Here is an 89,787-nt window from a genome sequence, read left to right as displayed (position 1 = left end):
CGGACAGGTCGCTCTACATGGCCTCTGCAGGCTACAGGTTTGCGGGCGGGGAGGGCTCTGCGCTGAGCGCCATCGAGCCGAAGGCGGTTTACCGCGGGGTGGAGAACTACAGGGATATTTTTGACGCGGGCGCGAACCTGGAGTTCTTCGGGAGCAGGCTCCTGTTGAGCGGGATGTACCACAGCACAAACAGCGTTACCCTCGGGGCGGGCACCACCTACAAAAACCAGCTCTCCATTCTGGTACAGTACACCACCAACACCTCCGACCTGCAGAACTACAGCAACGGGGAGGCAGAGATATCGCTCAGGTACAGTTTTAAATAGGACAGATAGAACATAAGATATTGTATAATAGCACAGGAGTAGTGTATGAAGATTTTAATTGCGGACGACCATCAAATTATCCGATATGGATTAAAGCTCGTGCTGAGAAGCATATGGGCTCGATGTACGGTTTATGAAGCGAATGAACTTGATAAAAGTGTGAGTGTAATTTCAAATCAGGATCTAGATTTAATTATTTTTGATATTAATATGCCTGGAAGTGAAAATTTGGAAGATTTAATTCGTTTTATTCCGGAAGAAACTAAGGTGGTTATATTTTCGGCGTATGATAAGAGTAGTCAAAGAATTGAATCTTTAAAACGAGCAGGAGCGAAAACGTTTTTGTTTAAGGATGCATCGGTTGAAGAATTGAAAAGTGTTTTTTCATCAATGTTCATAAGTAATGCCGAGCCTTTTTAAATGTTTAAAATATAATTAAACAATATGCTTATATTTCTCTAAATTTCTTTACCAATATTATCTTTTAAATATAACAATGAAAATCTGTCTGATTGATGACCACCAACTTCTCTCTGAACTGTTAAAAATCTCATTAACTGATTTTGAATTCGTAGAGTCAGTTAACATTTATAACCAAGCTGATAAATTTTTTGCACATCTAGATACCTTAAAACCAAATGTTTTAATTTTAGATATGCTAATGCCTGATATGAACGGAGTTGAAATTATCCGTAAATGCAGAAAAACTAGATCAAAAACAGATTTAAAAATTTTAGTACTGTCTACAATAACAAATCCAAACACCATTAAAGAGGCTTTCAAAATGGGTGCAAATGGCTATATATGCAAAGATGCATCAATAGAAGAATTGGTAACTGCCATTCAGTTTATCAATGAATTTGATCGGAAGTCTTACATTGGCGAAAGCTTAAAGGAAATTTTAGTGCAGTCTCAACTTTTTGAAGATACGGTAAGTTTTACGCTTTCGCCAAGAGAAAAAGAATTGCTTCACCATGTATGTTCAGGTAAAACAGTTAAAGAAATTGCATTAATTTTAGATTTAAGCGCTAATACGATACAAAGCTATATGCGTCAATTAATGTACAAAATGGATGTAAACAGAATGCCTGATCTTATTTTAAAAGCGATTGAATATGGATTGTTTTTGCCAAACTCAATGGCATAATCAATTTTTTAAAACTGTTCTATCGATATAGGGTTAATAATAAATGAAGCAAAGTGCTGGATTATTGTTATTTCGTAAAACAGAAAACAATCTCGAATTTTTTTTGGCGCATCCCGGAGGACCATTTTTTACCCGAAAAAATGAAGGTTTTTGGACTATTCCAAAAGGGGAAATTATGGATGGAGAAAATCCTCTTGATGCTGCTCAAAGAGAATTTGAAGAAGAAATAGGTATAAAACCTCAGGGTGATTTTATCCAGCTAAACCCTATAGTTCAAAAGGGCGGGAAAAAGGTTCTATGTTGGGCACTGGAAATGGACTTCGATCAATCTAAAGTTTTTAGCAACACATTCGAAATTGAGTGGCCTCCACGTTCAGGCACCTTGAAAAGCTTTCCTGAAATAGATCGGGCAGATTGGTTTACTTATGAGCATGCCATAAAATTTATTAATGAAAAACAGATTCCGATACTTGATGAACTAAAGACTTTAAAAAAATCGAAAATAAATTAATCTATCAAGTCAAAATTTTTAATTTCTTGTTCTTTACCGTTGATAATGATAGCCAGTTGATGATTACCCAAATGAAATTTTCTTGTTGTAATTAATAAAAATTTCTGTTTCCTTTCAATTTTAACAGTCATCTTAGCCGGATAAATACGTTCCGAGATTTTATATACTTTCTTGGTATTTTGCCCATTTTGCTTTTTGTAGTAGACCGAATATTCTAACCTCACTATCTGATCTGTTGGGTTGGTATTGGTAACTGAAAAAGAAAAGGCTAAACTATCTCCAATTTTAATTTTCTTCGTCAGAATCTCAAAATCGGAGAGCAAAATTCCCTTATCATCAAGGCCATAATGTTTCAAAATATCCGCATGTCCCTGCTTTAATAATGTTCTACAGCCATGCTTAATTATTGCATCAGTCTCAGGACTAATCCCAGACCACCTTTTTGCAATATTTAATACGATTTCCGGATGATCTTTAGCGATATCATTAAGGCTATTCGATACGCTTTTACGCACCCATTCAGAAGAATCATGCTTCAGATTTTCTAAAATTGGAATAATAGCAGACGGATCTTTCTTTAAAAATGGAATTCCCATCGCCCATGGCAAGCGAGGTCTGCTACCTTCGGTTGCTAAGCGCCTAACTTTATAATTTTCATGTTTAGACCATTCTAGCATAATTGCCAGCATCTCTTCACTGTACTTTAGTATAAATGGGCGGACAGCAAATTCGCAACTCACAAACTGGGTTATAAATTCGAGTGCTTCAGCAGAATTTTTCAAATCATTTAAACCATAAATTTCAATATAATCTGGCAAAAACATAAAGGCTAATCCATCTTCACCAATTCCATATTTTTTAAACTGATTGATGGATTTTTTTAAAATTTGAATCGTCTTTTGATAATCTGAAGGAAGAAAATTATTTAAAACTAAACATGTATGTCTCATTCTTTCTTTCAATTCTTTCTTTTCAAAATCGGAGGTAAAAATCTGTTTGTTAAATTCCTTTTTATCAAAGCCTGGAATTACCTGTTCGAAAACTGTAGAAATGTTGTTATAAAAGGTTCTAGAATATAAATCTTTAAGTAAGGTGCTCATATTTGTGTTATGTTTGAATGCATGTAATTTAACATTTAGATTGACAAAATAATATGAATACGACGAAAATAGGTTGGATTGGTCTTGGTAATATGGGCATTCCAATGGCCGGGCAACTCATAACAGCAGGTTATTCTGTAACGGCTTATAACCGAAGTAAAGCAAAAGAGTCGGCTCTGAAAGAGATGGGTGCCGAGATAGCCTTAACACCTGCTGAATTGCTTGAGGAAACAGATGTAGTTTTTGTTATGGTTTCTGATGATCAGGCAATAAGTGAAATTTTTGGTGGGGAAGAAGGTTTGCTTCAAGCCAAAACATCCGACAAAATTATAATAAATATGAGCACAGTTTCTCCAAAAATTTCAAAAGAAATGGCTGGGAGATGTAGAGATAAGGAGAGTTTTTACCTTGATGCGCCTGTATCTGGAAGTGTTAAACAGGCAGAAACCGGACAGCTTGTAATTATGGTTGGTGGTGAAGAGGAGATTTTTGAAAAGGTAAAACCAATTTTAGAAAAACTTGGTAAACTCGCCATGCTTGTTGGATCTTATGGTGCAGGTAATACCGCAAAACTGGCCATCAATTCACTGCTTGCGCTGTATGCACAAGGCTTGGCAGAAACGGTTGTTTTCGCAAATCAAAATGGGATTGAAACGGCAGATTTGCTTAATTTAATTAACAATGCTGCAATAGGAAATATTTTCACCAAAATTAAAGGTGATGCGATTATTGGAGATAACTACAAAGCTGCGTTTGCGCTAAAGCATATTGTAAAAGATCTTGGTTTGGCAAAAGATGAAGGAATTTCTTCGCCATTGGCCAAAACCGCATATGAGACATTTAAAAATGCAGAAGCAGGTTATGGAGAGGAAGATATCATCGCAATAATTAAAGCGCTTAAATAGAAAAATATTTTCTCAATTCATCAAGTTTAAACCCTAATGAAACATTTATTCCATATCCTTGTTCAATTAAACATAACTAACTGAATAAAAGGATAAAATATGAATGTTACATTAGAACAGGCTCAAAACATAATCAAGGTAGCCCAAGCCAAAGCAATAGAAATTAACACCAAAATGAATATTGCAATTGTAGATACTGGCAGTAATCTGGTGGCTTTTGCCAGAATGGATGGTGCATGGTTAGGCTCTGCAGATATTGCACAAAAAAAAGCCAAAACAGCCAATTGGTTTAATATGGATACCAAAGCATTAACGCCCTTGGTACAGCCTGGTCAGCCTTTATTTAATATCGAACATTCAAACGGTGGCTTAATTACTTTTCCAGGCGGTGTAATTTTAAAAAATTCATCTGGCGAAATTATTGGAGCAATTGGTGTTTCTGGAAGTACGGTTGATGATGACCATGCAGTTGCAACTGCCGGAGCAGAATCTTTATAAAACTTACTAATTTAAAATAAAGAGCTTGTTTCATTTTAGATACAAGCTCTTTTACATTTTCATTAAGGATGGGTATATTCTAATAAATACCTGCGCCCCAATTGGGTTTCTTCCATAAAGATTGTTCAATAGAGCATTGGTCTTGTAAAACGAAACCTGACCACCAATTGCCGTTTTAAATTTTCGCAGATCTAAAACATCATAATTTAAGCCCAGGCTTAGCGCATTTACACCAAACAAGTGCTCCCCATAAATATTTTCACTTAGGTTTAATTCCTCAACAGATTTTTGAACCCATTCATACCGGCTGTATAACGAAAACTTTTTTAAGCGATAGGCACCTTCAATCAGTACTGCATTTTCGCCGTCATGTCCTTTAGTTTTATTCATTCCCCATAACGCAGTTGCATTTAGATTTTGATTTTCTCCAAGAGGTAATGCATAGATTGCCGACACAATGGTTCTATTTACATTTTCATCGCCATGCAAACTTTCCGGACTTTTGATCCATCCGCGAGAAACCTGCAAGGCCCAGTTTTTATTCGGGTTGAAGGACAATCTTGCACTATAAGAATCGAAACGGGCTTTATCAAAATCAAAACGATTTTCCTCGGGTTCTCTGCCCGTAAATGTGGAAGCTTCGATTTTAAATTTATCGTATCTAAAACCCAATGTGGCTACTCCAAAAGTGATGTGCGTTCCATCATTCCAGTGATGAGAAATTGGAGCGTCGGGATTTGAAAGCGCCGATGGGCGGTGCATAAAAGCAACAGAACCTAAGGCAGGTTCGCCCGGATAACCAAAGTACACGGTAAAATCTGATCTTTTGGAGAAGGCATAAGTATAAGCAACGGATAGTTCCGAAAATAAGTCGTGTGGGTGTTGCCGATCAACCAGAGGTTTACCTTTCCAGCTTTCTCCAGTTTGAAACAAAAGCGGATAACCAGCGCCACCTTCTGTAAGTCGATCTAAAGAAAGCATCGAGCTAAAATGGAAAAGTCCTTTTTCACCAAGCTTGCGCTGTCCCATAAACATAAACCAATTCGGAGCATCAAATTTTTCTGCTCCTCGACTTCCTTTATCCGCAAGATCTTGTTTGGTATAGCGTAAAGCAATATTTCCATGGAGCATATAGATCCATTTTTTAGAATGGTACATTAATCCAAACATTGGAGCCGCATCTGGAAGCCAGGCTGTGCCAGAACCATTTCTAGACATGGGTAGATTTAATGAATAGGCATGACTCATTGGCGATTCCATCTGTACACCAGCCACTTTGTGCATATTATGATCCATTTCCATGGTATCCATAATTTTGTTTTTAGTGGTATCTTTCCTGGCAGGCATATGCATTTCATGCTGTGCCTTAGCAGAAAAAACGAGCCCGAATATTAATATGCTGAGCAGTTTACATTTCAATTTCATAAGTTTCCATATTCTGTGTGCAGCAAATTTAGAGGCCTTTACACTTTAATCTTTACAGCATTCTAAAAAATATTTACATAATTATCTAATTTAGAATATCGACTACAGTAGAAATAACAAGGTTTTTTATAAATAAGTGAAAAAAATGTATAAAAAATTAAGCTAACTATTGTTTCGTACGAAAAACATCGTACCTTTGAAATATGAAAAGTACGCAGCCTGAAAATAATTTGCCAGAACCAACAAAAGCAGAATTGGAAATTCTTCAGATTTTGTGGGAATTTGGTCCATCTACCGTACGGTTTGTGAACGACAAGTTAAACGAGCAAAAGGAAGTTATTTATACGTCTACCTTAAAGCAAATGCAAATTTTAACTGAAAAGGGAATTTTAAAGCGTGATGAAAGTCAGATGAAGCACATTTACATTCCGGTTGAAGCAGAGGAAAAAACCAAAGTTCAATTATTAGATCGCTTTGTAAACACGCTATATAAAGGATCTGCATCTCAATTAATGATGCAGCTTTTAGGAAACGAAAAAACCTCGAAGGCAGAGATAGAGGAGATAAAAAAGCTATTGGATAGCATGAAATAATTGAAATTAAAATCCCTCAAGAACCACAGTTATGGAATTTAAGTTTATAGATCTCTTACCAGAAAATTGGTTGCATGCTTTAGGCGCAACATTATTTCATTCGCTTTGGCTGGGCATTTTATTGGCATTGGCAAGCGGATTGGTTATGTTTTCTACCAGGAAATCAACAGCGACATTACGCTATAATCTGCTCACGATTTGTTTATCTCTTTTTGTGGTATCAATTTTCGTTGTGTTCGGTTCCGAAGTACAAAAGCCTTTGCAGGGTGCGGGTCATTCAGTAATAAATCCCATTCCTAATACGGACATAAACACCAAAATTGCCCAACCGATAATAACTGATGTTCAATATAACATGTCATCAGGATTAAATAGTTTGGTCGATTTGTGGAATTCTTATGCTTACCAAATTGTTTTGATCTGGTTCTTTATCATCTGTATTAAAAGCATCCAGCTTTTGGTTGGATTAAATGGTATTCATCATTTAAGAAACAACAAAACTTATCCTGCGGGTGCAAGATGGGAAGCAAAGCTTGAGGTTTTATCTCAAAGATTGAGGATTGATCAAAAAATCCGAATCGTTCAATCGGGCTTAGCAAAAGTACCAATGGTTGTCGGCCACTTTAAACCCTTGATTTTGGTTCCATTGGGCTTATTAAGTAGTTTATCTAATGAAGAGGTAGAAGCCATCTTAGCTCACGAACTGGCACACATTAAGCGTAGAGATTATTTGGTAAACGTTTTACAAAGCTTCATCGAAATCGTATTCTTCTTTAATCCGGCGGTGCTTTGGGTATCAAACTTGATAAAAACGGAGCGGGAGCATTGTTGTGATGATTTAGCAATAAACTGCGTTAATGATCGAAAAAATTATGTTCAGGCATTAATTTCCTGCCAAGAATTTAAAGCGAACTCGCCAGCTTTTGCAATGGCAGTAACGGGCAAAAAAAGTAATCTCTTGCACCGGGCAAGCAGAATGTTATTCAACACTAAATCAACATTAAATAAAATGGAAAAGACAATATTAACCATCGCTTTAGTTTCTGTAGTGGTATGTACAGCTGCATTTAAAAATGTGGGCAACGCAAAATCTTCATCGGAAAATTTAAATAGCCATCAAATTGTTCAGGATACAACAAAAAAGAAAGCTAAGGTTTCTGAAAATAAATCTGCCGACCAAATGGAGCAGGAGATTGAAGAAAAAATGATCAAAACAGAAAAAATTCTTGCCGAAAAAAGCAAGGCAATTTCTGTTGAAGATAAAAAACGTGCACAAGAAGATGCTAAGCTCATTAAGGAGGATGCCAAAATGGTTATTGCTGATGAAAAACGAGCTGAAGCAGATAAAAAATTGGCAGAGGCGGATAGGAAATGGGCTGAAGAGGAACGAAAAAACAATAAAAACCAAAATAATAATGGTGCACAGCGAAATAGGGAAGAAGCAGATTATATAATTGCTCAAAAGCGTTATGAAGCAGATGCAAAACGATATGCAAAATCTGCCGAGGCGTATGCAAAACGTGCCGAACAGTATAATAAAAATAGCCAGCTGTATAATGGCAGTGTACCCCCAGTGCCACCAACACCTGCCGCTCCGGCCACACCGCCAACACCAAGAACGCCAGTAAGTCCAATTACGCCACCATCTCCTCCAACCTATAATTCTACGCCACCTTTACCACCTGCCAATAGGGCAAAAACGGTTACAAAAACAGGATCAGAGCGTGTAGTTTCTACAATAAGTGAAACCAATGGCGATGGACATGATTATACCGCAGAAATTAACAAGGAGCTTTTAAAAGATGGAGTAATAACGAATACAAACAAACTCTCTTATCAATTGAACAAGAACGACTTAATTGTTAATGGTGTTAAACAAAATACCAATCTTCATCAAAAATACAAGTCTAAATATTTAAAACAGGATAGTCATGCTCTTTACTACAATTTCGAGGTGGATGGCAAAAACTAATTTCCAGCCTTAAATTCACTAACGCTACTTATGAAGATTAAAACATTGGCCTTAATAGCCTTATGGATAATTCTTGCCTCAAATTTTGTTCATGCGCAACAACCTGGCGGAAAGATTTATGGTCGGGTAAAGGATATAGACAATAAAAATCTGGAATACGCAACAGTTGCACTTTTTAAAGATTCAATTCTTGTAAAGACCGTGTTTACAGAAACCGATGGAATATTCAATTTCAGTAATTTGGCCAATGGTAAATATTTGATCAAGATTTCGGCAGTCGGCTTTCCCATTTATAAAACGGATACATTAAAATTGCAAGCAGATCAATTAGAAATAAATTTGCTGGATATAAAAATTAAGACCACAGATAATAATTTAAAAGATGTTAATATTTCTGGTCAGAAAGCCTTTGTTGAGCGGAAAATTGATAGAACGGTTGTAAATGTTGATGCCCTAATCTCTAATGCAGGGAGCACGGCTTTAGATGTTTTAAGTAAGTCGCCAGGTGTAAATGTAGATCAGAATGGAGCCATAAGCCTGAAGGGAAAAAGTGGCGTAAGTATTTTTATTGATGATAAGCCAACTTATTTGTCTGGCTCAGATTTGGAAAATTACCTCCGTTCGCTCCCATCTTCTTCATTAGATCAGATAGAATTAATGACAAATCCGCCTGCCAAATATGATGCTGCAGGAAATGCTGGCGTAATCAACATCAAAACAAAAAAGACCAAAATTTCAGGCTTTAATGGTGGGTTAAATTTAAGCTTAAATCAAGGAGAGTTAACAAGATCCAATAATAGTTTTAATTTCAATTACCGGAAAAATAAGATTAACATTTTTGGAATTCTGAGTTACAATTTAAACAACAGCTTTACCGATCTTGATCTGAACCGAACGTATAAAAACAATGATGGAAGCCCTAAATATTATTTTAATCAAAACTCTTACTTTAAGCGACACGGAAATACGCTTAACCTGAAAACCGGATTGGATTATTACGCCACCGATAAAACAACCTGGGGGCTTGTTTTTACCGGGATGAATAGAATTTCCACACAGGTAAATAATAATACGAGCAATTTGTTAAATTCGGTAAAACAGCCCGATTCTATAATTAAGGCAGAAAATATAGATCAGATTCATTATAAAAATGTAGGTGTCAACCTTAATTTTAGACATAAGTTTAATAAGGCTGGAAGAGATTTAACCTTTGATGCAGATTATTTAAACTACAACAATAAAACAGAACAAACCTATTATAATTACAGCTATTTCGCCAATATGGCGCTTAAATCTCAGGATATTTTATCAGGTAATTTACCATCAAATATCGATATCTATACCGCAAAGATAGATTATACCCATCCCTTAAATAAAGGATGGAAATTGGATGCCGGTTTAAAAACAGCTTACACAAAAACCGATAACGTGGCCGATTATTTGAATATCGTAAATAATAATAGCAGTATCGATTATCAAAAAAGCAATCATTTTATTTATCGCGAAAATATTAATGCAACCTATCTAAATATAAGCAGGGAAGGAAAGCGATTTTCGCTGCAAGCTGGTTTGCGCTTAGAAAATACGGTATCAAATGGGCACCAATTGGGTAATTTAATAAAACCCGATTCGAGTTTTAAGCGAACTTATACAAGTTTATTCCCAACACTTTATTTCTCCTATAAATTAGATACTGCTGGCAATAACGAACTTGGCTTAAACTATGGGAGAAGAATCGACAGGCCTTACTATCAGGATTTAAATCCGTTTTTTTCTCCTTTGGATAAGTTTACCTATTACGTTGGAAACCCATTCTTGCGCCCCGCTTTTACACAGAGCATAGAACTTTCCCACACATATAAGAACAAAGTAACCACTACAATTGGATACAGTTGGGTTAAGGATGATGTAAACGAAACGATAGAGATTGTAAACGGAACATACTTTAGCAGGCCAGCGAACATTGGTAAAACGAGTATTCTTAATTTATCGATTAACGCCGATTTAGATTTTACAAAATGGTTAACGCTCCATAGTTATCTAGAGCTGGCACAAATGAAATCTAAAACAGATTTTTATACCGGGTTTTTGGTTACCAATGGGGCTTATGTTAGATTTAACCCAACAATCCAGCTAAAATTTAGCCCTACTTGGAGTGGAGAAGCTAACTTTCGTTATCAGAGTAAGTTTTCTAATGTTCAGTTTCTGTTAGGTAGTGTACACGAATTTGGTGCTGCCATACAGAAAAAATTATCTACTAAAAGTACCTTAAAGCTTTCTGCCAGTGATATTTTTAGAGATCGGGTGTTTGTTGGCGTAATCAATAATCTGGCCACTACAGATGCAAACTGGACAAACAAACAAGATTCTAGAACATTCGTTTTAAGTTATAGTTATCGATTTGGAAAAACTTTTTCCACACCATCTAAACACGAATCTTCTGGAGCAGACAGCGAAAAGAACAGGGTTAAGAATTAGGATAAATGAAGCTACACCACGATTCAAAACTAAAACCCCAATTAATCCTAAAACCGAAACAATACTTTCCATTGCGGTCCAGGTTAAGAAGGTTTCCTTTAATGTTAAATTGAAGTATTCTTTAAACATCCAAAATCCGGTATCGTTAACATGAGAAAACATTAAGCTTCCGGCACCGACAGCTAATACCATTAATTCGGGAGAAGTGTGCGGTCCGATTAAAGGTAGAACCATTCCCGATGCGGTAAGCGTTGCCACAGTTGCAGAGCCAAGCGTTACCCTTAATGATGCAGTTATCAGCCATGCGAGCAACAACGGAGATAAATTTAAGTTTCCCGTTAGTTGTTTTACCGTTTCACCCATCCCGCTATCAATTAAAATTTGTTTAAAAGCGCCGCCAGCTGCAATAATTAAAACAATCATGGCTATACTTTTTACACCTTCAGCACAAGATTCCATTGCTTTAACAATCGAACTGTTTTGAACAGACAGGGTTATAATAACCGAAATCAATAGTGAAGCCGTAGGATCTGCCAGAAAAACAAATATGGGTTTTATGGGGTAATCTGCTGTAACGCTGCTCCCAATAGTTCCAACAATAATTAAGAAAACAGGCAATAGTGCAGTTGTAAAACTTTTAAAGCCAGAAGGTAAACTCTGTTCTTCGTAAAGTGTGAAATCAGCATTTAAAGCAGACTTACTTCTATTAACCGTTAACCGAGGAAAATAAATCCCAGCAATAACAGCGATGGGTAAACTTAAGATTAAACCATAGATTAATGTTTTGCCAATATCCGCGTGGAATATTCCAGCTAGTGCAACTGGACCAGGGTGTGGGGGTAAAAAGCCATGCGTAACCGATAAAGCGGTAGCCATTGGAATGCCAATGTATAATTTAGATAAGCCGGTTGCTGAGGCAATAGCAAATACAAGCGGAATTAAAACAACAAACCCAGCATTATAAAAAAGAGGAATTCCGACCAAAAAGCCGGTAAGTAAAACAGCCCATTGAATATTCCTGGTGCCGAACGCTTTAATTAAAATGAATACGATTTTCTTTGCTGATCCACTATCTTCTATTAGCTTTCCCATCATGGCACCAAGAGCAAGCACCATTACCATGCTTCCAAGTGTACTGCCTATCCCGTTGCTAATGGATCCCATTACCTTTTGTGCAGGCATTCCGAGCAGTAAACCGGTAACAATTGCTACGGATAAAAGCGCAACCATTGGGTTAATCTTTTTAAGAATCAATACAAAAAGTAAAAGAATCCCAAAAAGTAGAACAAGGAGCGACATAAGGGCTGATTAAACTTTATTTCTTAACGGTAATGGTTCTTCCGGTTACGAGATTAAATTCATAAATGCGGTATAAACCATCATCACTAATATCGATACTTTCTACCAAACCGGTTTTGCTAAAGGTATCGGTAACCATGCTACCAATCTTCACATCTTGCAAAACCTCGTTAGGCGTATCGTTATTTAATCTAATCATGATATAAAAGTAGCTAAAACCTATTAATGAATCAATTGGGAATCTAAGGGTTTAATTGTGGGCTGTCCAAACTAGATTTCCAGTTTCGTAGCCTAACTTTCTCGCAGTATCCAGATAAACCGACTTAATGGTATCTGGAATATCTTTCGTGCGGGATAAAATCCATAGATATTTTAAATTGTTGCCCGCTACCAAAGCATATTTATAATCAGGATCTATTTGAATAACGTTGTAGCCAGCGTAAAAAGGACCGAAAAAAGAAACTTTTAATCTTGCCTCATCTTCGCCTTTTACAAATTTCGCTTTGCCAATACTTTCTTTCCACTCTTTTTTAATGTAATTATAACCTCTATTATCCACTTTTATTGATCCATCCTCATTTAAGGAATAGTTGGCCGTAACGTTATTAAGATTTTTTTCGAACTTAAAATCCATTCTGGCAATTTCATACCATTTTCCAAGATACCTGTCTTTTTTAAATGGCTTAACAGCTTTTGCCCCTTTGGGGATGGCTGTACAAGAAACGAGCTTTAGGGCAACAGCACCTATGGCAAGGGCAATGAGGATTTTATTGTATTTAGAATTCATCTTTTATTAAAGAAACAGAAGATGGGTAGAAAAGTTTAATCTTCTGTTTCTAAAAAGAAAATCAGTTTGCTCGAGAATTTAATTTCCCTCATTTCTTAATATTTTTAACGGTGGCTGGTTGAGTACGTTTCTGCTGCTTAAAATACCCGTAATTACAACAAGTAGAACTACTGATCCAAAAAGTAAAATGGTAGGTAAGGCAGGTGGAATGAAAACCGAATCGAAACTAAATTTGGCTAGTGCCCAACTGCCGGCAATGGCCAAAATTAATCCTGCACCTGAGGCGAAAGCACCAAGAAAAAAATATTCTATGGCATTAATCCTTAAAATCTGCTTTCTACTTGCACCCATTGTTCTCAACAAAATACTTTCTTTAATCCGCTGGTTTTTACTGGTAAGTACTGCAGAAATTAAAACAATCCATCCAGTAGCCATGCTAAATCCGGCCATAAACCGAATTACAAATCCAATTTTCCCTAAAAGTTCATCAAGCAGTTTCAACACCAAATCCAAATCGATAACCGATACATTTGGAAATTTCTGAACGACAGCGCCTTGGAATTTTGCAGATACCTCGCTTGATGGAACCCGAGTCATTAATACATGGAACTGTGGCGCTTCCTCGAGCACACCGGTTGGAAAAACTACTCTGAAATTGGTCTGCATTCTACTCCAGTTTACTTCTCTTAAACTTCCAACAACAGTAGGAATAAGCATGCCCTGTACATTAAAAACTATTTTATCATTTATGCCAACTTTTATTCTCTTGGCAAAACTTTGATCTAACGAAATAAATACCGTTTCATTTGCTGCTGTTTTTCCGCTCCATTTTCCCTCGGTTATTTTTTCGGCAACTGTTAAGGTATCCTGATAAGTTGCCCTGATTTCATTTCTAAATGCACCACGGTTATTGCTGTCGGCACTTGCTTTTTTACCATTAATTTCTTCAATTCTCATGGTAATAACAGGCACTTGATTCATTAAAGGCAATTTGAAAGATTGTGTTAAACTATCTAAACCTTGCTTTTGCGTGTTTTGGATATCAAATAAAACCATATTCGGTTGATTATTTCCTGATGAAAGCGTAACCCTATTCATCAAAATGCCTTGTACAAAAAACAATGTACAAATAAAGGCCGTAGATAAACCAATGGAAACGGTAAGCATTAAAGTTTGATTATTCGGTCGGTATAAATTTGCAAAACCCTGGCGCCAAAGATAGCTTGAAGAACTTGGGATTAATTTTCTTACCAAAAACATTAAGATTTTAGAAAAAACAATTAACAGAATAAAAGCAAAAGCAATGCTTAACGTAAAGGCTAATGTTTGTATCCAGGTTTTCATTTGCAGGTAGGTAAAACCCAAAACAAAAATGCCCATTAAAAGATATACGAACCAGGTTAAGGGATCGTTTTTTCCAGATGATTTTTCAAAAGAAGCTCTTATTGCATTTAAAGGAGAAATTTTTCTTACAGATAAAAGAGAAGGTAGGGCAAAAAGTATCGAAATAATTAGGCCCAACAAAATTCCCTGTCCAACCGCAAGCCAAGAAATCTGCATGGTAATTTCAACCGGTAGAAAGTCTTTTAAAACCAATGGAAGCAAAAACTGAATTCCCGTGCCTAAAACTGCCCCAATTAGTGAAGCGATTAATCCAATGAAAAAAATCTGAATGAGGTAAATTAGAAACGCATCTCTAGATTTTAAACCTAGGCATCTCAGTGTTGCAATCGCGTTTAGTTTTTCTTGAATGTAAACATGGATTGCACTTCCTACACCTACGCACCCGAGTAAGAGCGCAATAAAACCCGATAAAGCTAAGAACCGATTGACGTCTTTAAAAGATCTTCCGGTTTGTTCTTTTCTTGATTCAACTGTATCAGAATCAAAGCCTTCTTTTTCGAGTTTTGGTTCTAACTTTTTAACCAAAGTTTCAATACCGGCAGGGTTATTATATTTATAATAGAACTTGCTGCTGATTCGGCTTCCATTTTTAATTAAATTAGTTTGATCAAGATATTTCAATGGAATATAAACCGTTGGTGCTACGCTTGAAGAGATTCCGGTTTGCCCGGGCGCTTTGGTTAAGGTTCCAGCAATTTTAAAGTTTAAGTCGCCAACTTTAATCGAATCGCCAACTTTGGCATCAAATTGAAGCATTAAAGTTTGATCAACCAGAGCTGTTCTATCAGCCTGAAAAGTTTTAGCCGCACTTATTGGAATGGTTTCTATTGAACCATAATAAGGATATTGGCCATGTAAAGCTTTCATCTGCACCAATCGGCTTCCTCCGTTTTTTTGGAAGTAAACCATCGAGGCAAAAGTCTTTTCTTGAGATCGTTCATCGCCCAGCGTGTCAAGCATTTTTTGCATGGCTTTGGTAACGCCTTTCCTACTTTCCAGAATCAAATCGGCACCGGTAAGCTCTTTTGCCTGACTATCAATATCTCGCTGTAAATTATCCTTAAACGAATAAACAGCTACTAACGCAGCAATACCTAGAACGATAGAGGAAATAAATAAAAGCAATCGTGATCGGTTTTTGCGACTATCTCTCCAAGCCATCTTAAATAACCAGGAAAAAGGGATATGCTGATTGGGCAACTTGTTTTTAGACATAACTTGGGCTTTCATCTGACAGGATTACCCCACCTTTTATTTTTATTGTTCTACCAGTTTTGGCAGCCAAATCAAGATCGTGGGTTACGATAACCAAAGTTGTTCCTGCATCTTTATTTAAATCGAAAAGAAGTTTAATAACTTTTTCGCTCGTTTCAGCATCCAGGTTTCCAGTTGGTTCATCTGCAAAAAGTAGAGCCGGCTGATTAGAAAATGCCCTAGCCAAAGAAACACGTTGTTGTTCTCCACCAGATAACTGAACAGGGTAGTGATGAGAACGATCGGCCAAACCAACTTTATCTAAAAGCGATAGCGCATGTGCCTTAATATTTTTGGCTCCTCTTAACTCTAATGGAACCATAACATTCTCTAGTGCCGTTAATGTAGGCAGAAGCTGAAAGTTTTGAAATATAAACCCCACATATTGATTTCGAACGGCTGCTCTTTCATCTTCGTTAAGCTTTTCTAAAGCAATTTGATTAAGCTCAACCGTTCCGCTGCTGGCACGATCTAATCCGGCACACAAACCTAAAAGGGTTGTTTTTCCACTACCCGATGGGCCAGTAATGGCTACTGTTGAACCAGCTGATATAGAGAAATTAATCTGATCTAAAACGGTAAGCGCCCGCCCGGCACTTTGATAAATTTTGCTTACATTTCGAATGTTTAATATGCTTTCCAAATTAGAATTTATTTAAAGGATTTGCGTTTAGATTTAACCAAACATAAGATAATCAATTATGTTATACTGGTTTTATAATTAGAGATACATTTAAGAGATATGTTACGAAAACGCTTAATGGGCTTATTTGTTTTGGCTGTTGTGTTCGCTTCATGCGGAAATGGACAGAATAAAACGGGCAATGATAAAACTTTAGATTCGGTTGACGATAAAGCTCCGAAAAGGGAAGCTGAAATGAAAAATATCCTTTTTTTTGGAACCAGTTTAACGGCCGGCTACGGGCTTGACCCAACAGAAGCTTATCCTGCTTTAATACAGAATAGAATTGATTCGTTAAAATTACCTTATAAAGTAATCAATGGAGGTTTAAGTGGAGAAACTTCTGCCGCAGGCAAGGCCAGAATAGATTGGTTGTTGAAGCAACCCATAGATATTTTTGTGTTGGAACTCGGGGCGAACGATGGACTGAGGGGATTACCGGTTATAGAAACAACAAAAAACCTACAGGATATAATCGATCGTGTTAAATCTAAATATCCAGAGGCAAAAATGGTACTAGCAGGAATGCAGGTTCCCCCAAATATGGGCGCAAAATATGCCTCAGATTTTAAAAATATGTTCCCAGCTTTAGCCAGCAAAAATAAAATGCTTCTGATTCCATTCTTATTAGATAAAGTGGGTGGTGTTCCGAAGTTAAATCAGGCCGATGGAATTCATCCAACAGCGGAAGGCGATAAGATTTTGGCAGAAAACGTTTGGGTAATTATTAAGGATCTTCTTAAATAACTGCCCTATCGACTTACGAAGTTTTGAAGGGCGAAGTATGGGAAAACTTCGTCAGTCTTAATCTTGATAATTAAAACATGCTTCGTGAAGAAACAACCTTCACCTTAGAATTTATCTCGACTCACGAAGTTTTGGAGGGCTGAGTGTAGGAGAACTTCGTCAGTCTTAAATTTTAATCTCAACTTAACTTGCTTTACAAGATGTTAGTATTAGCGCATCCTAAGTCAAATAATAGCGCTATCGACTTACGAAGTTTTGGAGGGCAAAGAGTATAGGAAAACTTCGTCAGTCTTAAATTTAAATACGGATATAATCCATTAAAATAACTTATGAGGCTTACAAAACCTCATTATCCCTAAAATAATTGCGCTATTGACTTACGAAGTTTTGGAGGGAGGAGCATGGGAAAACTTCGTCAGTCTTAAATTTTAATCTCAACTTAACTTGCTTTACGAGATGTTAGTATTAGCGCATCCTAAGTCAAATAATTGCGCTATTGACTTACGAAGTTTTGTAGGGAGGAGTATAGGAAAACTTCGTCAGCTTAAATTTAAATACTGATGTTAATCCATTAAAATAACTAATGAGGCTTATAAAACCTCATTAACCCTAAAAACTTCATATCCTGCGGAATATGTCAAACAGATCAGCTTGCCTGTTTCTTACCTGAACTAATACCTGGGTTAGCATAAAACTCAACCGACAATCTTCCATTCCCTTCAATTAAGAAACAAATTAATCCTGCCAAAACAAATGTCGAAAACCAAAATTCAGAGTAAGGAACAAAAATCCCTTGCGATAGATTTATAAAGAAAACAGCTCCAACAAGAATGGGTATGTTGAGTAAACAGAAAAGTCGGGTATGTGTGCCTAAAGCAATCGCAAGACCGCCAATTAAGTGTAATAAAATAATTAAATGCGCAACTATGCTTATCGATAATGCAGTTCCAAGTGCTGCGCCTCGCATTAGATGATTAAAAGATTCTAGATGGGTTGCAAACATTACACCTTTCCAGATGAGTATAAGTCCTAATGTTATTCTTAAATAGTCGAGCCAGATTGGGTGATGTAAATCTCCCCATTGCTGTATTTTTTTTAACAAACTCATAACTTTATATATTGGTTATAAGTAATTTACGAAAAATAAAAAGATTATCAAGTTTTTGGTAAGATAATTTACAAACTAAGGCGTTTGCATTGCAATTAAATAAATCTAAATAGATTTATTGTAAATTTAAGGGCATGTCAGAATCTGGATATACCTCCGATTTGCTCTTTTTTGCACTTCTTAATTTTTTCAGTTTTGGGATAATAAACAAAAGGCCAAAAGCCATTAATGACATCAAAAGCTGTATAACCACATTAACTTTCGCAATTGGGTTAACATTTATATTATCGATGATATAAACCGAGCGGTAAACACTTCTAATCAATAATATAATCATCAGATAAAAACTCCAGGCAAACCTTCTCTTAATCATTACCGCTAAAACGTAGCGCAAGGTAAGTACCAAACCAATCATGATAAAATCAGTGGTGCTTTCGGGATCGTAAATAAACAGATTGGCAATTCCGATAACGAAAGTGCCGAACATAAGGTGAGATGATATGGTGTAATTATTCCTAAGAATGTTCATGATATTTTAACAGCATCGGTTCTTTAACTACACAGATAGACGCCATAAATATCGGAATATAATTCTTTGTTAAAATTAAAAATTGTCGTGGAAAGGGTTTTCGAAACACTTTTGACTTGATATAAGTCAAACATTTTAAAAGACTAGCTATGGAGAGCTAAAATTTGAGGTGATTGTTTATAATTATTAGAATTTTATAAACAGAAATTAATTTGAAGCGCTATTTAAGAAATAATTTTGCGCTCTTTTATAAACTGCGCAGGGTTTCCCTGATAAATTCCATAAGCTTCCAGATTTTTTGTGGCAACACTGCCCAGAGATAAGACAGAATGAGTGTAAAGTGTAATTCCAGGGCAAACTTTTGAAGAAGCACCAATCCAAACGCCGTCTTCTAAAGTAATTGGCTTTACCATAAGATCGAAATTTTTCTTGCCATAATCGTGATTTCCAGTCATGAGCATCGCTTGTTGAGAAATACAGCAATTTTTTCCAATTTTTACCCAATCAAGGTTTTCAATGTAGCAATCGGCCAGCCAAGAATAATCATCTATAGTTAGCTTCCAAGGGTATTTAATGTGGATTCCCGGTTTAATACGCACTTCTTTTCCAATTTTTGAACCGAATAAACGAAGAGCAAAAACAAGGATGTTGCTAAAAGGAATTAGGCCACTTTTAAAAAAAAAGACAGATGTACAATACCATAAAAATTGCTTCAGGGTAGAAGCACCAATCTGGAAAGTGCCGGTGTTAAAGGCTTTATTTAACTGCGTTTTTTCCAAAAGATTATTCTGCTAATTCAGTATTTTCAGTTTTACTTTCCGGCAGAATTGACCGTGTATTTTTTTTAATCCAAATATACAGCATTACAAAAATGCAGATGTAAACAATGATATTGAAGATTTCGTGATGATAGGTAAAATTATTTCTCTGCGATTGGAAAAAGCCTAATAAAACGCCCAAGCCTGCAATTCTGCAAATGTTTAAAACATAAATGGTAATTAACCCGATGATCATCATCTTAAATGTAGATTTCCAGGGTGCTGGAAAAGCGAGCACGAAGGCGGTTAAAAAACTCATGACACCCAAACCTAAACAAGAATAATTAATACGCAGATAGGGTCCAGCAACCACCATTACATCAGAATCGTTGTAGATTGCATAAAAACCGAAAAGTTTGATAATCCAGACAGCTGGTACGATAAGGGCTGTTTTTAGCCCCTGAATGTAATTAAAATGATCAGCAATAAAAGCATTATAAAAGCGGGAACCAGGACTCATTACACTATTCATAAATAAATTTCCCTGACTAAATAAAATATAGAGAATAAATAAAGCAACAATAAATTTAAGTGCTTTTCTATCAGCTTGTCTTTTCGCTTGTTTAAGTTCGATCTCGTTCATGTCAAATTGAAATGGCTAAAGATAAGACTAATTTTATCGATTTTTGATTTGGAGCAATAGCTTTAAAATTAGAAGTCAAACCTCCAGCTATAAACCACTTCTGATTTTTAGTTTTCTGATTTTTCGATCAACCAGGCGCCTAAACCAAAATCCCTGCAAATAATGAAATTTTATTCCGGTAGAACCATCTAAAATACCGAGTTTGAAAATCATGCGATAGCTAAAATATAAATAGGGCCTAAATCCTAATGGAAGTTTCCACCAAAGCCTTTTTAGCCAGGCACGCTGTTCATCTGGGTTTCCAAACAATGCAGGCTTTAAACTTTGAGCTCTGATATTTTTCATTCGTTCCACTTCTTCTTCGGCAATTAAATCACTATAACGCTCGTGTTTGGCAAGCCAGAAATTGATGTCGTTTTCTTTTAAGTTTTCTTCTAAAAGATAGCCATTTTTCCAGATGATCGTTTTTCCGGAAGTAATAAAGCGATGATCCATGTTTTCATTAAGATCTGAAAAGCCAACGCCTTTACGGAACATTTTAAGCTGATAAAATGGATAATAACCGCCAAATCGAATCCACTTGCCCTGAAAGAAATTTTTTCGGTTAAAGTAAATGCCATTAACATCATTGTAATCTTCCGTTTTAAAATCGTTAAGCAATTTAAAAAGTGATGGAGTTAACGTTTGATCTGCGTCTAAACCAATGATCCAAGGTGTTGTAATCTCGAAATTACGAAGTGCAAAATCCCATTGTTTCGGGTGATTTAAAAAAGGATTTGTTTTTATTGTAGCACCGTATTCAGATGCGATGTCCACTGTACCATCTGTACTTCCACTATCTAAAACAAAAATAGGTGCTCGAAGAGCTTTGATTGATTCCAAGAGCCTAGGCAAATGAACTTCTTCGTTATAAGTTAAAATTATAAAACTGAAATTTTTGTTCATTTTGGAGTTGTCATTCCGAGCGTAACGAGGAATCTTTTAAACCTACGGATTAAAGCTTTTGGCAAATATCTAAATTCTCGCTTTTATAACCATAGATTTCCATAAATATGGATAACGGCCACAGCCTACAAAATCGGTGACTGTAAATCCCTGTTCCTCTAAAAGCATGCTTAATGTAGCTTTTGACCATAATTTTATATGTCCTCCATCCCAAAGCGGATTGGCATGTTTATCCCAATGACCAGCAATAGCCAAAACTAGGTTTTTTAAGTAGCCATGATAGGGCGTGCTCAGTATAATTTCTCCGCCACCATTTCGCTGAAGCACGTTTTTGCAAAAACCAATAAACTTTCTTGGGTCATATAGATGCTCAATTACTTCGGTTGAAATTATGGTATCGAAATTAATTTGTTTTAGAGAAGAGGGTAGATAATCAGATGAAAGATCTTGTACTGCAAAGCGATTAGGATACATTCTGGAAGCAATTTCTATCCCGGTTACTGAAGCATCTGTGCCATAGGCGTTAAAGTTTTTGTCGATTAAAAGATTCACTAAGGCGCCATTCCCACATCCCAGATCTAAAATCGATTTATTTTTTTCTGTGTTTAGGAGTCTTAATATGGGGTCTGTAATATATCCGTGGGCATGTGTAGCCTGGTTATTCGAGTAACCGTAATCTTTATATTCAGCCATTTAAAATGCTATTGTATAAATTAATATATGCTTCAACAAGCACTTCATCATTATAATCCTGCTTAATAATAGATGGAGCAGTGTCACGGATATGTATCCTTTTATTGGTGTTTCTGTAAGATGCGGTAATTTGTTCGCTAATTTCAATTGGGTCTAAGGAGCTTACCCATCCTAAATCCTTATCCCGAACATAATTTGCCAGACCAACATATTCAGATACCAAAACAGCGGTACCAACACTTAAACTTTCGACAATCACGTTGGCGAAATTTTCATTATGCGAAGGTAAAACCAGCAGATCAAAATTTTGCATTAACTTAAATTTATCCTCATCTGCAATCTGTCCCAGCCATGTGATTCGGTCATTAAGCGTCAGGCTTTCAGCTTTGGCCTTTAAGCTTTCCACATAGTTTTCTTTCCCCGATCCTGCTATACCCAAAGACCACGAAAAATCTAATAGTCCAAGTGCTTCAAAAAGAAGATCAAGACCTTTTTTTTCTTCAATCCTCGATAAGAAAAGAATTCGAAATGGTGCACCCACTACTTGATACGCACGACTTGATACTTCCTCCTTAAAACCAACCAAATTCGAAATCACGGTTATACTTTTTGGCTGAATAATTTTTAAAATATCTGCTTTTTCCTGTTCGCTCGTTGCATGAATATGAACATATTTTAATAAACTTTTACCTATAAGATTGTGCAAGATCCTTTTTGAAAACGCATTGCGATTACCCGTTGTGTAACTTGTAAGCATTCCTCGGGGAGATAAGATTACAGGAATTTTATACCATTTGGCAATCCAACAACTTAAGATCGAAACCAGATTCCACCAAGCATGGATGTGAACAATTATGTTTTCATGCTGAGCTTGTCGAAGCATTTTCCTTAACCCCAATAACAATCCTGGAGAAAAGTGGCTGTGATCTTTTGTCCACCTCTTAAAGTAAGTTACAGGTACACCGTTAACGATTTGTGATTTTCCCGCTTCTACATCAAGCTCTTCTTTGCCATTTGCCGTAGTAGATAAAACATTAATGTTAAAGTAGTCATCCTGAGCATGTCGAAAGGCTTTAACATTAACCACTAAACGCAGCAAAGCCTCACACAGCTTCCCTACCGATTGTATGGGGCCACCATAAATATATGCAGGTTTATAAGAAGCAGTAACGTGGATAATTTTCATTTTTAAGCCAACTTACGAAATTTCAAAAGGTTGCGTTAAGGCAGAATTTCGCCAGTTCTAGGTTAACTAACTTACGAAATTTTAAAGGGTTGTGTTTGGGATGAATCTCGTTAGTTCTTGGTTAACTAACTTACGAAATTTTGAAGGATTGCGTTAAGGCAGAATTTCGTCAGTTTATAAATGTTTATATTTTTTAGGCATCCTGATATCCCCTCTGGAGGGGTCGGGGGGAGGCTTTTTCTATGGCTTTTGATCAACATACGAAATTTCAAAAAGGTTGCGTTAGAGATGAATTACGTTAGTTTATAAAATTTGTATTTTTTTAAGCATCCTGCTATCCCCCTCTTGAGGGGGCGGGGGGAGGCTTTTTCTATAGCTTTTGTTTTACTTACGAAATTTCAAAAGGTTGTGTTGAGGCAGAATTTCGTCAGTTTTATAAATATTATATTTTTTTTAAGCATGCTTATCCCCCTTTGAAGGTGAAGGGGGAGGTATTTATTTATTTGAATTTCTAACCATAAAGCGGCTTCAATACTTTCAAGGTCTTCAGCAAATAAAACAAAGCCCACATAATAATGAATCCATAAAAAATATTGTTGAACATAAATTCAAAATTATTGCCCCGCCATAGCGTTTGAAAAATACTGTTGAATATAATCACACAGCCCAATTCGTATCCACCAAATATTTCTTCGGCAACATTACAAAGATATTGTGTAAGTAGACCATAGATAAGCATACAGAAAAATACCCCTGGAATTCCCCAGCTTAGGTAAGCATCAACAACGGGCCTAGTTTTAGCCGAAACGGTTGACGTTTTGTATGCTACACCCGCATCATAAACTCTTTGCATGGATATAGTTTCCATATTGGGCTTTTCCGGCCAAAATACTCGAGGAATTAAGGCTTCGAAAGAGTCTACAATAATTTCCCAGCCATAAAAGTTATGCTTCTCAGGTACATAGTCAATAAATTGAGTAAACATTTCCATTTCACTTAAACGCCGAGTTAAAAAGCCCCAATTGGTTTCTTCTATTTCTGTTTCGTTATTTTGATTAAGATTTGTAAATGCTTGGCTTTGTGCTTCCTCTGCACTAATCTCTCCGCTCCAACTTTGCCTAACAGTATTGTTGTAAGTGGGTAAAAAATAAAGTAAAATGTAACCTGCTGGTAAGGCGAGATACATAATCGTTTTTTTATAATAGGGAAAAAAGACACAAGCCAGAACAATTACATTAATAATAATTGGCTCTTTATAACCTGAAAGAGATGCATGGATAAAATTCAGGATAAAAATTGTAGCACCTATGGCCAAATAGTTAATGTTTTTGTGGAGAACTCCTTTTACGAAAAGCACTGCAGCACAAGAAATACCAACAGTGGTTAATGGTATCGCAATTTGGCTTAAACCAGATATTTGCTGACAAACAGAGCCTATTGCAAAAACGATAATTCCAAGCCAGATTAAGAAGTCGTTATTCTGAAAAGCCTGTACAAATTTTTCCTTTTTCTTCCAAGGATTCATGGCAAGGATTAGACCACTTGTCATAGCGGCATGTGCCAATAAACTAAGCCTTTGCGCTGTTGCAATTAAATCTGTTTGTTCGCTTTCTTTAAATTGCGCACCGTAGTTCAGCTCGGTTAAATAACGATAACCCAAATGATCCATAAAGTAAAAGATGGAAGTGCTGCACATAAAACCAGCAAAAATGAATTGGGTCAAGAAAATTGGACGCATAATCTGCTTATAAACCGGGATCGAATGATCGTAATATGCTGCGGGCGAAAACCAGGTAGTATAGAAAATAAAAAGCGAGCCACCCCAAGCCACAAAATAAGATACAACTGGGCTGTTAACCAAAAAGTAGGAGAAGAGTACAGGGATATATAAAATGATTATAGTTTGAAGAGAATTTTTAGGGTGCATGTTTAAGAATTAATTGTCTTTAGAAAAGAATTTACTTGTTTTTCAAATGACCAATCTTCAATTATTTTTTTTGATGCTTTTCCATATTCAATCAGGATGTTTTTGTTGGACAATGTAGTTAACAATTTATCTTTTAGATCCTTAAGATTTCCTGAGATAAATATTTCTCCATTAAGATGAGGTTTTACTAAATCAGCAGAACATCCAGCCTTATCTGATACTAAGATTGCTTTGCCTGTTGCCATCGCTTCGTTAACGGCTAATCCCCAGGTTTCGCCAGGGCCTTTAGAAGGTAAGCAAAATAAATCACAGGCCTGATAAACTGCAGGCATTTGGGTTTGGTTTTGAAAATCCATAAAATGAATTCTTTCTTTAAGCGATTTGCTACATCCGCTTGTAGAGGAGGGCGGTGAAGGAATAAATACTAAACTTTGAACTTTAAACTTTGAACTTTGAACTTCTATGTGGTCCTGAGCCCGTCGAAGGACGTTCGGTGTATTTAAATCTTTTATGGAGACAGGTTCTTCAAACTTCGGACTTCCGACCTCGGACTTTTGCTCTAAACTTTCAACTTTCAACTTTAAACTTTCCTCCAATTCTCCATTCCCGACAAACAACAAATGTACGTTGGGTAAATCTAATTCAAAAAAAGCGTGTAACAACAACTCTGGGTTTTTTTTTGATTCTAATTTCCCAGCGAATAAGATTAACAGATCATTCTGTCCTATCTTGAGAGTTTTTCTAATTTCAGCTGCATCTTTTTTTCTATCTATGCTAAATCGATCGTTGTCTATTGCATGAGGAGAAAATCTCAGTTTCTTATCAGTTAATCCATAACGCTTAAAATAACTTTTATTTTTTTTGCCTACATAAAAAGCAATGTCGATATGATGATAAACCCAGGATATGAATATTTTTTTTAAGTTGGATTTAATGCCGAATTTTTGATCAATTAAAGTTGAATCTCCCCTAAAATAGACAGGGACTTTACCTTTAAAATGTCTAATAATCCTTAAATGGCTTTGAAATGCCCAGCCGAAAACTAAAATTGAATCGGGTTTGTAATCAGTTATATTTTCAATCGCTTTTGGACTGCTAATCCCTTTAAAATGGTGTGTTCCTGGGTCTTTAGCGTGGTTTTCTAAAAACTCGTAATCATAACCCTCCAATAAAGGGATATCCCATTCAATTTTTTTGTTAAAGCCTTTATCAAACTGGTTGACCAATTGTCGGCCACCAGTGTAAAAAACTTTTAATATTATACCCTTAGCCAGTAGCCTAAAGGCCGGAGCATAATATTGAATTGGGTGTGTTGTAATTATTGCAAGCCTTTTCATATCAAATAGACTCGTTAAAAACATTAAACGGAAGTGAAGTTCGCAACCGCTCTCTTACAAAATCTATATCTCTAATATAAATGGTATTAAATCCTCCAAATGAATTTAAACGAACCAATTCTCTCTTAAACGGATCATAACTATGGGGAAAAAAGAAATGATCTGTTAAATGCTGGTGCAGATCCTTTTCATAGTAGCCATATCTTTCTCCACTACCATTTAATTCTATAATAATAGCTTTTAGTTGATTATCATTTAATAGTTGTGAAGCGCCATTTACTACTTCAGTTTCAAAACCTTCTACATCAATTTTAATAAGATTCGGCTTATGTTCCTTGTAAAATGAATTAAGCGTTATCACATTTACAACGCTACTGTTTTCTTGAATAAGAGTAACCACGTGGTTGGTTGTATCTTGGTTATCGGTAAAATATAAATCCTTTTCTTCACTACCAACCGCATTGTTTCTGAGAATAACCAAATCTTCTAAATGATTAAGCATTACGTTTTTGCTCAATATATTCCATGTAACATTAATGGGTTCGAACGCAATCGTTTTAGCCTTTTTTACACCAGATGCTAAAATTGTATAAGAACCAACATTAGCCCCGACATCAAAAAAAGTGTCCTCAGCTCTAAGAAAATGAAGTAAAAAAGACATATCCTCAAATTCGTGTAAACCGGTATAAATATTTCCCGTTATCCCAGTTAAGCCCTTTTTTGCAAAGAATTTAGTTTCGTGAATAAATGGAATTGCAATTAAATTTTTAAATGTTTTTGATCTAATTTGCCACCATAAAAATTTGGTATATGCTTTAAACAGATGTCTTTTTGCTAGGGGATGGTGATTGATGAAATAAAAGATTCTTTTAACGGCCAAAAGCATTAGACTAAACTAAAGTTTAATTTTAAATCAAATATGGTTTAAAATGAATTGGTTTTTTTGATTAACAATCTCGTTAAATAAATTTACTTGCTCAATTGTTAATGATTTAGCAGTGTAAGGCTCAAAAGCCTGCCAATTTGTTATTGGCATAATTTTGTCTTTTACTTGAGATAAGTATTTAGATAGGCAGTTGTATGCTTTTTTTATATCATCACCCAATGCAATTAAATGGCCAGCATTACAATCATCAATAAATGGGTACACACTGCTATTTTTATTGAAAATTGCCAACAAAGGCTTTTGGGTTAAAATATAAGTTGATGCTTTAGAAGCAGTATATGCAGCTTGATTGGATCCTATAATGACTAAGCCATCTGCTTTTTGTAAAGTTTTAATAGTTTCGTAAAAGCCAATTCTATCTGTATGCTCCGTAACATATTCAGATAATCCTATTGATTTTGTATAAGGATAAATTGTTTGTACTCCATTACCTAATGAAGCATAACTGGTGCCAACAAAATGAAAATGGAATTTCTTAAATAATTCGGGATTTTCCTTTATTCCTTTTTTAAATGCTTCGAAAAGAAGTTTAACAGCATCTCGCATATCATAACCACCTCTCCCAATGTAAACCAAGTTAAATTTATCTGCCTTTTCACTGTAGCCAATTTTTAAATTATCGTAATTTTTTTGAGCGATCTCCAAATCAAAATCAAATGCTCCAAAAATTATTTTTCTTGTGGGTTTGTTGTTTAAATGAATGTACCTCTGTTTCAATGTTTCGATATAGCTTTCAGAAACGCTGGTTATTCCATCTACATGTTGCATGGCTTTTGGCTCGAGGTATTTATGCAGGCGATAAGAAAACCAATATTTTTTAGGTCTTTGGTTTTTAGGTTTGTCTTTATAATATTCTGTATGCCATGGGTCTTGCATATCTATTACATATGGTACACCATACTTTTTTTTCCAGTAAGCGCCTAATGCACAGATGGGAAATTCGGTGGTTGAAAAATAAATTAGGTCGAATTTATTGTGAGTTAGTATACGATTAACTTTATACCTGTAGTATAGAAATGATCTTAGTGCTAAACTTCCCAACCCTAATTTTGACGTCCACTTTTTTGATAACGCTTTTGTTTTGTGAATTGGGATGTTTTTTGGTATTGATTCCATTAGTAATGGATCCTTAACAATATCAACATACCTATCATCTACAGTTACAATTTCTACTGCCCAACCGAGTTCCTTATAATAAGGTAGGCTAGTTCTTATACGATGCATATCCGCTGCATTTACAGGGGGAAAGTGTGGAGAAATTATAAGTAAGCGCTTCAAGTTTAATATAACTGTTTTGCTATTAAGGTTAGAAATTTTATTTTTTCGGTTTCCCAGTTTAAAACTCTGTCTCCGTAATTTTTTGAGTTGTTTTGGTACATTTTCAGTGTATCCCGATTTTCTGCTAAGTGTCTTATCTGATTTGCGAAGTGTTCAATGTTAAATTGATCATAAATAATTCCCATGTTTGGAAACTCATTCATTATTTTTTCTTGTGCAGCAGTATTTGATGCTAAAATGGCTAAACCAGACTGAACATAGGTGAATATTTTATTGGTTAAACAAATATCTCGATTTTTAGGAATTGTCATTTCTGCAGCTAACCCTACATCGAATTGGGAAGCAAAATCATAAATTTTGTTGGCCGAAATAGGAGTATAATAATAAATCAAATCGTTATTAAAACCAGAATTTTTAGCAATCTCCAAAAAATAATTTTTGATGTTGTTACTGTGGTTTCCTAATAAATGAAGTTCAATAACTATTTCATTTATCAAAGACAGTGCTTTTATGATGTTTTCTATTCCACGATTAATGCCTATCGTTTGTGAAAACCAAAATAGTTTCAATTTGTGCTCATCTACTCGATTAATTCCACTTTTTGCTTGTTTCGGAAAAGCATTTAGTATGGTTATTGGTTCTTGTTTTGGGTATATCTCCGAATAAGCTTCACCAACAAGTGGACTTGCGGTAGATAAGTAATCAAGCCGTTTAATGTATTTATCTTCTATATATTTTTTTAGCTTGAAATCCAAATCGAAAATGTTGTCGGTAACCTCATTTCTATGAAAATCCTCTGCATCAAAACCACATTTAGCATCGTTTTTTTTAGCTGCTAATACAGCAGCTGGAAGAGCAGCTAAGTTGTGTGCAATATATAAATCTGCTTTTATGCTTTTTGCTTTGCTAATCAATTGTGGTGTAGATCTGCCAATTGCATGATCTGAAAAAATATTAAAAGATTTATATAAAAATTGGCCAATTTTATGTTGAAATCTGGTAAACCAATATCTTAATCTTCCCTCAGTAGGGTCGCCTCCAATTCTATAAATTTCCCATTGTTTCTTTTCGAATAATTCCACATCATGTTTTGAGCCCCATTCATTCCAATATTGATAGATAATTGTCAACTGGTAACCTGCTTCAATTAATGCATCTGCTTCTTTTACAAGTCTTGGGTTTAATGAAGGCTGACCAGAGCTGATCAAAACGATTTTTTTCAAACTTATTTTATTAATGAAAGATATTGTTGGGCAATGTTCGTTACATCAAAACGCTGTTCGGCTATCAGTCTACACTTTTTTCTGCTTATTTTTTCGATACTTCTCAAACTGTTCAACATTTCATCTTCATTGTTTATTATAAATCCATTTTCAGCATCACTTACTATTTCTTTTACAGAACCCCTATTATATGCAATTACGGGGGTGCCACAAGCCATTGCTTCAATCATGACCATTCCGAATGGCTCGTCCCAATTAATTGGGAAAAGTAGCGCTTTTGATATGCCTAAATATTTATTCTTTTCATAATCGTTCAAGGCACCTAGATATATAATTTGTTTTTGATCAAAGAAAGGTTTAAGCATTTTTTCGTAATATTCTAAATTATCCTTTGTATCGGGAATATTGCCTCCAATAAGCAATTTACTCCCCGATTGTATGGCAACATTTATAGCATGATGAACACCCTTAACTTTATCAAGTCGCCCTAAAAACATCAGTGGTGCATCAGTAGCCACTTTTTCCCGTAATTGGTATTTTGAAAAATCTATTGCATTATAAACCGTTTTCCATAAACCAGCTACATTTCCTGTTGTTACACAATAATTGCTACATGCTGTAAATGTTAGATTTTTATAAGGTAGTGCAGTTATTGTTTTTATTCCTTTTTTTGATACTGGCCTGCCGTAAGTCATTATTTTTTTTACAGATTCATTGAGTATTGGGATAAGATATGCCAGTCGGCCGAAATTATGTACCAGATCAAATTTTTTCTTATTTCTAAATAGAAATTTCCAGACAAACAAAAGTTCTTTAGTTTTTTGCCACTTTGATCGCTTTAGGTCATTTAACCCAAATGAATATACTTTACCACTAATAATAGAATTTGGCCCTGCCAATAAGCTTACTTGATGCCCTAATCTCGTATATTCTTCAGCAAACATATATATCAAACGTTCATGACCGCCGTAGGTTGGCGGAGGAATGGGTATGCCAGGATCCATTATTAGTAAAATCTTCATTTTAAGATTTAGAATCTATTATTTTATTGACAATATTCAAGTAGTCATCCGCCTGCTTTGAGAGCGTTAAATTATTTAAAATATATGTTCTTGGTTGAAATTTTTTTTCTTCGATGTTAGTTAAAAAATCATTTATTTTTAAATTGAATTCAGTTATGTTTTTAAATTTATCGCCACATAAGTTCGACCAATAAGGAACCGAAGTCACTTCTTTGAATTGTACTGTTTTCGGGAAAAATTTGGGATCTTGCCAATAACCTTGCCTATCCCAAGCAAAAATAGGTATGTTTTTAGACAGAGCTTGCAGGTACGCAAAACCCTGAGTTTCATGTTCGCATAAAAAAATCATTGTACTTACCTGATCTAGTTTTTTTAGATAATCTATTTCTTTGTAACTACCATATTTAATGTAGTCAACTTCGATCGACCTCTCAGCAAGTGTATCGAGAATTGGTTCCAATAAATTTGCAACAAGTTCATCGCGATCCCAACGGATTTTATCATAAACCAAAACTCTTGTTTTATTTAATTTATAATTACTTGGTTTCCATTTATCTGTTTCTATTCCGCTTGGCCACACGCTAATTGGGATATTGGTTGATAAATCTTGCTCGAACATTTCTTTCATCCATCTGCACGGTGCTATTAGATGAATAAGATTTTGGTTGTTCCAAAAAGAATTTTCTGATGGATGAGATGGAAGACCAGGTCCATAAATAATTCTTGTGTGATCTGGAAGTTTTTCTAAAAGATGAGGCCTGCCGAATACTAAAGCAATTATGTCTTTATTTTTCTTTAAAATTTTGAAGTTATTGACTTCATAATCCTGTCCAATTTCCTTTAAGCCTGATAAAAAATTAACAAACCACCTTTCTACTCCACTAATTTGTTTTGGGCCACGGATAAACCTTCTTATTAAAGATCTTGGAAAACGATCGTATTTAAACCATCTATCAGTTTCCAGTTCTTCATAATAAACATAAAGTTTACTCATTTACTTCTTTCCTATTATCATCAGGATTACCACTGATGCCCGAAATATTTAATAATTTTAATTCTTTTGTTTTCAATTGAAGTGCCCTTATAGCTTCTCCCATTCCTCGTTCAATAGATATCGATGATTCATGAAAATTAATTTCTGCATTTGTGTTTAGTATATTTCCGATTACTTTCAAAAAACTTCTTGGACCAACAATTTTAAAATGATACCCGTAGATATAATCGATAGCCTTTAACAAAATCGTTTCTAGAATTCTTTTATTTCTAACATAATAGCATCGTGTTGAGATTGTTGTTTTCAAATCAAATTTTCCTGCAAAATCGTAAGCAGCCAATTCTTCAAAATCCCAATTCTCATTTAGCAGGTATCGTCCTGAAATTTTTAGAATTGGTTCATTGTCTGGAAGGTCTCTAAGCCCTAATAATAAAAGGTATATCTCTGATAGACCTTTGTTTTTATAAGGCAACACATCAAAAGAAGTAGCTTTTGCAGGATACAATAAATCAATTATCTCATTGTCTAATCTTGGTATAGAATTATCGAAAACATAAATAGAATCGAAGTTTTTGTTTTCTAAAGATCCGATGGTATTAATTGTATCGGCAAGTCTTGATTCATTGCTAATAAGATTTTTATTTAGTTTTTCTGTTGTATAAAAAGGAAAAATAGTAGAACTAATAATAGAAATCATATCAGCGCATTTTTTGTTTTATATATTGCAATCTTCGAGATAATTTCCAGCTTAAATTATTTGCTAAAAAATCAATAAATTTATGGCCAATATAAAATTTGGGCAACTCTTTTCTGCCTAGAATTTTTATTGCTTCTTTTTCGCATATCTTATACAAATCATATTCATTTGGATAGCATCGAATAGCCAATTGCCAAAAATAATCAGACATGATTTTTTTATAAACAAGTAAAGATTTGCTTTTCAATAAAATATCTGCCTTGGATTTGAGACTTTCTATACTTGCTGTTAAATTTTTTCTACCAAAATTGTTTGATAAAGAAGCATTACCACTATACTTTCTATAATATGTTAAACTTTTAGGCAGATAATATACATGGTTTGCTTTTAGTATAACTCTAAGAAAAAATTCTCCATCATCATCAACCGTTAGGGTTTCATTCCATGGTCCTGCAAGCTCAATGATACTTTTAGGACATAGCCAAGAATGAACTTCAACCATACCTGCGGGTAAGTTTGAAACTCCGCCATTCATTTTTATAATAAAATTGTCTGGACTCTCTTTCGGTTGAATGTAGCGACAGTGATGGCTATTCAGTATCGTATTATCAGAGTAAATCTGCTCTTTAAAATTTATACAATCTCCAAACGCAATAGATGTATTTTCTTTTTCCAAGACTTGCATTTGTATGTTGATTTTATCTACATCTAGAAGATCATCAGCATCAATATACTGTATATAAGTTCCATTAGCTAGGTTTAAGCCTTTATTTCTCGCAGATGATGCACCTTTATTATTCTGAGAAAAAATTTTCACTCCAAATTTCTCAAATTGTTTTGCTGTTTGTAGAGATCCATCGGTAGATCCGTCATCCACAATTATCAATTCAATATTTTTATAAGATTGTTGAAGTACAGATTGAATGCTTTCTTCCAAAAAACGATTGGAATTATAAACGGGCATAATCACAGATACTAAAGGTTTCAATTCTTAATTTTTATGTTCAAAAATTTCTATCCAGCGCTTGTTATTGAAAGTATCATCTGGGATTTTATTGCCTTTAAACCAAGGTTCATTAATATATTGATAGTATAGTTCATCATTACTATCAATTTCAATAATTCTGTCTATTAATTTTGAGAAATTCAAATTATCCAATTGAAGACGCATTTTAAACTTTCTTCCCCAACTTTTTAATTTTCTTTTTATTCTATAGTATGGTGAATTAAAAAATGTTGGTCGAATATCATTAAAATCTTGCTGGGAATGTTTTTCCAAAAAATTGACTAACCAGTTTGATTTAACATTTACATAATCAGAAGCATTTATAAAACTTTTGTTATTAAATAGCTCATTCACAAAAGGATCTCCAAAATAAATAGGTAAGCTTCTTGTTTGCATTGCATCATACAGCTTTTCAGTTTGGTAGCCAGCATAAATATAGTTTTCAAAAGCAATTGTAAACTTATAATGCTCTAAAAAAGATCTCTTTCTTTCCCAAGTATTTCCCCTATAAAAATTGTCGATTGATGGCATATTGTTCATAGATTTTCCGGGAGAATCTATTTTTTTATATTTTGATAGCTGTTTGAAAAATTCTTCTCGATAATCTACTTTAGTCGAATACAAAAAATTGCAAAATTTGACCTTTTCCTTTTCAGGCTCATTAGCCAAAAAATCTATATCCTTTTTAATCAAGCATTTTGGATCCAAGCCATGCCATTGAATCCTTTTATAACGGTAACTATTAACTTCTTCTTCTCTTATAACTCCAAATGCCCATTCACAGAGTGTTAAATCTGGTTTAATATTCTCACAATAATATCCAATTCGAATGTAATTGCCTGGCTTCGGAACATCATTGCCATAAGGGCCAAATAATATAAAATCTGGCTTATTTTCCTCTTCTATAAAATGATATTGATCTACCAATTGAGGGAATATTTCTTTTAGCGCTGTGATAAAGGAAATTCCATTCTGACATCTTATTTTAACCTGTTTTCTCAATAAAACTTATCTGATTTAATAATTTTTATTCTTGTTAAAAACAGCTTTACAACAAAACCAATAACATCATACAAAGAGGAATTTGAAATAAATTTCCAGCTAAAGAAAATTTTAAGTATATCAATTAATGGATAATTTAGAATGTTCATTCTAAAAAAAAGTATTTTTCTGTTTCTCCATTCTATTAACTTTTGTTGGTTGCGAGATAGATTACCCAATGGAAGAATGTGTAACCATTTTCTCGTGTATTTAACAGAGTATTCTACCCAATCCCGATTTAAATTTCCAGAAGAGAAGTGTTCGATAAGAATTTCGCCAGTGGCATAAATTTTATTATACTGACCTACCTGTGTACAAAAATCTAAATCGTAAAAATGGAATTTATCAAAGTTAATTTCATCAAATTTATTTTTGCTCCAAATTTCTTTAGTGCAACATAAAAAAACACCATCCAACGTTTTTACTTCATCAAATTTAACGGTGGAGTTTATATTGGCAACAGTATCTGCATAGTGCTGAATAATATTTAGCGAATCTGTATTATATAGCCCTTGGGCCCAAATGCTTGGTACAATAGATTTATATTTTGAACCAGCAACACCAAGTATACCAGCCTCCTGATTTTTATTAAAAAAATTAATAATGACTTTACCCCAATTCTGAGTATGAACAAGAATATCTTCATGTACAAAGCAAAGCAGCTGATATTTACTTAAAGAAGCACCAGCATTGTAAGCCTTGCAAATTCCAAAATCATTATTGATATTGTCTATTTTAATAATTTCATAATCAATACCAATAGTTTCTTCAATGTTTTTTGAAACATTAATAAATTGGTTTTTATCTTTTGAGCAAATTACAATGGAGAGCAAATTTAAGTTGCTTTTTTTTGGTTAAAATTAAGATATCTTTCTTTAAGCCAATATTTTAGCTTGTCGTATAAGTATAAACTAAAATTGTGGTGAATCCATTTATACTTATAATATGCAAAACCTTCCAATATCAAATTGTTGTTTGTAGAGATTTTTTCTGATGATAAAGTTTCGCTACCTAAATGCGTAACCATTGCAGATTTTATCATTGCGTTTTTGAGTTGATTGCACTTTAAAGTTAGGCGATAATCATCATCGGCATACCAAAATTTAAAATGTTCGTCAAATTTGCCTGTTATATTAATGGTAGATCTTTTAATCATAAAACACCAACCTGTAAAATTTATTCCATTTACAAAACCATAATTAATTTCATCAAAACTATTTTGTTGATTACCATGAAATATAGGACAGTAGGGGCACAGGCAGGCAAGTTCAGGATCCTTATTCATTGCATTAATAAGTGAAGTTGCCCAGCCTCTGTGAAAAATTAAATCATTATTACAAAAGCAAATAAGATTGCTTGAACTCAATTTTGCTCCAATATTCAGAAATTTATGAAATCCAAATTTTTCTCTTGGATATACTGTTGTACTGTTTTTATATTGAAAAGGTTCAATTTCTCCATTTGATTCAATTACCAAAATATTGAATTTAATTTGCTCAGCATCTTCAGATTTTAAGAGCGTATCTATCGTTTGCTCTGTAACCTGTTTCAGTTTTTCGTTTTTAGTATAGCTAAGAATGATTATATCGATATTAATCATTGCGATTTTACAACTGTAGCAAATTGTTGATATTTAGTATCTTCAAATTTATTTGTAAAGATTTTTAAAAATCTGAGGACTAATGAAAATTTTTTTGAAACGGATTTATTAATTCCTTCATGCAGGATAATTCTATATCCAGCATTTTTATATAGCGAAACAATACTTTTCTTGGTAAAGAACCTTAAATGTGTACGATCCATTATTCCTGCATCCTGATATTCAAACTCTCCTAAATAAAATAGCCGATACAAGTAAGGGGCATGCCGAAGATTTGGAATGGAACTAACAATTATTCCATCATCTTTTAAAAAAGATTTTGAATACAATAATATTTTCTCTGGGTCTATAAGATGTTCCAATACATCATTAAAAACAATACAATCAAAATGTTGTAGGGGTAGGTTATACTCAGTGTTGAAAACTGCGTTATCAAAGATATCTATATTTTTTTTAGCTAAGTTTATAAATCTCGAATCTGGCTCAATCCCCCAATAAGTGCATTTGATATTTTCTTTGATCATGGCACCAAATGATCCGTCTCCACAACCTATTTCTAAAATGTTTTCGGCATTTGTAGGAATGTATTTAACCATCTCATGCCTTTCATGCTGATAGTAATTAGAATCTTTTTCTAAATATTGTGCTTTATTATACATCAACAATGAAATTCTTATCAGACTGAAATTCTGTTTCCTCTAAAGTTTTATAAAGATTAGGGTAAACCTCAGAAAAATTTATGGATTGATTTTTTGAGTTTTCAGACCTTTTGTAAACAATCTTCCCGATTTTGATTTTTAATTTACTATATATAGAAATATTACTATTGTCTCCCTCATATTCATAAGCCAAAATGCCTATTTCTCCTTCTTTTTTTAATGTTTCTTTTGATACTTTAGATGTAATATTACCTGGTGTATTTACGCTCATAGCTGTATAGCCCGTGTAATAGACTATTTTACATTGTAGATAGCTGGCTCTTAACGAAAATTCCCAATCCATCATTACAAATTGAGTGTTAAAGAGCCCAGTTTTTGATAATGCGTTACGCCTGATAAGGAGATATACATCACTAAAACTAAAACTTTTTGTAACCCCTTTTCTCCAATGTTTGAACTCATTTAATCTTGTATTTTTAGATATGGTGATTGAATCCAGCAAATTTGCAGTTAGCGAATTTGATATGCAAAGATCGTAATTAGGATTTTGAAGCATAAAATCAGCGCATTTCCTTATTGCATTATACTCGAAAACATCATCATCTATAATTTTTTTGATTAATATTCCACGGGCCAAGAGCATTGCTTTATTCCATCCATGAGCTTGGTTTTCATCGGGTTCGGATATATATTGATGTATTTTTTTACGTTCAAATAAATTATCCAAATATTCTTTAGAGCCATCTGTACTGTTTCCATCAATAACAACAATTTCTTCGTCGTTTTGTAAAATATCAATGAGTTTTTCTAATGTAATTTTTAAAAACGGTAGCCTATTTCTGGTCGAAATTATATAAGATATATTGAATTTATACATTAGGCTCGATTAACTAATTAACTTCTATCTGATGCCAGTTTGATGGATAGATTTTTGTAGGATACTCTTTTTTTATCAAGTGCCCTAAAAAGTATTTCGGGCAATAAATTTCCTTTTCCTCATTTTTGTTTAAATATGCTGCCCACCAACTAAACGAACTGTTGGATATAATTAAAGTTTTCGCAAAATAAAGATGTAAAAAATCATTGATTGCTGTATCCTTAGAAAAAAAACTATTTTCTAGATAGGAAAAAGCTGATTTTACTAAATCGATATCATCAGATAGGAAAACATAAAAATTATCTTCGCTATGTATGCCACTTATAATCTTCTTAAAATATTCAATGGGTAACGATAAATCTTTTCCACCTAAATTTAAGTGCTCCAAATCCAAATAATCCGTTTTTCTAATATGTACAGCAACAACATGTTTCCTGAATAAAAACTTAAACTTTGTTCTGTACTTAGATATTATCGAATCCTTAATTTCAAACAATGATTTAATGCCCTGCTGATGTCCCGCAAAATATAGGGGCGATTGAAAGTAACCATAATAAATGGTAGCATCTCTTTTAATATCAGCTAAAGTTGGTTCTTCAGTATTATCGATTTGAGAAACATTATTTATATACAGTTTTTTTATAATAGCATAAAAAAAACCTCTGGCATAATGGCTAAAGAAAAGTTTACATGAAGCAGTATTAAAAATTAAGCGGTCTATTGAAATAAATAAACTATTTTCCAATTTAAAATATTTATAAAGCTCAATCGGACTTCCTTTTTTTAACAAGAAATAAGTTGTTTCTTTTTCTTTTGAGTTGGCATAAATGAAAGCATATTCAAACATTTGATTTCCTAATCTTCCATTTAACTCAACGCCTACCATCTCAAAGCAATAACATTAATGTTTTTCAATAATCGAATTAAATCTAAAGTTTATCCTTAAGAAATCAATACCCACAATCCACCAATTTCTTAACCTTATTTTTTCAACAGAACCTTCATCATTAATCAGCTTGGGTAAGTATATAACAGAATACTTTAGAGCCCTGCCAAGATTTAACAAGGCTTGTTTAAGCCAATAAAATTTACCTATTTTATCAAAGTTTAATGCTAATTCGTAAGCATTTAATATTACATATGATTTAGAAAATCCACGATGTAATTTTTTAACATATTTCCAGGTTAACCTTTCGGCTGGTAGATAATGGCTAAAACTTAAAGCGTTACTATAAAAAACATTATATCCATTCAAAATCATTCTGTAGCACATTTCAGAATCTTCGCCGGATGTAAGAACGTTTTTCTTTCTGCCACTTAGCAATAAGGGACCAAATTTATCGCTAGTTTTAAAGAAGTAATCTTTTCTAACTGCCATACCAGCTCCATAAACTGTATTTACCTTAGAGTTTATTTTTGCCTGCTCGCCGATGGCATAACTTTGATAAAAACTTTTAAACCACCATGGTTCCAATGTCTCAAATATTGGCTTTCCACAACCTCCAATTATACCCACAAGTTTATCTGAACTGAAAATATTATACGTTTCCTGCAAATAATTGCTCCCGAGCCAATTGTCGTCATCGCAAAAGACTAAGTAATTATATTTAGCGCTATGTATTCCTCGTTGTTTGGCATATTTTAACCCTTCTTTGGGCTCTGGGATAACTTTAAATTCAAAAGGCCCATTGGCCTCTTTCCAGCATAATTCTGAAAAAGCTTGTGTGTTATCCGTAGAGCCATTATCAATTAAAAGAACCTCAACCGAAATTTTAGAATTTATTTCTTGCCTGGTCAAATGCAAAAGGGTTTCCTTTATTTTATTTTTACTGTTGTAACAACAAATAATTACGGAAATTCCTTCAGTTGGCATTAATTAATTTTCGGCAATAAACTATGTGGATTTTTATATTTTTTCCTAAAATAATTTAGGAAATGAAAAGGAACATTTATGCACAAATTAACAATTAATGTCGCTAAAAAAGTAGGAAACCCAAGTTGATTTAATTGCAATAAAATGCGTTGCGAAATATAAGGAAACGAGTTAAGGTTATTTCCACCAAAATGAATTAGGAGTTGTGAATTATGCTCATGAGGATTGTTTTTAGGCTCAAAAAAAATAAGACCCTTTATAACATTTAGTTTTTTGGGTTTCCTAAATGCCGATATGCCAGTAACAAACAAACCGTTATCATCAATTGGTAATTGCCCATGTGATATCATTCCAATGGAAACTAAATCTTCTTCATTTTTCCAATCTCCATGGATTCTATGAAAACCATATTCATCATATTTTTTTGAAATTTTTCTGGCTGTTGTATAAATATCTGAGGTTAAGACAGAGCGTTTGAGGTAATACAATCCCCCGTTAAACATAATTGATTTATCTATTTTAAACTCTCCCTTTGCGAATTTAACATTTTCTTCTCCCCAGTAATCTGCGAGTGGTACAGTTTTTCCAATTACCGTAACATCCATTTTATTGCATGCATCGAAAATCGGCGATAAATTTCCATAACATAACGAATCGGCGTCTATATAAATGGTTTCATCCGTTTGTAAAAAATAGTCTAGATATAATTTAGTCTCTATGAACAGATTTGCAATTTCTTCCTCGATCGGTAAGATGGTTACTCCTTCAATTTTGGTTTTAAGCCGCAGGTTTGTAGCAATAAAAATTTGTAAATCCGGATTGTGAATTTTTATAGAAAGCGCACAATTCAATGCAAATTTTACATATTTCTTTTTATTTGTTGCAAGAATAAGAATTGATCGATTTGACATTTTATAAGCAAATACTATCTACAGGAACGATTATCCAATCTTCAGGATATATATATGGTGGAACAGTCTCATTAATATTGTATCCGAGAAAATGTTGCGGTGCATAAATTCGTTTATCTTTGTTAGCATTTAGATATGCGGCCCACCAACTAAAAGTGCTGTTGGCAATTATACAAATATTTGCATTTAAGAGATGTTGAAAATCTGTAATAACGTTACCAGTTGAAATAATTTTATTGCTTATATAGCTAAATTCTGATTCTAAATAAGACGATTCATCACTTAAAAAAATTATTAAATGCTCTGCAGTTAAATAGGGTTTTAAAACTTTATGGTAATAATTTAAAGGCAAAGAAATATCAGCATTCCCTAAATTTAAATGTTGTTGGTCTACATAATCTCCTTTTCTTATGTGTACAGCAACAACTATTTTTTCTTTGTAAAGATTAGAAAATTGAGTGTTGAATTTATCTCGAAATTTATCTTTTATAGTGAACTTAGATTTTATGATTTCCTTATAATCAACAAAGAATAATTCTGATTGAAAATAACCAATGTAGAGTTTTTTGTTTTCAAAATCGTTTGTATTGACCGGTTGTGTTAGAGAAAACAATTGTGTTTTATTTATAAATAAAAGCTTAAGCAAGGTTGCAAACGCTTTTCTTAAGTAATGATTAAAGATGTTTTTATAACCAGAAATATTGAAGATTTTACTTGCAAGAAACGATGTCGCAGAATTTTCAATATTAAAATATTCGTAGATAATTCCTCTTTGTTGAGATTGATCCATAAAGAAATTAACTCCAATTTTTTCACTTGCTGATATGGCAAAGGCATATTGAAAAAGTTGATTGCCGAGTCTCCCTTGAAAAGTTACACCAATCATTTTATTAAAAGCCAATTTTCCCAAATGAAATCGCAAAGATAAGTTGGCCTATGAGTTTTGCTTAATTCTTCTCGTATGGTGTACATCTTTTTTATTGCATTAGGAACAAAATCATGAAACTGGATTTGGAGATTTTTAATGCTTTTTATTTTTCCAGATTCAATTAAATGCATTAGCAAATCGTATTCTCCGCCTTCAATATTAATCTTCATTAAATCTATTGAGCCTATATTATGGGTCTCTAAAAATTCACTAGCCTTTTTAAGGTGAATTTTGCTCATGTTACTGGTTTTTTTGTAAACCGACGATGCCACAGAATCCATCGAAATTTCTAAATCCGTTTCTTCAGAAGATAAGCCAAAGTTAAAAACCTTTATTTTTTTGTTTTTTATAAATCGCTTTTTTATTTCTAAAAAAAATGACTCTAAGACTTCAAAAATATATACTTCACACTGATATTGACTAAAAAAGTCACTTGCAAATTGCCCATCATAGCCGCCCAAATCAAATACAATTGAATTTTGATCTAAATCATAATCAAATCTAATTTGTTCACCGCCAGCTTCCTGGAATTTTTTCCATCCTAAATCTTTTAATGTTGGCTTGGGATGATAAATTTTTGATGCAAATCTTTTACACCCGCTATTTAGTTTAGCCCCTAAAACAGTAATCTTTTCACTTAACCATTTAGTTGCCATGATTAGAATCCCCAGGTTCTTTTAATGTTCATACTTTTAGTTATTGTGCTTTCAAAGGCAATTATTGCATTCTCTAAAGTGTAGTACTCTAATACATTCTTTAATTTTGTTGTGCTTAAACTCCTATTGTCATTTGTTTTTAAAATATCTAATGATTGTTTTATAGAATTTGGGTCTAGGGGATCAAAATATATTGCTAAATCGCCAGTCATTGCCTTATGACCTTTTAGGTTCGAACAAGCTATTTTACAATTTAAATGCAATGCTTCTAATAGGGGCATATTTGTAGGGCCTAAAAGGGTAGGAAAAACTAAACCCTCCGAATTTTTATAAAGCCATTTTAAATGCTGATCAGCAATAAATCCTGGAGTTTTTATAGCATGTTCTAAGCCCAATTCTTTGATTAAACTTTTAATATAATTTCCATTTCCTTGATCACTTCCTGATAAGATTAAAATATAATCCTGATTATTGTCTTCGATAAAAGATTTAAAAGCAATTATAAGATTATAATGGTTTTTATGCGCCCAAAACTGAGCTGGATATATAAAGAATTTCGTATCTGAGTTTAACCATTCAGGTTTTTTGGGTATAATGTTTTCAGAAATGATTTTACTTGGAAAAAGCGGTAAAATTGTAATCTTATCTGCAGAAATGTTATAATGGTTAATAATCTCATTTTTTCCAGTTTCAGATTCAGCACAAATTAATAAAGCCTTATTTAAATTATTATGAATCTTTTTCTCTCTATTTTCCCAATTTCCAAACATGGCAACTTCTGGAAAAGGATGAGTGGTTCTATGCGCTAAATCCCAGTTCATAATTATGTAAGGATAATTTTGAAGGAACACATCTGGTGTAGGATAAAAAATAATATCGATCTCAAGTTTTCGAAGGTCTTGTTCAGCTTTTATATAATTCTTTTCAATATCCTTTCGAATGATGTTGATGCTAAGGTACTTATGGAAAAAATTTACCTTCTTTTGGTAAAGTGGGCTCTCTGAATAAGATAAGTTGATTACTTCTTTTTTAAAAATGGTTTTAAGTTTAAATCCTACAAAAAAAATCTCTATTTCATTTCGAAATTTTTTTTCATCAATACTTTCAATTAATTGATATAAAAATGAATGCCCTCCGCCAGATTCTGGAATAAAGCTTGCATCAACCCATACTCCAACTTTAAACTTTTTCATTTTTATAATTTACTTAATGTCTTTATTGAATGGGTAATGTGTAGTTCCAATAATTTTTTTTAAGAACCCAGTTTTTAACATTTGGATCAGTATTAAAAGCATTTTGATGAAACATAAATCCTTGTTTTTCTGATTCAGCTAATTCTTCAAACATTCTCTTTATTTCTTCTGGCTTTTCTGATTGTTGATTTTTTGGCCAAAACTTAAAATAAATTCTTTGTGCTTTATTATTGATTCTTTTAATCAAGGATAATGGTTTAATAGCGGTTGGAGCTAAAGCATTGTCTTTATATACAGAAGCTCTACTTATTGAGAATGAGTTGCATACTCCCTGATAATATGCTCTTTTTTTGAAATATTCAAATGTCAATCTCTCATTTGGAATAATGTGTTTTACCAAAAGTCCTGGATGATAAAAAGCCTCTAAATTTTGTGCAATTGCTTTTTGTGTTAAAGCAGTTTCCCCATCGCCCTGAAACTGTTGTAGGCTTGCAGGAATGCAATCAGGATGAAATCCTTCCAATCTAATTAACGTTGCCTTACGACAACAAAAATTTAATCCGCAAACAAAAATAGGGCTTATTTTGATTGGTTTATTGCCTAAATCCAATAAACTAAGCCAAAAACAAAACTTTCCGTCGTTAAATTTGTCCCAAAAATAGGCTAACCAATATGGGGGGGCTTTTTCAAAATCGGGTAAGCAAGGCCCAGTTGCAAAATGCAGATCCTCATTTTCGTCAAATAAATTTTTGAGTGTATTTATGTAATAGGCATTTAGGATTACATCATCATCTAAAAAACATAGTATCTCTGCTGATGCCAATTCAACCCCCCGATGTCTACCGGTTAATAATCCTGGCATGTCGTTAAATTCATATTTCAGATTTGGGATTTTGTCTTTAAATCCCTCAACAATTTGTAATGTATTGTCACTTGATCCATTATCAATCACAATTACCTCAATTTCATTTAATTCGGATTGCTTATAAAGGCTAGTTAATGTACAACTTAGCATTTGTGCCCTATCTCGGGTTGGGATAATAACTGATATTCTCAAAATATCATTTCAGTTTTGATTCAAGATACTCGTGGATTCTCTTAGATGCCATTCCATCACCAAATGGATTTTTTATTTTGGTCATTTTTAGATAGAGATCTTTATTTTCCAATAATGTTGTTGTACGCTCAACTATTTTTCTTGTAGATGTCCCAGCTAAAATGGCAGTTCCAGCAGTTACACCTTCTTGCCTTTCGGTATTCTCTCGAATGATTAATAATGGCTTATTTAAACTCGGTGCCTCTTCTTGAATACCTCCTGAATCGGTAATAATTAAATAAGATTTATTCATGAGTTGAACGAAATCAAAATAATCTATTGGCTCAATTAAGATAACGTTATCGATATCAGACAATAATTTTCGGGCAGGGCTGTTTACATTTGGGTTTAAATGAACAGGGTATATAAAATTTACATCCGGAAATTTTTCAGACAATTCTTTAACAGCTTTGCAAATATTTTTGAATTTTAAACCGAAGTTTTCTCGCCTGTGACAAGTTATAAGAACGATTTTCTTATCAAGCACATGCTCTGGTAAAAACTTTAATAAATTATGAGATTTATTTTTAGATGCAAATACGAGGGCATCAATCCCGGTATTTCCTGTTAAGCAAATATGCTCTGAACTTACACCTTCGTTAAGCAAATTATTAAAAGCATTTTTTGTAGCTGCAAAATGGAAGTTGGTTATTTTGCTAATTACTACTCGGTTAAATTCTTCAGGAAACGGTGAATATATATCATTTGTTCTTAAACCTGCTTCTACATGTGCAACTTTTATCCCTGCGAAAAAGGCAACTGTAGCGGCCACCATTGCTGTTGTTGTATCACCCTGCACAAAAACTACATCGGGCTTTATTTTGCTTAAATATTTGCCAATTTCAGTGAACATTACGCCAACAACTTCGCTGAGTTGCTGGTCTTTACTCATGGTTTCTAAATTTACATGTATATTGATATTAAATAGTTTTAATATCGGAATAACCATGTCTTTATGTTGCCCTGTAAAACAAATGTTTAATTCAAAAAGATTGTTTCTTGCAAACTCTTTAATTACTGGAGCTAGTTTAATGGCTTCTGGTCTGGTGCCAAATACAAATGAAATCCTCATTTGGTTAGTTTCATTTTATTCTTTAGTCTTTTAAAAAGCTCTGCAAACAGATATTTGGATTTAACATATTTAACGAGCTCCTTATCCGCAACTATTTTGGAAACCTTAATTGCTTCTAAATACTTTTCCTTATAATAGTCTAAATTTAATGCATCCTTAAAGGGAATTGGATGTTCACCATCTTCTACCCAAGAGCAATTAAAATGGTGACATGCAAAATTTAAGGTTATATCAACGCAAAACACATCAGATGAATAAATTACAATTCCATCATCCAAATATTGGGTAGCATTCTTATTTGGGTCTACTTTGTATTTATCTATTAAGATTTCTGAAACGATTTTTGTGTTGGTTTTTAGGCTGAATTCCATCTGGTCATAATAATAATTCAGTACAGCCTCTGGCCATGGATGTTTTTTCTCTGAAGCCCATAGGGCAGTAAAGGGTGCGCCTGTCTGTTCGAAACCAGAAAAAGCGCTATGATTTAAAAATCTATTTAAAGAATGTTTTATTTCTACATCTGTATCTAAATAAATTCCCCCGTAATTATATAAAGCATAGGCTCTTACAAAATCACTTACGAAAGCCCACTTTTTAAGCTCAAATGCTTTTTTAACAAAAGTATTCGAGTTTAGAATATCGAAGTTGTTTTCATCCCATTTTATAATTTGATAATCTGGTAATTCTCGTTCCCAGGAAGAAATACATTTCTTAATTAATGGATCAAAATCATTATTTCCAAACCAACAATAATGAATTATTTTTGGGATCATATTTTTTCTAAGAATAAGAAAAGTCCGCTTGTGAAAACTTTTGCGCCATCTTTTAAAATCCACCTATGATTTGGATGTTTATCATATTGCAACTTTTGTAGGCTAAATCCATTCAGTATTTTTGCAATTTTATCATCTTCATTAAAATCATCATAAATAATTTTAATGCGATGAGATTTTTTGAATTTTTTAATAATATCGCTAACAAGATTATCAACAATAAAAGGGTGAACCTCAACAACGATATCGCAGTTTAGTTGCCAAGTGTAAACAAGAGGATTTAATAAGTAAGATTCACCTCCCTCACAATCACATATTAATAGTTCAACGGGTTTTTCCCATGTGGCTAGAATTTCTTGAGTAGCCAAAGGAAATAGGTTAGGGGTATTAATTTTATTATACTTACACCATTCAATAATCATTTCATGGTAAGCCATATTCGCCTCAAAAATATAGGTTTCATTTGGTTGGAAAAGATAAGAGAGTGTTGCACTGTAGTATCCATGCCCGCCACCTATCATCATAATGTTGTTAACTTGCTTTGATAATAGAGCTTCCCAAACTGGGAATAAACAAGATTCATACAGGCCAAGAATTTCAGAAACGGATAATTCGGAAATTAACTTATCGGGAATATTTAAGCCAGAAAATGGCCCATAGTATATTTGTCCCCCCGTTTTTTTTAATAAATGTTCAGTTGTGTTTTTGGTAGAAAGTATCATTGCACCACATTAATATTTATATTTGGGACTAAACTGATTTGTCCAGGCCAACTATCTCTGTAAATTCCACCTCTTCTTTTATCATCATCTAAAATTGTAAATGTATAGCAATTTTCAATTATATAGTAGAGATCTCCAGATGAACTGTTAAGGTGAAGATTAATAAAATACTCACCTTCATTGAATATATATTTAGGAATTGGGATGACAAATTCATGTTTTCCAGTACCAAGAGAAGCTATTTCGGAATGAATATGAAAAGTGTTTATGCAGGTTAACAATTCCTTCATTCCATTGTAAATAGCAATACAGAATCCTAAATTTGGATTTTGAACCTTAACTTCAAGTAAAACTTTTATAAATAATTCGCTGCCGTTTGTTACGCTATTAACAGTTTGATTTTTTGCATTAGTACAATATAGCTTTTTCGCTGAAAAATCGTCGTTTTCAAAAAATACTTCTTGTTTATTGTAGTTTATAAAATAAGAAGAAATAATTTTCGAAATTTTACCACTATATTGTACTATACCATTATTCAATAAAATTCCTTTATCGCACAGCTGTTTTATACTTGCCATATTATGACTCACAAACAACACTGTCCTTCCTTCTCCTTTACTCACTTCTCCCATCTTACCTAGGCACTTTTTTTGAAACTCTGCATCACCAACAGCCAAAACCTCATCCACAATTAAAATTTCTGATTCTAAATGAGCTGCTACTGCAAATGCTAATCGGACATACATCCCAGAACTATATCTTTTTACGGGAGTATCCAAGTATCGTTCTATGCCGGCAAAATCTACAATCTCCTCTAGTTTTCGTTGAATTTCCTTCTTACGCATGCCCAATATAGCACCGTTCAGAAAGATATTTTCCCTGCCAGATAATTCAGGATGAAATCCTGTTCCCACTTCGAGCAAACTGGCTATTCTGCCCTTACCAGAAATTTTTCCGGTTGTAGGTGCTGTTACCTTACTCAATATTTTCAAAAGCGTACTTTTCCCTGCGCCATTCCGACCAATAATCCCTACCGCATCACCTTGTTTAATTTCGAAGTTGATGTCTTTTAAACTCCAAACGACATTACTTTCACTTTTGCTATGTTGATCATTACTTTCTCCGATGCGTAAAAATGGATCCTCTTTTCCACGAATGCGAGCATACCAACGCTCTAAATCCCGACTGATCGTTCCAGTCCCAATTTGGCCAAGTTGATAGGCTTTAGAAAGGTTTTCTACTTTAATGGCTACAGACATGAAAGGTTAGTTGGTTTTTGGTCAGTTGGTGAGTATCCTTATATTGTTTTAAACTGGGCTTTGTGAAGTGCATTTATTTTGTTTGTAAGTTCTTCTAATTTTTGTCGCAGTCTCAAATATTGCTCCTCGGTAATGTACCTTAAATCTAAAGCGCCAATTAAATGATTAATTGTCTCAATTGCACTTGAATAAGCGATAACGTAGAAATGGGCTCGGTCTTTATTAGTAAGTCTTGCTGATCCTTCAGAAATATTATCTCCAATACTGCTTGCTGAACGCTTTATCTGGCTCGTCAAACCGAATAGTTCTTCTCTTGGAAATAGATTGACTAAGTCATAAATGTCTTTTCTGAATTTTCTGGCCAATTGCCATACATCTAATTTTTCGAATGGATAGGTATACATAATCTTTATTTAGTTCTAAATCAAAAAATAAAGGATGATTTTACTAATGTATTAAGTTTATACCATTTATTCATCTTCCCAGATCCGCGTCTTCCCAACTAAACTTTTTTAAACCGTATCCACAAAATTCCGTTCCACTTTATTAAAAATTATGATTCCGATAACGAGGAGCAAAACAGTAACTGTAGTAGCATAGCCTAAGCTTTGCCAGCTGAAACTTCCTTCACCCAAAAAGCCGTATCTAAACGTTTCGATAATGGGCGTCATGGGGTTGTATTCAATAATCCAGCTGTATGTTGGATATTTTTCTATAGCAGTTGATAGCGGGTAAATTACAGTAGTTGCATACATGAACAATTGCACGCCAAAACCAATTAGAAAAGCAAGATCTCTATATTTGGTGGTCATTGCAGAAATGATCATACCTGCGCCCAAACCCAAAAGCGCCATGAGAACTAGGAGCAAAGGAAACAATAGAATAGCCCAAGTAACCTGAAAGTGCGCTCCTAACAAATAATAATAGCCCATGAAAAGCAGAAACAAAATCATCTGAACACCAAATCTCACTAGATTGCTAACCACAATACTCAAGGGCATAATTAACCTTGGAAAATAAACCTTACCAAAAATCCCCGCATTATCCTTAAATACAGATGAGGTCTTGTTCAAACAATCTGCGAAATAGTTCCAGGCGGTAATCCCTGCCATATAAAAAAGAGGTTTTGGTAAACCATCAGTAGAAATTCCGGCTAAGTTTCCAAATATGAAAGTGAAAATTATTGTAGTAAACAAAGGCTGAATGAAAAACCACAGGGGCCCAAGAATAGTTTGTTTGTAAAAAGAGACAAAATCCCTGCGAACAAGAAGCCATAATAAATCACGATATGCCCAAACTTCATTAAGTTTTAAATCTAATAAAGACGATTTGGCTTCAATGGTCCAGTCGTGTTCTTGTTCGTTCATTATGGAAATTAAATCTGTAGTTTAACAGTAGCTCAATGCCTTAAGCTTCAAAGCTGCCAAAATTATATTTGTAATTAAATCAACATCTTCCATTTCCAAAGTATGATAGAGCGGAAGACAGATAATCCGTGAGGAAATGGACTCACTTACAGGGCAATTTTGCAGGGAATTAAATATTGGTACTGTATTTAAGGACGGATAAAAATAACGGCGTGGAAAAATGTCATTTGACTCAAGCGCTTCAATCACATTCAAAGTCATTTCCTCGTCTTCCAGTACTATTGGCATGTAACAATAATTTGGTTCGCTATCCGCAACCTGCTCTTGAAATTTTATGGCGATATTACTTAACTTCTTCCGATAATATAAACACAATAATTTGCGCTTTTTTAAGATAGAGTCAATATAGTTTAAATTTACCAATCCCATAGCGGCATGAAATTCTGAATTCTTTCCGTTTATTCCGATTTCAGCAAAAGAGTGCGCACCTTCAAAGCCAAAGTTCCGCATATAAGATACCTTATTCAGTAAAGATGATGAATGACAAAATAAAGCACCACCTTCTACTGTATGAAAAAGTTTGGTTGCATGAAAACTTGTGATGCTGATATCTCCATACGAAAAAACCGACTTGTTTTTATACAATGATCCAAAGCAATGCGCAGCATCGTAAATGACCTTCAAACCATATTTGGTCGCAATTTGTTCAATGGCATCAATATTACAGGGATAACCAAAAACATGTGTTGCTAAGATTGCAGACGTTTCTGAAGTAATTGCATCCTCTATTAAATCAGGATTCAGATTAAATGAATTCGAGCAAATATCTACAAAAACAGGTTTGCAATTACCCCAGACAATTGAACTGCTCGTAGCTACAAAACTGAAAGGAGTGGTAATAATTTCACCTTTTAATGCTAAGGCTTTAATTGCAATCTGAAGTGCGGTAGTACCGTTATTTACAAAAATTAGCTTTTGTATGTTTAAGTAGTCTTTCAGACTGGATTCTAATGCATTCACTAATGGCCCGTCATTAGTTAGCCACTCAGATTCCCAAATACCATCGAATAATTTATAAACCTCTTCTTTTGGAGGTAGGAATGGTTTAGTAACCTGTATCATTATTTTTTGGTGTGATTTAACAATTATACATTCAATCTTGACGCTTAATTACCAATAATTGGCACTACGCATAAACAAACTTTTTACCAATACTTCCTTTGATAATGAGCAACTCTACAGCTTTTTTATACCGGCTATAATTGAAAACCTCCATACAATCGCGTTGCAAAATGAGCTTATCATTTATGCTTTGAGGATGATCTAAAAAGTATTGGATTTTCTCCTGAATGTCTTTCAAATTGTCAGGGTCTACTAGGGCGCCAAGCCTTCCATTTCTCAAAGCATCAATACTTCCGTCTTTATTCCCGGCAATAACCTGTAAACCACTGGCTACGGCTTCTATAAAAACGATCCCGAAACCTTCTTTTTTGCTGGGCATAATAAATATATCTGATAAAAGGAAATGATCCGTTACTTCAGCCTCGTCTACAAAACCAATAATACGAATCCGTTTCTCTAAATGATGTTTTTTAACGAGTTCATCCAATCTTCGTTTTTCGAGGTCATCCCATTTTCCTCCTAATAAATAAATAAGATTTGGATGTTTTTCTAACAAAGCTGGAAGCAATTCTATATTATGATCATAGCCCTTGTATTTTTCTGATGATGACAACCTGGACAGCGAAAATAAAATAATGTTGTCTTCGTTCAATTGGTATCGATCTAATAAAAACTTCGGCTTATCAAAGTTCTTGGAGATATAATAAAAAGGATCTAAGCAGTTATTTAGAACTTCCAATTGAGCCTCTGGAATGCCATGCATCGTATGGATCTTGCTGGCAGTAAAGTGGCTTACACAAATAATCATATCCAAACTTTTAAGCACATTAACCTTTGCTTCTGGTAACGACCTCCATATTTCTATTCCGTGAGCAATGAGGTAAACTCTTTTTTTGGGTTGGATTTTTTTAATCAAATAGCCAACATTAAGCAAGTGGATGTGGCTGAGTACAATCACATCAGATTTAAGTCCTTTAATTAATGCTTTAAGCACAAAGTATTTTCGATTAAAATTGAAACCTGTGAACTGACTTTTGCTTAAATACCTCGAATCGCGTTCCGTATCTCGATCATACATGGAGTAAACAGAGGGCTCTACTTTTTTTTCCTCACTTAAATCATAGAAAACCCTGCACAAAGTTCGGCATACTTTCTCTATGCCTCCTGTAAAGCCAAATGTTTTTAAGGTTAAAAATAGCACTTTAGCTGGCATGATAAATTCGGTAGAGTGCAAATGCAGAAGACCAGTGGAGATTATTATCTCTAAAGGTATGCATTAAGGCTTTGGCCCTTTTATTAATATAAATCTCAGGGTCGGAAATGTCTCTATTCTTGCGCATCCACTCTTGGAAAGGAAAGGTAAATCCCATTTTGGATCTGTTCCAGGTTTCCACAGGTAGATCATCTTTGTAAGCTTCTACCAAAAGCTTTTTCTTTTGCTCGTAGCTAAATTTGATTTCATTTGAAATGGAGAGTACCAGACTAACAAAATTTCGATCCAAAAATGGCACTCGAACTTCAACACCATGACTCATGCTCATAAAATCGGTATCCTTTAAAAGCTGGTTTTGCATGTACATATTAAATTCGAACCAGCTTGCCCGTGTTTCGTTACTGGTATTTTTAATATGTGCACTTACCGGAATGTTTTCCAGGCAATCAAGCACAGTCTTCATATCAATATCCAAAAGTTCTGCAATAACATCAGGTGAGTACACGCCTCGTAAGCACAGATATTCGCCGATAGGGGAGTCCAAACTCAGATAATAAAGTCGTTTAAGTTTAATGTTTTTAAAGTAGCGTGTGCTTTTTAGGCTGCTTTTACTTAACCAGTTTAAATTTTGAATTTTATGGATCCGATCAAAAGAAGGATAACCTCCAAATAATTCGTCGGCGCCTAAGCCAGAAAGGACAGATTTTATACCGTTTTCTTTGGCCGCTTTGCAAACAAACCAGGTGTTTATCCCATCATTGGTCGGCTGATCCATGTTTTGGATTACGGCATCAAAATTCTGTACAAAATCTCGATAAGTGATCAGACGTTCTATTTTATTTGCATTGATTTTATTAAGCAAACCGGTTCTCTGCTTGTGCTCAGAAAAATCGATTTCATCAAAATTTGCGGAGATACAGCTTAAATTATCTTGGCTATATTGATTGGCCAGAACGGTTATAATACTAGAATCAAGTCCGCCACTAAATAAAACGCCAATATTTACATCAGAAATAAGCTGCTGTTGAATAGATTTGCTCAGTTCTTCCCTTATTCTTTTAATTGCGTAGTTTTCGTCGGTAATAAAGGATGAACTTTCGAACTGAAAATAAGAAGTTATCTCGCAACTTGAAGTGTTTAGATGATATCTTAAATAACTTCCCTTTGCAAAGCTATACACGTTTTTGAGCGTGGTATATGGTTCTGGAATATGGCCAAATGCAAGATAGTAGATTTTCCAATTTTCGTCTTCCTGATTAATATGGGCATGTTGAAATGCCTTAACTTCCGAAGCAAAAGTTAGCTGGCCATTTTCTAAATGATAATAAAGCGGTTTAATTCCGTTAAAATCACGAACAAGATATACGCATTGTTTTTGTTTATCAAAAATGCTAAAGGCAAAAATTCCATCTAATTTTTCGAAAGATTTTTCTCCCCAGTGCTGATAGGCGTATAATATAACTTCTGTATCGGTTTGGGTTCTGAAAAGATATCCCTGAGAAACCAATTCTGCTCTAATTTCCTTAAAATTATAGATTTCTCCATTGTAGGTTACAGCAAGATTTCCATCCTTGCTTTCCATAGGCTGATGTCCACTCGAACTCAAGTCTAAAATGGCCAGTCGTCTATTTCCAAGACAAACATGGGCATCTAAGTCTGCATAAATCCCAGAATCATCCGGACCTCCGTGTTGCATGCTATCGCACATCGCTTTCACCCGATGGCTAAGGATTTCAACAGATTGATTTCGATCAATAATTCCAGCTATGCGACACATTTAGAATAAAAATATTTCAAATGTTAATAATCAATAAACAACCAACAACCAATGAACTATTGACTAATGAACTAATGACCAATAAACCATCCTTGCACAGCTTCGCCCTTTCAGTCACATTTTTAATTTAAAAATGACCGATTAATCTTGATATTTTCTTAATGCTAATCTAAGTCGATTAGACATTCATTTTAATTTGCATTCCTTTTTTTCCTAAGCTTTTCTACTAAACCTCAGATAGGCATGCAATAAATTTTCATTATGCTTATTCTCCCTGCTTGGCCTCTGCACCAATCTCTATTCTGCTCTTAACCGGCCTAACATCCCGATTTGTCGGGATTGAAGCAACTACTGTCCGGCCCTGCTCACTTGCTTGGTGTCAAAAATTTTAATCCGGAGACTTTTGTTTCTTTTGGTCTATCAAAAGAAAGATGCCCATCCGTCTAGAACCCCACCAATCATTTTATTTCAAAAAAGCAACAAATATCTCTTTCTAATAAAGTAATATTCCTTAAAACTTCTCAATAAATTTCATTGAAGTATTAATTTCAATGGCATACCCCATGTTATGTAAACGTAAAATGATGCGCTGTTTATTGTGTATGGAAACCAGTTCGGCTAGCATTCCCTTAAAGGGGCCCGCTTTAACAACAACTTTTTCGCCTGCTTTAATAGCAAAATCGAAAACTTCTAAATCATCTTCAGTAGCCAATAATAACTTTAAATCCTGTATTTGTTTGTCTGGTAAGCTTGCTATATTCCCTGAGAAATAAATAAACCTCGAGATGCCGTTGGTCATTAAAACTTCCGTCTGCTCTTTGGCCGAAATATACACAAACAGATAAGATTTTATTAAAGGTTCTTCAATAATTTTTTTGCGATCGCTCCACTGTTTAAGTATCTTTTTAAGAGGAAGATAGGCGATAATGTCTTTACGGATTAATTCTTCATAAGCTTTTTTTTCTGCTCTCGAACGCGTGTAAACTGGGTACCATCTATAATTATTGTCGATCATCTATAAAACTTATTTCAATCTTCAATTATCTTGTCTATTCAAAATGTAAAACCTGAAAATAACTAAACCTCTATTTTTAACTATAAATCTTGCTTTTTAGCATCGTCAGGTCTGCACCAAATCTCCGTTCTGCTCTCAACCGGCCTAACATCCCGATTTGTCGGGATTGAAGCAACTACTGTCCGGCCCTGCTCACTTGCTTGGTGTCAAAAATTTTAAGCCGGCAATTTTTGTTTCTTTTTGTTGTCAAAAAGAAAAAAGCCTGTTCGGCCAGGACTCAAAAACATTCTTTATATCAAAAAAGCATTTAAGCTATTTGATACTGCCCCCTGCTTAGCCCCTGCACCAAATCTCCATTCTGCTCTCAACCAGCCTAACATCCCGATTTGTCGGGATTGAAGCAACTACTGTCCAAGCCATCTCACTTGCTTTGTGTCAAAAATTTTAAGCCGGAAACTTTTGTTTCTTTTGGTCTCTCAAAAGAAAGAAGCCCGTCCGGCCAGGACTCAAAAACATTCTTTTATATCAAAAAAGAATGTTGCAACTGGCTACCGCACCCTGCTTGGCTCCTGCACTAAATCTTCGTTCTGCTCTCAACCGGCCTAACAAATTTTTGAAGCAACTACTGTCCAAGCCTTCTCACTTGCTTGGTGTCAAAAATTTTAAGCCGGCAATTTTTGTTTCTTTTTGTTGTCAAAAAGAAAAAAGCCTGTCCGGCTATGACTCCAAAACATTCTTTTATATCAAAAAAGAATTATGCAACTGGCTGCCGCACCCTGCTTGGCCCCTGCACCAAATCCCCGTTCTGCTCTCAACCAGTCTAACATCCCGATTTGTCGGGATTGAAGCAACTACTGTCCAAGCCATCTCACTTGCTTGGTGTCAAAAATTTTAAGCCGGAAACTTTTGTTTCTTTTGGTCTCTCAAAAGAAAAAAGCCTGTCCGGCTAGGACACAAAACCTCTCATTATTTCTTCCAAAACTCCCACCATCTTTTCTCATGATCATAATACCCACTTCTACCATAACCCGTGTAGTTGGAATAATAGTAAGTGCCTGTATTGCCGTAAGCGTAATTGGTGGTATAAATATTAGAGTGCAACTTTTCGTTGCCAAAAGAATTTAGGATGATGGCAATGTTATTCAAACTATATTCTTTTGATAAACGATCTGGAATGCTGGCAGCTCTGTTTTTGGAAACACCTGATCGAAGAATAAACAGATTTACATCGGCCTGCCTAATAAGAGGGATAGAGTCCGAAACCAGCCCAACAGGTGCAGTATCTATAATGATATATTCATATGTAAGTCTTAGTTTAGCAATTAGTTCCTGAATCTGATCGCTGTGTAAAAGCTCTGAAGGGTTAGGCGGAACAGGTCCTGAGGTAATGTAATCAATATTATGTTTTTCATCCCGATTTATAATCTCATCCAAAGAACTTTGTTTAGAAAGATAGGTACTAAGGCCAATATTATTATTAAATCCAAATGCTTTATGCAATTTAGATTTTCTTAAATCGGCTGCAATTAGGATGACTTTTTTGTCAATAATCGAAAGTGTACCTGCTAGATTTAAGCTTACAAAAGATTTACCTTCTCCAGATATTTCAGAAGTCACGCAGATAACTTTTGTTGCTCGGTCGCTTGCCATAAAGCTCAAATTTGTCCTCACCGAGCGCACTGATTCTGCAAAAATAGATTTTGGCTTTTCAATCGAAAGTACACTTTGACTTTCGAAATCTACTTTTTTAGGGTATTTCAAAATCACGCCGATTATTGGTGTTGCAGTTATACCTTCAATAGTTTCAATATCGTATAAATAAGGATTTAATAATCGTGCTGCCAATATCAATCCCAAGCCAGCAAATAAGCCCATAAACATGTAGGAAGAATATATTTTGCGAGGAATAGGGGAAATGGGCGAGAAAGAAGGTTGTGCCTGGCCAATAATGGTTGCTCCAGAAATTACAGCTGCAGAGCTAATTTGAGCAGAAAGCTTGCGTTCAAAAAGCATTGAAAACATCCGTTGATTGATGTCGAAATTACTTTGCAATTTGGCAAAATCATTTTGTTTGGCCGGAATGGTTCCTAAGGATTGATTGGCATTGTTAATTTGTCCATTAATATAGGAAATAGTTTTCTGATTGCGCTCGTGTAATAGGCGAATATTTGTTACTATTGCTTGTTTAAGCTCGTTAATTTGACTTTCAATATCTTTTATGGGCTGTGCTTCAGCATTAAAGCTTTGCAATTTATTTTCTCTCGAAATAATTAATGAGTTGAACTGAGTAATTAAACCTGCCAGCAACGTACTGTTTGTTCCCTCAAGATTTAAGTTGAGTTGTATTTTATCTTTATTGTTTTTAACCTGATCTTCCAGCTGTTGTATGCCCAGTTCCTGCAATTGAAGTTGAGCAACTTGATCTTGTAATTGGGAAAGTTTCGAGCTATTAATTTGTTTGTCAGTTACAGGATCAATAATTCTATTTGAAGTTTGGAAGTTAGACAGTTTATTGCCAGATTTATTTACCTGAGCATCAAGAAAATCAATCTGGCTATTTAGGTAATCGATAGTTTGTTTGGCGGATCTTTTTTTAAGCTCGGCATCGTTTTTAACATACTGTTTAATAATTTCATTAAGTACATCAGCCGAAAAAGTGGGGTTGCTGTCCGTATGGGTAACTCCCATAATGTTCGTATTCTTCTCTTGTTCATAAACATTTAAGCCACCTGCAGCTCTACCATATAAATCTCTAATCCCATTAAATTTAAAACTGTATTTACCCACAGCAGGCACTGGAGATTTTAGAGCAAAAACCATATTGCCCATGTTAATGGGCTGATTATATTTATATTTTTCTTGAGTTTTAAATTGATTGTCGCTGGTCGAAATCTCAAAAGTATTGGCATCAATAGGGCTCACATTGTAGATGGCCCTACTGAAATTTACAGAATCCTGATATAAAATATCAATTTTGAATGGGGTTTTCGGATAAAGTTCTGATGTTCTAACGCGGCCCTCTAAATAGTAACTTATCTTATAATCAAGGTTTTTTAGAGCATTCAAGATTACATCTTCTGAACGCATTATAATTCCCTCTGTTTGTATCTGATTGGAAACAAATCCTCTATAATTCATTGGCGCATTGGGCAATGTATTCATTTGTTGATCGTTATTGTCCAGTTTTAGCGATGCAGAGGTAATATAAATTGGTGTTATTGTGCGCAAATAAAGCCATGCAATAATAAAACTTATGAGAACACAACCAGCAACCCAATACCACCTACTTAAAAAAATTCTTAGAATTTTCCAATAATTAATTGTTTGGCTAGCGAGCTTATTCTGTTCGATTTGATTGTTATAATCCATTAACGAGTTAAAGTAAAAATTAATACGGCTAAGTTTATAACGACTAAAAGCGGCTGTATAATATTATTGGCACTTTGTAGTTTTTCACTTATAGCTTGTCCCTTGGTTTGTTGCAAAACTACAATGTCATTATTTTGCATAATTAGTTTTTTGCTGGCTAGGCTGTTGATGTCATTCAGATTTACATAAATAATTTCCGGATGGTTTCTATCTCCCCGAATAATTTTTAATGTTTTAGGATCTGCTGTTTTCGTAATTCCGCCCGCCTCACCAATAATATCTATCAATGTGGTGTTATCTCGTTCCAACAAGAAATTCCCTTGTTTGCCAAATTCGCCCAAAAGCGTAACTTTTAAATTGATAACAGTTAACTCAATAATGGGGTCTTTTAGTAATTTTTGCTTGTAGATATCCTGAATTTTTAATGCAGCTTCTCGTCTGGTTAAGCCCACAACCTCTACTTTGCCAATGGCTGGTAAAGTAACAAAACCATCTGTTTCAACCTGAAAAGATAAAACCGAAGCGTTCGTTCCGCCAGTTGCGCTTCCGGCAGTATTGTTATTATTGGCGCCGAACTCAAAATTCTGAACATTGCGAATGGCCAACTGATCGTTTATTTTTATTTTATAATAAGCATCACTAATCCCTTGATCATTCACCACATAAACTTGTTTAATGGTATCGGTTACAATGTCGGTAGGAGAATTAAATAAGGTATGCTGTTTTCGTACAGCACACGAAGTGAGTAGGCAAAAGCTGATCAAATAAAGAAATAGGAATCGCAAATGTATGGTCATGGAGATGACGGTCTAGTTTAATTACGTAAAGTACAAAAATACCTTTTAAAATATCTAAAAAAGAAAAAATAGAAAGCTTTAAAATTAAATTCAAGATTAGAATTCGTACATAATGTTGATATAAGTCAATGATTATAAAGAAATAAGCATAAAATTAACAGTAGAATATTTTACTTTTGTTTTAATCACCTCCTTGTTGTTTTAGCACATTTCCATGATTAAAAGGGCAACTTTTAATTGATGGGAAAATTCAAAATCTTATTTCTATTTGGATTATTTTGCTTCATATTAGAAAATTCCTATGCACAAACGGGTTGTATAGGTGATATTACTGGGAACTTATATGTAACTAACACAGGTGGTACGACTTACAATCTCTTCGGAACGAGTTATGCAAATCCAGAATCTTTATATTGCATAATTCCGAAGGGAGGTACATGTTCTATTTCTGGCTTTGGGGGTACACTAGTAACTTATGGACTTCCGGCAGGTTGTTCTTTAGACGAATACATTTTACCCTTTGCTATGGGGCTCTCTGCTTTAACCTTTTACTATATTCGTAGGCGAAAAATTCAAGGTTATTAAAGTTTGTTTTTATTGTGTATAAGGACATTGAGAAAGATGCTCAAGGCTTTTAGGAAAGACCGTTTTGCTTGATTAATTTGTTGACTTGGTTCTTTGTTTGATTCTCGTTATATTTGTAACTCTAGAATCACCCTAAATTCCTAACTTTGATATGAAAAAAATAATTTTAGGTATTATTTATATAGTATTCTTCTCTTCCATCAATACAGCTAAAGCTGATCCGGGTTGCTCTACTTCAACTGGAGTTTTTTTTATGACTGCTGGAGTATATGACTGCACCTATTTTGTAACATATTGCCCATCTGGATCACCAACAAATAGGTTTGTCAAGATAAATTCTACAACGTCTACACCTTGTACCGCTTGTTCGGGGACATATTCTGGTGTTGTTGTTGATGCAAATTTGTTTTTTTGTCCTCTAGATGATTATTCATGGGGTTTAGTTTCGGTTCTTGGTTTAGTTGGTTTTTATTATTCTAAAAAAAAATCCGTTTTAAAGATGGAGCTTGCTAACTAAATGGCGATTATTTCTTCTAATCTGGTCATCCCACAAATGTTGTCTTTTTAATTTATATGAATGCCTTCAGCTTTTTTTGATCATTCTAGATAAAATTCTGAAGGTTTGATTCTTCATGTATAAATATTTCATTTGAATAATATCACAGCAATTTCATGGCTGTTATTTAGTAATACTTAATTTTGCTGAAGCTTCAGTATATACTGCAAATTGTTTACTAATTCTTTTCCTAAAATTTAAAACCAAAAGTCTAATTAATTCGTAAGTAAGAATTTTATTTTCAATATTTGTAAAATTGTAGTCTTAAACCTACTTTTTTGTTGTCTATTTTCTTTTTATGAAGTTTGCAAAATGTCTGTTGCTGCTATTAGCTGTGACCGAAATTTCTTATGGCGCTGGTAATCCCGGCGCAAACCAAGGCTGTGTATTTTATCCCACAGTATACTTAACCTATACTAATGATGGTTTAAGTCCTGAATACAATGATGGTGTCCAGTACCCTTTTTATTCTATTTCTAATCCTAAAACCATTAATAATAATAACGGAAGTAACAGTTATACTTGCGGGGAAATTAATACTGGATTTTCAAGTACGGGACATGCTGATGATATTGATTTGGGTTCCTCCGCTGGCCTATGTTATGTAACAGGTCGATCAGGGCATGGAGATTTGAGAACTTATTCAATCCCAGTCTGTAATGCGCCAATAGATGATTATATTTTTATCTTAGGTTCTTTTTTTTCAATGATAATGGCATATATTCTCAGATCAAAGTATCGCTCGTTCATAAACTCGCATCTAATCTTCGTGTCTACGTAAGACTAAGCCATATCTAATTTTTATAATTTTTTATCACAGAAACAACTCTTTCCAAATCTTCTTCTTCGGTTCCCAATCCGGAAGGTAGATAAAAGCCATTTCTCGCCAGCTTTTCAGCATTTGGATAAGATTCATTTTGGAATAAGCCCATTTCCTTAAAAACAGGCTGTTCATGCATACACCAGAAAAATGGTCTTGTTGCAATTTTATTTTGATTCAAAAAAGCCACTAAATTTTCTTTTTCCTCCTCTGATGAAGCTACCAGCCCAAAAACCCAATAAATATTCTCGGCGAAATCGCTAGATTCTTCTGGGAGTAAGAATCCAAAATCTTTTAAAAAGCTTAACTCCCTTTGATAAAAGCTGCCCAACTTTCTTTTTTTATCAATAAAGTAATCTATTTGCTCAAGCTGAGCAAGACCCAACGCAGCCTGTAAATTGGTCATGCGGTAATTCCAGCCCAGTTCGTAATGAACAAATCTTGGTCCATACGGTTCAAAACAAAGATTCCTTAATTTTTGGCATCGATCTGCAAGATGTTGATCATTAGTCAAAATCATTCCACCTTCTCCCGTGGTTATGTGTTTATTGGGATAAAAACTAAAAATAGACACATCACCAAAAGATCCGCATTTTTGACCATTATAGGTTTGTCCATGAACTTCGGCTGCATCCTCAATTATTTTTAACTTATATCTTTTTGCAAGTGTTAAAATGGAGGACATATCCACAGGTAAGCCATAAATATGTACAACAAGAATAGCTTTTGTTCTTTCTGTAATTTTGCTTTCGATTTCAACTACATTCATGTTCCAGTTTGTTAAGCTACAATCAACTAAAACTGGTGTTGCACCTGCTGTAACAATGGATTGTGCGGGTGAGATAATCGTAAATGTGGGCATAATCACTTCATCTCCCATACATATGCCTAATGCCTTTATTGCTATATCCAGCGCTGCGGAACCATTACTTACAGCTATTCCATGTTTTTGACCAATGTATGATGAAAATTTTGCTTCAAATTCTTTAATAAAAGGCCCTTCACTGCTAATCCAGCCTGTTGTGATACATTCAGTTAAATATTTAAGTTCATTGCCATTTAACAAAGGTGTATTTACAGGTATAAATTTCATAAGGTTGATTATTTTTTTTGGAGAACCATACAGATGCCCCAAGTATCAGCGCCAGGGATTTTTTTGGTTAAAAATTCATGAGTTGTAACCAATTCAAAGCCATAAACCTTCGCTAACAACAGCAGCTCAGGGATACTAAAATGACGCATTTTGTGGGTTTCATATAGATGGCTGATTTTTTGTTCAAGTTTATTTAATACCTCAATTTTATAAGCGACGTCGATGATGTTTGTATTCCAGTGAATTGTTGGTTCGGCATTTCTAATCACTTTAATTAAGTCATTTTCAATGGTTTTTGTTCTTTTTTCGGGTAATTGGGTTAAAACCGCCGGGCTGTACCACACATCAAATATAAATAAACCATCTTTTTTTAAGCGCTTGCATACATTTGTAAAAGCTTTTTCGAGGTCTTCGTTCGTAGTTAAATAACTGATTACATGAAAAAGAGCTAAGGCAACATCAAAGTCTTTTGTGTTATTATACGATTCTATTGAGGATTGAACAAATGAAAGACTGGTATTTGTTTTTGGTGTTGCAATTTTAATCATTTCGGCACTTGGCTCTACTCCAACAACATTAAATCCTTTTAAGGAAAATAATTCAGCATGCTTGCCGGTGCCAGAACCAAACTCAATAATATCAATCGCGTTTTTATGATATTTTGTAATCAATTCTATAACATAATCTGCTTCCCTATTATAGTCTTTATCCTTATATATCAAATCATAATAAGAACTGTAGACATTAAAAACTTCTTGCATTTGTTAGGGTTTAAATCTTACTTTGTCTTCTTCTCCAACATAAGGGCCTTGTTTTATTTCGATCATTTCTGAATCTTCGAGCATTTCAAAACCATGGCCTCCACTTGCAAGAAGGATGACATCGCCAGTTACCACAATTCTATGCTCTAAAAAAAGCTGGCTTTCATCGTAAAAATTTACAAGAACACTTCCACTTTTTATATAAAGTACTTCCTGGGTTAAAACTACTTTTCTTTCTACAAGTTTATGGATATGAGGCTCAATTACATAACCCTTTTTTCTATTCATATAACCCAATTGCTGAGAAAAATCATTGGGCGTAAAAAAGCTTATTCCATCTTTTTGATAATTTGCCCTAATGATTATGGCCAATAAATTGCCCTGATGTTCTATTTTTTCAATCATTAAGTTGTATATTAAAAACTGTATTCATCATTATCGTCATTTAGGAAGCTTTTCGCAATATATTCCCGACTGATATATGGTAAAAGTATATATTTCTATTTAAAGAACCTCGTAATCTTATCGTATCCACAAAGAATGCATTTGGGCTACAAGAAACTCAAATATCAAATTTTAAATGACTTGAGTAAGTGGTCGTTCATTTATAAAATCTATTTGATCAATATTTGACATACCAAACTGAACAAAAAGAACGATCAATCGGATGTACTGCTGCCTTAATTTTGTGAGAAGCAGTTGCCAATCATGAAATTTTTATGTTCATTCTTATTTATAGTTTTTGCTTATATCAGCCATTGCCAAGCTGATGCAGGATGTATGGTGAGTTCGAACATTTATTCTAACCCCGCAACTATTGGCTTAGGGGTAAATCTATTCAGCGATTTAAAACTATATGCCATTCCTGGTCAACCTACCAGTTGCTTCACTGGCACCATATCTACTTCTACGGCTTGCTTTGTGTGCGATCAGGGTGGGGAAGTGAGTAGCGCTGTAAGTGTAGGAAGCCTTGTTTATTTAATTACCTGCAATAAAAAAACCAATATTGCTGGTTTGGGTCCGTATTATTCAGGCGTTCAGGGAACATATTATAGCGATTTTGAGCTTCAATGCCCACTAGATGATTACACCTGGGCAATTGCTTTAGCCTCTGGAACGTTCGCCCTTATCTTAATTCGAAGAAGAATAAACTAGCGAATTTCTGTATTTTAACCCAGTCATATTCACCCTTCCTTCGCCATATCCCCGTGGTTCAAGCATAGATGCGTCGTAGATGAAGCGTAGTTAAGGCATGTTTGAGTGACTATATTTGCATGGTCTATTTTCTAGAGGGCACTATACAAGCAAGCTACGAACGTGAACAGGAAAATAGCGAGCCGGAAAATATATTAATAGCTTGTTGTCAATTAATTGCATTAATGAGCTCGCTAAAAGCTCGGTTTGGTCCTTTAGTTTGTCCAAAAAGACTAAGCCTCCGGCAATGAGAAATCCATATCCCATTTCAAAATAAATCTTGAACACTTAGCTTGTCCAAACCACTACACTTCGTTCTGCTATTAAACCGGCATGGTCTATTTTTTGAGGTGGCACTACACTGGCCAAGCTACTGACTTGAACAGGAAAATAGCGAACCGGACAGGCTTAGTCCTTTTGTTTGTCCAAATGGACTAAGCCTGTCCGGCTATGAGGACTGCAATAATCCTTTTAAAAAAAAGATGCTTGTTATGTTATATCGTTTTCATCCCTTTAAATGTACCGATAGAGCTTGATTCAGTTCTTTAAAAAGAATTAGATCTCTGGACTGTTATTTTAAAAATTTGGTTTGTAAAATCTGAACATATTAAATTATTTAAGTATTTCTACTATATTTAGCGTATGATTAATTCTATGGCTTATGCAAAAGTTAAAATTAATCATCCCAAAAACACTATCCCATTTCTCCCTAAAATCACTAATAATCGTTTCCTTAACCATACTTGCGTCTAAAATATGTCGGGCAGACAAGTATGGATGCTGGATTCCAGGTACAAATAACATTTGGCATACAAATGATCCCGCTCATCCAGGACCCATTAACTTTTTAAACGACGGAGTTACAGGAGCATTAAACGGGGTAGATGATGGCTATTACGATTTGGATGGCCGTTGTGGAGCCACTACGGATGTTTGTTACGTATATTGGCAAGCAAGTACACCCTGGCATCCAGCGGGTGATTTGAGAGGGGTTGGTTACCTTAACGATTACAGTTATACAGCTTGCCCAATTGATGATTATATGCCACTATTATTTATATTTACGGCAGGCTTTTCTTTCTTTAAAATGAGAAGGCGAAGCGTTCACTTAAATGAAAATAACCTTAATCACAGTTGTATATAATGGAGAGGCGTTTTTAAAAGACTGCATCGAATCTGTCGTTGCCCAAACGCATCAGGATCTGGAATATATCGTTGTGGATGGAAAATCAACAGATAAAACATTAAGTATTATTGAAGGATATAAGGATAACATCCATAAGTTTAGGTCAGAAATGGATGATGGGCTTTACGATGCGATCAATAAGGGAATAAAATTAGCAACTGGAGAGGTTGTTGGGATTTTAAACGCAGACGATATGTTTGCTTCTGATGCTGTTTTAAATAAAGTTGCAGAAGCTTTTATTCAAAATCCTGATCTCGATGCAGTTTACGGCGATTTAAATTACATTCACCCACTTACCCAAAAAATTACCCGCCAATGGAAATCTAAACAAACAACTTGGGCTGATATTAGAAAAGGCTGGATGCCTGCTCACCCAACTTTGTACCTAAAGAGAGACTTGTTTGAAAAACTGGGAGATTATGCTTTGGATTTGGGCACCACTGCTGATTATGACTTGATTTTGAGGTATTTCCATAAGCATAAAATTAAAGCTCAGTATCTGCCAGAATTAATGGTGAATATGAGAATGGGTGGAGTAAGCAATCAGTCATTTAATAGCAGATATCTAGCCTTTATAAATGACTATAAAGCATTAAAAAGAAATGAAATTCCAAATCCAATTCTCACAATTTTAAGAAAAAAGCTCAGTAAGCTTGTTCAATTTATAAGTTAATAGGATATGATGGTCGATGGGAATAATGTGATTAAAACAAAATTTAAAATTAACATTGTTTATATACTGCCTCACAATAACGGAATGGTCTTTGAAAAGAAACACCCCGCCCTACGGGCACCCCTGTGAAAGAGGGGAATTATAAAGCGCCTAGGTTTTTCTGCATCATGCTACCTTCACCCTTCAGGGGGAAGGTGCCCACAGGGCGGATGGGGGTTTCTGCGCCCTGCTCTCCGGCCTCTGGCATGATGGAAGGAGAAAACGTTAAAGCTTTTGCAGAAATATTCATCCCACCATTATCCAAGGCAACGCGTCCTGCCCGATTCTTCATCGGGTACTTGTGTTGCCGCTCTTTAAGCTTTAACGAATTTATCCGACATCAGGCCAAGGCCTTGATTTTTGGTTACCTTTTCATCAAGGAAAAGGTAAGAGCCAATCGGTGGCGATGAGCCGAGAAAAGAAATATGAAATAAGTGAAACAATGAAATCCATTTGCTTCAGCTTTTTTATACACCCGTCTCGCAATAACGGAATGGTCTTTAAAGAGAAACACCCTGCCCTATGGGCACCCCATCTGAAAGAGGGGAATTATAAAGCGCTTAGGTTTTTCTGCATCATGCGACCTTCACCCTTGAGGGGGAAGGTGCCCACAGGGCGGATGGGGGTTTTCTGCACCCTGCTCTCCGGCCTCTGGCATGATGAAAGGAGAAAACGTTAAAGCTTTTGCAGAAATATTCATCCCACCATTATCCAAGGCAACGCGTCCTGCCCGATTCTTCATCGGGTACTTGTGTTGCCGCTCTTTAAGCTTTAACGAATTTATCCGACATCAGGCCAAAGCCTTGATCTTTTGTTTCTTTTCTATCAAGAGAAAAGAAAGAGCCCCCGGCGGCGATGAGCCGAGAAAAGAAACATCAGTGAAACAATGAAAGCCATTTGCTTCAGCTTTTTTATACACCCGTCTCACAATAACGGAATGGTCTACTTAAAAAGAAACACCCCACCCTACGGGCACCCCTCTGAAAGAGGGGAATTATAAAGCGCCTAGGTTTTTCTGCATCATGCAACCTTCACCCTTCAGGGGGAAGGTGCCCCACAGGGCGGATGGGGGTTTCACCCTGCTCTCCGGCCTCTGGCATGATGAAAGGAGAAAACGTTAAAGCTTTTGCAGAAATATTCATCCCACCATTATCCAAGGCAACGCGCCCTGCCCGATTCTTCATCGGGTACTTGTGTTGCCGCTCTTTAAGCTTTAACGAATTTATCCGACATCAGGCCAAAGCCTTGATTTTTGGTTACCTTTTCATTAAGGAAAAGGTAAGAGCCCTTCGGCGGAAACGAGCCCTATACAACACCCACATCCATCGCTTAAAAATTTTTTGATTTAAGTCAAGCTGTATTACGTTGCATAACCAAGTTTTTACGCCTTAAAGTTTTATATTTGTTAGCAAACATTTTTAGTGTTGCTTAAAGATATCCTAAATACAAACCCAGAACTTTTTTATGGGGCCATATTTTTACTGGCCTTTGCTATGGTTATGTTTAGCATCCCTTCGGTAATTTACACCTCTTTAAGGTACAATCTATTCGATAAGAACGATCTACATCGCAAAAACCACAAAAGGAATATTTCCCGTTTGGGTGGCTTGGCAATTGTCGGGAGTTTCACCATCAGCATTCTTCTTTTTTCAACTTTAACCAATTATAAAGAGGCAAATTTCTTAATTGCATCCTGTATTCTCTTAACCGCACTGGGTTTAAAAGATGATGTTTACGGCACCAACACCAGTACTAAATTTAGTCTCCAACTTACAGTTGCATCCATCTTGGTGTTTTTTGGAGGGTTTAGATTAACAAGTTTATACGGTGTACTAACTATAGGTGAGATGAATCTGGTTTGGGGCGGCATATTTTCTCTAATTCTAATCATTTTCTTAAACAATGCATTTAATTTAATTGATGGTATTGATGGTTTGGCAGGCGTAATCGGGATTATTTCTACACTCACTTTTGGCATTTTATTCTGTATCATGCACCAATTGCCCTATGCATTTATTGCCTTTGCACTGGCAGGCGCAATTGGTGGTTTTCTAAAATATAATTGGTATCCAGCTAAAATCTTTATGGGTGATACCGGGGCACTCATAATTGGATTGGTTTCTGCGGCGCTAGCCATTAAATTTATCGAGCTTAATAAATTTACAGGAACAAATTATCCCGCATTTTTCTCTGCCCCGGCAATTGCGGTTTCCATTTTAATTGTTCCCATATTCGATTCGCTTAGGGTTTTTTGTATCCGAATTTTCAACAGGAAATCACCATTTAAAGGAGATCGAAATCACATTCATCACCGTTTGGAAAGACTGGGAATGAAACCCAATAAAATTGTCTGGTTAACGGCCAGCTTAAATGTAGTAACAATTGGGAGCACAATTGCGCTCCAAACATTGGGCAATTTTTTACTTATTTTTCTGCTTATCGGAGTATGTGCCTTGTTTAGCATCATCATCACTTTTCAGCTGTCGAAGAAAGAACCAAATAAAAAAAGCTCATCACTAAAGCCAGATTATAATTCCGGTAAATCATCAGTAATTGCAAGGTAACTATCAGTATTTCAGTAGTTAATATATGGCTCAAAATCTATTTACATTCAGTTGGAATTTAACCATTCTGCCCATAATTCAAATATGAAAATAAACACTAATTTTGCGCTCTAATTTATATAAAATGAGGCTTGCAATTAATGGTTTTGGTCGGATTGGTAGAACATTTTTGCGTTTGGCATTGGCCGAAGGTTTTGATGTAGTTGCAATTAACGATCTTGCTGATGCCAAAACCATGGCACATTTATTTAAATATGATACGGTTCATGGTGTTTATCCAGATCAAGTGTCTGCAATGCCAGATTCACTTGTCATTGGTCAGCTTTCCATTCCTGTTTTTTCTATAAAAGAGGCTGATGAATTGCCTTGGTCTGCATTGAGAGTAGATTTGGTAGTAGATTGTACGGGTAAAAATTTAAGTGTAGAAGCTGCAGAAAAACATTTAACGTCGGGTGCAAGCCAGGTGCTTATATCTGCACCGGCTGCAGATGATATCCCAATGGTGGTATTGGGCGTAAATGATGCAAACATTGATTTGACAAGCCCTATAATCTCGAATGCAAGTTGCACCACGAACAACATCGCACCGATGATCAAAATTTTAAACGACAATTGGGGCGTAGAAGAAGGATATATTACAACAATCCATTCGATGACTGGCGATCAAAATCTTCATGATAGTAACCATAAAGATTTACGCAGAGCGAGAGCGGCATCGTCATCAATTATTCCAACAACTACAGGTGCAGCCAAAGCCATTACGCATATCTTTCCCGAATTGGAAGGCAGGTTGGGCGGCGCTGGAATAAGAGTGCCGGTTTTAAACGGTTCGCTTACTGATTTTACTTGTCTGTTAAAAAATAAAACAACCATCGAACAAATTAATCTCGCCTTTAAATACGCATCAGAAAATTCCTTAAAAAATATTCTGGAGTATACCGAAGATCCAATTGTTTCAGTTGATATCATTGATAATCCACATTCTTGTATCTTTGATGCGCAGCTTACCTCAATTGTGGGCGATTTGGTAAAGGTGGTTGGCTGGTACGATAATGAATATGGTTACAGCAGCCGTTTAATGGATGTAGTAAAGAAAATTGAGGCGTTAAAAGGATAAAGAAAAGGCATTTGAGTTGAATTAAGATAGGTTTAAAAACAATATTCAATCATTCGCTCGTTCAAAATTCAATAATTAAATATGGTCAAATTTATTCTTCCAAAAGATGTTCTACCCTTGAGAAGTTTGGTTTTACGAAACGGTAAGGCCTTTGATCAATGTGTTTTTGATGGCGATTTGGCTTATGATACTTTTCATCTGGGTTTTCTTTATGATGGTGAAATTAAATCCATAGCAACTTTTATGCGAAACGACTTTTTTCCGGAAGAAGGAGAGGGTTATCAATTAAGAGGAATGGCAACACACCCCGATGAAGGAGGCAAAGGTTATGGGGCAGCATTGGTTAACTTCGCCATAGAATATTTAAAAGAATACAATACAGATTATTTGTGGTGCAATGCTCGGTCAACGGCCGCATCTTTCTATAAAAAACTAGGTTTTACAACCGAATCTCCAGAATTCGATATCCCGGGTATTGGCTTCCATTACGAAATGAAATTAAACTTAAAATAATAAAAATTAAACATGAAAACGATCGACCAGTTTAACTTTAAAGATAAAAAAGCATTAATCAGAGTAGATTTTAATGTGCCGTTTGACGCTGATTTTAAAATTACCGATGATAAGAGAATGCGTGCTGCCTTACCTACAATCGAAAAAATATTAAATGATGGTGGTTCAGTTATTTTAATGTCGCATTTAGGCCGTCCAAAAGATGGTCCAACGGATAAATATTCTCTAAAGCATATTCTTGGCGATCTTTCTCGCATGTTGGATTTAGAAGTGAAATTTGCAGACGACTGCATTGGAGAAAGCGCAGTAAATCAAGCTAAAAATTTATACCCTGGTGAGGTTTTATTGCTAGAAAATCTTCGTTTTTATAAAGAAGAAGAAAAAGGCGATGTTGCCTTTGCCGAGAAATTATCAAAACTTGGTGATGTATATGTAAACGATGCATTCGGTACAGCTCACCGTGCACATGCTTCAACTTCAATTATTGCACAGTTCTTTCCAGATGCAAAATTTTCTGGTTATTTAATGGCTGGCGAAGTTGCAAATGCAGAAAAGATATTAAACCATCCAGAAAGACCTTTTACGGCAATTATGGGCGGAGCTAAAGTATCAGATAAAATTCTCTTGATCGAGAAATTATTGGATAAGGTAGACAACTTAATTATCGGCGGTGGTATGGCTTATACTTTTGCTAAAGCACAAGGTGGCGAAATCGGAACTTCTTTGTTAGAGGCAGATAAACAAGAGCTTTCCTTAGAATTAATCGAAAAAGCTAAAGCTAAAGGTGTTCAGTTAATTTTGCCTGTTGATACCGTTATTGCAGATAAATTTGCAAACGATGCGGATAAAAAAGATGTAGATTCTGGTCAGATTCCAGCAGATTGGATGGGATTGGATATCGGCCCGAAATCAGTTGCTTTATTTCAAGACGTAATTAAAAATTCTAAAACTTTATTGTGGAACGGACCAATGGGTGTTTTTGAAATGGAAAACTTCGAAGTAGGTACCAAAGCAGTAGCAGTAGCAGTGGTTGCTGCAACAAAAGAAAATGGTGCTTTCTCATTAATCGGTGGTGGCGATTCTGCTGCGGCCATTGCAAAATTTGGTTTCGAAGATGAGGTAAGTTATATCTCAACCGGAGGCGGTGCATTGCTAGAATATATGGAAGGTAAAGAGTTACCAGGTGTTAAAGCCCTTAACGACTAAATTAGAAAAGGTCATCGGATGAATTTAGGCAGATGATAGTATTCATCCGATGACTTTTTAAATCTATTTCGTTTAGTCATCGGATGAATTTGGGCAGATGCTAGTATTCATCCGATGACTATCTGTTTAAAGAAATTGGTTAGTCATCAGATGAGTTTTGGCTAGTGCTAAGTACTCATCCGATGACTTTTTTATAATCTATCTTTTGATACCATAGCCTTACTTTCTTCAATAAATTCATCTTCTTTTATTCCTGTAAAGTCAAAAAATAATTTTCGATTGCACAGTGATCCATTTCTTAATCCTGCCAAATCAAGATATGATGAAAATTTCCATTGCGCCAAGTCGGTTGCTAAATTAGCCCTCAAAGGATTTTGATGTATGTAGTGAGCACAGATTGAAGCATAACTTATGGTGTTGTTATTGTTTTTGTCAATCAACTCTTTCGCTTTAGTTTGTTGTTGAAACAAAGACCCTGTTCTCGCTTGTTGATTGTTTATTGCTCGTGTATAAGATCTTAGTAGAACTCCTAATTCCTTTGTTCAGTAAATTTAAATCATTATTATGCTCATTTGTAACAATCATTAAATGAAAGTGGTTCGGCATTAAACAATAACACAATAAGTTACAGAATGGAAGCAGTTCTTTTTTGAGCTTTCTTAAAAAGAATAAGTAATTGTCGTTATTAAAGAAAATTTGCTGGCTGTTATTGCCACGGTTGTAAATATGATAAACAGTGCCTCCATTAAAATTCATAATAATATTTTTTGCGTTGAGTTTGATGTATGGGTTTTTTTAGATTAAATTAAGTAAATAAATTCATTTATAGCCATCGGATGAATATCGGCATCCTGTCTAAATTCATCCGATGGTTGTTAGGTGTAAAAATTTCAGTTACACTGCCATCGGATGAATATCGGCAACTTGTATATATTCATCCGATGGCTATTATACATAAAAGAAAATTTCGGTTACAGCCATCGGATGAATATCGGCATCCTGTATGTATTCATCCGATGGCTATTATACGTAAAAGAAAATTTCGGTTACAGCCATCAGATGAATATATGCATCTCGTATATATTCATCCGATGGCTGTTATGCGTAAAAGAAAATTTCGGTTATATTCATCTGATGACTATTAAGAAGGGTTTTTTTTATGGTCAGATTTTACAATATGGGCGAACGTGACACTTCATCATATTTTTCATGTAAACCCCTTAATTATCAGTAAATAAGCGGTTTTTTAATTTTCTATTTGGTTTATTTTGTGTATCTTTTTAAACCATAAAAAGGAAAATCTAGGTGTTGAAAACTTTTTTGTGGTAAAAAGTGGTAAAAAGTGGTAAAACTATTTACTTTTACACTACATAAAAAGTGTAAATACCACTATGACCCAACTTTTAGGAGAATTTGATTGTAAACTTGACGCAAAGGGACGCCTTATGGTTCCTGCTGCGCTTAAGAAACAATTGCCTGAAGCCGAGAAAGATGGGTTGGTGATTAACCGTGGATTTGAAAAAAATCTTGTTATTTATCCAAGAAAGGTTTGGGATGCAATTCTTGTAGATCTAAACAAATTAAATATTTACGAAAAAAAGAATCGTGATTTCTTAAGAGCATTTACACGTGGCGCAACAGAGCTTTCGCTTGATGCGGCTGGCCGTGTGCTTTTGCCAAAATCTCTTGCTGAATTTGCTGGAATCTCAACCGATTTGGTTTTGGCTTGTCAGTTAGATAAAATCGAGGTTTGGGATAAAAAAGCTTACGAAGATTTATTTGATGATGTGCCTGAAAACTTTGCAAATCTTGCGGAGGAAGTAATGGGAAGTAAAAACAGGAGGGAAGATGGAGAATAATTACCACGTTCCTGTAATGTTGCAGCCCTGCATTGATGGATTAAATATTAAGCCAGATGGTGTTTATGTAGATGTAACTTTTGGTGGCGGTGGCCATTCGAAAGAAATATTAAAGCATTTGGGGCCGAAGGGAACTTTGATTGCTTTTGATCAGGACCCTGATGCGCAGGCAAATATTCCGGCTGATGATCGCTTTGTATTTATAGATCAAAACTTCGGTTTCCTTAAAAATAATCTACGTTTAAAAGGATTTAAGCAAGTAGATGGAATCCTAGCCGATCTTGGTGTGTCTTCTCATCAGTTTGATGTTCCTCAGCGTGGTTTCTCTATTCGCTTCAATGCAGATTTGGATATGCGTATGGATCCGAACGGAAAACTAACGGCTGCTGAAGTTTTGAATACTTATTCAGAAGATAAGCTTCACAAGTTGTTCGGAATTTATGGCGAAGTTAAAAATGCTAAATCTTTGGCTCGTGCCATTGTTACCGCTCGTTTGGAAAAATCCTTTACCGATATCGATAGTTTCAAAACGGCCATTTCAGAGTACATCCCGAGAGGAAAAGAAAATAAATATTTAGCGCAGGTTTTCCAGGCTTTGCGGATTGAGGTTAATGCTGAAATTCAGGTGCTCGAAGATTTTCTTCAACAGGCGGCCGATGTTTTAAAACCGGGGGGGCATTTAGTTGTGATGTCTTATCATTCTTTAGAGGATAGGCCGGTTAAAAACTTTATGGCTAAAGGTAAATTTCAGGGAGAGGTAGAGAAAGATTTCTTCGGAAACCAGCAAAAACCATTTAAAGTAATTACCCGTAAGGCGATTATTGCTTCTGATGAAGAGATTGCTCAAAATAATAGAGCTCGCAGTGCGAAATTAAGAATTGCGGAGAAGATATGAACAGGTTTAGAGAAGATATAGAAGAAGAGGAAGTTGGACCTGAGCCAGAATTAAAAGCTGTGCCTAAAAAGCCAAAAACTGCCGAAGAAAAAATGGATAGCAATTCATTCATCAGTAAGCTTTTTAACGATGGATTGGTAACAAAAGAGGCAGCAACAAATGCCTTGCCTTTTTTGTGCTTTCTGGCATTGTTAGGCATGGTTTACATTGCCAATAGCCATTTCGCTGTAAACAATGTGCGCCGAATTGATAAGTTAAATAAAGAAGTAAAAGAATTAAGATGGGAGTATAAATCCTTAAAAGCCGACCTCATGTTCAAAAGCAAATTAACAGAGGTTGCTAAAAAGGTAGATACGCTCGGAATTAAAGAATTAATCGAACCACCAAAAAAAATAATTGTTAAAAGCGATGAATATTAGAGCAAACATCTTGCTTCGTGTATATCTGGCATTTGGCTTAATTGTGCTTTTTGCTTTAGCGGTATTTCTCCGCCTCGGTCAGGTGCAGTTTGTACAGGGGCATAAATGGAAAGCTATGGCAGATAGTCTTTCTACGCGTTATGTAAATGTAGAAGCGACCCGTGGTAACATCTATTCGAACGATGGAAGTCTATTGGCTACATCTGTGCCAGAATATGAGTTGCGCATGGATATGTTTGCTGGTGGTATAGCCGATGATAAGGTTTTTAATGAGAAGGTAGATTCGTTAGGATTAAAACTGGCTCAGCTTTTTAAAGATAAAACACCTAAGGAATATGCCCGCTATTTGCGTGTAGGTCGCCAAGACAGCGCCCGTTATTTGTTAATCCACCGCAAGGTTGGTTATGCGGATTTAAAAACAATCAGAACTTTCCCGCTTTATAATATCGGTAAATTTAGTGGTGGTTTAATTGCTGTACAGCAAAATAAACGCATTCTTCCTTTTCAGGCTTTAGCAGCTCGTACCATTGGTTATAAAAATGAAAATGTAAAAAATGGTGTTGGTTTAGAAGGTGCATACAATGAATACATTAACGGCGAAAGCGGTAAAAGGTTAATGCAGCGTATCGCAGGAGGTATCTACATTCCTGTAAATGAAGAAGCAGAAGTTGCGCCAAAAGATGGAGCGGATATTATTTCTACCATCGATATCAATATGCAGGATTTGGCTCAAAGCGCATTAGAAAAACAATTAATTAAAAGCCAGGCCGATCACGGCGCCGTGATCGTTATGGAAGTTGCAACTGGCGAAATCAGAGCGGTTGCCAATTTCTCAAAGGTAGAAGAAGGTGTTTATAAAGAGAAGTTTAATTACGCAATTGCGGGTAATCAAGATCCAGGCTCAACCTTTAAGCTGGCTTCTTACATGGCATTGCTAGAAGATAAAATCGTGGATACTGGAACTATGGTTGCAACAGGCAATTATCAAATTCCGGGTCATTTAATTAAAGATTCTCACGGAAGTATAGGAGTAGTTACGGTGAAAAAAGCTTTTGAGCAATCCTCAAATGCTGCAGTGGCATACTTGGTTAACAATGGCTATCGCGATGATCAATCTAAATTTACCGATCATCTGTACGATTGGCATTTAAACGAGAAAATGGGATTACAGATCCCAGGAGAAGCGCAACCGGTAGTTAAAACGCCCAAAAATAAAAGCTGGAATAAAAACATGACTTTGCCACAAATGGCTTACGGTTATGAAATGCAACTTACTCCATTAAAAATGCTTTCCTTTTATAATGCAGTTGCGAATAACGGAAAATACATCGCTCCAATTTTTGTTAAGGAAATTAGAAGGCTGGGTAATCCCATCGAGCAGTTTCAGGCTAAGGTAATTAACGATAAAATCTGTTCGGATAAAACCTTAAGCAAGATTAAAAGCATGTTAGAAGGTGTGGTAACCGAAGGTAGCGGTAAGCAGATTGTTTACAACCCACTTTATAAAATTGCTGGGAAAACAGGCACGGCTCAGGTTGCCGATGCGAACAAGGGTTATAAAGGCAATAAGCAATATCAGGCTTCTTTTGTTGGATATTTTCCTGCAGATAAGCCTAAGTATTCCATGATTGTGGTAATTAATGATCCAAAAGGCGCTTATTATGGTGCTTTGGTTTCTGGTCCTGTTTTTAGAGAAATTGCCGATCGCATTTATGCAAGCGATATGCAAATGTATGATGATGTACCAACTCGCTTAGTTGGCAACACAGGTAATCCGCCTACCAAAGCCGGACAAAGCAAAGCCACTCAAAAGGTTTATAAAGCGTTTGGGTTTAAGCCACTTTTTGCTTCCAAATCCGAATACTATAATATAATTGATACAAGTGCTGGTACCGTTTTTCAAGAGAATAATGAGCGTAAGGGTGTAATGCCAAACGTAGCCGGAATGGGATTGAAAGATGCCCTTTACCTTTTGGGTAATGCAGGTTTAAAAACCAAGGCAACAGGATCGGGAAAAGTAGTTAGCCAATCCATCCTTGCCGGAACAAAAGTTGGAAAAGGCTTGGGCGTACAAATAGAATTAGAATAAGCAATTACAAAATGATTGAATTTTGAATGAGTGAATGTTTAAGGAGATTGCCACATTCAACATTCTCTAATGCAATCATTCAATAATTAATAAAAAATGCAATTACAGGATTTACTTTATGGCGTAACAATTAAAGAATTGGTTGGTAAAACCGATAGGGAAATAAACACCCTTAACTTTGATTCGCGGAAAGTAACTAAAGATGATGTTTTCTTTGCGGTAGTTGGAACGCTAGCAGATGGACATCAATTTATCGAACAAACAATTGCTCAGGGTGCTGGTGTGATCATTTGCGAAAATTTGCCAGAGGTTAAAGATTTTACAGTAACCTACATTAAAGTAGAAAATACTTCTGTAGCGTTGGGTATAATGGCTGGCAACTATTTTGGTAATCCATCTGCCGATTTAAAATTAATTGGCATAACAGGAACAAATGGCAAAACCACTATTGCAACGATTCTTTTTAAATTATTTAGAGATTTAGGATACAAAACAGGCTTATTATCAACTGTAGAAAATTACATAAACGAAGTTGTTGTTCCGGCAACGCATACCACTCCAAATCCAATAGCATTAAATCAATTGTTAAGAGATATGGTTGATGCAGGTTGTGATTATTGCTTTATGGAAGTGAGTTCGCATGCAGTTTCGCAACATCGCATTGAAGGATTAACTTTCTCTGGCGGTGTGTTTTCGAATCTCACACACGATCATTTAGATTTCCATAAAACCTTCGATAGCTATTTAAAAGCAAAAAAAGCCTTTTTTGATGGATTACCGAAAAATGCTTTTGCCTTAACCAATATTGATGATAAGAATGGTGCTGTAATGCTGCAAAATACCAAGGCATACAAAAAAACATATGCGCTTAAGCAGATTGCAGATTTCAAGGCCAAAATTATAGAAAACCAGTTTAGTGGTTTGCATTTAGATATCGATAATGAAGATGTTTATTTCAAATTGGTTGGTTCTTTTAATGCTTACAACTTGTTGGCGGTTTACGGAACAGCAATTTTACTGGAGCAGGATAAACTTAAAGTTTTAACCTTATTAAGCCGTCTATCTGGTGCCGAAGGCCGTTTCGATTACATTGTATCGCCAGAAAAAATAATCGGCATTGTAGATTATGCACATACGCCAGATGCTGTTCAAAATGTGTTGAGCACCATTGCAAACATTAGAAAAGGAACAGAACAGGTAATTACTATAATTGGTTGTGGTGGAGATAGAGATAAAACCAAACGCCCAATTATGGCGCAGGTAGCCTGCGATTGGAGCGATAAAGTGATTTTAACTTCTGATAACCCTAGAACGGAAGATCCACAAACCATTATTAACGAGATGGAAACTGGGGTTTCGCCAACAAATAAACGTAAAACGATATCCATTTTGGATAGAAAGGAAGCCATAAAAACAGCCTGTCATTTAGCGCAGAGTGGAGACATAATTCTTGTAGCCGGAAAAGGGCATGAGAAATATCAGGAGATTAATGGGGTACGCAACCACTTTGATGATAAAGAGATTTTACTTGAACAATTAAACCCGAACAGCTAATGTTATATTTATTATTCGAATACCTACATAAGCATTATGACATTCCTGGATTAAGGTTGTTCCAGTACATCACGTTCCGTGCGTCTATTTCGATCATTTTATCCTTAATTATTACAACCGTTTATGGTCGTAGAATTATAGATTTCCTGCACAAAATGCAGGTTGGCGAAACCGTAAGGAATTTGGGCTTGGAAGGACAAATGCAAAAACAGGGTACACCAACTATGGGTGGGATCATGATTTTGTTGGGGATTCTGATTCCGACAATTCTTTTTGCAAACATCACAAACGTATACGTAATCTTAATGATTGTAACCACCATTTGGATGGGCGCAATTGGTTTCTTGGATGATTATATCAAAGTGTTCAAGAAAAATAAAGAAGGATTAGCTGGTCGTTTTAAGGTTGTTGGTCAGGTTGGTTTGGGCTTAATTATTGGCTGGACCATGTATTACAATCCAAATATTGTAGTTAGAGAAACCGTTCAGGATAATGTTAAAAATACATCATCTGTTCCAATGGTTTTACGCCAAAAAGGAGAAACCTTCTATTATACACAAGATGTAAAATCGACTAAAACCAACATGCCATTTTATAAGAACAACGAATTCGATTATGCGAAAGTGTTAAAGTTCTTAGGCGATGACTATCAAAAATATGCTTTCATCGTGTTCTTGGCATTTACAGTATTTATTATCACGGCAGTTTCAAACGGTGCAAATATTACCGATGGGATAGATGGCCTCGCCACAGGAACATCGGCTGTAATTGGGACAACACTCGGTATTTTGGCCTATGTTTCTGGTAATACCGTAATGGCCGATTATCTGAACATCATGTACATCCCGAATTCGGGAGAGCTGATGATTTTTGCAGGCGCTTTTGTTGGAGCATGTGTTGGCTTTCTTTGGTACAACTCTTATCCTGCTCAGGTTTTTATGGGCGATACAGGAAGTTTGGCCATCGGCGGAATCATTGCGGCATTTGCCATAATGATTAGAAAAGAGTTATTGATTCCGATTTTATGTGGCGTGTTTCTAATTGAGCTGGTATCGGTAATTATGCAAGTCTCTTATTTTAAGTACACCAAAAAGAAATTTGGAGAAGGACGGCGGATTTTCCTTATGTCTCCACTGCATCATCACTATCAGAAAAAGGGATATCACGAAGCAAAAATTGTAACCCGTTTCTGGATTATCGGAATTATGCTAGCCATTATGACGATTGTAACACTGAAATTAAGATAGTATAAAGAGCAAAGAACAAGGATAAAAGAACAAAGAATAGCACCAAAAACGATCATTAAATGAGCACCAATCAAAATACAGCAAACTTAACTCAATCAGCAATGGTAGGGCAAGGTCGTGTGGTTATTTTGGGTGCTGGCGAAAGTGGTGTTGGCGCTGCATTATTGGCTCAACAAAAAGGATTCGATGTTTTTGTTTCTGATTTTGGTGTAATTACCGATAAGTACAAAGCCATCTTAGAAGGACTTTCAATTCCTTTTGAATCGGAAAAACATACAGAGGAAAAGATTCTTAATGCAACAGAGGTAATTAAAAGTCCAGGAATTCCGGCAACAGCTCCAATGATAAAAAAATTGGTCGAAAAGGGGATTTCGGTAATATCTGAGATAGAATTTGCGAAACGTTATACGAAGGCCAAAACAGTTTGCATAACCGGATCGAATGGAAAATCGACAACAAGTTTGTTAACCTACCACATCTTAAAAAATGCTGGACTAAATGTAGGCTTAGCCGGAAACATCGGACAAAGCTTTGCTGCACAAGTAGCAAAAGAAGATTACGATTGGTATGTGCTGGAGATTTCGAGTTTTATGCTTGATGATATGTTTGAGTTCAAGGCTGATATTTCAGTTTTACTGAATATTACACCTGATCATTTAGATCGTTATGATTATAAATTAGAAAACTATGCGGCATCTAAAATGCGCATCATCCAAAATCAGACAGAAAATGATGTTTTCATTTATTGTGCAGACGATGAGGAAAGCTTAAAAGCACTTGAAAATATTAAGCCATTGGCAAAAACTTACCCTTTTTCAATTATTAAAACTATTGAACAAGGCGCTTATTTAGAGAACAATACAATACACATCCTGACAGAACCAAATAACGAACTAACCATGTCTATTTCAGATTTAGCCTTACAGGGCAAGCACAACATTTATAATTCTATGGCTTCGGGCATTGTTGCCAAGGTTTTAGAACTTAGAAATGAGACCATCCGCGAGAGTATGGGGAATTTCAAAAATATTGAGCACAGATTAGAACATGTGGCCAAAATTTCTGGAATAGATTTCATTAACGATAGCAAAGCCACAAACGTTAATTCTACTTGGTATGCTTTGGAAAGTATGACAAGCGATGTGGTTTTGATTATGGGTGGTGTAGATAAAGGAAACGATTACAACATGCTTAAAGATTTGGTTAAAAGCAAGGTTAAGGCAATTGTTTGTTTGGGCAAGGATAACAAACGCATTCACGATGCTTTTGAAGATGATGTAGAGGTAATTGTAAATACATTTTCTGCTGAAGAAGCTACACAGATTGCTTTTCATTTGGCAAAGCGTGGCGATGCAGTTTTGTTATCACCGGCATGTGCAAGTTTCGATTTGTTTAAAAATTATGAAGACCGCGGAAATCAGTTTAAAGCGGCAGTAAGAGAATTATAATAGGAGGCTTAAAATATGTTGCAAGCACTACTTAATAAAACAAAAGGCGATAGATGGATCTGGTTGATCATCATCTTGCTTTCGCTTATATCTGTAATGGCAGTTTACAGTGCAACAGGAACCTTAGCTTATAAAAAAGGTGAGGCCGTTGAAAAATTACTTCTAACCAAGCATCTTATTTTTGTTTTGTTGGGAATTGGAATGATTTATATCGCTCACTTACTCGATTACAGATATTATGCTGGGATTTCAAAAATCTTAATGATCATCACCATTCCGCTGTTGTTTTATACGTTGGTTTTTGGAGCTAATGTAAATGATGCATCGCGTTGGGTTAAAATTCCGGTAATTGGGTTAACCTTTCAAACATCCGATTTAGCGAAGCTTGCGCTAATTACATTTTTGGCTAGGATGTTAACCAAGAAACAGGAAAACATTAAAAATGTAAAAGAGTCATTCATACCCATAATGGGCTCTGTTTGTGTGGTTTTTGTATTAATCGCCTTAGCAAATTTATCTACAGCTTTAATGCTGTTTGGTGTAAGTATTTTGCTGTTAATTATAGGTAGGATCAGTATTAAACAGATTTCCATAGTATGTGTCGGTGGAGCAATCTTACTTTTATTTGTGGTGTTTTTAGGACCTAGAAGAGCGACTTACGCATCGCGTATTAAATCTTTCATGCATCCAGAACAACAGCATTCTGATAAGACCTTTCAGGCAGATCAGGCAAAAATTGCTCTGGCAACCGGTGGTGTTTTTGGTAAAGGACCAGGTAACAGTACTCAGCGCAATTTCCTTCCACATCCTTACTCGGATTTTATTTTCGCCATTATTATTGAGGAGTGGGGAACCTTGGGAGGAATTGTAATTATGATGCTTTACCTGGTGCTTTTATATCGATGTATAAAAATTGTAACTCGAGCACCCAAGGCTTTTGGAGCACTTTTGGCTGCAGGATTAAGCTTTAGTTTAACCATTCAAGCTTTTGCAAACATGGCAGTTGCAGTAGGTTTGGGCCCGGTAACAGGGGTGCCACTTCCATTGGTAAGTATGGGCGGAACCTCGATGATTTTTACCAGTGTGGCTTTCGGGATTATTTTGAGCGTAAGTAGAGACGTAGAAGAAAACCTTGCCGGAAAGGAAACGAGTGAAAAGATTAAAAATAATAAAGTAATTGTTGGAGATATACCAGCATTTGGATAGAGAAATGAGAGAATGATGGATTGAGTGAATGTAAAATGTCAAAATGAGAAAGTGATAACCCGATAAATGATTGAATCGTACATCCCAAAGTTTTAATAATTAATGTTTTTAATTTAAAAATAATGGAGAATGTAACTAAAGTAGATTTTGTTACTGCAATTAAAGCAAGAACAAAAAAGTTTGTTTTGGATTCGATAAAATTTTATCAAACACTTCCAAAAACAGAAGAGGCAAGAATAATAGGAAGGCAATTTATAAGATCATCGTCATCAGTGGGTGCAAATTATAGAGCTGCTTGCAGAAGTAGATCTAAAGCTGAGTTTTTTGCTAAACTGAGTATTGTAGTTGAAGAGGCAGACGAAACAGCATTTTGGATAGAGATTTTAACTGAATCGGGAATAACAGATTCTTCAAAAACCTATCTTTTATTAAAAGAAGTAAATGAAATTTTAGCAATTGTTGCAAAGGCTAGAAAAACAGTAAGTAATAATAGATAATGATTAAATGAAAGAGTGATTGATGATAGAATATGGCGAGCGCCTGTAAACATTCACTCAATTGCTCATTCAAAATTCAATAATTAATTTAAAATGAATAATTCCCCAAAAATTATCATATCAGGTGGTGGCACCGGTGGGCACATTTTTCCCGCCGTAGCCATAGCCAATGCATTAAAACGCATTGTGCCCACTTGTGAAATTTTGTTTGTGGGTGCAACAGGCAGAATGGAAATGGAAAAAGTTCCAGCTGCAGGATATAAAATTGTTGGATTAAACATTAGTGGTATTCAACGAGGATCAATTGTAAAAAACCTGGCTTTACCCTTCAAAGTAATTGGAAGTGTGCGCAAAGCAATGCAAATTATTAATGGGTTTAAGCCAGACGTAGTGGTGGGCGTTGGCGGTTACGCTTCCGGGCCATTATTATACGCGGCATCTTTAAAAGGAATACCTTATTTAATTCAAGAGCAAAACTCTTATGCTGGCGTAACGAATAAGTGGTTAGGAAAAAAAGCCTCAAAAATTTGTGTTGCTTTTGATGATATGGATCAGTTTTTTCCTGCAGATAAAATATTAAAAACAGGGAATCCGGTTCGTAAAGAAGTGGTGGATATAAAGGGCAAACATTTTGCAGGAGCAGAACTTTTAAAGCTAGATCCGCAGAAGAAAACCATTTTGGTTACAGGAGGAAGTCTGGGTGCCGGAACTTTGAATAAAAGTATTGAAAAACATCTTACAGAAATTATTGCTGAAGATGTGCAGTTGATCTGGCAAACAGGCAAATTCTATTATAAGGGAATTATGGAACGTTTGGGCTTGGATTATCATCCGAATGTTCGCATTCTGGAGTTTTTAAATAAAATGGATTTGGCTTATGCCGCTGCTGATGTAATTATTAGTAGGGCAGGAGCAGGAACCATAGCAGAGCTTTGCCTAATCAAAAAGCCCGTTATTTTGGTTCCATCCCCAAATGTGGCCGAAGATCATCAAACTAAAAATGCGATGGCATTGGTTAAAAATAATGCTGCAATTTTAATTAACGATCGCTCTGCAGAAGATATTTTGGTGCGTGATGCATTACAGTTGTTGAAAAATGAAGAATTGGGAGATAAACTTTCAGAAAACTTAGGTAGAATGGCCTTGCCTGAAGCAGACGAAATTATCGCTAACGAAGTATTGAAATTGATAAAATAGAAAAAATGTCGGAAGTCGGAAGACCGAAGATTTGGAACGAAAAGAGCAAATTTGCAATTAACGCTTTGTACTCCCTCTCCTTTGGGGAGGGTTGGGGTGGGGCTTTTAACTCAGAATAAAATGGAATTAAGCAAAATTAACAGAGTATTTTTCGTGGGTATCGGTGGTATCGGTATGAGTGCACTTGCTCGTTATTTTGCCAAGCGTGGTTGTGCAGTTTGTGGTTACGATAAAACCAGAACCAAGTTAACCGAAACTTTGGAGCAGGAAGGAATTTTGATAACTTATCTAGATGAAGCATCGGCATTGCCATGTGCCTTTTTGGATAATCATGATGATACCCTAATTGTTTATACCCCCGCAATTCCAAAAGATTCGAAAATATTAAATCATTTTAAAAATAAAGGTTTCAGCTTTAAAAAACGTTCGGAGGTTTTGGGCATCATCAGTAAAGGCATGTTTTGCATCGCCATTGCAGGTACACATGGCAAAACCACAACCTCATCAATCGTTGCACATCTTTTAAAAGATACAGGTTACGATTGTACGGCTTTTTTAGGGGGTATCACAACCAATTATAATAGTAATGTGCTCTTTGGCAAAAATAACGTAGTTGTTGTTGAGGCTGATGAATATGATCGCTCTTTCTTGACTTTACATCCTGATATTTCTGTGGTTACCTCAATGGATGCAGATCATTTGGATATTTACGGGGATAAAAATCAACTTGAAGAATCCTTTAAACTTTTTGCCGGACAGTTGAAAGAAGGCGGAAAACTGTATGCTCACGAAGGTTTGCCTTTGGTAAACAGCACCAGTTATGCGGCCAGTAGCACAGCAACGGCAAAAGCCCAAAATCTGCGTGTAGAAGGTTCCAAATTTGTTTTCGACTATGCTGATGCTTCACAAAGCATTAAAGATATTAGCATAATGTTGCCTGGCAGGCATAACGTAGAAAATGCAACAGTGGCCATAGCGATCGCTTTACAATTGGGAATCGATGCAGATAAGGTTAAAGTAGCTGTCGCGAATTTTAAAGGGGTTAAACGACGTTTTGAGTACATCGTGAATAACGATAAGCAAATTTATATAGATGATTATGCACATCACCCAGAAGAACTTAAGGCTTGTTTTGATGCCGTTAGACAGTTGTATCCAAACAAAAAACTGACGGTAATTTTTCAGCCTCATTTATTTACACGCACCCGGGATTTTGCAAACGAATTTGCAAAAGTTTTAAGCACTGCTGATGAATTGATGCTTTTAGATATTTACCCAGCCAGAGAATTGCCAATTGAAGGTATAAATTCGCAGTTTTTATTGGATAAAATTACTTTGGAGGACAAGAAAATATGTGGAAAAGAATTTGTAATTCAGCATGTTAAGAATACAAAACCTGAGTTAATTTTAACGGTTGGCGCAGGCGATATCGATACTTTAATTGAACCTTTAAAAAACACTTTGAACAATGCTTAAACGGATAAACTGGAACGCCATTTTTACAGGCTTTGCTTGGCTGATTAGTCTTGCAGGCGTGGTGGTGCTTTTAAGTTTCATCAATGTTAAAAAGCAAACCGTTAAATGTACCGATGTTAAAATTTTAATTCCTGGGGCAGATAATTTTATTGAAAGAGAAGAGATCGATGCGATTTTAAGACAAGATCAAGGCGTACTGCTGGGTAGAAATATCGAAAATATTAATATTCACCAGATTGAGAAAAAACTAAGATCCAATCCTTACATAGGCTTCGCAAAGGTTTATATGGATATGGATGGCGTAATGCACATCGAGGTTAAGCAACGACAGCCAATCCTACGAATCATGAATGCAAACGGACAGGATTTTTATATCGACAATGATGGTTTGAAAATGCCAATTTCATCAAACTTTACTGCCAATGTTCTGGTGGCAACCGGTAATATAACGGAGGTTTTTGGAAGCAGGGTTGATACTTTACATACGCAGCTGGCAAGAGATTTATACAAAACGGCCTTATACATTAAAAAAGATACCCTTTGGGATAATCAAATAGAACAGATTGATGTAAACACTAAAAATGATATGGTGCTGATTCCTCGAGTTGGAGACGAAACCATCATTTTGGGCAATGCAGATTCGCTCGATGTAAAAATGAAAAATCTTAAGGTTTTCTATCACAGAGCATTACCACAAGTTATCGCCAGACGCTATAAAACCATCAATATTAAATACAGCAATCAGATTGTTTGCGAGCGAAGAGATACGCTAGAATTGGCACGAAAAGCCAAAACAATTTCTGCTGCTGATAGTTTAAGGTTACATCAAAAAGTATCCGACTCTTTGGTGAACGATGTTATTGGCGATATTATAAGTGAAAGAAGCGATGCAACCGAATCGCCAAAACCTGAGCCCAAAAAGGTTGAGGCTAAAAAACCCGAAATTAAAAAAACGGTAACTCCAAAACCTGAGGATAAAAAGACAGCAACAGTTACTAAGCCGAAGGTTGTAAAACCAGACGATAAAAAAGAAAAAACAACAACGGTTTCGAAGCCTAAAAAAACTGAAGCAGAACTCAAGTTAAGCCGAGAAAGAGAAATTAGATCCCTAGAAAAACAATATAAAACTCAACAAAATTAACGAATATGGACAAGGCAAAATTTACCAGTCAGTCGCCAATAGTAGTAGGATTAGATATCGGTACTACGAAAATTTGTGTCATCGTTGGTCGTAGAACACAACACGGCAAAATAGAAATCTTAGGAATAGGGAAGGCAGAATCAGCGGGGGTAACACGTGGGGTGGTTTCTAATATTCAAAAAACCGTGCAGGGTATTGCTCAGGCAGTAGAAGTTGCAAGCGGGCAATCCAATGTAGAAATACAGGTGGTAAATGTGGGAATTGCTGGACAGCACATTAAAAGCTTACAGCACAGAGGGATTTTAACAAGAAGAGAATTGAACAACGAAATCGGTAAAAAAGATATCGATAAGTTGATCGATGATATGTTTAAATTGGTAATGCCTCCTGGAGAAGAAATTATCCATGTATTGCCACAGGAATTTACAATTGATAACGAACCGGGTATTAAAGATCCGATTGGTATGGCTGGTGTTCGCCTTGAGGCAAACTTCCACATCATCTCCGGACAGGTAACCGCAGTTAAAAACATTATCAAGTGTGTGAACAATGCAGGCTTACAAACTCAGGATTTAATTCTTGAGCCACTAGCATCTTCAGAATCGGTGTTGAGCGATGAAGAAAAAGAAGCTGGTATTGCATTGGTTGATATAGGTGGTGGTACAACCGACATAGCAATTTTTCACGAAGGCATTATTCGCCACACGGCTGTAATCCCATTTGGTGGCAATAGCGTAACGGAAGATATTAGAGAAGGATGTTCGGTAATGCGTAACCAGGCAGAGTTGTTAAAAACGCGTTTCGGTTCGGCATTGGCTGAAGAAAATAAGGAAAACGAAATTATTTGTGTTCCAGGATTGCGTGGCCGTGAACCAAAAGAAATTTCGGTTAAAAACCTAGCCTATGTAATTCAGGCCCGTATGGAAGAAATCATCGAGCATGTATATTACGAAATTAAATCATCAGGTTACGAGAAGAAATTAATTGGTGGTATCGTAATTACAGGCGGTGGTGCATTGTTGAAACATTTAAGTCAGGCGGTAGAATATGTTACCGGTTTAGATTGCCGCATTGGTTATCCAAACGAGCATTTATCTAAATATGAAGAAATGCCAAAAGCCATTTACGATGACTTAAAAAGCCCAATGTATGCAACAAGCGTTGGTTTGTTGATAAAAGGAATCCAAAAAGCGGAAGAGCTGATTGAAGAAATGAAACAACCGGGTGTGTTTGTGGAAAAAGCAAAAGTGGCCAAGGATAAAGAGAAACGCGGACCAGGTTTATTCGATAAGTTACTTGCAAAAACTAGAACTTTCATTCAGGATGATATGAATGTAAGTGATGAAGATTACTTGAAAAGTTAATTATTTTTCAACAAAACATGAGTTTTCCACATTATGAACACTTGTGGAAAACGTCTGTTGAAAAAGTGTTAATATTACGTTGAGTAATGAACAGAATTTAAAAATTTTTAAACAACTGATTCATAAAGATATGCAGTTCGAAATGTTAAAAGATAAGTCGTCAATCATCAAGGTAATTGGTGTTGGTGGCGGTGGCGGCAACGCAGTGAACCATATGTACCTATCGGGTATTAATGGTGTGGATTTTATTATTTGTAATACCGACGCTCAGGCTTTGGAGTTTAGCCCTATCCCTAACAAGGTACAATTGGGTGCTAGCTTAACCGAAGGAATGGGTGCAGGTTCTATCCCTGAGGTTGGTAAAAACTCAGCTATAGAAAATATAGATGATATTAAAGCAATGCTTGGCAGCACAACCAAAATGTTGTTTATAACAGCAGGAATGGGGGGTGGTACAGGTACTGGCGCAAGTCCGATTATTGCCAAAGCTGCTAAAGAACTTGATATTTTAACAGTTGCAATTATTACTACACCTTTTTCTTTCGAAGGAAAAAGACGTAAACTTCAGGCCGATGAAGGCATGGAAGAACTTAAAAAGTATGTAGATTCTTACCTGGTTATTTCGAATGACAGACTTCGTGAGATTTTCGGAAACTTAACTTTAGGTTCAGCTTTTGGTCAAGCAGATGATATTTTAACAACTGCTGCTAAAGGTATCGCAGAAATCATTACAGTTCCGGGTTATATAAACGTCGACTTTAAAGATGTGCGTACCGTTATGAAAGATAGCGGTGTTGCCATTATGGGTAGTTTTGCTGCAGAAGGCGATGACCGTGCGTTACAAGCTGTAGAAGGTGCATTGGCATCCCCATTATTAAAAGATAATGAAATTGAAGGCGCACGTTATATTTTATTAAACATCAGTTCTGGTGTTAGAGAAGTAACCATGGACGAGGTTTCTATTATTACGGATTTCATTCAGGAAAAAGCAGGTTTATCGGCAGATTTAATCTGGGGTAATTGTTCTGATGAATCTCTTGGAGATAAACTTTCGGTAACTATTATTGCCACGGGTTTCCAAACTTCAGAACAACGCGTAAACGAAGAGAAAAACAAAAAGAAAATATCATTATTAACTCCAGAAGAAGCACCTTTGGTTCGTCCTGTTGAGCCTGTAAATTCATTTATACAGCCAAAAGCAGCACCTTCTTACGAGCCGGTAATGAAAGCTAAGGAAGAAATTGCACAGGCGGATCTTTTTGGGGGAATGTTTGCAAATAAACAAGAAACACCTAAAGTTCAGGAGCCTGAGAATAATGTTGTTCGTCATACTTTAATTGAAGAAGAACCTCAAGCTGAGCAACCACAGGAAACTGGTTTTGAGTTTGAAATTAAATTGGCTGAGACTGAATATGTTTTTGAAACACCGGTTGCAGAAATTCCTTCAATGCCTATTCCAGAACCTGAGCCAGAAATGCCAGTTGTTGGTTTAGATGATGACAAGAATGATGAATCGATGGAAGAGCAATTGAAAAAATCTAAAGAGCGTATTTTACGTTTAAAAGATTTAAGTATGAAATTGCGTACCACAAATGGTTTACAGGAATTGGAAAATGAACCGGCTTATAAACGCAAGCAAATGCAATTGCAACAAGTGCAGCATTCTTCCGAGTCACAAGTAAGTCGCTTTACATTAAGTAACGATGAAGAAGGTGGAACTGAAATCAGACCAAATAATTCTTTTTTACACGATAACGTTGATTAGAATAAACCAGATATAATTACAAGGCCCCCGATTTTACATCGGGGGCTTTTTTGGCATAAAATTGGTGTGTTAAATTAGGTTAATTGACAGCCTAGAGATGAATCTTGTTGATTTTAAGCCGAATAAACCGTAAATTCGCAAAATTTTAGTACAATAAATACATAATTACATTGGATATATTTGATAAGATAGCAAAGCACATGGGCCCACTTGGTCAACACCAAAAATGGTCTCATGGGTATTTCTCATTTCCAAAATTAGAAGGAGAAATTGCACCACACATGCAATTTAAAGGAAAAGAGCATTTGGTTTGGAGCTTAAACAACTATTTAGGTTTAGCCAATCACCCAGAAGTTAGAAAAGCGGATGCAGATGCTGCTGCAGAATTTGGTATGGCCTACCCAATGGGCGCCAGAATGATGAGTGGCAACTCTAAATATCACGAACAATTGGAGCAGGAGTTGGCCGCTTTTGTCGGTAAACCCGATGCGTTTTTATTAAACTATGGTTATCAAGGTATGGTTTCTATTATCGATACTTTGGTAGATAGAAATGATGTTATTGTTTACGATGGAGAATCTCA

At 35.3% G+C, this 89,787-nt stretch carries 86 protein-coding genes and 1 pseudogene (1 of these 87 running past the window's edge); 35 read left to right on the top strand and 52 right to left on the bottom strand.

Features of this window, described 5'->3' with window-relative positions; all coding sequences use genetic code 11:
• The 4 genes from DF947_RS14155 to DF947_RS14140 form a co-directional block, all read left to right on the top strand.
• A partial coding sequence (locus DF947_RS14155; protein WP_146202928.1) for a type IX secretion system membrane protein PorP/SprF occupies positions 1-326 on the top strand: 326 nt, incomplete at its 5' end.
• A 45-nt stretch (positions 327-371) separates the two neighbouring features.
• The gene (locus DF947_RS14150; RefSeq protein WP_109930682.1) at positions 372-746 is read left to right on the top strand and encodes a response regulator; all 375 of its coding nucleotides are present in this window, start codon (positions 372-374) and stop codon (positions 744-746) included.
• Between the two features lie 76 nt (positions 747-822).
• Entirely contained in the window at positions 823-1,473 is a 651-nt protein-coding gene (locus DF947_RS14145; RefSeq protein WP_109930681.1) for a response regulator, read from the top strand.
• Positions 1,474-1,516: 43 nt separating this feature from the next.
• Positions 1,517-1,984 (top strand): NUDIX domain-containing protein, encoded by a 468-nt coding sequence (locus DF947_RS14140; protein ID WP_109930680.1) that lies wholly within the window; start codon positions 1,517-1,519, stop codon positions 1,982-1,984.
• On the opposite strand, the gene DF947_RS14135 is transcribed toward DF947_RS14140, so the two are convergent.
• Positions 1,981-2,946: a DNA alkylation repair protein gene (locus DF947_RS14135; protein WP_240615384.1), complete on the bottom strand. Its 966-nt coding sequence runs from the start codon at positions 2,944-2,946 to the stop codon at positions 1,981-1,983. The two genes, DF947_RS14140 and DF947_RS14135, sit on opposite strands and share 4 nt — an antisense overlap.
• Positions 2,947-3,137: 191 nt before the next feature.
• Here DF947_RS14135 and DF947_RS14130 point away from each other — a divergent pair, with 191 nt between their 5' ends.
• The gene (locus DF947_RS14130; protein ID WP_109930678.1) at positions 3,138-3,989 is read left to right on the top strand and encodes an NAD(P)-dependent oxidoreductase; all 852 of its coding nucleotides are present in this window, start codon (positions 3,138-3,140) and stop codon (positions 3,987-3,989) included.
• Positions 3,990-4,088: 99 nt separating this feature from the next.
• Complete coding sequence (locus tag DF947_RS14125; protein ID WP_109930677.1) at positions 4,089-4,487, top strand: GlcG/HbpS family heme-binding protein; 399 nt, start codon at positions 4,089-4,091, stop codon at positions 4,485-4,487.
• 51 nt (positions 4,488-4,538) lie between these two features.
• Here DF947_RS14125 and DF947_RS14120 read toward each other — a convergent pair whose 3' ends face one another.
• Positions 4,539-5,912, bottom strand: a complete 1,374-nt coding sequence (locus DF947_RS14120) for a hypothetical protein (protein WP_109930676.1) — start codon at positions 5,910-5,912, stop codon at positions 4,539-4,541.
• Between the two features lie 203 nt (positions 5,913-6,115).
• Between DF947_RS14120 and DF947_RS14115 the strand changes: the two genes are divergently transcribed.
• From DF947_RS14115 to DF947_RS14105, 3 genes are read left to right on the top strand one after another with little or no spacing between them, the layout of a single operon-like run.
• On the top strand, positions 6,116-6,505 hold the full coding sequence (locus DF947_RS14115; RefSeq protein ID WP_109930675.1) for a BlaI/MecI/CopY family transcriptional regulator: 390 nt from the start codon (positions 6,116-6,118) through the stop codon (positions 6,503-6,505).
• A 31-nt stretch (positions 6,506-6,536) separates the two neighbouring features.
• On the top strand, positions 6,537-8,477 hold the full coding sequence (locus DF947_RS14110; RefSeq protein WP_109930674.1) for a M56 family metallopeptidase: 1,941 nt from the start codon (positions 6,537-6,539) through the stop codon (positions 8,475-8,477).
• Between the two features lie 30 nt (positions 8,478-8,507).
• On the top strand, positions 8,508-10,955 hold the full coding sequence (locus DF947_RS14105; protein ID WP_109930673.1) for a TonB-dependent receptor: 2,448 nt from the start codon (positions 8,508-8,510) through the stop codon (positions 10,953-10,955).
• Here DF947_RS14105 and DF947_RS14100 read toward each other — a convergent pair.
• The 5 genes from DF947_RS14100 to DF947_RS14080 all read right to left on the bottom strand — a co-directional run bounded on the left by DF947_RS14100 (position 10,860) and on the right by DF947_RS14080 (position 16,342).
• Positions 10,860-12,254 carry a GntT/GntP/DsdX family permease gene (locus DF947_RS14100; RefSeq protein ID WP_109930672.1) on the bottom strand — a complete coding sequence of 465 codons (1,395 nt, stop codon included), beginning with the start codon at positions 12,252-12,254 and terminating at the stop codon, positions 10,860-10,862. The two genes, DF947_RS14105 and DF947_RS14100, sit on opposite strands and share 96 nt — an antisense overlap.
• Before the next feature lie 16 nt (positions 12,255-12,270).
• A complete protein-coding gene (locus tag DF947_RS14095; RefSeq protein WP_109930671.1) occupies positions 12,271-12,453 on the bottom strand; it encodes a hypothetical protein in 183 nt (60 codons plus the stop codon).
• 51 nt (positions 12,454-12,504) lie between these two features.
• The gene (locus DF947_RS14090; RefSeq protein ID WP_109930670.1) at positions 12,505-13,041 is read right to left on the bottom strand and encodes a lipocalin family protein; all 537 of its coding nucleotides are present in this window, start codon (positions 13,039-13,041) and stop codon (positions 12,505-12,507) included.
• Positions 13,042-13,119: 78 nt separating this feature from the next.
• Entirely contained in the window at positions 13,120-15,660 is a 2,541-nt protein-coding gene (locus tag DF947_RS14085; RefSeq protein WP_109930669.1) for an ABC transporter permease, read from the bottom strand.
• Positions 15,653-16,342, bottom strand: a complete 690-nt coding sequence (locus DF947_RS14080; RefSeq protein WP_109930668.1) for an ABC transporter ATP-binding protein — start codon at positions 16,340-16,342, stop codon at positions 15,653-15,655. Before DF947_RS14080 ends, DF947_RS14085 begins: the two co-directional genes overlap by 8 nt.
• A gap of 99 nt (positions 16,343-16,441) precedes the next feature.
• Between DF947_RS14080 and DF947_RS14075 the strand changes: the two genes are divergently transcribed.
• Positions 16,442-17,128: an arylesterase gene (locus tag DF947_RS14075; protein ID WP_109930667.1), complete on the top strand. Its 687-nt coding sequence runs from the start codon at positions 16,442-16,444 to the stop codon at positions 17,126-17,128.
• A 646-nt stretch (positions 17,129-17,774) separates the two neighbouring features.
• On the opposite strand, the gene DF947_RS14070 is transcribed toward DF947_RS14075, so the two are convergent.
• The 38 genes and pseudogenes from DF947_RS14070 to DF947_RS13885 all read right to left on the bottom strand — a co-directional run bounded on the left by DF947_RS14070 (position 17,775) and on the right by DF947_RS13885 (position 54,574).
• Positions 17,775-18,236 (bottom strand): DoxX family protein, encoded by a 462-nt coding sequence (locus DF947_RS14070; RefSeq protein ID WP_109930666.1) that lies wholly within the window; start codon positions 18,234-18,236, stop codon positions 17,775-17,777.
• A gap of 115 nt (positions 18,237-18,351) precedes the next feature.
• On the bottom strand, positions 18,352-18,723 hold the full coding sequence (locus DF947_RS14065) for a hypothetical protein (protein WP_109930665.1): 372 nt from the start codon (positions 18,721-18,723) through the stop codon (positions 18,352-18,354).
• 266 nt (positions 18,724-18,989) lie between these two features.
• Positions 18,990-19,544, bottom strand: a complete 555-nt coding sequence (locus DF947_RS14060) for a WcaF family extracellular polysaccharide biosynthesis acetyltransferase (RefSeq protein WP_109930664.1) — start codon at positions 19,542-19,544, stop codon at positions 18,990-18,992.
• Between the two features lie 4 nt (positions 19,545-19,548).
• The gene (xrtY, locus tag DF947_RS14055) at positions 19,549-20,166 is read right to left on the bottom strand and encodes an exosortase Y (protein ID WP_109930663.1); all 618 of its coding nucleotides are present in this window, start codon (positions 20,164-20,166) and stop codon (positions 19,549-19,551) included.
• Positions 20,167-20,274: 108 nt separating this feature from the next.
• Positions 20,275-21,111: pseudogene (locus DF947_RS14050) on the bottom strand (glycosyltransferase family 2 protein); the annotation flags it as partial.
• Positions 21,112-21,180: 69 nt separating this feature from the next.
• Positions 21,181-21,804: a class I SAM-dependent methyltransferase gene (locus DF947_RS14045; protein WP_109930661.1), complete on the bottom strand. Its 624-nt coding sequence runs from the start codon at positions 21,802-21,804 to the stop codon at positions 21,181-21,183.
• Complete coding sequence (locus tag DF947_RS14040) at positions 21,797-22,990, bottom strand: XrtY-associated glycosyltransferase XYAG1 (protein WP_109930660.1); 1,194 nt, start codon at positions 22,988-22,990, stop codon at positions 21,797-21,799. The genes DF947_RS14045 and DF947_RS14040 overlap by 8 nt, the downstream gene beginning before the upstream one ends.
• A gap of 511 nt (positions 22,991-23,501) precedes the next feature.
• Positions 23,502-24,917 carry an exosortase Y-associated Wzy-like protein gene (locus DF947_RS14035; RefSeq protein WP_109930659.1) on the bottom strand — a complete coding sequence of 472 codons (1,416 nt, stop codon included), beginning with the start codon at positions 24,915-24,917 and terminating at the stop codon, positions 23,502-23,504.
• A gap of 2 nt (positions 24,918-24,919) precedes the next feature.
• Positions 24,920-26,086 (bottom strand): glycosyltransferase family 4 protein, encoded by a 1,167-nt coding sequence (locus tag DF947_RS14030; protein ID WP_158526273.1) that lies wholly within the window; start codon positions 26,084-26,086, stop codon positions 24,920-24,922.
• 169 nt (positions 26,087-26,255) lie between these two features.
• On the bottom strand, positions 26,256-27,140 hold the full coding sequence (locus DF947_RS14025) for an FkbM family methyltransferase (RefSeq protein WP_109930658.1): 885 nt from the start codon (positions 27,138-27,140) through the stop codon (positions 26,256-26,258).
• Positions 27,141-27,167: 27 nt separating this feature from the next.
• A complete protein-coding gene (locus DF947_RS14020) occupies positions 27,168-28,424 on the bottom strand; it encodes a glycosyltransferase (protein WP_109930708.1) in 1,257 nt (418 codons plus the stop codon).
• A 56-nt stretch (positions 28,425-28,480) separates the two neighbouring features.
• Entirely contained in the window at positions 28,481-29,701 is a 1,221-nt protein-coding gene (locus tag DF947_RS14015; protein WP_109930657.1) for a glycosyltransferase family protein, read from the bottom strand.
• A gap of 2 nt (positions 29,702-29,703) precedes the next feature.
• Positions 29,704-30,723 carry a glycosyltransferase gene (locus tag DF947_RS14010; RefSeq protein ID WP_109930656.1) on the bottom strand — a complete coding sequence of 340 codons (1,020 nt, stop codon included), beginning with the start codon at positions 30,721-30,723 and terminating at the stop codon, positions 29,704-29,706.
• A gap of 1 nt (position 30,724) precedes the next feature.
• A complete protein-coding gene (locus DF947_RS14005) occupies positions 30,725-31,717 on the bottom strand; it encodes a hypothetical protein (RefSeq protein WP_109930655.1) in 993 nt (330 codons plus the stop codon).
• Complete coding sequence (locus tag DF947_RS14000) at positions 31,710-32,414, bottom strand: hypothetical protein (RefSeq protein ID WP_109930654.1); 705 nt, start codon at positions 32,412-32,414, stop codon at positions 31,710-31,712. The genes DF947_RS14005 and DF947_RS14000 overlap by 8 nt, the downstream gene beginning before the upstream one ends.
• Before the next feature lies 1 nt (position 32,415).
• Positions 32,416-33,402 carry a glycosyltransferase gene (locus tag DF947_RS13995; protein WP_146202925.1) on the bottom strand — a complete coding sequence of 329 codons (987 nt, stop codon included), beginning with the start codon at positions 33,400-33,402 and terminating at the stop codon, positions 32,416-32,418.
• Positions 33,403-33,405: 3 nt separating this feature from the next.
• Entirely contained in the window at positions 33,406-34,422 is a 1,017-nt protein-coding gene (locus DF947_RS13990) for a glycosyltransferase family 10 domain-containing protein (RefSeq protein ID WP_109930652.1), read from the bottom strand.
• Entirely contained in the window at positions 34,419-35,294 is an 876-nt protein-coding gene (locus DF947_RS13985; RefSeq protein WP_109930651.1) for a glycosyltransferase, read from the bottom strand. Before DF947_RS13985 ends, DF947_RS13990 begins: the two co-directional genes overlap by 4 nt.
• 2 nt (positions 35,295-35,296) lie before the next feature.
• Positions 35,297-36,061, bottom strand: a complete 765-nt coding sequence (locus tag DF947_RS13980; RefSeq protein ID WP_109930650.1) for a glycosyltransferase family 2 protein — start codon at positions 36,059-36,061, stop codon at positions 35,297-35,299.
• Positions 36,058-36,720 (bottom strand): class I SAM-dependent methyltransferase, encoded by a 663-nt coding sequence (locus DF947_RS13975; RefSeq protein WP_109930649.1) that lies wholly within the window; start codon positions 36,718-36,720, stop codon positions 36,058-36,060. Before DF947_RS13975 ends, DF947_RS13980 begins: the two co-directional genes overlap by 4 nt.
• Positions 36,713-37,597: a glycosyltransferase gene (locus DF947_RS13970; RefSeq protein ID WP_109930648.1), complete on the bottom strand. Its 885-nt coding sequence runs from the start codon at positions 37,595-37,597 to the stop codon at positions 36,713-36,715. The genes DF947_RS13975 and DF947_RS13970 overlap by 8 nt, the downstream gene beginning before the upstream one ends.
• A 13-nt stretch (positions 37,598-37,610) precedes the next feature.
• Positions 37,611-38,483, bottom strand: a complete 873-nt coding sequence (locus DF947_RS13965) for an alpha-1,2-fucosyltransferase (protein ID WP_109930647.1) — start codon at positions 38,481-38,483, stop codon at positions 37,611-37,613.
• Between the two features lie 15 nt (positions 38,484-38,498).
• On the bottom strand, positions 38,499-39,470 hold the full coding sequence (locus DF947_RS13960) for a glycosyltransferase (protein ID WP_109930646.1): 972 nt from the start codon (positions 39,468-39,470) through the stop codon (positions 38,499-38,501).
• Positions 39,470-40,075 (bottom strand): hypothetical protein, encoded by a 606-nt coding sequence (locus tag DF947_RS13955; RefSeq protein WP_146202924.1) that lies wholly within the window; start codon positions 40,073-40,075, stop codon positions 39,470-39,472. Before DF947_RS13955 ends, DF947_RS13960 begins: the two co-directional genes overlap by 1 nt.
• A gap of 307 nt (positions 40,076-40,382) precedes the next feature.
• A complete protein-coding gene (locus DF947_RS13950) occupies positions 40,383-41,267 on the bottom strand; it encodes an alpha-1,2-fucosyltransferase (RefSeq protein ID WP_146202923.1) in 885 nt (294 codons plus the stop codon).
• Entirely contained in the window at positions 41,264-41,965 is a 702-nt protein-coding gene (locus tag DF947_RS13945) for an FkbM family methyltransferase (protein WP_109930643.1), read from the bottom strand. The genes DF947_RS13950 and DF947_RS13945 overlap by 4 nt, the downstream gene beginning before the upstream one ends.
• A 2-nt stretch (positions 41,966-41,967) precedes the next feature.
• The gene (locus DF947_RS13940) at positions 41,968-43,158 is read right to left on the bottom strand and encodes a glycosyltransferase family 4 protein (RefSeq protein ID WP_109930642.1); all 1,191 of its coding nucleotides are present in this window, start codon (positions 43,156-43,158) and stop codon (positions 41,968-41,970) included.
• Positions 43,159-43,180: 22 nt separating this feature from the next.
• The gene (locus DF947_RS13935) at positions 43,181-44,215 is read right to left on the bottom strand and encodes a glycosyltransferase family A protein (protein WP_146202922.1); all 1,035 of its coding nucleotides are present in this window, start codon (positions 44,213-44,215) and stop codon (positions 43,181-43,183) included.
• Positions 44,216-44,219: 4 nt separating this feature from the next.
• Entirely contained in the window at positions 44,220-45,326 is a 1,107-nt protein-coding gene (gene wecB / locus DF947_RS13930) for a non-hydrolyzing UDP-N-acetylglucosamine 2-epimerase (RefSeq protein WP_109930640.1), read from the bottom strand.
• Complete coding sequence (locus tag DF947_RS13925; RefSeq protein ID WP_109930639.1) at positions 45,323-46,099, bottom strand: glycosyltransferase family 32 protein; 777 nt, start codon at positions 46,097-46,099, stop codon at positions 45,323-45,325. Before DF947_RS13925 ends, wecB begins: the two co-directional genes overlap by 4 nt.
• Positions 46,096-46,821: a hypothetical protein gene (locus DF947_RS13920; RefSeq protein ID WP_109930638.1), complete on the bottom strand. Its 726-nt coding sequence runs from the start codon at positions 46,819-46,821 to the stop codon at positions 46,096-46,098. Before DF947_RS13920 ends, DF947_RS13925 begins: the two co-directional genes overlap by 4 nt.
• Positions 46,818-48,080 (bottom strand): ABC transporter ATP-binding protein, encoded by a 1,263-nt coding sequence (locus DF947_RS13915; protein WP_109930637.1) that lies wholly within the window; start codon positions 48,078-48,080, stop codon positions 46,818-46,820. Before DF947_RS13915 ends, DF947_RS13920 begins: the two co-directional genes overlap by 4 nt.
• Before the next feature lie 38 nt (positions 48,081-48,118).
• A complete protein-coding gene (locus DF947_RS13910; RefSeq protein ID WP_109930636.1) occupies positions 48,119-48,484 on the bottom strand; it encodes a four helix bundle protein in 366 nt (121 codons plus the stop codon).
• Positions 48,485-48,592: 108 nt separating this feature from the next.
• A complete protein-coding gene (locus DF947_RS13905; protein ID WP_109930635.1) occupies positions 48,593-49,447 on the bottom strand; it encodes an ABC transporter permease in 855 nt (284 codons plus the stop codon).
• 21 nt (positions 49,448-49,468) lie between these two features.
• Positions 49,469-50,569: a DegT/DnrJ/EryC1/StrS family aminotransferase gene (locus DF947_RS13900; RefSeq protein WP_109930634.1), complete on the bottom strand. Its 1,101-nt coding sequence runs from the start codon at positions 50,567-50,569 to the stop codon at positions 49,469-49,471.
• A 64-nt stretch (positions 50,570-50,633) separates the two neighbouring features.
• A complete protein-coding gene (locus tag DF947_RS13895) occupies positions 50,634-51,782 on the bottom strand; it encodes a glycosyltransferase family 4 protein (protein ID WP_109930633.1) in 1,149 nt (382 codons plus the stop codon).
• Positions 51,772-53,559, bottom strand: a complete 1,788-nt coding sequence (gene asnB, locus DF947_RS13890) for an asparagine synthase (glutamine-hydrolyzing) (protein WP_109930632.1) — start codon at positions 53,557-53,559, stop codon at positions 51,772-51,774. Before asnB ends, DF947_RS13895 begins: the two co-directional genes overlap by 11 nt.
• Positions 53,560-54,070: 511 nt before the next feature.
• On the bottom strand, positions 54,071-54,574 hold the full coding sequence (locus tag DF947_RS13885) for a UpxY family transcription antiterminator (protein ID WP_109930631.1): 504 nt from the start codon (positions 54,572-54,574) through the stop codon (positions 54,071-54,073).
• Positions 54,575-55,109: 535 nt separating this feature from the next.
• Between DF947_RS13885 and DF947_RS13880 the strand changes: the two genes are divergently transcribed.
• On the top strand, positions 55,110-55,469 hold the full coding sequence (locus tag DF947_RS13880) for a hypothetical protein (protein ID WP_109930630.1): 360 nt from the start codon (positions 55,110-55,112) through the stop codon (positions 55,467-55,469).
• Between the two features lie 71 nt (positions 55,470-55,540).
• Here the strand turns inward: DF947_RS13880 and DF947_RS13875 are convergent, their stop codons facing one another.
• Together DF947_RS13875 and DF947_RS13870 are read right to left on the bottom strand one after the other, a co-directional pair.
• Entirely contained in the window at positions 55,541-57,943 is a 2,403-nt protein-coding gene (locus tag DF947_RS13875; RefSeq protein ID WP_109930629.1) for a GumC family protein, read from the bottom strand.
• Positions 57,943-58,740, bottom strand: coding sequence for a polysaccharide biosynthesis/export family protein (locus DF947_RS13870; RefSeq protein ID WP_109930628.1), 798 nt, complete (start codon positions 58,738-58,740; stop codon positions 57,943-57,945). Before DF947_RS13870 ends, DF947_RS13875 begins: the two co-directional genes overlap by 1 nt.
• A 736-nt stretch (positions 58,741-59,476) precedes the next feature.
• On the opposite strand from DF947_RS13870, the gene DF947_RS13860 reads away from it, so the two are divergent.
• Together DF947_RS13860 and DF947_RS13855 are read left to right on the top strand one after the other, a co-directional pair.
• Entirely contained in the window at positions 59,477-59,842 is a 366-nt protein-coding gene (locus DF947_RS13860) for a hypothetical protein (RefSeq protein ID WP_109930626.1), read from the top strand.
• Positions 59,843-60,215: 373 nt separating this feature from the next.
• Positions 60,216-60,662 carry a hypothetical protein gene (locus DF947_RS13855; RefSeq protein WP_146202920.1) on the top strand — a complete coding sequence of 149 codons (447 nt, stop codon included), beginning with the start codon at positions 60,216-60,218 and terminating at the stop codon, positions 60,660-60,662.
• A 13-nt stretch (positions 60,663-60,675) separates the two neighbouring features.
• Here DF947_RS13855 and DF947_RS13850 read toward each other — a convergent pair whose 3' ends face one another.
• The 3 genes from DF947_RS13850 to DF947_RS13840 are packed head-to-tail and all read right to left on the bottom strand — an operon-like array spanning position 60,676 to position 62,960.
• Positions 60,676-61,794, bottom strand: coding sequence for a DegT/DnrJ/EryC1/StrS family aminotransferase (locus DF947_RS13850; protein WP_109930707.1), 1,119 nt, complete (start codon positions 61,792-61,794; stop codon positions 60,676-60,678).
• Between the two features lie 8 nt (positions 61,795-61,802).
• Positions 61,803-62,555, bottom strand: a complete 753-nt coding sequence (locus DF947_RS13845; RefSeq protein ID WP_109930624.1) for a class I SAM-dependent DNA methyltransferase — start codon at positions 62,553-62,555, stop codon at positions 61,803-61,805.
• A gap of 3 nt (positions 62,556-62,558) precedes the next feature.
• Positions 62,559-62,960, bottom strand: coding sequence for a cupin domain-containing protein (locus DF947_RS13840; protein ID WP_109930623.1), 402 nt, complete (start codon positions 62,958-62,960; stop codon positions 62,559-62,561).
• A 303-nt stretch (positions 62,961-63,263) separates the two neighbouring features.
• On the opposite strand from DF947_RS13840, the gene DF947_RS13835 reads away from it, so the two are divergent.
• The 3 genes from DF947_RS13835 (at position 63,264) to DF947_RS13825 (ending at position 65,608) form a co-directional block, all read left to right on the top strand.
• Positions 63,264-63,710, top strand: a complete 447-nt coding sequence (locus DF947_RS13835; RefSeq protein ID WP_146202919.1) for a hypothetical protein — start codon at positions 63,264-63,266, stop codon at positions 63,708-63,710.
• Between the two features lie 700 nt (positions 63,711-64,410).
• On the top strand, positions 64,411-64,893 hold the full coding sequence (locus DF947_RS13830; protein WP_109930621.1) for a hypothetical protein: 483 nt from the start codon (positions 64,411-64,413) through the stop codon (positions 64,891-64,893).
• Complete coding sequence (locus DF947_RS13825; RefSeq protein WP_109930620.1) at positions 64,862-65,608, top strand: glycosyltransferase family 2 protein; 747 nt, start codon at positions 64,862-64,864, stop codon at positions 65,606-65,608. The genes DF947_RS13830 and DF947_RS13825 overlap by 32 nt, the downstream gene beginning before the upstream one ends.
• 139 nt (positions 65,609-65,747) lie before the next feature.
• Here DF947_RS13825 and DF947_RS13820 read toward each other — a convergent pair whose 3' ends face one another.
• Positions 65,748-65,939 (bottom strand): hypothetical protein, encoded by a 192-nt coding sequence (locus DF947_RS13820; protein ID WP_109930619.1) that lies wholly within the window; start codon positions 65,937-65,939, stop codon positions 65,748-65,750.
• Between the two features lie 1,132 nt (positions 65,940-67,071).
• Here DF947_RS13820 and DF947_RS13810 point away from each other — a divergent pair.
• From DF947_RS13810 to DF947_RS13795, 4 genes are all read left to right on the top strand, one after another.
• Entirely contained in the window at positions 67,072-68,211 is a 1,140-nt protein-coding gene (locus DF947_RS13810; protein ID WP_240615383.1) for an MraY family glycosyltransferase, read from the top strand.
• Positions 68,212-68,335: 124 nt separating this feature from the next.
• Positions 68,336-69,328, top strand: a complete 993-nt coding sequence (gene gap / locus DF947_RS13805; protein ID WP_109930617.1) for a type I glyceraldehyde-3-phosphate dehydrogenase — start codon at positions 68,336-68,338, stop codon at positions 69,326-69,328.
• An 81-nt stretch (positions 69,329-69,409) separates the two neighbouring features.
• Positions 69,410-69,841 (top strand): GNAT family N-acetyltransferase, encoded by a 432-nt coding sequence (locus DF947_RS13800; protein WP_109930616.1) that lies wholly within the window; start codon positions 69,410-69,412, stop codon positions 69,839-69,841.
• 12 nt (positions 69,842-69,853) lie between these two features.
• On the top strand, positions 69,854-71,047 hold the full coding sequence (locus DF947_RS13795) for a phosphoglycerate kinase (protein WP_109930615.1): 1,194 nt from the start codon (positions 69,854-69,856) through the stop codon (positions 71,045-71,047).
• 191 nt (positions 71,048-71,238) lie between these two features.
• Here the strand turns inward: DF947_RS13795 and DF947_RS13790 are convergent, their stop codons facing one another.
• A complete protein-coding gene (locus DF947_RS13790) occupies positions 71,239-71,517 on the bottom strand; it encodes a hypothetical protein (RefSeq protein WP_146202918.1) in 279 nt (92 codons plus the stop codon).
• Between the two features lie 921 nt (positions 71,518-72,438).
• Here DF947_RS13790 and mraZ point away from each other — a divergent pair.
• The 15 genes from mraZ to DF947_RS13710 form a co-directional block, all read left to right on the top strand.
• A complete protein-coding gene (gene mraZ, locus DF947_RS13780) occupies positions 72,439-72,906 on the top strand; it encodes a division/cell wall cluster transcriptional repressor MraZ (RefSeq protein WP_109930612.1) in 468 nt (155 codons plus the stop codon).
• A complete protein-coding gene (gene rsmH, locus DF947_RS13775) occupies positions 72,896-73,801 on the top strand; it encodes a 16S rRNA (cytosine(1402)-N(4))-methyltransferase RsmH (protein ID WP_109930611.1) in 906 nt (301 codons plus the stop codon). The genes mraZ and rsmH overlap by 11 nt, the downstream gene beginning before the upstream one ends.
• Positions 73,798-74,220 carry an FtsL-like putative cell division protein gene (locus DF947_RS13770; protein ID WP_109930610.1) on the top strand — a complete coding sequence of 141 codons (423 nt, stop codon included), beginning with the start codon at positions 73,798-73,800 and terminating at the stop codon, positions 74,218-74,220. The genes rsmH and DF947_RS13770 overlap by 4 nt, the downstream gene beginning before the upstream one ends.
• The gene (locus tag DF947_RS13765; protein WP_109930609.1) at positions 74,210-76,309 is read left to right on the top strand and encodes a penicillin-binding protein; all 2,100 of its coding nucleotides are present in this window, start codon (positions 74,210-74,212) and stop codon (positions 76,307-76,309) included. Before DF947_RS13770 ends, DF947_RS13765 begins: the two co-directional genes overlap by 11 nt.
• A gap of 96 nt (positions 76,310-76,405) precedes the next feature.
• Positions 76,406-77,863, top strand: coding sequence for a UDP-N-acetylmuramoyl-L-alanyl-D-glutamate--2,6-diaminopimelate ligase (locus DF947_RS13760; protein ID WP_109930608.1), 1,458 nt, complete (start codon positions 76,406-76,408; stop codon positions 77,861-77,863).
• The gene (mraY, locus tag DF947_RS13755; RefSeq protein ID WP_109930607.1) at positions 77,863-79,110 is read left to right on the top strand and encodes a phospho-N-acetylmuramoyl-pentapeptide-transferase; all 1,248 of its coding nucleotides are present in this window, start codon (positions 77,863-77,865) and stop codon (positions 79,108-79,110) included. The genes DF947_RS13760 and mraY overlap by 1 nt, the downstream gene beginning before the upstream one ends.
• Before the next feature lie 59 nt (positions 79,111-79,169).
• Positions 79,170-80,558, top strand: coding sequence for a UDP-N-acetylmuramoyl-L-alanine--D-glutamate ligase (gene murD, locus DF947_RS13750; protein WP_109930606.1), 1,389 nt, complete (start codon positions 79,170-79,172; stop codon positions 80,556-80,558).
• 15 nt (positions 80,559-80,573) lie between these two features.
• Positions 80,574-81,764 carry an FtsW/RodA/SpoVE family cell cycle protein gene (locus DF947_RS13745; RefSeq protein WP_205940792.1) on the top strand — a complete coding sequence of 397 codons (1,191 nt, stop codon included), beginning with the start codon at positions 80,574-80,576 and terminating at the stop codon, positions 81,762-81,764.
• 122 nt (positions 81,765-81,886) lie between these two features.
• Positions 81,887-82,261: a four helix bundle protein gene (locus DF947_RS13740; RefSeq protein WP_109930605.1), complete on the top strand. Its 375-nt coding sequence runs from the start codon at positions 81,887-81,889 to the stop codon at positions 82,259-82,261.
• A gap of 93 nt (positions 82,262-82,354) precedes the next feature.
• Positions 82,355-83,458, top strand: a complete 1,104-nt coding sequence (gene murG / locus DF947_RS13735) for an undecaprenyldiphospho-muramoylpentapeptide beta-N-acetylglucosaminyltransferase (RefSeq protein WP_109930604.1) — start codon at positions 82,355-82,357, stop codon at positions 83,456-83,458.
• A 120-nt stretch (positions 83,459-83,578) separates the two neighbouring features.
• Positions 83,579-84,934, top strand: coding sequence for a UDP-N-acetylmuramate--L-alanine ligase (gene murC / locus DF947_RS13730; RefSeq protein WP_109930603.1), 1,356 nt, complete (start codon positions 83,579-83,581; stop codon positions 84,932-84,934).
• The gene (locus DF947_RS13725; protein ID WP_109930602.1) at positions 84,927-86,075 is read left to right on the top strand and encodes a cell division protein FtsQ/DivIB; all 1,149 of its coding nucleotides are present in this window, start codon (positions 84,927-84,929) and stop codon (positions 86,073-86,075) included. Before murC ends, DF947_RS13725 begins: the two co-directional genes overlap by 8 nt.
• Before the next feature lie 5 nt (positions 86,076-86,080).
• Complete coding sequence (ftsA, locus tag DF947_RS13720) at positions 86,081-87,439, top strand: cell division protein FtsA (protein WP_109930601.1); 1,359 nt, start codon at positions 86,081-86,083, stop codon at positions 87,437-87,439.
• Positions 87,440-87,569: 130 nt separating this feature from the next.
• The gene (gene ftsZ, locus DF947_RS13715) at positions 87,570-89,204 is read left to right on the top strand and encodes a cell division protein FtsZ (protein ID WP_109930704.1); all 1,635 of its coding nucleotides are present in this window, start codon (positions 87,570-87,572) and stop codon (positions 89,202-89,204) included.
• A 170-nt stretch (positions 89,205-89,374) separates the two neighbouring features.
• A protein-coding gene (locus DF947_RS13710; protein ID WP_109930600.1) for an aminotransferase class I/II-fold pyridoxal phosphate-dependent enzyme crosses the window boundary here: on the top strand, positions 89,375-89,787 show its start. The gene runs 829 nt beyond the window's last position; 413 of the gene's 1,242 nt are visible here — the first part of the coding sequence; it begins with the start codon at positions 89,375-89,377; its stop codon lies beyond the right edge, outside the window.

Origin of the sequence: Pedobacter paludis, from assembly GCF_003173575.1 — a bacterium.
GTDB lineage: Bacteria > Bacteroidota > Bacteroidia > Sphingobacteriales > Sphingobacteriaceae > Pedobacter > Pedobacter paludis.
Note: the sequence above shows the minus strand (reverse complement) of the source record. Positions and strands in the feature narration are given on the sequence as shown.

What these genes read in the sequence shown, in the direction of transcription:
- DF947_RS13945 (WP_109930643.1), bottom strand. Translation starts at nt 41,965, where the DNA reads ATGGCAACTAAATGGTTAAGTGAAAAGATTACTGTTTTAGGGGCTAAA.
- DF947_RS13840 (WP_109930623.1), bottom strand. Translation starts at nt 62,960, where the DNA reads ATGATTGAAAAAATAGAACATCAGGGCAATTTATTGGCCATAATCATT.
- DF947_RS13955 (WP_146202924.1), bottom strand. Translation starts at nt 40,075, where the DNA reads ATGGATGTTACGGTAATTGGAAAAACTGTACCACTCGCAGATTACTGG.
- DF947_RS14100 (WP_109930672.1), bottom strand. Translation starts at nt 12,254, where the DNA reads ATGTCGCTCCTTGTTCTACTTTTTGGGATTCTTTTACTTTTTGTATTG.
- DF947_RS13915 (WP_109930637.1), bottom strand. Translation starts at nt 48,080, where the DNA reads ATGTCTGTAGCCATTAAAGTAGAAAACCTTTCTAAAGCCTATCAACTT.
- DF947_RS13850 (WP_109930707.1), bottom strand. Translation starts at nt 61,794, where the DNA reads ATGAAATTTATACCTGTAAATACACCTTTGTTAAATGGCAATGAACTT.
- rsmH (WP_109930611.1), top strand. Translation starts at nt 72,896, where the DNA reads ATGGAGAATAATTACCACGTTCCTGTAATGTTGCAGCCCTGCATTGAT.
- ftsA (WP_109930601.1), top strand. Translation starts at nt 86,081, where the DNA reads ATGGACAAGGCAAAATTTACCAGTCAGTCGCCAATAGTAGTAGGATTA.
- DF947_RS13885 (WP_109930631.1), bottom strand. Translation starts at nt 54,574, where the DNA reads ATGATCGACAATAATTATAGATGGTACCCAGTTTACACGCGTTCGAGA.
- DF947_RS13825 (WP_109930620.1), top strand. Translation starts at nt 64,862, where the DNA reads ATGAAAATAACCTTAATCACAGTTGTATATAATGGAGAGGCGTTTTTA.
- murD (WP_109930606.1), top strand. Translation starts at nt 79,170, where the DNA reads ATGAGCACCAATCAAAATACAGCAAACTTAACTCAATCAGCAATGGTA.
- mraZ (WP_109930612.1), top strand. Translation starts at nt 72,439, where the DNA reads ATGACCCAACTTTTAGGAGAATTTGATTGTAAACTTGACGCAAAGGGA.
- DF947_RS14120 (WP_109930676.1), bottom strand. Translation starts at nt 5,912, where the DNA reads ATGAAATTGAAATGTAAACTGCTCAGCATATTAATATTCGGGCTCGTT.
- DF947_RS14110 (WP_109930674.1), top strand. Translation starts at nt 6,537, where the DNA reads ATGGAATTTAAGTTTATAGATCTCTTACCAGAAAATTGGTTGCATGCT.
- wecB (WP_109930640.1), bottom strand. Translation starts at nt 45,326, where the DNA reads ATGAGGATTTCATTTGTATTTGGCACCAGACCAGAAGCCATTAAACTA.
- DF947_RS13905 (WP_109930635.1), bottom strand. Translation starts at nt 49,447, where the DNA reads ATGAACGAACAAGAACACGACTGGACCATTGAAGCCAAATCGTCTTTA.
- mraY (WP_109930607.1), top strand. Translation starts at nt 77,863, where the DNA reads ATGTTATATTTATTATTCGAATACCTACATAAGCATTATGACATTCCT.
- DF947_RS13860 (WP_109930626.1), top strand. Translation starts at nt 59,477, where the DNA reads ATGAAAAAAATAATTTTAGGTATTATTTATATAGTATTCTTCTCTTCC.
- DF947_RS13920 (WP_109930638.1), bottom strand. Translation starts at nt 46,821, where the DNA reads ATGATACTTTCTACCAAAAACACAACTGAACATTTATTAAAAAAAACG.
- DF947_RS13880 (WP_109930630.1), top strand. Translation starts at nt 55,110, where the DNA reads ATGTTGCAACTGGCTACCGCACCCTGCTTGGCTCCTGCACTAAATCTT.
- DF947_RS13800 (WP_109930616.1), top strand. Translation starts at nt 69,410, where the DNA reads ATGGTCAAATTTATTCTTCCAAAAGATGTTCTACCCTTGAGAAGTTTG.
- DF947_RS14025 (WP_109930658.1), bottom strand. Translation starts at nt 27,140, where the DNA reads ATGCTTTTGGCCGTTAAAAGAATCTTTTATTTCATCAATCACCATCCC.
- ftsZ (WP_109930704.1), top strand. Translation starts at nt 87,570, where the DNA reads ATGCAGTTCGAAATGTTAAAAGATAAGTCGTCAATCATCAAGGTAATT.
- DF947_RS14035 (WP_109930659.1), bottom strand. Translation starts at nt 24,917, where the DNA reads ATGCACCCTAAAAATTCTCTTCAAACTATAATCATTTTATATATCCCT.
- DF947_RS13975 (WP_109930649.1), bottom strand. Translation starts at nt 36,720, where the DNA reads ATGTATAATAAAGCACAATATTTAGAAAAAGATTCTAATTACTATCAG.
- DF947_RS14000 (WP_109930654.1), bottom strand. Translation starts at nt 32,414, where the DNA reads ATGATTTCTATTATTAGTTCTACTATTTTTCCTTTTTATACAACAGAA.
- DF947_RS14105 (WP_109930673.1), top strand. Translation starts at nt 8,508, where the DNA reads ATGAAGATTAAAACATTGGCCTTAATAGCCTTATGGATAATTCTTGCC.
- DF947_RS14145 (WP_109930681.1), top strand. Translation starts at nt 823, where the DNA reads ATGAAAATCTGTCTGATTGATGACCACCAACTTCTCTCTGAACTGTTA.
- DF947_RS13960 (WP_109930646.1), bottom strand. Translation starts at nt 39,470, where the DNA reads ATGCCAACTGAAGGAATTTCCGTAATTATTTGTTGTTACAACAGTAAA.
- DF947_RS14040 (WP_109930660.1), bottom strand. Translation starts at nt 22,990, where the DNA reads ATGAAAATTATCCACGTTACTGCTTCTTATAAACCTGCATATATTTAT.
- DF947_RS13970 (WP_109930648.1), bottom strand. Translation starts at nt 37,597, where the DNA reads ATGTATAAATTCAATATATCTTATATAATTTCGACCAGAAATAGGCTA.
- gap (WP_109930617.1), top strand. Translation starts at nt 68,336, where the DNA reads ATGAGGCTTGCAATTAATGGTTTTGGTCGGATTGGTAGAACATTTTTG.
- DF947_RS14020 (WP_109930708.1), bottom strand. Translation starts at nt 28,424, where the DNA reads ATGCATCGTATAAGAACTAGCCTACCTTATTATAAGGAACTCGGTTGG.
- DF947_RS13875 (WP_109930629.1), bottom strand. Translation starts at nt 57,943, where the DNA reads ATGGATTATAACAATCAAATCGAACAGAATAAGCTCGCTAGCCAAACA.
- DF947_RS14010 (WP_109930656.1), bottom strand. Translation starts at nt 30,723, where the DNA reads ATGAAGATTTTACTAATAATGGATCCTGGCATACCCATTCCTCCGCCA.
- DF947_RS13820 (WP_109930619.1), bottom strand. Translation starts at nt 65,939, where the DNA reads ATGAAGAATCGGGCAGGACGCGTTGCCTTGGATAATGGTGGGATGAAT.
- DF947_RS13835 (WP_146202919.1), top strand. Translation starts at nt 63,264, where the DNA reads ATGAAATTTTTATGTTCATTCTTATTTATAGTTTTTGCTTATATCAGC.
- DF947_RS13845 (WP_109930624.1), bottom strand. Translation starts at nt 62,555, where the DNA reads ATGCAAGAAGTTTTTAATGTCTACAGTTCTTATTATGATTTGATATAT.
- DF947_RS13745 (WP_205940792.1), top strand. Translation starts at nt 80,574, where the DNA reads ATGTTGCAAGCACTACTTAATAAAACAAAAGGCGATAGATGGATCTGG.
- DF947_RS13950 (WP_146202923.1), bottom strand. Translation starts at nt 41,267, where the DNA reads ATGATTGGTGTAACTTTTCAAGGGAGACTCGGCAATCAACTTTTTCAA.
- DF947_RS13830 (WP_109930621.1), top strand. Translation starts at nt 64,411, where the DNA reads ATGCAAAAGTTAAAATTAATCATCCCAAAAACACTATCCCATTTCTCC.
- DF947_RS13910 (WP_109930636.1), bottom strand. Translation starts at nt 48,484, where the DNA reads ATGTATACCTATCCATTCGAAAAATTAGATGTATGGCAATTGGCCAGA.
- DF947_RS14090 (WP_109930670.1), bottom strand. Translation starts at nt 13,041, where the DNA reads ATGAATTCTAAATACAATAAAATCCTCATTGCCCTTGCCATAGGTGCT.
- DF947_RS14005 (WP_109930655.1), bottom strand. Translation starts at nt 31,717, where the DNA reads ATGAGTAAACTTTATGTTTATTATGAAGAACTGGAAACTGATAGATGG.
- DF947_RS13760 (WP_109930608.1), top strand. Translation starts at nt 76,406, where the DNA reads ATGCAATTACAGGATTTACTTTATGGCGTAACAATTAAAGAATTGGTT.
- DF947_RS13870 (WP_109930628.1), bottom strand. Translation starts at nt 58,740, where the DNA reads ATGACCATACATTTGCGATTCCTATTTCTTTATTTGATCAGCTTTTGC.
- DF947_RS14095 (WP_109930671.1), bottom strand. Translation starts at nt 12,453, where the DNA reads ATGATTAGATTAAATAACGATACGCCTAACGAGGTTTTGCAAGATGTG.
- DF947_RS14130 (WP_109930678.1), top strand. Translation starts at nt 3,138, where the DNA reads ATGAATACGACGAAAATAGGTTGGATTGGTCTTGGTAATATGGGCATT.
- DF947_RS14140 (WP_109930680.1), top strand. Translation starts at nt 1,517, where the DNA reads ATGAAGCAAAGTGCTGGATTATTGTTATTTCGTAAAACAGAAAACAAT.
- DF947_RS13925 (WP_109930639.1), bottom strand. Translation starts at nt 46,099, where the DNA reads ATGATCCCAAAAATAATTCATTATTGTTGGTTTGGAAATAATGATTTT.
- xrtY (WP_109930663.1), bottom strand. Translation starts at nt 20,166, where the DNA reads ATGAACGAGATCGAACTTAAACAAGCGAAAAGACAAGCTGATAGAAAA.
- DF947_RS13895 (WP_109930633.1), bottom strand. Translation starts at nt 51,782, where the DNA reads ATGCCAGCTAAAGTGCTATTTTTAACCTTAAAAACATTTGGCTTTACA.
- DF947_RS13965 (WP_109930647.1), bottom strand. Translation starts at nt 38,483, where the DNA reads ATGGTAGGCGTTGAGTTAAATGGAAGATTAGGAAATCAAATGTTTGAA.
- DF947_RS13725 (WP_109930602.1), top strand. Translation starts at nt 84,927, where the DNA reads ATGCTTAAACGGATAAACTGGAACGCCATTTTTACAGGCTTTGCTTGG.
- DF947_RS13740 (WP_109930605.1), top strand. Translation starts at nt 81,887, where the DNA reads ATGGAGAATGTAACTAAAGTAGATTTTGTTACTGCAATTAAAGCAAGA.
- DF947_RS14085 (WP_109930669.1), bottom strand. Translation starts at nt 15,660, where the DNA reads ATGTCTAAAAACAAGTTGCCCAATCAGCATATCCCTTTTTCCTGGTTA.
- DF947_RS14045 (WP_109930661.1), bottom strand. Translation starts at nt 21,804, where the DNA reads ATGGCTGAATATAAAGATTACGGTTACTCGAATAACCAGGCTACACAT.
- DF947_RS14070 (WP_109930666.1), bottom strand. Translation starts at nt 18,236, where the DNA reads ATGAGTTTGTTAAAAAAAATACAGCAATGGGGAGATTTACATCACCCA.
- asnB (WP_109930632.1), bottom strand. Translation starts at nt 53,559, where the DNA reads ATGTGTCGCATAGCTGGAATTATTGATCGAAATCAATCTGTTGAAATC.
- DF947_RS14150 (WP_109930682.1), top strand. Translation starts at nt 372, where the DNA reads ATGAAGATTTTAATTGCGGACGACCATCAAATTATCCGATATGGATTA.
- DF947_RS13940 (WP_109930642.1), bottom strand. Translation starts at nt 43,158, where the DNA reads ATGAAAAAGTTTAAAGTTGGAGTATGGGTTGATGCAAGCTTTATTCCA.
- DF947_RS14115 (WP_109930675.1), top strand. Translation starts at nt 6,116, where the DNA reads ATGAAAAGTACGCAGCCTGAAAATAATTTGCCAGAACCAACAAAAGCA.
- DF947_RS13900 (WP_109930634.1), bottom strand. Translation starts at nt 50,569, where the DNA reads ATGATACAGGTTACTAAACCATTCCTACCTCCAAAAGAAGAGGTTTAT.
- DF947_RS13980 (WP_109930650.1), bottom strand. Translation starts at nt 36,061, where the DNA reads ATGATTAATATCGATATAATCATTCTTAGCTATACTAAAAACGAAAAA.
- murG (WP_109930604.1), top strand. Translation starts at nt 82,355, where the DNA reads ATGAATAATTCCCCAAAAATTATCATATCAGGTGGTGGCACCGGTGGG.
- DF947_RS14065 (WP_109930665.1), bottom strand. Translation starts at nt 18,723, where the DNA reads ATGTTCGGCACTTTCGTTATCGGAATTGCCAATCTGTTTATTTACGAT.
- murC (WP_109930603.1), top strand. Translation starts at nt 83,579, where the DNA reads ATGGAATTAAGCAAAATTAACAGAGTATTTTTCGTGGGTATCGGTGGT.
- DF947_RS13795 (WP_109930615.1), top strand. Translation starts at nt 69,854, where the DNA reads ATGAAAACGATCGACCAGTTTAACTTTAAAGATAAAAAAGCATTAATC.
- DF947_RS14125 (WP_109930677.1), top strand. Translation starts at nt 4,089, where the DNA reads ATGAATGTTACATTAGAACAGGCTCAAAACATAATCAAGGTAGCCCAA.
- DF947_RS14075 (WP_109930667.1), top strand. Translation starts at nt 16,442, where the DNA reads ATGTTACGAAAACGCTTAATGGGCTTATTTGTTTTGGCTGTTGTGTTC.
- DF947_RS13765 (WP_109930609.1), top strand. Translation starts at nt 74,210, where the DNA reads ATGAATATTAGAGCAAACATCTTGCTTCGTGTATATCTGGCATTTGGC.
- DF947_RS13770 (WP_109930610.1), top strand. Translation starts at nt 73,798, where the DNA reads ATGAACAGGTTTAGAGAAGATATAGAAGAAGAGGAAGTTGGACCTGAG.